Annotated in this window: 114 protein-coding genes (2 of these 114 cut by a window edge); 73 read left to right on the top strand and 41 right to left on the bottom strand. The window is 68.2% G+C overall.

Annotated features, from left to right (window positions below):
• From P7644_RS01525 to P7644_RS01565, 9 genes are all read right to left on the bottom strand, one after another.
• Positions 1 to 524 carry the 5' end (the start) of an NAD-dependent succinate-semialdehyde dehydrogenase gene (locus P7644_RS01525; RefSeq protein ID WP_404301257.1) on the bottom strand. The gene continues 907 nt to the left of window position 1, outside the view, so the window shows 524 of its 1,431 coding nt (coding positions 1–524); the start codon lies at positions 522 to 524; the stop codon falls past the left edge of the window.
• Between the two features lie 4 nt (positions 525 to 528).
• A complete protein-coding gene (locus P7644_RS01530) occupies positions 529 to 1,509 on the bottom strand; it encodes a Bug family tripartite tricarboxylate transporter substrate binding protein (protein WP_404301258.1) in 981 nt (326 codons plus the stop codon).
• Between the two features lie 29 nt (positions 1,510 to 1,538).
• A complete protein-coding gene (locus P7644_RS01535; protein ID WP_404301259.1) occupies positions 1,539 to 2,324 on the bottom strand; it encodes an N-acyl homoserine lactonase family protein in 786 nt (261 codons plus the stop codon).
• 10 nt (positions 2,325 to 2,334) lie between these two features.
• Complete coding sequence (locus P7644_RS01540) at positions 2,335 to 3,561, bottom strand: ABC transporter substrate-binding protein (RefSeq protein ID WP_404301260.1); 1,227 nt, start codon at positions 3,559 to 3,561, stop codon at positions 2,335 to 2,337.
• A gap of 26 nt (positions 3,562 to 3,587) precedes the next feature.
• Positions 3,588 to 4,478, bottom strand: coding sequence for an NAD(P)-dependent oxidoreductase (locus P7644_RS01545; RefSeq protein ID WP_404301261.1), 891 nt, complete (start codon positions 4,476 to 4,478; stop codon positions 3,588 to 3,590).
• The gene (locus P7644_RS01550; RefSeq protein ID WP_404301262.1) at positions 4,475 to 5,341 is read right to left on the bottom strand and encodes an alpha/beta fold hydrolase; all 867 of its coding nucleotides are present in this window, start codon (positions 5,339 to 5,341) and stop codon (positions 4,475 to 4,477) included. The genes P7644_RS01545 and P7644_RS01550 overlap by 4 nt, the downstream gene beginning before the upstream one ends.
• Positions 5,331 to 5,681: a hypothetical protein gene (locus tag P7644_RS01555; protein ID WP_404301263.1), complete on the bottom strand. Its 351-nt coding sequence runs from the start codon at positions 5,679 to 5,681 to the stop codon at positions 5,331 to 5,333. Before P7644_RS01555 ends, P7644_RS01550 begins: the two co-directional genes overlap by 11 nt.
• Positions 5,682 to 5,761: 80 nt before the next feature.
• Positions 5,762 to 6,829, bottom strand: coding sequence for an AbrB family transcriptional regulator (locus P7644_RS01560; protein ID WP_404301264.1), 1,068 nt, complete (start codon positions 6,827 to 6,829; stop codon positions 5,762 to 5,764).
• 2 nt (positions 6,830 to 6,831) lie between these two features.
• Positions 6,832 to 8,169, bottom strand: a complete 1,338-nt coding sequence (locus P7644_RS01565) for an MmgE/PrpD family protein (protein ID WP_404301265.1) — start codon at positions 8,167 to 8,169, stop codon at positions 6,832 to 6,834.
• 154 nt (positions 8,170 to 8,323) lie between these two features.
• Between P7644_RS01565 and P7644_RS01570 the strand changes: the two genes are divergently transcribed.
• The 9 genes from P7644_RS01570 (at position 8,324) to P7644_RS01610 (ending at position 18,254) form a co-directional block, all read left to right on the top strand.
• Positions 8,324 to 9,478 (top strand): acyl-CoA dehydrogenase family protein, encoded by a 1,155-nt coding sequence (locus tag P7644_RS01570; protein WP_404301266.1) that lies wholly within the window; start codon positions 8,324 to 8,326, stop codon positions 9,476 to 9,478.
• Between the two features lie 24 nt (positions 9,479 to 9,502).
• On the top strand, positions 9,503 to 10,477 hold the full coding sequence (locus tag P7644_RS01575; RefSeq protein ID WP_404301267.1) for a Bug family tripartite tricarboxylate transporter substrate binding protein: 975 nt from the start codon (positions 9,503 to 9,505) through the stop codon (positions 10,475 to 10,477).
• Positions 10,474 to 12,555 carry an acetate--CoA ligase family protein gene (locus P7644_RS01580; protein ID WP_404301268.1) on the top strand — a complete coding sequence of 694 codons (2,082 nt, stop codon included), beginning with the start codon at positions 10,474 to 10,476 and terminating at the stop codon, positions 12,553 to 12,555. Before P7644_RS01575 ends, P7644_RS01580 begins: the two co-directional genes overlap by 4 nt.
• 74 nt (positions 12,556 to 12,629) lie before the next feature.
• A complete protein-coding gene (gene glcE / locus P7644_RS01585) occupies positions 12,630 to 13,712 on the top strand; it encodes a glycolate oxidase subunit GlcE (RefSeq protein ID WP_404301269.1) in 1,083 nt (360 codons plus the stop codon).
• Positions 13,713 to 13,714: 2 nt separating this feature from the next.
• Positions 13,715 to 14,491: a YoaK family protein gene (locus P7644_RS01590; RefSeq protein ID WP_404301270.1), complete on the top strand. Its 777-nt coding sequence runs from the start codon at positions 13,715 to 13,717 to the stop codon at positions 14,489 to 14,491.
• A 28-nt stretch (positions 14,492 to 14,519) separates the two neighbouring features.
• On the top strand, positions 14,520 to 15,758 hold the full coding sequence (gene glcF, locus P7644_RS01595; RefSeq protein ID WP_404301271.1) for a glycolate oxidase subunit GlcF: 1,239 nt from the start codon (positions 14,520 to 14,522) through the stop codon (positions 15,756 to 15,758).
• Between the two features lie 53 nt (positions 15,759 to 15,811).
• Entirely contained in the window at positions 15,812 to 16,624 is an 813-nt protein-coding gene (locus P7644_RS01600) for a ProQ/FINO family protein (RefSeq protein WP_404301272.1), read from the top strand.
• Between the two features lie 19 nt (positions 16,625 to 16,643).
• Positions 16,644 to 17,156 (top strand): AmiS/UreI family transporter, encoded by a 513-nt coding sequence (locus P7644_RS01605; protein ID WP_404301273.1) that lies wholly within the window; start codon positions 16,644 to 16,646, stop codon positions 17,154 to 17,156.
• A gap of 399 nt (positions 17,157 to 17,555) precedes the next feature.
• Complete coding sequence (locus P7644_RS01610; protein ID WP_404301274.1) at positions 17,556 to 18,254, top strand: PEP-CTERM sorting domain-containing protein; 699 nt, start codon at positions 17,556 to 17,558, stop codon at positions 18,252 to 18,254.
• Between the two features lie 156 nt (positions 18,255 to 18,410).
• Here P7644_RS01610 and P7644_RS01615 read toward each other — a convergent pair whose 3' ends face one another.
• The 3 genes from P7644_RS01615 to lplT all read right to left on the bottom strand — a co-directional run bounded on the left by P7644_RS01615 (position 18,411) and on the right by lplT (position 21,734).
• Entirely contained in the window at positions 18,411 to 19,307 is an 897-nt protein-coding gene (locus P7644_RS01615) for a DMT family transporter (protein ID WP_404301275.1), read from the bottom strand.
• 105 nt (positions 19,308 to 19,412) lie between these two features.
• Positions 19,413 to 20,396 carry a methyltransferase domain-containing protein gene (locus P7644_RS01620; protein WP_404301276.1) on the bottom strand — a complete coding sequence of 328 codons (984 nt, stop codon included), beginning with the start codon at positions 20,394 to 20,396 and terminating at the stop codon, positions 19,413 to 19,415.
• A 60-nt stretch (positions 20,397 to 20,456) separates the two neighbouring features.
• Entirely contained in the window at positions 20,457 to 21,734 is a 1,278-nt protein-coding gene (gene lplT / locus P7644_RS01625; protein ID WP_404301277.1) for a lysophospholipid transporter LplT, read from the bottom strand.
• Between the two features lie 141 nt (positions 21,735 to 21,875).
• Between lplT and alr the strand changes: the two genes are divergently transcribed.
• Complete coding sequence (gene alr / locus P7644_RS01630) at positions 21,876 to 22,973, top strand: alanine racemase (protein WP_404301278.1); 1,098 nt, start codon at positions 21,876 to 21,878, stop codon at positions 22,971 to 22,973.
• Positions 22,974 to 23,052: 79 nt separating this feature from the next.
• Here the strand turns inward: alr and P7644_RS01635 are convergent, their stop codons facing one another.
• Complete coding sequence (locus P7644_RS01635) at positions 23,053 to 23,670, bottom strand: glutathione S-transferase family protein (protein WP_404301279.1); 618 nt, start codon at positions 23,668 to 23,670, stop codon at positions 23,053 to 23,055.
• 149 nt (positions 23,671 to 23,819) lie between these two features.
• Between P7644_RS01635 and radA the strand changes: the two genes are divergently transcribed.
• A complete protein-coding gene (gene radA, locus P7644_RS01640; protein ID WP_404301280.1) occupies positions 23,820 to 25,202 on the top strand; it encodes a DNA repair protein RadA in 1,383 nt (460 codons plus the stop codon).
• Between the two features lie 8 nt (positions 25,203 to 25,210).
• On the opposite strand, the gene P7644_RS01645 is transcribed toward radA, so the two are convergent.
• Positions 25,211 to 26,206, bottom strand: a complete 996-nt coding sequence (locus tag P7644_RS01645) for a Bug family tripartite tricarboxylate transporter substrate binding protein (RefSeq protein ID WP_404301281.1) — start codon at positions 26,204 to 26,206, stop codon at positions 25,211 to 25,213.
• A gap of 23 nt (positions 26,207 to 26,229) precedes the next feature.
• Positions 26,230 to 27,654, bottom strand: a complete 1,425-nt coding sequence (locus P7644_RS01650; RefSeq protein WP_404301282.1) for an amidase — start codon at positions 27,652 to 27,654, stop codon at positions 26,230 to 26,232.
• 177 nt (positions 27,655 to 27,831) lie between these two features.
• On the opposite strand from P7644_RS01650, the gene P7644_RS01655 reads away from it, so the two are divergent.
• From P7644_RS01655 to P7644_RS01680, 6 genes are all read left to right on the top strand, one after another.
• Complete coding sequence (locus tag P7644_RS01655) at positions 27,832 to 28,254, top strand: glycerate kinase (protein ID WP_404301283.1); 423 nt, start codon at positions 27,832 to 27,834, stop codon at positions 28,252 to 28,254.
• A gap of 43 nt (positions 28,255 to 28,297) precedes the next feature.
• Positions 28,298 to 29,236, top strand: a complete 939-nt coding sequence (locus tag P7644_RS01660; RefSeq protein WP_404301284.1) for a branched-chain amino acid transaminase — start codon at positions 28,298 to 28,300, stop codon at positions 29,234 to 29,236.
• Between the two features lie 7 nt (positions 29,237 to 29,243).
• A complete protein-coding gene (locus P7644_RS01665; RefSeq protein WP_404301285.1) occupies positions 29,244 to 29,450 on the top strand; it encodes a zinc-finger domain-containing protein in 207 nt (68 codons plus the stop codon).
• Positions 29,451 to 29,520: 70 nt separating this feature from the next.
• Entirely contained in the window at positions 29,521 to 30,627 is a 1,107-nt protein-coding gene (locus P7644_RS01670) for a glycosyltransferase (protein ID WP_404301286.1), read from the top strand.
• A gap of 51 nt (positions 30,628 to 30,678) precedes the next feature.
• Positions 30,679 to 31,914, top strand: a complete 1,236-nt coding sequence (locus tag P7644_RS01675) for an O-antigen ligase family protein (protein WP_404301287.1) — start codon at positions 30,679 to 30,681, stop codon at positions 31,912 to 31,914.
• On the top strand, positions 31,911 to 32,939 hold the full coding sequence (locus P7644_RS01680; RefSeq protein WP_404301288.1) for a glycosyltransferase family 2 protein: 1,029 nt from the start codon (positions 31,911 to 31,913) through the stop codon (positions 32,937 to 32,939). Before P7644_RS01675 ends, P7644_RS01680 begins: the two co-directional genes overlap by 4 nt.
• 73 nt (positions 32,940 to 33,012) lie before the next feature.
• Here the strand turns inward: P7644_RS01680 and P7644_RS01685 are convergent, their stop codons facing one another.
• Positions 33,013 to 34,074 carry an NAD(P)H-dependent flavin oxidoreductase gene (locus tag P7644_RS01685; protein WP_404301289.1) on the bottom strand — a complete coding sequence of 354 codons (1,062 nt, stop codon included), beginning with the start codon at positions 34,072 to 34,074 and terminating at the stop codon, positions 33,013 to 33,015.
• A gap of 3 nt (positions 34,075 to 34,077) precedes the next feature.
• Positions 34,078 to 34,962, bottom strand: coding sequence for a LysR substrate-binding domain-containing protein (locus P7644_RS01690; RefSeq protein WP_404301290.1), 885 nt, complete (start codon positions 34,960 to 34,962; stop codon positions 34,078 to 34,080).
• Between the two features lie 53 nt (positions 34,963 to 35,015).
• Between P7644_RS01690 and P7644_RS01695 the strand changes: the two genes are divergently transcribed.
• The gene (locus P7644_RS01695) at positions 35,016 to 36,257 is read left to right on the top strand and encodes a YbfB/YjiJ family MFS transporter (protein WP_404301291.1); all 1,242 of its coding nucleotides are present in this window, start codon (positions 35,016 to 35,018) and stop codon (positions 36,255 to 36,257) included.
• Positions 36,258 to 36,260: 3 nt separating this feature from the next.
• Here the strand turns inward: P7644_RS01695 and P7644_RS01700 are convergent, their stop codons facing one another.
• From P7644_RS01700 to P7644_RS01720, 5 genes are all read right to left on the bottom strand, one after another.
• Positions 36,261 to 36,980 (bottom strand): MOSC domain-containing protein, encoded by a 720-nt coding sequence (locus P7644_RS01700; RefSeq protein WP_404301292.1) that lies wholly within the window; start codon positions 36,978 to 36,980, stop codon positions 36,261 to 36,263.
• Positions 36,977 to 37,537 (bottom strand): redoxin domain-containing protein, encoded by a 561-nt coding sequence (locus tag P7644_RS01705; protein ID WP_404301293.1) that lies wholly within the window; start codon positions 37,535 to 37,537, stop codon positions 36,977 to 36,979. The genes P7644_RS01700 and P7644_RS01705 overlap by 4 nt, the downstream gene beginning before the upstream one ends.
• Before the next feature lie 16 nt (positions 37,538 to 37,553).
• Positions 37,554 to 38,054, bottom strand: coding sequence for an SRPBCC family protein (locus tag P7644_RS01710; RefSeq protein ID WP_404301294.1), 501 nt, complete (start codon positions 38,052 to 38,054; stop codon positions 37,554 to 37,556).
• Between the two features lie 141 nt (positions 38,055 to 38,195).
• Positions 38,196 to 38,663, bottom strand: coding sequence for a MaoC family dehydratase (locus tag P7644_RS01715; protein WP_404301295.1), 468 nt, complete (start codon positions 38,661 to 38,663; stop codon positions 38,196 to 38,198).
• 21 nt (positions 38,664 to 38,684) lie between these two features.
• Positions 38,685 to 39,656 carry a Bug family tripartite tricarboxylate transporter substrate binding protein gene (locus P7644_RS01720; protein ID WP_404301296.1) on the bottom strand — a complete coding sequence of 324 codons (972 nt, stop codon included), beginning with the start codon at positions 39,654 to 39,656 and terminating at the stop codon, positions 38,685 to 38,687.
• Positions 39,657 to 39,809: 153 nt separating this feature from the next.
• Here P7644_RS01720 and P7644_RS01725 point away from each other — a divergent pair, with 153 nt between their 5' ends.
• Positions 39,810 to 40,730: a LysR substrate-binding domain-containing protein gene (locus tag P7644_RS01725; RefSeq protein WP_404301297.1), complete on the top strand. Its 921-nt coding sequence runs from the start codon at positions 39,810 to 39,812 to the stop codon at positions 40,728 to 40,730.
• A gap of 136 nt (positions 40,731 to 40,866) precedes the next feature.
• Positions 40,867 to 42,033, top strand: coding sequence for a CaiB/BaiF CoA transferase family protein (locus tag P7644_RS01730; protein WP_404301298.1), 1,167 nt, complete (start codon positions 40,867 to 40,869; stop codon positions 42,031 to 42,033).
• 17 nt (positions 42,034 to 42,050) lie between these two features.
• On the opposite strand, the gene P7644_RS01735 is transcribed toward P7644_RS01730, so the two are convergent.
• The 3 genes from P7644_RS01735 to P7644_RS01745 form a co-directional block, all read right to left on the bottom strand.
• Complete coding sequence (locus tag P7644_RS01735) at positions 42,051 to 43,262, bottom strand: ATP-binding protein (protein ID WP_404301299.1); 1,212 nt, start codon at positions 43,260 to 43,262, stop codon at positions 42,051 to 42,053.
• A 6-nt stretch (positions 43,263 to 43,268) separates the two neighbouring features.
• Positions 43,269 to 43,976: a response regulator gene (locus P7644_RS01740; protein WP_404301300.1), complete on the bottom strand. Its 708-nt coding sequence runs from the start codon at positions 43,974 to 43,976 to the stop codon at positions 43,269 to 43,271.
• Positions 43,977 to 44,071: 95 nt separating this feature from the next.
• Positions 44,072 to 45,409 (bottom strand): AmpG family muropeptide MFS transporter, encoded by a 1,338-nt coding sequence (locus P7644_RS01745; protein WP_404301301.1) that lies wholly within the window; start codon positions 45,407 to 45,409, stop codon positions 44,072 to 44,074.
• Between the two features lie 63 nt (positions 45,410 to 45,472).
• Here P7644_RS01745 and P7644_RS01750 point away from each other — a divergent pair, with 63 nt between their 5' ends.
• From P7644_RS01750 to P7644_RS01760, 3 genes are all read left to right on the top strand, one after another.
• Entirely contained in the window at positions 45,473 to 46,168 is a 696-nt protein-coding gene (locus tag P7644_RS01750; RefSeq protein WP_404301302.1) for a helix-turn-helix domain-containing protein, read from the top strand.
• Positions 46,169 to 46,292: 124 nt separating this feature from the next.
• Positions 46,293 to 47,174 (top strand): DMT family transporter, encoded by an 882-nt coding sequence (locus P7644_RS01755; protein ID WP_404301303.1) that lies wholly within the window; start codon positions 46,293 to 46,295, stop codon positions 47,172 to 47,174.
• A 73-nt stretch (positions 47,175 to 47,247) separates the two neighbouring features.
• On the top strand, positions 47,248 to 48,096 hold the full coding sequence (locus P7644_RS01760; protein WP_404301304.1) for a M48 family metallopeptidase: 849 nt from the start codon (positions 47,248 to 47,250) through the stop codon (positions 48,094 to 48,096).
• A gap of 36 nt (positions 48,097 to 48,132) precedes the next feature.
• On the opposite strand, the gene P7644_RS01765 is transcribed toward P7644_RS01760, so the two are convergent.
• Both P7644_RS01765 and P7644_RS01770 read right to left on the bottom strand, forming a co-directional pair.
• Complete coding sequence (locus P7644_RS01765; RefSeq protein WP_404301305.1) at positions 48,133 to 48,891, bottom strand: GntR family transcriptional regulator; 759 nt, start codon at positions 48,889 to 48,891, stop codon at positions 48,133 to 48,135.
• Complete coding sequence (locus P7644_RS01770; RefSeq protein ID WP_404301306.1) at positions 48,891 to 50,603, bottom strand: sigma 54-interacting transcriptional regulator; 1,713 nt, start codon at positions 50,601 to 50,603, stop codon at positions 48,891 to 48,893. Before P7644_RS01770 ends, P7644_RS01765 begins: the two co-directional genes overlap by 1 nt.
• 248 nt (positions 50,604 to 50,851) lie before the next feature.
• Here P7644_RS01770 and P7644_RS01775 point away from each other — a divergent pair, with 248 nt between their 5' ends.
• The 6 genes from P7644_RS01775 to P7644_RS01800 all read left to right on the top strand — a co-directional run bounded on the left by P7644_RS01775 (position 50,852) and on the right by P7644_RS01800 (position 55,686).
• The gene (locus P7644_RS01775) at positions 50,852 to 51,142 is read left to right on the top strand and encodes a phenol hydroxylase subunit (protein WP_404301307.1); all 291 of its coding nucleotides are present in this window, start codon (positions 50,852 to 50,854) and stop codon (positions 51,140 to 51,142) included.
• A gap of 46 nt (positions 51,143 to 51,188) precedes the next feature.
• The gene (locus P7644_RS01780) at positions 51,189 to 52,187 is read left to right on the top strand and encodes an aromatic/alkene monooxygenase hydroxylase subunit beta (RefSeq protein WP_404301308.1); all 999 of its coding nucleotides are present in this window, start codon (positions 51,189 to 51,191) and stop codon (positions 52,185 to 52,187) included.
• 33 nt (positions 52,188 to 52,220) lie between these two features.
• Entirely contained in the window at positions 52,221 to 52,490 is a 270-nt protein-coding gene (locus tag P7644_RS01785) for an MmoB/DmpM family protein (protein WP_404301309.1), read from the top strand.
• Positions 52,491 to 52,533: 43 nt separating this feature from the next.
• Positions 52,534 to 54,081: an aromatic/alkene/methane monooxygenase hydroxylase/oxygenase subunit alpha gene (locus tag P7644_RS01790; protein ID WP_404301310.1), complete on the top strand. Its 1,548-nt coding sequence runs from the start codon at positions 52,534 to 52,536 to the stop codon at positions 54,079 to 54,081.
• A gap of 32 nt (positions 54,082 to 54,113) precedes the next feature.
• Positions 54,114 to 54,470 carry a phenol hydroxylase subunit P4 gene (locus P7644_RS01795; protein WP_404301311.1) on the top strand — a complete coding sequence of 119 codons (357 nt, stop codon included), beginning with the start codon at positions 54,114 to 54,116 and terminating at the stop codon, positions 54,468 to 54,470.
• A 148-nt stretch (positions 54,471 to 54,618) separates the two neighbouring features.
• On the top strand, positions 54,619 to 55,686 hold the full coding sequence (locus P7644_RS01800; protein ID WP_404301312.1) for an NADH:ubiquinone reductase (Na(+)-transporting) subunit F: 1,068 nt from the start codon (positions 54,619 to 54,621) through the stop codon (positions 55,684 to 55,686).
• Between the two features lie 30 nt (positions 55,687 to 55,716).
• Here the strand turns inward: P7644_RS01800 and P7644_RS01805 are convergent, their stop codons facing one another.
• Positions 55,717 to 56,631 carry a LysR substrate-binding domain-containing protein gene (locus tag P7644_RS01805; RefSeq protein ID WP_404301313.1) on the bottom strand — a complete coding sequence of 305 codons (915 nt, stop codon included), beginning with the start codon at positions 56,629 to 56,631 and terminating at the stop codon, positions 55,717 to 55,719.
• 145 nt (positions 56,632 to 56,776) lie between these two features.
• Between P7644_RS01805 and P7644_RS01810 the strand changes: the two genes are divergently transcribed.
• From P7644_RS01810 to P7644_RS01870, 13 genes are all read left to right on the top strand, one after another.
• Positions 56,777 to 57,406, top strand: a complete 630-nt coding sequence (locus P7644_RS01810; protein ID WP_404301314.1) for a hypothetical protein — start codon at positions 56,777 to 56,779, stop codon at positions 57,404 to 57,406.
• Between the two features lie 148 nt (positions 57,407 to 57,554).
• Positions 57,555 to 57,890, top strand: coding sequence for a 2Fe-2S iron-sulfur cluster-binding protein (locus P7644_RS01815; protein ID WP_404301315.1), 336 nt, complete (start codon positions 57,555 to 57,557; stop codon positions 57,888 to 57,890).
• 30 nt (positions 57,891 to 57,920) lie between these two features.
• The gene (locus P7644_RS01820; RefSeq protein WP_404301316.1) at positions 57,921 to 58,847 is read left to right on the top strand and encodes a catechol 2,3-dioxygenase; all 927 of its coding nucleotides are present in this window, start codon (positions 57,921 to 57,923) and stop codon (positions 58,845 to 58,847) included.
• A complete protein-coding gene (locus P7644_RS01825) occupies positions 58,847 to 59,275 on the top strand; it encodes a heme-binding protein (RefSeq protein WP_404301317.1) in 429 nt (142 codons plus the stop codon). Before P7644_RS01820 ends, P7644_RS01825 begins: the two co-directional genes overlap by 1 nt.
• A 21-nt stretch (positions 59,276 to 59,296) precedes the next feature.
• On the top strand, positions 59,297 to 60,190 hold the full coding sequence (locus P7644_RS01830; protein ID WP_404301318.1) for a transporter: 894 nt from the start codon (positions 59,297 to 59,299) through the stop codon (positions 60,188 to 60,190).
• 52 nt (positions 60,191 to 60,242) lie between these two features.
• Positions 60,243 to 61,703 (top strand): 2-hydroxymuconic semialdehyde dehydrogenase, encoded by a 1,461-nt coding sequence (locus P7644_RS01835; RefSeq protein WP_404301319.1) that lies wholly within the window; start codon positions 60,243 to 60,245, stop codon positions 61,701 to 61,703.
• A gap of 65 nt (positions 61,704 to 61,768) precedes the next feature.
• Positions 61,769 to 62,632, top strand: a complete 864-nt coding sequence (locus P7644_RS01840; protein WP_404301320.1) for an alpha/beta fold hydrolase — start codon at positions 61,769 to 61,771, stop codon at positions 62,630 to 62,632.
• 29 nt (positions 62,633 to 62,661) lie between these two features.
• On the top strand, positions 62,662 to 63,444 hold the full coding sequence (gene dmpE, locus P7644_RS01845; protein ID WP_404301321.1) for a 2-oxopent-4-enoate hydratase: 783 nt from the start codon (positions 62,662 to 62,664) through the stop codon (positions 63,442 to 63,444).
• Positions 63,445 to 63,458: 14 nt separating this feature from the next.
• Positions 63,459 to 64,373: an acetaldehyde dehydrogenase (acetylating) gene (locus P7644_RS01850; RefSeq protein ID WP_404301322.1), complete on the top strand. Its 915-nt coding sequence runs from the start codon at positions 63,459 to 63,461 to the stop codon at positions 64,371 to 64,373.
• Positions 64,374 to 64,387: 14 nt separating this feature from the next.
• A complete protein-coding gene (gene aphG, locus P7644_RS01855; RefSeq protein WP_404301323.1) occupies positions 64,388 to 65,416 on the top strand; it encodes a 4-hydroxy-2-oxovalerate aldolase AphG in 1,029 nt (342 codons plus the stop codon).
• Between the two features lie 14 nt (positions 65,417 to 65,430).
• Positions 65,431 to 66,219, top strand: a complete 789-nt coding sequence (gene dmpH, locus P7644_RS01860) for a 2-oxo-3-hexenedioate decarboxylase (RefSeq protein WP_404301324.1) — start codon at positions 65,431 to 65,433, stop codon at positions 66,217 to 66,219.
• Positions 66,220 to 66,241: 22 nt separating this feature from the next.
• The gene (locus tag P7644_RS01865; RefSeq protein ID WP_404301325.1) at positions 66,242 to 67,225 is read left to right on the top strand and encodes a Bug family tripartite tricarboxylate transporter substrate binding protein; all 984 of its coding nucleotides are present in this window, start codon (positions 66,242 to 66,244) and stop codon (positions 67,223 to 67,225) included.
• Between the two features lie 25 nt (positions 67,226 to 67,250).
• Complete coding sequence (locus P7644_RS01870; RefSeq protein ID WP_013517254.1) at positions 67,251 to 67,442, top strand: 2-hydroxymuconate tautomerase; 192 nt, start codon at positions 67,251 to 67,253, stop codon at positions 67,440 to 67,442.
• Positions 67,443 to 67,503: 61 nt separating this feature from the next.
• Here P7644_RS01870 and P7644_RS01875 read toward each other — a convergent pair whose 3' ends face one another.
• On the bottom strand, positions 67,504 to 68,142 hold the full coding sequence (locus tag P7644_RS01875) for an MBL fold metallo-hydrolase (RefSeq protein WP_404301326.1): 639 nt from the start codon (positions 68,140 to 68,142) through the stop codon (positions 67,504 to 67,506).
• 32 nt (positions 68,143 to 68,174) lie between these two features.
• Positions 68,175 to 68,840 (bottom strand): GntR family transcriptional regulator, encoded by a 666-nt coding sequence (locus P7644_RS01880; protein ID WP_404301327.1) that lies wholly within the window; start codon positions 68,838 to 68,840, stop codon positions 68,175 to 68,177.
• A 139-nt stretch (positions 68,841 to 68,979) separates the two neighbouring features.
• Between P7644_RS01880 and P7644_RS01885 the strand changes: the two genes are divergently transcribed.
• The 3 genes from P7644_RS01885 to P7644_RS01895 are packed head-to-tail and all read left to right on the top strand — an operon-like array spanning position 68,980 to position 72,007.
• Positions 68,980 to 70,191 carry an acyl-CoA dehydrogenase family protein gene (locus P7644_RS01885; RefSeq protein WP_404301328.1) on the top strand — a complete coding sequence of 404 codons (1,212 nt, stop codon included), beginning with the start codon at positions 68,980 to 68,982 and terminating at the stop codon, positions 70,189 to 70,191.
• 2 nt (positions 70,192 to 70,193) lie between these two features.
• Positions 70,194 to 70,970 carry an SDR family NAD(P)-dependent oxidoreductase gene (locus tag P7644_RS01890; protein WP_404301329.1) on the top strand — a complete coding sequence of 259 codons (777 nt, stop codon included), beginning with the start codon at positions 70,194 to 70,196 and terminating at the stop codon, positions 70,968 to 70,970.
• Positions 70,967 to 72,007 carry a phosphotransferase family protein gene (locus P7644_RS01895; RefSeq protein WP_404301330.1) on the top strand — a complete coding sequence of 347 codons (1,041 nt, stop codon included), beginning with the start codon at positions 70,967 to 70,969 and terminating at the stop codon, positions 72,005 to 72,007. The genes P7644_RS01890 and P7644_RS01895 overlap by 4 nt, the downstream gene beginning before the upstream one ends.
• Positions 72,008 to 72,229: 222 nt before the next feature.
• Here the strand turns inward: P7644_RS01895 and P7644_RS01900 are convergent, their stop codons facing one another.
• The 3 genes from P7644_RS01900 to P7644_RS01910 are packed head-to-tail and all read right to left on the bottom strand — an operon-like array spanning position 72,230 to position 73,650.
• Complete coding sequence (locus tag P7644_RS01900) at positions 72,230 to 72,553, bottom strand: CcdB family protein (RefSeq protein WP_404301331.1); 324 nt, start codon at positions 72,551 to 72,553, stop codon at positions 72,230 to 72,232.
• Positions 72,553 to 72,801 (bottom strand): type II toxin-antitoxin system CcdA family antitoxin, encoded by a 249-nt coding sequence (locus tag P7644_RS01905; RefSeq protein ID WP_404301332.1) that lies wholly within the window; start codon positions 72,799 to 72,801, stop codon positions 72,553 to 72,555. The genes P7644_RS01900 and P7644_RS01905 overlap by 1 nt, the downstream gene beginning before the upstream one ends.
• Positions 72,802 to 72,858: 57 nt before the next feature.
• On the bottom strand, positions 72,859 to 73,650 hold the full coding sequence (locus P7644_RS01910; protein WP_404301333.1) for an exodeoxyribonuclease III: 792 nt from the start codon (positions 73,648 to 73,650) through the stop codon (positions 72,859 to 72,861).
• Between the two features lie 10 nt (positions 73,651 to 73,660).
• Here P7644_RS01910 and pyrE point away from each other — a divergent pair, with 10 nt between their 5' ends.
• Positions 73,661 to 74,359, top strand: coding sequence for an orotate phosphoribosyltransferase (gene pyrE / locus P7644_RS01915; RefSeq protein WP_404301334.1), 699 nt, complete (start codon positions 73,661 to 73,663; stop codon positions 74,357 to 74,359).
• A 19-nt stretch (positions 74,360 to 74,378) separates the two neighbouring features.
• Positions 74,379 to 75,062 carry a DUF4124 domain-containing protein gene (locus P7644_RS01920; RefSeq protein ID WP_404301335.1) on the top strand — a complete coding sequence of 228 codons (684 nt, stop codon included), beginning with the start codon at positions 74,379 to 74,381 and terminating at the stop codon, positions 75,060 to 75,062.
• 155 nt (positions 75,063 to 75,217) lie between these two features.
• Here P7644_RS01920 and gatB read toward each other — a convergent pair whose 3' ends face one another.
• From gatB to gatC, 3 genes are read right to left on the bottom strand one after another with little or no spacing between them, the layout of a single operon-like run.
• Positions 75,218 to 76,663, bottom strand: a complete 1,446-nt coding sequence (gene gatB / locus P7644_RS01925) for an Asp-tRNA(Asn)/Glu-tRNA(Gln) amidotransferase subunit GatB (protein ID WP_404301336.1) — start codon at positions 76,661 to 76,663, stop codon at positions 75,218 to 75,220.
• Positions 76,664 to 76,665: 2 nt separating this feature from the next.
• Positions 76,666 to 78,180: an Asp-tRNA(Asn)/Glu-tRNA(Gln) amidotransferase subunit GatA gene (gene gatA, locus P7644_RS01930; protein WP_404301337.1), complete on the bottom strand. Its 1,515-nt coding sequence runs from the start codon at positions 78,178 to 78,180 to the stop codon at positions 76,666 to 76,668.
• Between the two features lie 10 nt (positions 78,181 to 78,190).
• Entirely contained in the window at positions 78,191 to 78,490 is a 300-nt protein-coding gene (gene gatC / locus P7644_RS01935; RefSeq protein WP_404301338.1) for an Asp-tRNA(Asn)/Glu-tRNA(Gln) amidotransferase subunit GatC, read from the bottom strand.
• 218 nt (positions 78,491 to 78,708) lie between these two features.
• Between gatC and P7644_RS01940 the strand changes: the two genes are divergently transcribed.
• The 4 genes from P7644_RS01940 to mrdA are packed head-to-tail and all read left to right on the top strand — an operon-like array spanning position 78,709 to position 83,178.
• On the top strand, positions 78,709 to 79,752 hold the full coding sequence (locus tag P7644_RS01940; RefSeq protein ID WP_404301339.1) for a rod shape-determining protein: 1,044 nt from the start codon (positions 78,709 to 78,711) through the stop codon (positions 79,750 to 79,752).
• Between the two features lie 27 nt (positions 79,753 to 79,779).
• On the top strand, positions 79,780 to 80,697 hold the full coding sequence (mreC, locus tag P7644_RS01945) for a rod shape-determining protein MreC (protein ID WP_404301340.1): 918 nt from the start codon (positions 79,780 to 79,782) through the stop codon (positions 80,695 to 80,697).
• A complete protein-coding gene (gene mreD, locus P7644_RS01950; RefSeq protein ID WP_404301341.1) occupies positions 80,694 to 81,215 on the top strand; it encodes a rod shape-determining protein MreD in 522 nt (173 codons plus the stop codon). Before mreC ends, mreD begins: the two co-directional genes overlap by 4 nt.
• 19 nt (positions 81,216 to 81,234) lie before the next feature.
• Entirely contained in the window at positions 81,235 to 83,178 is a 1,944-nt protein-coding gene (mrdA, locus tag P7644_RS01955; RefSeq protein ID WP_404301342.1) for a penicillin-binding protein 2, read from the top strand.
• A 6-nt stretch (positions 83,179 to 83,184) separates the two neighbouring features.
• On the opposite strand, the gene rocF is transcribed toward mrdA, so the two are convergent.
• From rocF to P7644_RS01970, 3 genes are all read right to left on the bottom strand, one after another.
• Entirely contained in the window at positions 83,185 to 84,102 is a 918-nt protein-coding gene (rocF, locus tag P7644_RS01960) for an arginase (protein WP_404301343.1), read from the bottom strand.
• Positions 84,103 to 84,116: 14 nt separating this feature from the next.
• On the bottom strand, positions 84,117 to 84,875 hold the full coding sequence (locus P7644_RS01965; protein ID WP_404301344.1) for a TSUP family transporter: 759 nt from the start codon (positions 84,873 to 84,875) through the stop codon (positions 84,117 to 84,119).
• A 386-nt stretch (positions 84,876 to 85,261) separates the two neighbouring features.
• Complete coding sequence (locus P7644_RS01970) at positions 85,262 to 86,956, bottom strand: GMC family oxidoreductase (protein ID WP_404301345.1); 1,695 nt, start codon at positions 86,954 to 86,956, stop codon at positions 85,262 to 85,264.
• 433 nt (positions 86,957 to 87,389) lie between these two features.
• On the opposite strand from P7644_RS01970, the gene P7644_RS01975 reads away from it, so the two are divergent.
• The 7 genes from P7644_RS01975 (at position 87,390) to P7644_RS02005 (ending at position 93,709) form a co-directional block, all read left to right on the top strand.
• On the top strand, positions 87,390 to 88,508 hold the full coding sequence (locus P7644_RS01975) for an MlaE family ABC transporter permease (protein ID WP_404301346.1): 1,119 nt from the start codon (positions 87,390 to 87,392) through the stop codon (positions 88,506 to 88,508).
• A gap of 2 nt (positions 88,509 to 88,510) precedes the next feature.
• Positions 88,511 to 89,311 carry an ABC transporter ATP-binding protein gene (locus P7644_RS01980; RefSeq protein ID WP_404301347.1) on the top strand — a complete coding sequence of 267 codons (801 nt, stop codon included), beginning with the start codon at positions 88,511 to 88,513 and terminating at the stop codon, positions 89,309 to 89,311.
• Complete coding sequence (locus P7644_RS01985; protein WP_404301348.1) at positions 89,311 to 90,288, top strand: MlaD family protein; 978 nt, start codon at positions 89,311 to 89,313, stop codon at positions 90,286 to 90,288. The genes P7644_RS01980 and P7644_RS01985 overlap by 1 nt, the downstream gene beginning before the upstream one ends.
• 21 nt (positions 90,289 to 90,309) lie before the next feature.
• The gene (locus P7644_RS01990; RefSeq protein WP_404301349.1) at positions 90,310 to 90,990 is read left to right on the top strand and encodes an ABC-type transport auxiliary lipoprotein family protein; all 681 of its coding nucleotides are present in this window, start codon (positions 90,310 to 90,312) and stop codon (positions 90,988 to 90,990) included.
• Between the two features lie 75 nt (positions 90,991 to 91,065).
• Positions 91,066 to 91,566 (top strand): hemerythrin domain-containing protein, encoded by a 501-nt coding sequence (locus P7644_RS01995; RefSeq protein ID WP_404301350.1) that lies wholly within the window; start codon positions 91,066 to 91,068, stop codon positions 91,564 to 91,566.
• Positions 91,567 to 91,936: 370 nt separating this feature from the next.
• Entirely contained in the window at positions 91,937 to 92,872 is a 936-nt protein-coding gene (locus P7644_RS02000) for a GGDEF domain-containing protein (protein ID WP_404301351.1), read from the top strand.
• A 150-nt stretch (positions 92,873 to 93,022) separates the two neighbouring features.
• Positions 93,023 to 93,709, top strand: coding sequence for a dienelactone hydrolase family protein (locus tag P7644_RS02005; RefSeq protein ID WP_404301352.1), 687 nt, complete (start codon positions 93,023 to 93,025; stop codon positions 93,707 to 93,709).
• Positions 93,710 to 93,750: 41 nt separating this feature from the next.
• Here the strand turns inward: P7644_RS02005 and P7644_RS02010 are convergent, their stop codons facing one another.
• Together P7644_RS02010 and hemB are read right to left on the bottom strand one after the other, a co-directional pair.
• Complete coding sequence (locus P7644_RS02010; protein ID WP_404301353.1) at positions 93,751 to 94,914, bottom strand: magnesium transporter CorA family protein; 1,164 nt, start codon at positions 94,912 to 94,914, stop codon at positions 93,751 to 93,753.
• Between the two features lie 39 nt (positions 94,915 to 94,953).
• Entirely contained in the window at positions 94,954 to 95,961 is a 1,008-nt protein-coding gene (hemB, locus tag P7644_RS02015) for a porphobilinogen synthase (protein ID WP_404301354.1), read from the bottom strand.
• Positions 95,962 to 96,029: 68 nt separating this feature from the next.
• On the opposite strand from hemB, the gene P7644_RS02020 reads away from it, so the two are divergent.
• The 15 genes from P7644_RS02020 to rplB all read left to right on the top strand — a co-directional run.
• Complete coding sequence (locus P7644_RS02020) at positions 96,030 to 96,770, top strand: biotin/lipoate A/B protein ligase family protein (RefSeq protein WP_404301355.1); 741 nt, start codon at positions 96,030 to 96,032, stop codon at positions 96,768 to 96,770.
• A 138-nt stretch (positions 96,771 to 96,908) separates the two neighbouring features.
• Positions 96,909 to 97,337, top strand: a complete 429-nt coding sequence (locus P7644_RS02025; protein ID WP_404301356.1) for a CopD family protein — start codon at positions 96,909 to 96,911, stop codon at positions 97,335 to 97,337.
• 16 nt (positions 97,338 to 97,353) lie between these two features.
• A complete protein-coding gene (locus P7644_RS02030; RefSeq protein WP_404301357.1) occupies positions 97,354 to 98,451 on the top strand; it encodes a VanZ family protein in 1,098 nt (365 codons plus the stop codon).
• Between the two features lie 11 nt (positions 98,452 to 98,462).
• Complete coding sequence (locus P7644_RS02035) at positions 98,463 to 98,804, top strand: (2Fe-2S) ferredoxin domain-containing protein (protein ID WP_404301358.1); 342 nt, start codon at positions 98,463 to 98,465, stop codon at positions 98,802 to 98,804.
• Between the two features lie 86 nt (positions 98,805 to 98,890).
• On the top strand, positions 98,891 to 99,526 hold the full coding sequence (locus P7644_RS02040) for an alpha/beta hydrolase (RefSeq protein ID WP_404301359.1): 636 nt from the start codon (positions 98,891 to 98,893) through the stop codon (positions 99,524 to 99,526).
• Positions 99,527 to 99,774: 248 nt separating this feature from the next.
• Positions 99,775 to 100,938 (top strand): D-alanyl-D-alanine carboxypeptidase family protein, encoded by a 1,164-nt coding sequence (locus tag P7644_RS02045; RefSeq protein ID WP_404301360.1) that lies wholly within the window; start codon positions 99,775 to 99,777, stop codon positions 100,936 to 100,938.
• A gap of 124 nt (positions 100,939 to 101,062) precedes the next feature.
• Positions 101,063 to 101,440: a 30S ribosomal protein S12 gene (gene rpsL / locus P7644_RS02050; RefSeq protein WP_209423176.1), complete on the top strand. Its 378-nt coding sequence runs from the start codon at positions 101,063 to 101,065 to the stop codon at positions 101,438 to 101,440.
• A gap of 164 nt (positions 101,441 to 101,604) precedes the next feature.
• The gene (rpsG, locus tag P7644_RS02055; RefSeq protein ID WP_404301361.1) at positions 101,605 to 102,078 is read left to right on the top strand and encodes a 30S ribosomal protein S7; all 474 of its coding nucleotides are present in this window, start codon (positions 101,605 to 101,607) and stop codon (positions 102,076 to 102,078) included.
• 82 nt (positions 102,079 to 102,160) lie between these two features.
• Positions 102,161 to 104,269, top strand: a complete 2,109-nt coding sequence (gene fusA / locus P7644_RS02060) for an elongation factor G (RefSeq protein WP_404301362.1) — start codon at positions 102,161 to 102,163, stop codon at positions 104,267 to 104,269.
• A 179-nt stretch (positions 104,270 to 104,448) separates the two neighbouring features.
• Positions 104,449 to 105,639 (top strand): elongation factor Tu, encoded by a 1,191-nt coding sequence (gene tuf, locus P7644_RS02065; protein ID WP_317700467.1) that lies wholly within the window; start codon positions 104,449 to 104,451, stop codon positions 105,637 to 105,639.
• Positions 105,640 to 105,666: 27 nt separating this feature from the next.
• Positions 105,667 to 105,978 (top strand): 30S ribosomal protein S10, encoded by a 312-nt coding sequence (gene rpsJ, locus P7644_RS02070; protein ID WP_005796953.1) that lies wholly within the window; start codon positions 105,667 to 105,669, stop codon positions 105,976 to 105,978.
• A gap of 224 nt (positions 105,979 to 106,202) precedes the next feature.
• Positions 106,203 to 106,877 carry a 50S ribosomal protein L3 gene (rplC, locus tag P7644_RS02075; protein WP_404301363.1) on the top strand — a complete coding sequence of 225 codons (675 nt, stop codon included), beginning with the start codon at positions 106,203 to 106,205 and terminating at the stop codon, positions 106,875 to 106,877.
• Positions 106,877 to 107,497 (top strand): 50S ribosomal protein L4, encoded by a 621-nt coding sequence (gene rplD, locus P7644_RS02080; RefSeq protein ID WP_404301364.1) that lies wholly within the window; start codon positions 106,877 to 106,879, stop codon positions 107,495 to 107,497. The genes rplC and rplD overlap by 1 nt, the downstream gene beginning before the upstream one ends.
• Entirely contained in the window at positions 107,494 to 107,808 is a 315-nt protein-coding gene (gene rplW / locus P7644_RS02085; RefSeq protein ID WP_011803744.1) for a 50S ribosomal protein L23, read from the top strand. The genes rplD and rplW overlap by 4 nt, the downstream gene beginning before the upstream one ends.
• A 3-nt stretch (positions 107,809 to 107,811) precedes the next feature.
• A protein-coding gene (rplB, locus tag P7644_RS02090) for a 50S ribosomal protein L2 (protein WP_404301365.1) crosses the window boundary here: on the top strand, positions 107,812 to 107,832 show its 5' end (the start). Its footprint extends 804 nt past the window's final position; the window shows 21 of its 825 coding nt (coding positions 1–21); the start codon lies at positions 107,812 to 107,814; its stop codon lies beyond the right edge, outside the window.

Genomic DNA, 107,832 nt, shown 5'->3' on the forward strand with positions numbered 1-107,832 from the left:
TCCGAAGGCTTGATGACGATGGTGCAGCCTGCGGCAAGCGCCCCGCTGATCTTGCGCGAGGGCGTGATCGCCGGCGCGTTCCAGCCTGCGAAGGCGGCCACCACGCCGATGGGCTCCAGCGCCACGGTCTGCGTGATGCCGGCGCCGCGCGGGGGAATAGTGCGGCCGTAGATGCGGCGCGCTTCCTCGGCCGCCCACTCGAACATCTCGGCGGCGGTTACCACTTCCTTTTGCGCCTCGCCCAAGGGCTTGCCCAGCTCGCTCGCGATCTGCGCGGCGATGGCGTCGCCGCGCTCGCGCATCAGCACGGCCACGTGGCGCAGCAGGGTGGAGCGCTCGTAGGCCGGCGTGCGGCTCCACGGGCGCAGCGCCTTGGCGGCCGCATCGATGGCGGCCTGCACGTCCTCGGGCGTGGCGCAGGCGTAGTCGCCCAGCGGCTGGCCCGTGCTCGGGTTGATGACGGCGAAACGCTCGGCGCCCGCGCCCTGGCGGAACGTGCCCGCGATGAATTGCGAATACTGCATGCCTTCAGTCCACCTGGATGTTGGATGCCTTGATGACCGACGCCCAGCGTTCGGTCTGCGACTTGATGTGGTCGGTGAACTGCTGCGGCGTGCCGGTGAAGGCATATTGCTCCATGGGCGCCAGGCGCGCCAGCACGTCCGGCCGGGCCATGATCTCGTTCACCGCGGCGTTGAGCCTGGCGACGATGGGCTCGGGCACGCCCTTCGGGCCCATGAGGCCGTTCCACGGCTCGGCCGCGAAGCCCTTGTAGCGCTCGCCCAGCGTGGGCACGCCCTCGCCGCCGCGCCCCGCCACGGCGCTGGCCGAGGCCAGCACGCGCATCTTGCCCGCCTTGACCTGCGGCAGCGCCACCGAACCCGCGAGGAACGCGAAGTCCAGCCGCCCCGCGACGAGGTCCGTCACCGCCGCCGAGTCGCCCTTGTAGGGGATGTGCACCGCGTTGATCTTCGCCTCGTGCTTGAACCACTCGCCCGCGAGGTGGTTCACCGCGCCGTTGCCGGCCGAGCCGTAGCTCAGCTGCGAGCCGCCTGCGCGCCCCTGCTTGAGCAGCTCGTCGAGCGACTTGATGCTGGACGACGCGGGCGCGACGAGGAAGTACGGATAGCTCGCCACCAGCGCGATCGCGGTGAAGTCGCGCAGCGGGTCGTAGGCGGTCTTCTGCAGCGTGGGGATGATGGACAGCGTGCTGCTGCTGCCGAACATCAGCGTGTAGCCGTCGGGCGCGGCCTGCCTGACGAGGTTGGCCGCCACGCCGCCGGAGGCGCCGGCCTTGTTGTCCACCACGAAGCTCTGCTTGAACTTGGCGGACAGCTGCTCGGCCACGATGCGCGCCACCACGTCGGTCGGGCCGCCCGCGGAAAAGCCCACCACGATGGTCACGGGTTTGGCCGCGGGCCAGTCGGCCGCGCCCTGGGCGAATGCGTGGCCGCCCAGGGCCAGGGCGGCGGCGCCCAGCACGAGGGCGCGTTTGCTCAAAGAAGTCATGTCGTCGTGTCTCCAGAAAAGAAAAAGAATCAGGCGATGCGGTATGCGTGCACGCCGGGCACGCCCGCGCTCTCGAAGCGCGTGCAGACGGCAGGGTCGTGGCCGGGCACGATGAGGTCTTCGCCATCCGCCAGTTCGCGGATGCGCGCGTAGCCGGCCAGCATGTCGGGCAGGCTGAAGATGGCGGGGAAGGGGTTTTGCAGCGCGAGGTTCTCGTAGTAGTGCGCCGCGTCGGAGGCCAGCACCACCCAGCCGCGCGCGGTGCGCACGCGCACCACCTGCAGGCCGTCGGTGTGGCCGCCCACGCGGTGCAGCTCGATGCCGTCGCGCAGCGCGTGGAAGCCGTCGATGAGCCGCACGCTGCCCTGGTACAGGCGCTTGATGAGCACGGCCACGTCGTCGGTCGAGAAGAAATGGTTCTGCTTCGGGTCGCACATGCAGTCGCCCGTGGCGTAGCGCACCTCGCGGTCCTGCACCCACGCGGTGGCGGCGGGAAACTCGCCCACGTTGCCCGCGTGGTCGTAGTGCAGGTGCGTGACCACCACGTCGCGGATCGACTCGGGCGCGTGGCCCAGGCGGCGCAGCGATTCGGGCGGCGAGACCAGGTAGCGCCGCTGGCGCGCGATGGCCGACGCGGGGCTGAAGCCCGTGTCCACCAGCACCGCGCCGCCCGGTCCGTCGATGAGCCAGACGAAGAAGTCCAGCGCCATCGGCGCCTCGGGGTCGCCCGGCGCGGGGTGCAGGAAGTTGCTGCCCCGCGCGCGGTCCACCGTGGCGTACTTCACGGCCAGGATGCGGTAGAGGGGCGCTGTCATGGCGCGGCGTTCACTTCTTGAGCAGCGCGCACTTGCTCTCGGCGGCGGGGTGGAACGCCTGCTCGCCGGGCACCGTCTCCAGCACCGTGTAGTAGTCCCACGCGGCCTGCGATTCCTTGGGCGTCTTCACGCGCACGAGGTACATGTCGTGGATCATCTTGCCGTCGTCGCGCACCTTGCCGTTCTTGGCGAACGCGTCCTGGATGGGCATGCTCTTGATGGCCTTCACCACGTCGGCCACGTCGTCTGATTTGGCGCGCTCGATGGCCTTGAGGTAGTTCAGCGTGGCCGAGTACTGCCCGGCCTGCAGCGCCGTGGGCATGCGCTTGGTGCGCTCGAAGAACTTGCGCGAGAACGCGCGCGAGGCGTCGTCCAGGTCCCAGTAGAACGACTCGGCGAACAGCATGCCGCCGGCATCCTTCAGGCCCACGCCGTGCACGTCCATGATGCTCATGAGCATGGCCACGGTCTTCTGCCCGCCGCTGGCCAGGCCGAACTCCTTGCCCTGCTTGATGGCGTTCTGCAGGTCCAGCCCCGCCGTGGCGATGGCCACCGCGTTGGCCTTGCTGCCCTGGGCCTTGATGATGTAGGACGCGAAATCGTTGCCCGGGAACGGGTAGCGCGACGAGCCCAGCACCTTGCCGCCCGCGGCCTCGATGAACTGCTTGCCGTCGTTCTCCAGCGAGTGGCCGAAGGCGTAGTCGGCCGTGAGGTAGTACCAGGTCTTGGCGCCTGCCTTCACCACCGATTGCGTGCCCACCTTGGCGAGCGAATAGGTGTCGTACACCCAGTGCAGGCTGTTGGGCGAGCAGTCCTCGTTGGAGATGCGCACCGCGCCCGCGCCGGTCACGATGGCCAGGCGCCCCTTGTCCTGCGCAAGCTTCATCGCGGCCAAGGCCACGGCGCTGTTGCCCAGTTCCGTCACCGCGTCCACCTTGTCGCGGTCGAACCATTCGCGCACGCGGGTGGAGCCCACGTCGGCCTTGTTCTGGTGGTCGGCCGTGACCATCTGCACGGGGTAGCCCAGTACCTTGCCGCCGAACTCCTCGATGGCGATCTCGGTCGCCACGATGGAGCCCTTGCCCACGTTGTCCATGAACGGGCCGTTGATGTCGGTCAGCACGCCGATCTTGACGACGCCGTCCGAGATGCGCGCGCCCTTGTCCTGCGCGGGCGCGAGCATCGAGGCGGCGAGCAGCGCGGCGCCGAGCGCCGCCTTCGTGAGTGTGAAGGCCATGGGTTTGTCTCCTTGAAATAGTGATGTCAGAGGCGGATCGGGGGCTGTCCGTTGGACTCGGCCCAAAAATCGGTCATGCACGAGGTGTCCTGCCCGTCCTTGCCCGCATGTCGTGCAAGCTGGAACAGGCTGCGCGCGAGGTTGCCCATGGGCAGCGATACGCTCGCGGACTGCGCGGCCTGGCAGGCCAGCGTCAGGTCCTTGAAGCCCAGCGCGATGTCAAAGCCCGGCGTGAGGTCTCCCTTGAGCACCTTCACCGGCCACTTCTCCTTGAGCTGCCCGTTCGACGCCGTGGTGCCCGTGAGTACGTCGAAGGTCTTGCACGCGTCCAGCCCCAGCGCGCCGGCGAGCACCAGCGCCTCGGAGTTGAGCTGGCAGTAGCACAGCACCATGAGGTTGTTGATGAGCTTCATGCGCGTGCCGCTGCCCGGCGCGCCGCAGTGCAGCACGGTGGTGCCCATCTTCAGCAGCAGCGGCTCCAGCGCGGCGCGGTCGGCATCGTGAGCGCCGAGCATGAACAGCGACTCGCCCCGGTCGGCATGCGCAGCCAGGCGCCCCACGGGCGCGTCGGCGAAGCGCACGCCCTGCTTTTCGGCGGTGGCGGCCAGCGCGTCCACCGTGTCGGTGTCGATGGTGCTGAGTTCGACCAGATAGCTGCCCTGGCGCAGCCCGGCCAGCACGCCACCTTCGCCGAGGATCACCTCGCGCGCCTGCTTTGGGCCGGGCAACATGGTGAACACCACGTCCACACTCGCGGCCAGCTCCTGCACACTGGCCGCGCGTGATGCGCCCTGGGCCACGAGCCTGTCCACGGGACCGGCCTGGAGGTCGTGCACCGTCAAGTCCACGCCGTTGCGCAGCAGGTGGGAGGCCAGGGCAAAGCCCATGCGGCCCAGGCCGATGAATCCGGTTTTCATGTGTTTCTTCCTTCGGTGTCGTGTTGAATGCGTTGCAGCACGGGCAGCAGGTGCTTCAGGAACTCCTGCGGCGCCTCGCTCATGGGGAAGTGGCCCAGGCCCGGCATGATCTGGAGTTGCGCGCCGGGGATCAGGCGCGCGAGATCCTCGCTGTCCTCGGGCGTGCACGAATAGTCGTATTCGCCCGTGAGCAGGTGGAGCGGGCAGCGCGCGGTGTCGATGCGCTGCACGCGCCCGCGCAGGTCGCCCTCGCCGGTGTAGAAGTGCAGGTCGCCCTTGAACACGCCGGGGCCCCCTTGCATGTAGTGCCACAGCGTCTCCCAGCGGTCGCGCTCGGGCGCGCCGGGGCCGACGAGGCCCGAGACGATGCCCGCGCAGACCTCGCCGCCGTGCACGTCGGGGCGGTGCAGCCAGTCCAGGTCGTAGTAGGGGTTGACGTGCGCGCCCGACTGCAGGCCGATCAGCGCCTTGAAGCGCTCGGGGCATTGCAGCGCCAGGTGCAGCACCACGCGCCCGCCGATGGAGCAGCCCATGGCGATGGGGCGCTCGACCTGCATCGCGTCCATGAAGGCCAGGATGGTCTGCACGTAGAGCGCGCTGGTCAGGCGGTATTCCTCCGTGTGCCAGCCCTCGGGCGGCGAGGACTTGCCGTGCCACGGCATGTCGAAGCAGATCACCTGGTGGTTCGCGGTCAGCTCCGGGGAGTTGAGCAGCGCGCGGTACTGGCGCGTGTCGCTGCCCGCCGTGTGCAGGCACAGCAGGGGCTGGCCGCTGCCGGCCGTCTCGTAGTAGACGCGGCACATGCGGCCCGCGATCTCGAAGTTCACGTAGCCGCCGGTCACGGCCTCTTTTTCAATGCGCATGGATCTGTCCTCCGAGCTGCTTCACGAGGGCCTTGAAATACAGCAGGTTGCGCATGAAGACTGTCATGTCGCCCTCGATGCGCAGCGCCTTGAAGCGCACCATGGCCATCAGGTCGTGAAAGCGCGGCTGCGGCTCTGCCGCCCAGAAGCGCTCCCATGCGTCGTCGCCCGCGACGAGCGCGAAGGTCCAGCACGGCATCACGTGCGGGCCGGGCGCGATGCGCTGCACGCGTCCGTCGCGCAGGGTGATGAGGTATTCGGCGTCGCCCTTCCTGAGCAGGAAGGTCACGTTGACCCAGCGGCCCTGGTGGGCCAGCCAGTCGTCGTTGGTGGTGTGCATGGTTGTGTCTCCTGAGAGGAATCTCCCATAGTCCTCCCCGCGGGACAACCGACAATTTGGTGCGGAGGAATGAGCTTTGGTCATGGCTGCCGCGCCCAGAGCCGGTACGCCGGCCGCACCAGCACCAGCACCGCCACCAGCCGCGTCACCTGCAGCGCCGTGACCACGGGCACGCCCAGCTGCAGCACCTTGGCGGTGATGGACATCTCCGTCATGCCCCCGGGTGCCGTACCCAGGATGGCGGTGGCCGGGTGCAGGCCTGTGGCCCAGGCCAGCAGCAGGCCGAACGCGGCGCATGCTGCCAGCAGGCCCAGCGTGCCCAGCGCCACCTGCGCGAGCCAGCGCGGCGCGGTGTGCAGGAACTGCGGGCTGAAGCGCACGCCCAGGCTCACGCCGATGACCAGCTGCGCCGCATTCGACAGCGGCGTGGGCACGCCCGAGGGCGCCGTGCCCGTGGCCGCCAGCCCTATGGCCACCAGCAGCGGGCCGAGGAACCATGGGTTGGGCAGGCGCCCGAGCTGCAGGGCCAGGCCCCCGGCACCTGTGAACAGCGCCAGCCACGCCAGGCCCGTGGCCGTGAAGGGCGCGCTGGCCGGTGGGGCGAGGTCCACTGCCTCCAGGTTCCACCAGGCCTTTGCCAGCAGCATGCCGAAGGGCATGACCAGCACCACGATCAGCATGCGCAGGCTGTGCGAGGCGGCCACCAGGTCGGCGCGCGCGCCCTCGCGCTCGGCGAGTAGCGTCATCTCGGAAGCCGCGCCGATGGCGCCCGCGAAGTAGGCCGATGGCCGCAGCGCCGCGTCGTCCACGCCGTGCAGCCGGCCCACGCAGGAGCGGTACAGCCAACGCCCGTAGAGCGCGCCCAGCGCCAGCGCCCAGGCCACGGCCGCAAGCACGGCCCACCACAGGCTGGCGAGCTGCGCCACGATGGCCGGCGAGAAATACAGGCCCAGCGATGCGCCCATCACCCACTGCCCGAAGTTGCGCAGCCGCAGGCTGCTGCGCGTGGGCTGCCTGGCCAGCGTGGCCAGCGCCGTGGCGAGCAGCGGCCCCAGCATCCACGGGATCGGCATGTGCAGGCGGCGGCAGCCCTCGGCCGCGGCCCAGGCCAGCAGCAGCGTGAGGAGCTTGGAGGCGGTGCCGCGCACCGTCACAGGTCCTGCAGGTGCTCGCGCGCGTCCAGTGCCCACAGGTGACCGAGCAGCGCGTGGGCGCGCGCTGCGCCCAGCACCGGCGCGGCCAGTTCCATGAATTTGTCCGAGAGTTCCGCGTCGCTCAAGGGCTGCTCCGGGTCGCCCTTGCGCGTGGGCTGCAGGTATTCGCCTTGGCGGCCGTCCGCCGTGGAGAAGCGCACGCGTGCGGCGCGTTGGCCGGGAAAGCGCGCATCCAGTTCGGGGTCCACGGCCAGGCGGATGCGTGCCATGAGCGCGCGGATGTCCGCATCCGCCAGGCGCTCTGGCGTGAACGCCGACAGGCGCACGCTGCCATGGATCAGCGCCGTCGCCACCACGTAGGGGATGGAAAAACGCGCCTCGGCCGCGGTGCGCGGGTCGGCGTTGCCCGCTACGGCGAGCGCGGGGCCGTAGGTGGTGACTTCCACGGTCTCCAGATCCTGCCAGCGCACGCCCATGCGCGCTTGCAGCTCCAACGCACCGTCGATGGGCGCGAAGGTGTGGCCGCAGCAGGCGTGGTTTTTGAACGTCATGCGGGTGATGTGGAAGTCGTGCCCCAGCGTGGCCGTGGCCTGGTGCCAGTCGGGCGCTTCGCCCATGGCGCGGCCCAGGCCCGCGTCGCCGTCGAGCACGTCGAGCGAGCCGGTCACGCCACGCTCGGCCGCCAGCGCCGCCAGCACGCCGGCCTCGGCCGCATGGCCTGCGTGCAGCGGTTTGGACATCGAATCCATGCGGAACGCCTGCTGCAGCCCTGCCGCGAAGGTGGCGCCCGTGCACAGCGCGTGTGCATGGCGCTCGGCGTCCAGCCCCAGCAGCGTGGCGGCTGCCGACGCCGCACCAAAGGTGCCCACCGTGCCCGTGTTGTGCCAGTAGCGGTAGTGCGCGCGCCCCAGCGCCGCGCCGATGCGCGTGGAGACCTCGTAGCCCGCCACCACGGCGCGGATCAGCTGCAGCCCCGTGGCCTGCCGAGCCTGCGCGAGCGCGAGCGCGGCGGCGATGGTGGGCGCGCCGGGGTGGTAGATGGCCTCGCGGTAGATGTCGTCCACCTCCACGGTGTGCGCGGCCGTGCCGTTGATGAGCGCTGCCGTACGCACGGTGGCCGCGCGGCCCAGCGCCAGGCGTGCGCCGCCACGGTCCAGGTCTTCGGCCAGGGCCTGCTCCAGCAGCGTCGGTGGCGGCTCGATGGCGCCGGGCAGCAGGGCGGCGTACCAGTCGATGATGGCGCGCTTGGCGTGATGGATGACTTCTGGCGCCAGCGGTGCATCGGCCAGGGAGGCGGCGAAGCGTTGTGCGGCAGTGGGGTGGTGTGTAGACATGGTGCCAATGGTCGCGCAGGTGTGCGTCGCTGTGAACTTCGCAGATGTGGCGCTGGTATGAGTATTTGTTGGGGCTTGCGACGCAACATGAAGTTCTCAGGCGGCGGGGTGCGCGGCACGATCCGTGCTCATCGAATCAACCTCGGGAATACACATGGATTTCACACTCAGCGAAGAACACCGGGCATTTGCCGATTCGGTGGCCCGTTTTGCCCAGGACAAGCTCCAGGACGGCGCATTGGCGCGCGCGCACTCGCCTCATTACCCCTGGGAGACGGCCGCGCTGCTGGCCGAGCAGGGGCTACTGGGTATTGCCTTCCCCGAAGCCGATGGGGGCCAGGGTGGCACGCTGATGCACGCCGTGCTGGCCATTGAGCAGGTCGCGCTGGTCTGCCCCAAGAGCGCAGACATCGTGCAGGCGGGCAACTTCGGCCCCATCCGTACCTTCGTCGAATACGCCACGCCCGAGCAGAAGCAGCGCTTTCTGCCCGACCTGCTGGCGGGCCGCAAGCTGATCTCGCTGGGCATGACCGAGCCGGATGCGGGCTCTGCCGTCACCGAACTCAAAACCAGCGCGCGCCAGGACGGCGACCACTACGTCATTAACGGCAGCAAGATTTTTTCCACCCACAGCCCGGAAGCCGAGCTGTTCCTGATCTATGTGCGCTTTGGCCCCGGCGTGGGCGGCATCGGCTCGGTGCTGGTGGAGCGCGGCACTCCCGGTTTTCAGGTCGGCACGCCCTCGAACTTCATGAACGGCGAGCAATGGAGCCAGCTGTATTTCGAGGACTGCCGGATTCCGGCCGCCAACGTGCTGCTGGGGCCTGGCGGCTTCAAAAAGCAGATCTCCGGCTTCAACGTGGAGCGCCTGGGCAACTCGTCGCGTGCGCTGGCCCTGGGCCGCCATGCCTTCAACACGGCCCGCGAGCACGCCTTGACGCGCAGGCAGTTCGGGCGCGAACTGTGCGAGTTTCAGGGCATCCAGTGGAAGTTCGCCGAGATGGCGATGAAGCTGGAGCAGGCGCAGTTGATGCTGTACCGCGCAGCCATGGAAGGCGAGCATGGTCTGCCCAGCGCGCAGAGCACGGCCATGGCCAAGCTGGCCTGCAACATGGCGGGCTGGGAGGTGTCCAACGAGGCGCTGCAGGTCATGGGCGGCATGGGCTTCAGCCAGGAGTCGCTGGTGGAGTACTGCGTGCGCCGCACGCGCGGCTGGATGATCGCCGGCGGCTCCATCGAGATATTGAAGAACCGCATCGCCGAGGGTGTTTTTGGCCGCACGTTCTCGCAGCGCCCCGCCAAAGACTGACAACAAGAGATCAAGGAGACCCCCATGAATCGTCGCAATTTCTCGCTGGCCGCCTGCGCGGCCCTGACCCTGGGCCTGGGTAATGGCGCCATGGCCGATGCGGCCTATCCCACCAAGCCCGTGCGGGTCATCGTGGGCTATTCCGCGGGTGGCCCCACGGATGCGGTGGCGCGCCTGGTCGCCGCGCAACTGCAAAAGCGGCTGGGCCAGCCCTTCGTGGTGGACAACCGCGCGGGCGCAGGTTCCAACATCGCGTCCGAGGCCGTGGCCGCTGCCGCGCCCGACGGCTACACACTGCTCGTGGCCGCCGCGCCGCTCACGATGAACAGCCACGTTTATAAGAACCTGAAGTTCGACGCCGTCAAGAGCTTCACACCGATCTCCAAGCTCTCGTCCGCACCCGGCGTACTGGCCGTGCGGCCCGACTGGGGCCTGGTCAGCGTGAAGGAACTCGTGGCCGCCGCCAAGAAGGAGCCCGGCAAGTTCACCTATGGCACCACGGGCCTGGGCGGCTCGCAGCACATGGCGACGGAGCTGTTCCAGCGCCTGGCGGGCGTCAAGCTCACGCACATTCCCTACAAGGGCGCGAGCAACGTGATGACCGACCTGATCGCCGGCCACGTGGACCTGGCCTTCATGACCGCCACCGGCGCCATGCCACACCTGCAGACGGGCAAGGTGAAGCCCCTGGCCGTCGCGGGGCCGCAGCGCCTCTTGGGGCTGCCGGGCATCCCCACGTTCGCCGAGGCGGGCTACCCGGCGATGATCTCCGACTCGTGGAACGGACTGCTGGCACCCGCGGGAACGCCCGAGGCGATCGTGAAGAAGCTCCACGCCGCCGCCGTCGAGGCGCTGCAGATGCCCGAGATCCGCTCCAAGCTCGAATCTCAGGGCGCCATCGTGATCGGCAACAGCCCCGAGGAGTTCCGCGGCGACATCCAGCGCGAGGTCGCGCATTGGGCCGAGCAGTTCAAGACCATCAAGATCGATACTCAATGACTCCACACAATGACAACACGGCAGCGCTGGCCCAGGCGCTGCTCCATCCGGCCAGCATTGCCCTCTACGGCGCCTCGGACGACGTGAGCAAGATGGGCGGGCGGCCCGTGCAGTTCCTCAAGCGCACGGGCTTCGCGGGTCGCATCTATCCCATCAACCCCCGGCGCGACGAAATCCAGGGCCTGAAGGCCTGGCCCAGCCTGCAGAGCCTGCCCGAGGTGCCCGACCAGGTCTTCGTGCTCACGCCAACCGACACCGTGATCCCCGCCGTGCGCGAATGCGCGGCCCTGGGCGTGAAGGTGGTCACCATCCTGGCGAGCGGCTTCTCCGAATCGGGCACGGAAGGCGCGGCGCGTGAGGAGGAACTGCGCCGCATCGCCAGGGAGACGGGCATCCGCATCCTCGGCCCCAGCAGCCTGGGCGTGGTCAACCCGCGCACGGGGCTGGTGCTCACGGCCAACGCGGCCTTCGCCGAGCCCGACCTGCCGCCCGGCAAGGTGTTCGTCGCCTCGCACAGCGGCAGCATGATCGGTGCGCTGGTTTCGCGCGGCAAGGCGCGCGGCGTGGGCTTCGCGGGACTGGTGTCGGTGGGCAGCGAGGTGGACCTGAACGTGGGCGAGATCTGCGCAGCCACGCTCGATGACCCGGCCATCGAGGGCTACCTGTTGTTCCTCGAGAGCCTGCGCCACGGCCCCGAGCTGCGCGCCTTCGCGCGCGCCGCCCAGCGTGCGGGCAAACCGGTCATCGCCTACAAGCTGGGCCGCTCGGCGGCGGCCGCCGAGATGGCCACCACGCACACGGGCGCCATTGCGGGCGAGGACGACATCGCCGACGCCTTCCTCAAGGACATGGGCGTCGCCCGCGTGGGCGTGCTCGAAGCGCTGCTTGAAACCTTCCCGCTTGCGCGGCGCATACCTTTGGCAAGCGCCCCGAAGCGCGTCGGCGTGGTCACCACCACGGGCGGCGGTGCGGCCATGGCGGTGGAGCAGCTCGGCATCCGCGGGGTGGTCGTGGAGCCGCCTTCGGCCGAGACATTGAGGCGGCTGGAGCAGGCCGGCCTGCCCTGCACGCCGGGCCGGGTGCTCGACATGACGCTCGCGGGCACCAAGTACGAGACCATGAAGGCCACGCTGGACATCCTGCTCACCGCGCCCGAGTTCGACCTGGTGCTGGCCGTGGTGGGCTCGTCCGCGCGCTTCCAGCCGCAGCTGGCCGTCAAGCCCATCGTCGAATGCGCAGCGCAGCCCAAGCCGCTCGCCGCCATGCTGGTGCCCGACGCGCCCGAGGCGCTGGCCGCGCTCACCGCCGCCGGCGTGCCGTGCTTTCGCACGCCCGAGGCCTGCGGCGACGCCATCGCCGCCGTGCTTGCACGCCGCCAGCCGGGGCAGGATCCCGTGCTGCCTGCATCAGGACCGACGCGCACGCTGAGCGAGGCCGAGGCCTATGGTGTGCTGGACCAGCTTGGCGTGCCGCACGCGCCCGTGGCTCTGCGCCGTTTCGACGAGGCGCCCGTGCCGCTGCCCTTCGCCTACCCCGTGGTGGCCAAGGTTTGCTCGGCCGAGATCCCGCACAAGACCGAGGTCGGCGGCGTGCTGCTGAACATCGGCAGCGACGCGGAACTGGCCGCCGCCCTGGCGACGCTACGCCGCAACCTGGATGAGTGCGCGCCCCAGGCCGCGTGCGACGAGGCGCTGGTGCAGCCCATGCAGAAGGGCCTGGCCGAGGTGCTGGTGGGCTACCGCGTCGATGCCGACGCCGGTCCCATCGTCATGCTGGCCGCGGGCGGCATCTGGGCCGAGGTGGCCAAGGACCGCAGCATCCGCCTCGCGCCGGTGACGGTGGAGGCGGCGCGCGAGATGGTCGCCGAGGTCAACGCCCTGAAGCCCCTGACCGGCCTGCGCGGCAAGGTGCGCGGCGACCTGGAGGCCCTGGCGCGCACGGTGAGCGCGCTCTCGCAGCTGGCGCTCAAGCCCGAGATGCGCATCGCCGAGGCCGAGGTCAACCCGCTGCTCGTCCTGCCCGAGGGGCAGGGGGTGGTGGCGGTGGATGCGCTGGTGTTCCAGCGGTCACCAAGCTGATTCACGCCGCGCGTTCAAAAAAATCAAACCTGCGGGGGCACGCCGCTTCGGGGCGGGGCAGTACCATGGCCCCCATGGACGCAGCCCTTAGCCAGATCATCGACCGCGTGCGCGACAGCGCCGAGCGCCAAACCCCGCTGCGCATCCGCGGCGGCGGCACCAAGGACTTTCATGGCCCGGGCGCGCCGCTGGACATGCGGCCGCTGGCCGGCATCGTGAGCTACGAGCCCAGCGAGCTGGTGGTCACGGCCCTGGCCGGCACGCCGTTGGCCGAGCTGGAGGCGCTGCTCGCGCAGCATGGCCAGAGCCTGCCGTTCGAGCCGCCGCGCTTCGCGCCCGGCGGTACCGTGGGCGGCATGGTGGCGGCCGGCCTGTCGGGGCCGGCGCGCGCCAGCGTGGGCGCGCTGCGCGACTATGTGCTGGGGGTGGAGATCGTCAACGGCCGCGGCGAGCTGCTGCGCTTTGGCGGCCAGGTGATGAAGAACGTCGCCGGCTACGACGTCTCGCGCCTCATGGCGGGCAGCTGGGGGCAGCTGGGCGTGATCACCGAGGTCAGCCTCAAGGTGCTGCCCGTGCCGCCGGCCGAGGCCACGCTGCGCTTCGACTGCGGCCAGGCCGAGGCCCTCAGGCGCCTGCATGCCTGGGGCGGCCGGCCGCTGCCGCTCAACGCCAGCTGCTGGGTCGAGGACGGCGGCCGGGGCCAGCTCTACGTGCGCCTGCGCGGCGCGCGTGCGGCGGTCGATGCTGCCTGCCGCGGCATGGGCGGCGAGCTGCAGGACGCGCCCAATGTGCCCGACGACTGGCAGGCCTGCCGCGACCAGCGCCTGCCCTGGTTCACGGCGCGCGCGCCGGGCCATGCGCTGTGGCGCCTGTCGCTGCCGCAGACGGCGCCGGTGCTGCAGCTGCCCGCGGGCGTGGCGGCGCCGCTGCTCGAGTGGCATGGCGGCCTGCGCTGGGTGCAGGCGCCGCCGCAGCACGGCGATGCGCTGCGCGCGCTGGCCGCGCAGGCGGGCGGCACTGCATCATGTTTTGTAGCTGATAACGCTGATGGGGTGGGCGTTGGAGCCACTTTTGATGCAAATTCCGCGGCGCTGGCCAGCATTCACCGGCGGCTCAAGAGCGCATTCGACCCGGCCGGCATCCTGAACCCCGTCTAGCCATGCGCCTGCTGCGTCACCTGACCGGGCGGCATCGCACCACGGTTGCCAACCGCACGCTGGGCCTGCTGCTGGCCTTCAATGCCGGAGCGGTGAACGCGGGCGGCTTTCTGGTGGTGCACATGTACACCTCGCACATGACGGGCGTGGTGGCCTCGCTGGCGGACCACCTGGTACTGGGTCAGATGGCGCTGGTGCTGGCCGCGGTGGGCACGCTGTGGGCCTTCATGTCGGGCGCCGGCAGCACGGCCATCATGGTCAACTGGGCGCGCCAGCGCCACCTGCGCAGCACCTATGCGCTGCCGCTGCTGCTGGAGGCCGTGCTGATGCTGCTGTTCGGCCTGGCCGGCGCCGTCACGCTGGCCTGGCCGACGCCGTTTTCCGTGCCGCTCACGGTGCTGCTGCTGGCTTTTCTGATGGGCCTGCAGAACGCGGTGGTGACCAAGATGTCGTCGGCCGAGATCCGCACCACGCATGTGACCGGCGTGGTCACCGACCTGGGGATAGAGATCGGCAAGGCCTTGTACTGGAACCGCAGCGGCACGCCGCCGCAAGCCCTGGTGCGCGCCAACCGCACGCGCCTGCGCCTGTTTGCCAGCCTGCTGGCCATGTTCACGGTCGGCGGCGTGGTGGGCGCGGCGGGTTTCAAGTACGTGGGCTTTGTCTGGGTGGTGCCGCTGGCGGCCATTCTGCTGGCACTGTCGCTGCCGCCGCTGCTGGCCGATATGGACCGCCTGGCGGCGCTGTGGCGCGCCTGGCGTGCGCGCCGGCCCCATTGAATCCACAGTTCACAGCCAAGGATCCGCCATGCAGACCCAGCTCGCACCCCAGTACCAAAACACGCCCGAAGGCCAGGAGGCCGAGGCCATCCTGCGCAAATGCGTGCACTGCGGCTTTTGCACCGCCACCTGTCCCACCTACCAGCTGCTGGGCGACGAGCTGGACGGCCCGCGCGGGCGCATCTACCTGATCAAGCAGGTGCTGGAGGGCCAGGAGCCCACGCGCAAGACCCAGCTGCACCTGGACCGCTGCCTGACCTGCCGCAACTGCGAGAGCACCTGCCCGAGCGGCGTGCAGTACGGCCACCTGGTGGACATAGGCCGGCGCATCGTCGATGCCAAGGTGCCGCGCCCGCGCGGCGAGGCCGCGGTGCGCTGGGCGCTCAAGGAGGGCCTGCCCTCGCCGCTGTTCGCGCCCGCCATGAAGGTCGGCCAGGCCGTGCGCGGCCTGCTGCCCGAACGCCTGCGCGCCAAAGTGCCGCCGCGCCAGGCTGCGGGCGCCTGGCCTGCGCGGGCGCACGCGCGCAAGGTGCTGCTGCTCGCAGGCTGCGTGCAGCCCGCCATGGCGCCCAATATCAACGCTGCCACGGCGCGCGTGCTCGACGCCGCGGGCATTGAGACCCTGGTTGCGCCCGAGGCCGGCTGCTGCGGCGCCGTCAGGTTCCACCTGAACGACCAGGAGGGCGGCCTGGCCCAGATGCGCGCCAACATCGACGCCTGGTGGCCTTATATCGAGCGCGGCGAGGTGGAATGCATCGTCATGAACGCCTCGGGCTGCGGCGTCACGGTCAAGGAATACGGCCACCTGCTGCGCCTGGACCCGCGGTATGCCGACAAGGCGGCGCGCGTGAGCGGCCTGACGCGCGACCTGTCGGAGCTGCTGCCCGAGCTGGTGCCGCTCTTGAAGGAGCGCGTGCGCCCCGCCGGGCGCGCCTTTGCCTACCACCCGCCCTGCACGCTGCAGCATGGCCAGAAGCTGCGCGGCGGCGTGCAGCAGCATATGGCGGCGCTGGGCTTCACCCTGCGCGTGGCGCGCACCGAGTCGCACCTGTGCTGCGGCGCGGCCGGCACCTATTCCGTGCTCAATCCTGAGCTGTCCTGCCAGCTGCGCGACCGCAAGCTGGGTGCCCTGGGCGAGGCCTTCCCCGAGCAGCCGCCCACGGCCATCCTGTCGGCCAACATGGGCTGCATCACGCATCTGCAAAGCGGCACGGCGATACCCGTGAAACACTGGGTCGAATTGCTGGATGAGGCATTGCTGGCATGATCGCGGGTTTTGATCTGCCGCGCCGCATCGGCCATGCCGCGCGTTTTTGAGCCATGAACGACACCGTGAACGACGCACCACAACCGCCATCCGCCGAAGCCGTGCCACCCGCCCAGCCCGTGGCCAGCCCCGCTGCCGGGGCCGCCGCGGGCGAGCAGGGCGCACCGCGTGAGCGCCGTGCGGGCCGCCGCGGCGGACGTCGCCACTCCGGGCGCGCGCAGAGCCCGCAGGCCGCCGCCGCCGACCCGGCCGGTGCCGGCAAGCCACAGCCGCGCCGCGCCACCCACCCCTTGCTCGAGCAACTGGCCGGCTGGTACCCGCAGCTGTTTGGCGCGCAGTTCCTGCCGCTCAAGCGCGGCATCTTCCACGACCTGATGGCCGCGCACGGCGAGGCTATCGACAAGGACGCGCTCAAGCTCGCGCTGTCCATCCACACGCGCTCCACGCGCTACCTGAATGCCGTGGCCCAGGGCCTGCCGCGCCATGACCTGCAGGGCCAGCCCGTGGAGGACATGGCGCCCGAGCATGTGCACCACGCGCTGCTGGAGGTGTTCCGCCGGCGCAAGCCGCGCGATGGCGAGGACCTGGCGGACAAGCTGCGCCGCCGCATTGCCCAGGCTTTCGAGGCCTCGGGCCTCACGCGCGAGGCCTATGACGCCCTGGTGCGCGGCCGCGACGAGCGTGCCAACACCCTGCTCGACGCGGCCTTTGCCGAGGTCGCCGAGCGCGACGCCAAGGCCGAGGCCCTGGCGCGTGCCTTCGAGGCCAGCGGCGCCACGCCCGAGCAGTTTGCCGACATGTACGGCATGGATGCGCGCGCCGTGCAGCGCGCCCTGGCACGCGCGCAGCAGCTGCGCCGCGCCTGATCCCTGAGCGGGCGCCAATATGTGGCTGGGCGTGTCGCTGTTCTACGTGGGCGCCGTGCTGTGCCTGAACGGCCTGTGGATGCGCGGGCACATTGCGGACCGCGAGATCTGGGTCATCAACCTGTTTGCCGGCCTGGTGTCGCTGGCCATAGGCCTGTGCTCCATCTTCGGCCCCATGGCGGACGAGGTCTCGGTGAGGAACGGCGCGTTGACGCTGCTGTTTGCCTTCACCTACCTGTGGGTGGCCATCAACCGCTTCAGCGGCGCCGACGGGCGCGGCCTGGGCTGGTTCAGCCTGTTCGTGGCGCTTACCGCCGTGCCCGTGGCGCTGGAGACCCTGGCCGGCGCGCACAGCCTGCTGGACTGGTGGATGGGCGCCAATTGGGCCGCCTGGGCCGTGCTGTGGGCGGCGTTCTGGGCCTTGCTGGCCCTGGGCCGCGACATAGGGCGGGCCACGGGTGCGCTATGCCTGGTGCAGGGCGTGCTGACCGGATGGCTGCCGGGGTATCTGCTGCTCGCCGGACGGCTTTGATGTGTTATTAAATAAATAGCATCGTGCGCATGCTGGGTATGCGCAAATGGCCTGAAAGGCAACAATTGTTTGGCCCGTGACAGCTAGCAAGACCGCGGGTCTTCGCTGCACGCCTGCGGCATGGTCAGCGCCGCTCTGCGCGCATCCTGCATGGGCAGGCCCTGGCGCCGGATGCGCAGTGTGTCGATGTTTTTTACGATTTTTCCAGAGGAAACCTGCGCTCCCGGAAAAAGTTCAATCAAATCAAGGCCTATTTTCGGTGGCACGAATACTGCTTCTCATTTTCCAGGTGTCATTTCCTACGTCACCTGGAAAGGAATCGATATGTGCAAGAAACTGGTTCCGATGGCAACGACGATTCTCCTGGCGCTCAGCTCATCGGCGTATGCAAATAGTTTCGTGAACGGCGGCTTTGAGGACGGCAACCTCAATGGCTGGCTGGGCGGCGGCGGTACTTGGACTGGCAGTCCTGCGCCGCCCGTCAATCCCGCGACCTACAACGCGGGCACGCCCAACAACACCCTCATGACCGTCGGTGTCGATCCGATCACCGGAGCCGCCCAGGTCTACAGTGGCAACAACTCGGTCCGGGTCAACGACAGCGTGAACGACTACTCCGTCTCGACCCTGCGCCAGTCGGTGACCAACTACACCGACAACAACATCTTCTTCGCCTGGAATGCGGTGCTGCAGGCCTCCCATACCCTGACAGACTCCGACTACTTCTCCCTCACCCTGAGGGATGACACGGACGGCGTAGACCTGGTGAGCCGCGCCTACAGTTCGGCAGGCGCCATTGGCTCGGGGACGACGGGCGTGACCTGGACTCCGTTCCAGTCCGGAGGTTGGTTCTCCTCGGGCTGGGTAGTGGAGCAGATTGACCTGCTGGCGCTGGGCGCGGTGGGGCATGACTTCACCCTGACGCTGCTGGCCTCGGACTGCCCCTATGGCGGCCATGCCGGCTATGTCTACCTCGACGGCTTTGGCTCCGTCATCCCGCCCGGTGGGTCGGTGCCTGAGCCTGGTTCGCTGGCCCTGCTGGGCCTGGGCATGGCAGGCCTGGCCGTTCTGGGCCGCCGCCAGAAAAAAGCCGGCTGATGTAAGGGATGGGTGAGCCTTTCGTGGCATGGGACGGTGCGGGCAGGGGCGCAATCCTGCTGTTCCCGTCCCGGATGCCGCGTGGTCAAGCGGTGTGCTGCCCGCACATGGCCGCTTGATCCGCCTGGGACAGTCCGCTCAACCAGGCGGGGGCCATTACTTGCTGCGCATTGCGGTACGCAGCTGCGGCAAGCTGGCCAGCAGCGCTGCCAGCAGGATCAAGGCACCGCCCGCCAGCGTGCCGGCCGTGAGCCGGGCCGCGTCCAGCAGCACCGACGAGCCGCTGGCGAACACCACCTCCGACAGCATGACCACCGCCGTCGTGCCCGCCGCCAGGCGTGCGGCGCCAAACTGCAGGGCCCAGTTGCCCACCATCAGCAACAGCGCCAGCAGCGCGGCCACGGCGACCCAGGTGGTGTTGGGTGGCGGAAACGCGCCCACCAGCCCCATGGATCGCCCCAGGTTGGCCGCCAGCAGCGCCAGCAGCATGCAGCCGCCGAACATGGCGAACATGCGCGCCTGCCCCGGCACGGCGTGCAGGCGGCGCAGGGTGACATTGGTCACGGCAAACATGAAGCCCCCCAGCAGGGCCAGCGCATCGGCCAGCGTCAGTGCCGCGAGCAGGCGCCGCGCCCCGCCCTCGGCGGGCCACAGCACCAGCAGCACGCCGCAAAAGGCCAGCAGCAGCCGCATCAGCGCCTGCGGCGTGGGCCGCTCGCCCAGGATGCGCCAGGCCAGCAGCACGGCCCAGGCTGGCATCAGGTAGAACAGTAGGATCACGCGCACCACGTCGCCGATGGTGATGGCCCAGTTGAAGGCCACATTGTTCAGCCCCGAGCTCAGCGCCAGCAGCCACAGGCCTGGGTGGGCACGCAACTGCGCCAGGACGCCGGGGCGCAGCGCCAGCATGCCTGCGAGGATGGCGCAGTACATCAGCGCCGTGGCCCACAGCGGGTGCAGGCCCGCGTCATGCATCTGCCGAAACGGCCACCAGGACAGGCCCCAGACGAAGGCGTTGAACAACAGGGCCAGGATGGGGAGGGGTGAATGCATGTAATAAATGCCGCTAACGCGCATCAGTAAAGCGCATACAGCTATCAAAAATGGGACTGTTCGAGCCTGCCCGGGGGCATCATCGAGGCGCGCATTGTGCCGCTGTCAGCCGCCCCCGCGGTAAAGGCCGATCAGTTCGCGGTCGCTGATCGGCTGCGCGGCGCGCCGACCAAAGAAATACACGCTGCCTGCCGCGTCGCTGCCGGCGGGCGTGCGCAGCGTGAGGGGGTCGAGCCAACGCCATGGGATGGACAGCAGGGTGCCGGCAAGATTGAGCAGGCGCCGGGACCATCGTCCCCGCGAGAAGCTGACCAGGAAAGAGTGCCATGCGCTGCCCAGCACCCAGCCCGGTCCCAGGGCGGGGCCAGAGTCGATCTCGCTGTAGTGCCGGAAAAGACGGCGGTGACCCAGGTGCGTGAAACGGGTGAAATCGTACGCCCCCATGTGCACGGGCTGCAGGAACGGGGTAGCGGCATAGACCCATCCGTCGTGGACCAGCACCCGCCGCATTTCCGCCTCCACCCGCTGCGGGTCGGCGACATGCTCGAGCACTGCGACGGCCACCACCATGTCGAAGCTGGCGTCGGCGAACGGCAGATCGTGCGCATCGGCCAGACATGCAATGCCGTCCGAGAACGACACATCGGTGTAGGTGAAATCGGCCGCCTGGTCGAAGCGCACGACACCGGCGCCGATCACTAGGATCCGGGGGCGGCTGCGTTGCCGGCAGACCTCCGTGATGGCCGCCGAGGAGGAGGTGCTGGCGGATGCGGTTCCCCAGTCCTTCAGAAATCGCATCAGCTGGCGATAGCCGCTGCGCAGCCCATGGGTGCTGTCGATATGGGTGCCGTAGGCGGCGCCCTCATACATGCTGGAGTCGGTGAAATCGTCGCGCGTGAACACCGAGCGCTCGTCGACGATGAGCACGGGCGTGCCGCGCCGCACAGGGTAGGCCTGCGCGCAGGCGGCGCAGCGCATCGCGCCCGCCTCGGGGTGCAGCGCGCCATCGTGGCATGCGGGGCACCAGAACTGTTGTGTCAGCGCCGGTGTGTCGGGCCCCCTGGATGCGTTGCTTGACTCCTGATGCATGGCGTCTGCCTCCTTGGCGCATATCTTGCCATTGCGCACGCAGTCGCGCGCCGGTCCCGGTCAGTGCTGATCCAGGCGCGCTATCCTGCGCAGCTGCACCATTTCCTTGGGGTAGTGGCGCACGTTGTGGGCATGCCAGCGCAGGATCACCAGCATCACCAGCGCCACCAGCAGGCCGAAGGCGGCGATGGCGCCATAGGCCGACAGGCCCCATTTGGTGAACAGGCTGTAGAGCACGCCCATGCACAGGATGGCCGCCTGTTCGTTGAAGTTCTGCACCGCGATGGAGCGCCCCGCGCCCATGAGGTTGTGGCCGCGGTGCTGCAGCAGCGCGTTCATGGGCACCACCAGGAACCCGCCCAGGCCACCCAGCACGATCAAAAACGGCACGGCCAGCCAGATGCTGTGGATGGCGTTCATGAGGATCACCACCAGGCCCATGGCCACGCCCAGCGGCAGCACGCGCGTGGCCTTGTCCAGCTGCGTGCGGGTGGAGGCCAGTACCGCCCCGGCGGCCGTGCCAATGGCCACCACGCCTACCAGGGCCGAGGCCTGCGTGGTGCTGTAGCCCAGGGCCACAGCGCTCCAGGCCAGCACGATGTAGCGCAGGTTGCCCGACACGCCCCAGAACAGCGTGGTGGTGGACAGCGAGATCTGCCCCAGCTTGTCGCGCCACAGGCGGGTATTGCAGGCCCAGAAGTCCTGCAGCAGCACCAGCAGCTGGCGCGACATGGGCCGCATGGGAGCCCCGGTCAGCGGAATGCGCAGGTTGAAGCCCGCCGCCAGCATGTACACCGGCACCAGGGCGAGGATGGCGGTCTCGGCCGGCAGGTCCAGCCCCAGGTCCACGCCCGGCATGTCCAGACCCAGCAGCAAGCCGGAGACATGCGGCGCCACCAGCTGGCCGCCCAGCAGCACGCCCAGGATGATGGAGGCGATCGTCAGCCCCTCGATCCAGCCGTTGGCCTTGACCAGCTGCGAGGTCGGCAGCAGTTCGGTGAGGATGCCGTACTTGGCCGGCGAGTACGCCGCCGCGCCCAGGCCCACCACGCCGTAGGCCAGCAGCGGGTGCGAGCCGAACAGCATCATCAGGCAGCCAACCACCTTGATGGCATTGCTGATGAACATCACGCGCCCCTTGGGCATGGAGTCGGCAAACGCGCCCACGAAGGGCGCCAGCAGCACATAGAACAGCGCGAACATGGGCACCAGGGCGGCACGCTGCCACTCGGGTGCGCCGCTGGTGCGCAGCAGCTCCACCGCGGTCACGAACAAGGCGTTGTCGGCCAGCGAGCTGAAGAACTGCGCCGACATGATGGTGTAGAAACCGCGCTTCATCGGATGGCTGGTGCTTCCACCGGCATGGCCGATGGTTTGTGATATTTGGAAACACTCCGCGGAGCGACGGGCGGTTATATCACGCAGCCCCGCGGGCCCGGTGCCAGAATGGCCCCCGTCGCTACGTGAAAACTCTGCCCCATGCCGCGCCCCATCCTCGCCACCATCCACCCCGCCGCCGTGCAGCACAATCTGGAGCGCGCGCGCCGCGCCGCGCCCGATGCGCGCCTGTGGGCTGTGGTCAAGGCCAATGCCTACGGTCATGGCATCGAGCGCGTGTTTGAGGGGCTGCGCTCGGCCGACGGCTTTGCCCTGCTGGACCTGACCGAGGCGCAGCAGCTGCGCGCCCTGGGCTGGCGCGGCCCCATCCTGCTGCTGGAGGGGGTGTTCGAGCCGCGCGACCTGGAGCTGTGCTCGCGCCTTTCGCTGTGGCATGCCGTGCACTGCGACGCGCAGATCGACTGGCTGGCGGCGCACAAGACCCAGGTGCCGCACCGTGTGTTCCTGAAGATGAATTCCGGCATGAACCGCCTGGGCTTCACTCCCGAGCGCTACCGCAGCGCCTGGGCGCGCCTGAATGCGCTGCCGCAGGTGGACGAGATCTCTTTCATGACGCATTTTTCCGACGCCGACGGCGCGCGCGGCATCGCCCACCAGGTGCAGGCCTTTCACCGCGCCACGCAGGACCTGCCGGGCGAGCGCTGCATCGCCAACAGCGCCGCCATCCTGCGCCACGGCGGCGAGGCGGATGTGCGCCTGGACTGGGTGCGCGCCGGCATCGTGCTGTATGGCAGCGCGCCCGACCACCCCGGGCGCACCACCGCCGACTGGAAGCTGCAGCCGGCCATGACGCTGACCGCGCGCATCATCGGCGTGCAGCAGCTGCAGGCGGGCGACACCGTGGGCTACGGCTCGCGCTTCACGGCCGAGGGGCCGCTCGCCATCGGCGTGGTGGCCTGCGGCTATGCCGACGGCTATCCGCGCCACTGCGACACCGGCACCCCGGTGCTGGTCAACGGCGTGCGCACGCGCACCATCGGCCGCGTGAGCATGGACATGCTCACCGTGGACCTGACGCCCGTGCCCGGCGCCGGCCTGGGCGCCGAGGTCACGCTCTGGGGTCGCGCCGCCAATGGCGCCGTGCTGCCCATTGACGAGGTGGCCCAGGCCGCGGGCACCGTGGGCTATGAGCTGATGTGCGCGCTGGCGCCGCGCGTGCCGGTGGCGGTGCAGGACTGACCGCCGCGGTTCCCTCCGCGGCTGGAGGGGGCGCCGGCATCTTGCCGGCATCAGGCGGTCAGTGGCCGCCTCGGCCTTTTCAGGCCAGCGCCCGCTGCACCGCCGGGCGCTGCGCCATGCGCGCGTAGTGCGCCGCCACCCTGGGGAACTGCGCAATATCGACGCTGTCGCTCTTGAGCCAGCCCGCCATGGTGAACAGGTAGCCATCGGCCACCGTGTACTGCTCCCCCAGAACCCAGGGCTTGTCGCCCAGGTAGTGACGCTCGATCAGGGCAAAGCACTCGGTCATGTTGGCCGGCACCTTGCGCTGCATGGCGGCCTGGGCCTCGGGCTCGTCGGCCCAGCGGCTGGCGCGCGGGCGGTGGGCGTGGGCCACATGTACCGTGGATGCCAGGAAGCTGTGCAGCTCCTGCATGCGCGCCAGGGCGAAGGGGTCGTCCAGTGGCGCCAGGCGCGCCTGTGGAAAGCGCTGCGCCACGTACATCAGCAGGGCCGGGGTCTCGGTGAGCACGCCGTGCTCGGTGACCAGTGCCGGCACCCGGCCCTTGGGGTTGATCGCCAGGTATTCGGGCGAGCGCTGCTGCTGGCTGGCGAAGTCCATGCGCACTGCGGTGTACGGCGCCTGCGCCTCCTCCAGCGCAATGCGCACGGCCTGGGCGCAGGTGCCAGGGGCGTAGTACAGGGTCAATGCCGTCATGTTGATGCTCCTTTAATGAGAGCTGCTTGCGCAGTCTAGTCAATGGTTTTGTGCTAATTTATCGCAAATCCGGATGCCCTGGGGCCGCACTGGGCGAGTGGGCGGGCGTTTTTCCGGGGGCGATTGTCACCGTCTATAGTGCCCACCCCATGGCCAAGGACAAAACCCTCTACACCTGCAACGAATGCGCCACCACCAGCCCGCGCTGGCTCGGCAAATGCCCTGGCTGCGGCGCCTGGAACACGCTGATCGAGTCCGTGCCCGAGGCTGGCCGCGGCAAGAACCGCCTGAGTGGCGCGGGCCAGTACGCGGGCCTGGCGCAGGCGCAGGCGGTGATGCCGCTGGCCGCCATCGAGGCCAGCGAGGTGGCGCGCACCGCCAGCGGCATCGAGGAGCTGGACCGCGTGCTCGGCGGCGGCGTGGTGGAGGGCGGCGTGGTACTCATCGGCGGCGATCCGGGCATCGGCAAGTCCACGCTGCTCTTGCAGGCCATGGACGCGCTGCACCGCGTGGGCCTGCCCACGCTGTACGTGACGGGCGAGGAAAGCGGCGCCCAGGTGGCGCTGCGCTCGCGCCGGCTGGGGCTGGAGGGCAGCCAGGTGAGCGTGCTGGCCGAAATCCAGCTGGAAAAAATCCTCGCCACCATCGAGGCCACGCAGCCCGCGGTGGCGGTGATCGACTCCATCCAGACCGTCTATTCCGACCAGCTCACCAGTGCGCCCGGCTCGGTGGCCCAGGTGCGCGAATGCGCGGCCCACCTCACGCGCCTGGCCAAGGCCACGGGCATCGCCGTGATCCTCGTGGGCCATGTGACCAAGGAGGGCGCGCTCGCCGGCCCGCGCGTGCTGGAGCACATGGTGGACACGGTGCTGTACTTCGAGGGCGACACGCACAGCAGCTTCCGCCTGGTGCGTGCCATCAAGAACCGTTTCGGCGCCGTGAACGAGATCGGCGTGTTCGCCATGACCGAGCGCGGCCTGAAGGGCGTGGCCAACCCCAGCGCGATCTTCCTCTCCCAGCACAGCGAGCCGGTCCCGGGTAGCTGCGTGCTGGTCACGCTGGAGGGCACGCGCCCGCTGCTGGTGGAGATCCAGGCGCTGGTCGATGGCGGCGGCCCCAGCCCGCGGCGCCTGTCGGTAGGGCTGGAGCGCGACCGCCTGGCCATGCTGCTGGCGGTTTTGCACCGCCACGCGGGCGTGGCCTGCGCGGACCAGGACGTGTTCGTCAACGCCGTGGGCGGCGTGCGCATCAGCGAGCCCGCGGCCGATCTGGCGGCGATGCTGGCCATCACCAGCAGTCTGCGTGGCCGGGCCCTGCCCAAGGGCTTCATCGCCTTCGGCGAGGTGGGCCTGGCCGGCGAGGTGCGCCCCGCGCCGCGCGGCCAGGAGCGCCTGAAGGAGGCCGCCAAGCTGGGCTTCACCATGGCCGTGGTGCCCAAGGCGAATGCACCCAAGAAGCCCATCCCCGGGCTGGAGATCCACGCCGTGGAGCGCGTGGATGAGGCCATGGCCGCCGTGCGCGGCCTGGGCTGAAGCACTTATCAGTCTTGGGCTTCGAAGCCCGATGCCTTGACGATGGGGCTCCAGGCGGCGCGCTCCTTGAGCATGCGCTCCCGGGCGTCCGCGCCGGACTTGCCCACGACCTCCAGGCCGAGGTCTTCGAGCCTGGCAGCCGTGGCCGGGTTGCGGGAGGCCTTGACGAAGGCCTCCTGCAGGCGCGCCTTGAGCGGCTCGGGCGTGGCGCCGCTCACATAGGCGCCGTACCAGCTGGTGGCGTGCTCGAACTGCTTGTAGCCCTGCTCGAACGCGGTGGGCACCTCGGGCAGGGCCTTGATGCGGCGCGTGCCGCTGACTCCCAGGAAATGCAGCTTGTTGCCCCGGTACAGCGGCATCATGCTCGCGACGGCATCCCAGCCCATGGAGACGTTGCCGGCCACCACGTCCACCAGCATGGGTGTGGCGCCGCGGTAGGGCGTGGGGGTGACGCTCAGGCCCAGTTCCTTGCTCAGCGCGAAGGCGCCCAGGTGGCCGGCGCTGCCTATGGATGCCAGCCCCAGGCTGCCCTGGGCGGGGTTCTTCTTGAGCCACTGGACATACTGGTCCATGGTCTTGTAGGGCGCGTTGACGGCGGTGGCGATGACGGTGGGCACGTCGGTCAGCAGGGCCACCGGCACCAGGTCCTTGTCGGGGTCGTAGCTGAGCTTCTTGTAGGTCAGCGGGAAGATGGTGAACATCGGCGACGGGCCGATGAAGATGGTCTTGCCATCGGCCGGCGCCTTCTTCACGTAGTCCAGGGCCAGGCGCGAGGATGCGCCGGGCTTGTTCTCGACCAGCACGTTGCCCAGGCCGTCCTGGCGTAACTGCTCGGCGTAGATGCGCGCCAGCGAATCGGCCGCGCCGCCGGGCGCGAAGCCCACCACGATGCGCGTGAAGTCGCCTTCCTGGGCGCGTGCGGCCGGGGTGGATGCGAGGGCCAGGGCGGCCAGGGCGGCCAGCGCGCCGGCGAGCAGCGCGTGGCGGCGTGAGTATGTCGTCATGGGGGTGTCTCCAAGTCTTGGGTTTAGCGCATGTCAGGCCAGGCCTGCAGCAGGTTGAAAGAAGTCTCCAGGCAGGCCGCGGCCTGCAGCATGTGCGCATCGGCGAACATGGGGGCGACGATCTGCAGGCCCACCGGCAGCCGCTCGGCGTCGAAACCGCACGGGATGCTGATGGCCGGGTGGCCTGTCATGTTGAACGGCATGGTCCAGGGGTACCAGTTGGCGCGGATGTCGCCCAGCTCGATACCGTCGATCTCCATGCGGTCGAAGATGTCGGTGCCCAGCGGCAGCGCCGTGCGCGTGAGCGTCGGCATGACCAGGAAGTCCGCGCCGTCCAGCCAGCCCTGCACGGTGTGAAACAGCCGGGAGCGCGCGAACATCGCGTTTTGGTAGTCGAGCGCGCTGTAGTCCTGCGCGCTCTCGATCTGGCGCCTGAAGGTGGCGCTCAGGGCGTCGCCATGCTGCTGCACCAGCGGCGCGAAGCGGGCACGCCAGACGGTGTGGTTCACCGTGCGCCAGAGGGGCTCGATGTCCAGCTCGGCCTCGAACGGCTCCACGCTGCCGCCCAGCGACTCGATATGGCGCAGCGCCTGGCGGAAGACCTGCTCCACCTGCGCCGATACGCGGCGCCCCTGCGGCGTGAGGTTGTAGCGAAAGCGCTTGCCGCGCAGGTCGCGCGCCTCCCGTACTGCCTGTGCATAGTCCACGCTCGGTCGCCCCAGGGACCAGGGGTCGCACGCGTGGGGGCCGGCCATGGCGTCCAGCATCAGCGCCGTGTCCAGCACGGTGCGCGTGGTCGGCGTGGCGTAGGTCTGGTTGCCGAAGAGGTCCAGCGCCTGGCTGTGCGGCACCACGCCGATGGTCTGCTTGATGCCCACCACGCCATTGCAGGCGGCCGGGATGCGGGTGGAGCCGCCGCCATCGGTGGCGATGGCCAGCGGCGCCATGCCGGCCGCGACGGCCACCGCCGCGCCGCCGCTGCTGCCGCCGCAGGTGTGGCGGGCGCTCCAGGCATTGCGCGTGGCGCCGAACAGCGGGGCGTCGGTGAAACCCTTGGAGCCGAACTCGGGCGTCGTGGTCTTGCCGATCAGGATCGCTCCCGCGTCGCGCAGCCGTGCCACTGACACTGCGTCCTGGTCGGGGACGTTGTCGCGCATCGGGACCACCCCGAAGCTGGTGGCGACGCCCCGGGTGTTGACGATGTCCTTCACCGAGAACGGCACGCCGTGCAGCGCGCCCAGGGCGTCGCCGCGCATGAGGGCGGCTTCGGCGGCCCTGGCCTGCGCCAGCGCCTGGTCGGCGCACACGGTGATGAAGCAGTTCAGCCGGGGCTGCTGCGCCGCCACATGGTCGAGGATGGCAGCGGTGGCCTCCACGGGGGAGAGGCGCTTGCCGCGTATGGCGCGGGCCAGTTCGGCCGCGGGCCATTGCCACAATTGGGGGGGCATGCCCGCGAGCGGGGCGGAATCGTCGTTCACTCTGTATTGCCGTCCTGGCGCCATGCCAGGGCGGAGCGTTGTCTCCAAGATCCGGGGATTATTGGCTGCGGGCAGGCCGCGGCGCAATGTCGGGAACTACGCACGAACCACAGCCGTGCAACCGGCCGCGCATAGGACAATGCGGCCATGAATTGGCGCAAGATTTTCATTCCGCTGGGCATTGTCGTCCTCGTCATCGCCGCCTACCGGGCCTATGGCCCGCAGGGCATCCTCACCGTGAGCGGGGGCCTGGTCATGTGGGGGTTGCTGCATTACACGCGCCTCATGAACGTGATGCAGAAGGCGCGGCACAGCCCGGTCGGCTACGTGGGCAGCGCCGTGATGCTCAACGCCAAGCTCAAGCCCGGCGTGAACCTGATGCATGTGGTGGCCATGACGCGCGCGCTCGGCGAGCAGCTCTCGGCCGAGGGCCAGGAGCCCGAGGTCTACCGCTGGACGGATGGCACGCAGTCGCACGTCACCTGCGAATTCGTGGGCGGCCGGCTGGCGCGCTGGGAACTGGTGCGCCCCGCGCCGCGCCAGGACGCGACGCCGGCCAGTGGGTCGTAAAATCGCGGGCTTTGCGACCTTCGCAGTTCTCTAAAGGATCACCATGAGCCCCGTTGTTCCCTCCATGGCCGACCGTGACGGCAAGATCTGGATGGATGGCCAGATGGTGGACTGGCGCGATGCCAAGATCCACGTGCTGACCCACTCGCTGCACTACGGCTGTGGCGCCTTCGAAGGCGTGCGCGCCTACAAGACGGCGCAGGGCACGGCCATCTTCCGCCTGCAGGAGCACACCGACCGCCTGTTCAACAGCGCCAAGATCCTGCGCATGCAGATGCCGTTCACCAAGGACGAGGTGAACGAGGCGCAGCGCGCCGTGGTGCGGGCCAACAACCTGGAGTCCTGCTACCTGCGCCCGCTCACCTGGATCGGCTCGGAAAAACTGGGCGTCTCGCCCAAGGGCAACAAGATCCACCTGATGGTCGCGGCCTGGGCCTGGGGCGCCTATCTGGGCGAAGAGGGAATGCAGCGCGGCATCCGCGTCAAGACCAGCAGCTTCACGCGCCACCACGTCAACATCACGATGACGCAGGCCAAGGCCTCGAGCAACTACACCAATTCCATCCTGGCCAACATGGAGGCCCTGGACGACGGCTACGACGAGGCCCTGCTGCTGGACAGCGCCGGCTTCGTCTCCGAGGGCTCGGGCGAGAACGTGTTCATCATCAAGGACGGAGTGGTCTACACGCCCGACCTGTCGGCCGGCGCCCTGAACGGCATCACGCGCAACACCGTGCTGCACATCTGCAAGGACCTGGGCCTGGAGCTGGTGCAAAAGCGCATCACGCGCGACGAGGTCTACATCGCCGACGAGGCCTTCTTCAGCGGCACGGCCGCGGAGATCACGCCGATCCGCGAGCTTGACCGTGTGCAGATTGGCAGCGGCAGCCGCGGCCCGCTCACGGAAAAGATCCAGACGGCCTTCTTCGACATCGTCAACGGCCGCAATCCCAAGTACGCCAACTGGCTCACCAAGGTCTGAACGCACCATGACACAAGCAATCGTTGAACTGCTCGCCAAGGACCTGGACGGCAATGGCGGCGTGCACTGCCCGAATCCCAAGGCCGACATGAAGCTGTGGAGCAGCCATCCCCGCGTCTACCTGGACATCGCCCACCAGGGCCAGGCGCAGTGCCCGTATTGCGGTACCGTGTACCAGTTGAAGGCCGGTGAGGTAATCCACGGCGGGCATTGATCCTCGGCAGCCCGGCTACCGGGTTGCGGCCATTGGTGCCATTCATTGGCGCCCTCAATCTATACAAGACATGGCGCGACCGCTGAGGGTGCTGCATTTTGTGACGGGCGGGTTTTCCGGCGCCACCCAGGTGGCGGTGGACCTGTGCCTGGCCGCGCAGGGCGAGCCTGACATGCAGACCTTGCTGGTGCTGCGGCGCAAGCGCAATACCTCGGCGGCGCGCGTACAGCAGCTGCGCGATCAGGGGCTGCAGGTGCGGCTGGTGTCCAACTGGTTGCATGCGCTCACGGTGTGGGAGCTGCGCAAGATCATGCGCGCCTGGCGCCCCGATGTAATCTTCGCCCACGGCTTCAGCGACCATATCTGGGGTCGGCGCGCTGCGGTGGCCGAGGGCGTGCCGCGCATCTATCACGTCGAGCACAACGCGCGCGAGCGCTATACGCCACGGCGCCTGCGCCAGGCCCTGGCGCTGCAGCCCCATACCCAGGCCAGCATTGGTGTATCCGAAGGCGTGCGCACGGCCCTGGTAGAGCGCGGCTTTGCGCCAGACAAATGCCTGGCTATTCCCAACGGTATTGCGCTGGAGCGCTTTCCCGCCAGCCTGCTGCCGCAGCGCTGGGAGCAGCGCGAGGCAGCCATCCTCATGGCCTCGCGCTTTGCGCGGCAAAAGGACCATGCCACCCTGATCCAGGCGCTGGGCCTGCTGCGCGAGCGGGGGCTGACGCCGGTGCTGTACCTGGCCGGCAGCGGCAGCGCACGCCTGCGCCGCAAGGCCGAGGCCCTGGTGCGCCGGCTGAGCCTGCAGGAGCAGGTGCGGTTCCTGGGCAATGTGGCCGACCTGCCGCAACGCTTGGCCGCTACCCAGGTGTTTGTGCTGTCCACCCACTGGGAGGGCATGCCCCTGGCCCTGGTCGAGGCCATGGCCGCTGGTTGTGCCTGCGTCGGCTCGCAGGTGCTGGGCGTGCGTGAGGTGATTGAGCATGGCCGTACCGGCCTGCTGGTGGAGCAGGCCGATGCCGGCGCGCTGGCCGATGCGCTGCAGCGGCTCTTGCAAGACCCGGCGCTGGCCCTGCGGCTGGGGCAGGCGGCACGCAGCCAGGCGCTGGCGGTTCATGGGCGTGACGCCATGTGGCAGCGCTACCGTGCCCTGCTGAATGAGCCCGGAGCACGGCATTAGATGGTCAAGACAAACAAGATCTCTTGCGGGGTGACATCCCTGGCCGCCTTTTTGCTGGCGGCGCTGGCACTCTGGGTGCCCTCCGGGTACTCCTACGGGGCCGCGCTGCTGCTGCTGGGTGCGCTGTGCTTTGCGCCGCGCTGGCTACGCCAGCGCCCGGAGTCGGCGACGGTATGGCTGGCGTTGTTGTTGGTCGGCATGGGGTGCATGTGGTTCTTCCTGTCGCTAGACCACGGTGCCGGGCGCTGGGACAAGGGCAGCAAATGGCTCCTGGGCGTGCCTTGCCTGCTCTTTCTTGCCGCCTATCCGCCGCGGCCGCAGGCGTTTTTCGCAGGCGTGCCCATTGGCTGCATCGGCATGGGAGGGCTGGCTGCCTGGCAGACCTGGGGGCAGGGGCTTGAGCGGGCGACCGGGTTTACCAACACCATCCAGTGGGGCAACCTGGCCTTGTTGCTGGCCTGCATGGCCCTGGCGTGTGCCACCGTGTTCTGGCGCCTGCGTTCGTGGCCATGGCGGCTCACGATGGTCCTGGCCGTGGTGGCTGGGATGGCGGCTTCGCTGCTGTCGCAATCGCGCGGGGGCTGGCTGGCGCTTGGACTGGTATTCCCGCTGTGGTTGCTGCAGGTTCGGCAGATCCGGCCCCGGCTGTTTGGGCGCGTATTGGGGCTGTCGCTTGTTGCGCTTGCAGCAATCATTGCCGTACTGGTGCTGACCCCCAGCCTGAACGAAAGAATCGCTCTCGCGGTGACCGAGATAGACAGTTATCTGACCACCGGAAATGGAAACACCTCGCTGGGCAATCGCCTGGATCAGTATCGTCTGGCAGCGCAAATGATTCCGCAAAAACCCTGGTTCGGTTGGGGTGCACATGGCTTTGTGGAAGAAATGCAGCGACGCGTGGCCAGCGGCGAGTTTGCCCAGGCCCAGGTGCATTACCCGCAGATCCACAACGACTTCCTGGATATCTGGGTCAAGGTGGGCGTATTCGGTGTCGCGTTGCAGGCGGCACTGTTTGCCTACGTGTGGTATTTGTTCTGGCCTAGCCGCCAGCGCCTGCAGCAATGGCCGGAAGACACATCCAGCTGGCACTATGCGCTGGCGCTACGCGCCATGGGCAGCCTGGTGCCTGCGTGCTACCTGGTGTTTGGCATGTCGCAACCGTTTTTCAACCACAACAGCGGGATCATGTGTTTCGTGTTCTACGTGGCGGTGCTGTGGTCGGCACTGCGCGGGATGGAGCGGGGCGTGTGGCAGCCACCGGGTGATAAGACTGGGGCTGTGCCATGACCTGGCTGAGCATACTGGTGCCGGTCTACAACGTTGAGCGCTACCTGGAGGAGTGCCTGAGTTCGGTGATGGAGCAACTGCCGGCCGAGGGCGGCGTGCAGGTGCTGGTGCTCGATGACCGCTCCACCGATGGCTCCTGGCAGCTGATGCAGCAGTTGAGCCAACGCTGGCCCGGACGGCTGCAGTTGCTGCGGCACGAGCGCAACAGCGGCCTGAGCGCGGCGCGCAATACCATGGTGGATGCCGCCACGGGCGACTACCTGTGGTTTTTGGATTCCGACGACAAGCTGCTGCCCGGCGCCATTGCCGGCCTGCAGGCCATCGTGGTCCAGCATGCACCCGACGTGGTGCTGTGCGACTTCCGGGTCTGGCGTGAGCGTGCGCGGCTCAAGCACCGGCTGCGCGGCGAGGGCCACCGGCGCAGCTTCGACGGCCCCGCCGGCCGCCTGGTGCGCGACCGCGGCCGGCTGCTGGCGGGCATGCTCATGACCGGCGAGCTGCATGCCTGGTCCAAGCTTTCGCGCCGCGCTCTGTGGGGCAGTGCCGATGGCTCTGGCCTGCGCTTTCCCGTGGGGCGCTACTTCGAGGACATGGCCACCATGCCGCTCATGGCGCTGCGTGCCGACAGCTTTTTCTACGAACCCCGGCCCTGGGTGGCCTACCGGCAGCGCGGCAATAGCATCCTGGCCACCATGACCACGCCCAAGGCGCTGGACCAGTCGGCGGCGCTGCTGCCCCTGGCCCAGGCCCTGCAGGGCCGGCCCGAGTTGCAGCAGCCTGGCCTGCGCCTGGCGCTGGCGCACCAGGCCGCGCGCGCCCTGGTGGGGGCCATGCGCCATGTTTGCCAGGGCAAGCTGGGCGATGCGCAGCCGCAGCCATCGGTTCTGGCCGAGCGCTTGAGGCAGAACTTCCGCGCCGCCTCGCCTTTGAGCCCCGAGGAGTTGGCACGCGCCTATCTGCGGCGCGGCTGGTGGCTGCGCCGGCGCAAGTTCCTGCGTTGGTTCCATGCCATGCCCGCCGCATAAATCAAGATATGCAAGCGGGAGGGTATTGCGTCAAATATGGCCTTTGCGCCCTTACAGTAAGCGCTAATAGCTATTAATTTGATAGTTTTGCGCGAGTGTCCTGCCATTCCTGCGCCAGCAGCGCCACCAGCTCCCCAGCCGCCAGCCCCCGCGCCGCCCCCACGCCCTGGCCGGCCCACAGCGCAATGTGTCCGGCGTCGCCCGCCTGCGCGGCGGCGCGGCGTATCGGCCCCATGAGGGCGTTCTGCACCGGGTAGGCGGGGATGTCAGCCTCATGTGGCTGCAGCATGCGCATGGCCTGGTTCAGGATGCCGCGCGCCGGGCGGCCCGAGAAGATGCGCGTCAGGCGCGTGTCCGTGGCCTGGGCGGCGGCCATGGCGGCGCGCTGGGCGGGGACTATTGATGACTCCGGGCAGGCCAGGAAGGCCGTGCCCATCTGCACCGCCTGCGCGCCCAGCGCCTGTGCGGCGGCGATGCCGCGCCCGTCCATGATGGCGCCGGCGGCGATCACCGGGATCTTGAGTGCGTCCACGCATTGCGGCACCAGGGCCAGGGTGCCGATCTGGCTGCCGTCCCAGTCGCCCAGGAAGGTGCCGCGGTGGCCGCCGGCCTCCATGCCGCTGGCGACGACCGCGTCGGCGCCCACCTCTTGCCAGGCCAGCGCCTCGGCCACCGTGGTGGCGGTGCCGATCACGAAGCTGCCGGCCTCGCTTTTCAGGCGCCGCACCTGGGCGGCCGAGAGGATGCCGAAGGTGAAGCTGGCCACAGCGGGGCGGGCGGCGATGAGGGCCTCGAACTGGGCGGCAAAGTCCTCGCACCAGCGTGCGGGCCGCTCGGGCTGGAGGCCGAACGTGGCATACAGCGGTGCCAGCCGGTCCATGGCGGCGGCCACTTCGGCGGCGTCGGGGTCGGGCGTCTCCAGCACGAACAGGTTCATGCCGAAGGGCTTGGCGGTGGCGGCGCGCACGGCGGCGGCCGCGTCTGCCATGGCCTGGGGCGAGCGCATGCCGCAGCCCAGGAAGCCCAGGCCGCCGGCCTGAGACACGGCGGCCGCCAGCTGCGGTGTGTCGGAACCCGTCATGGGGCCCTGGAAGATGGGCAGGGTGATCTGCAGGCGTTGCAACAGGGTGGTCATGGATCAGCTCCTGGTAGGTTCAGAGGATGGGTCGCCGATGCCGTGCAGTGCCTGCCGCAGCGCGGCCAGCGCCGGCGTGGCGTAGCCCGGGCGGTGCACCAGCATGGTCTCGCAGCGGCCCAACGGCACCCAGCGCAGCGCGGGAGGGTGGCGCAGCAGATCCAGCACCGACTGCGGCACCACGCCCGCGCAGCGGCCGGCGGCCACGCAGGCCAGGATGGCGGGGTAGGAGGCGAGCTCCAGCACCTCGACCGGGCTGCCGGCCTGGCGCATCCAGTCCTCGCCGATGCGGCGGTAGCTGCAGCCCTGGGCAAAGGCGGCCAGCAGGTGCAGGCGCAGATCGGTGGGGCGGGCGACGGGAGGGTGGCTGGCGGGCAGGGCCAGCAACAGTGATTCGGTGCACACGGGGCTGCGCTGCACCGGGGTGTCGTCGTCCACGCCCGGGGGCGGCCAGGCCACGAGGGCGCAGTCCAGTTGGTGGGCCAGCACCTGCTCGACCAGCTGGCGCGATGGCGCCGTGCGCAGCTCCAGCGTCAGGCGCGGCCAGCGCGCGTGCAGAGCGGCCAGCGGCCCGGGCAGGCGCGCGGCGGCCGTGCTTTCCATGGCGCCTATGCGCAGGCGGCCCGTGGGCTCGCCCGGGTGCAGTGCCTGGCGCGCCTCCTCGGCCAGTGCCAGCAGGCGTTCGGCATAGGCCAGCAGGGTCTCGCCCGCGGGCGTGAGCTGCATGCCCCGGCCCTCGCGCAGGAACAGCGCGGCGCCCAGTTGCTCCTCCAGCTGCTGCACGCGCGTGGTCACGTTGGACTGGGCGCGGCCCAGCCGCTCGGCGGCGCGCGTGACGCTGCCTTCTTGGGCCACCGTGCGGAAGATGTCCAGCGTGACCAGGTCCATGGGAATATGTTTATGAGATGATTTGCGAAAGATAAATATCTGGTTGAGATTTTATGACGACTACCCATCCCGGCGCCACACCCTGGTCCGAGCGCCCCGCGGCCGTGGCGCTGGCCGGCATGCTGGCGCTGGCCGTGGCCATGGGCGTGGGGCGCTTTGCCTTCACGCCGCTCTTGCCCATGATGCTGCACGACGGCGTGCTCACCCTGGCCGCGGGCAGCTGGCTGGCCACGGCCAACTACATCGGCTATCTGCTGGGCGCGCTGGCCTGCATGGCCCTGCCCTGGGTGGCGCCGCGCCTGTATGAACGCTGGCACCCGGCACGGCTGGCGCGCGCCGGGCTGGTGGCGACGGTGCTGCTGACCGTGGCCATGGCCCTGCCGCTGCCGGGCAGCTGGCCGCTGCTGCGCTTTGCCGCCGGCGTGGCCAGTGCCTTCGTGCTGCTGAACGTGGCGGCCTGGGCCATGGTGCGCCTGGCGGTGCTGGGCCGGCCGGCCATGGGCGGGCTGATCTTCTGCGGGCCGGGCGTGGGCATCGCCCTCACCGGCCTGGCGGCCAGTGCCATGGTGGCGGGGCAGTGGCGCGCGGCATCGGGCTGGGTGGTGTTCGGCCTGCTGTCGGTGCTGCTGTGCGCGCTGGTCTGGCCCGTGGTCCATGGCCGTGCGGCCAAGGGCCAGGCGGGCGCACCGCAGGCGGCAGCGGCGGCGCGCGCCAATGGTGGCGGCACGGCGGCGGCGCGCGGCGTGCATGCGCTGGCCTATGGGCTGGCCGGGCTGGGCTACATCGTCACCGCGACCTTTCTGCCGGTGATTGCGCGCGGCGCGCTGCCGGCCGGCTCGCCCTGGCCCGATCTGTTCTGGCCCATGTTCGGCGCGGGTGTGGCCGTGGGTGCGGCCCTGAGCACGCGCGCGCCCATGGCCTGGGACCGGCGCTGGCTGCTGGTGGCCGCCTATGGGCTGCAGGCGCTGGGCATTGCCCTGGGCCTGTGGTGGCCCACGCCGGCGGGGTTTGCGCTCAGCAGCTGCCTGGTGGGCCTGCCGTTCACCGCCATCACCTTCTATGGCCTGCAGGAGGCGCGCCGCCTGTGGCCGCAGTCTGCCGACAGTTTCGCCAGCCTGATCACCGCCGTCTACGGCCTGGGGCAGATCATGGGCCCGCCCATGGTGGCCTGGCTGCTGGCGCGCGGCGGCCAGGCCCAGGGCTTTGCCCAGGGGCTGGCGCTGGCGGCGGGGGCGCTGGTGGCGGGGGCGTCGCTGTATGCGGCGTCGGCCTGGTGCTGGCCGCCGCGGCGCTGAGGCTCATTGTTTGCCGAGCAGCCGCGCGCTCCAGTCCTCCACGCTGGCGCTTTCCAGCCGCCGGCTGAACAGCCTGTGCCACGAGGGCGGCAGCGGCAGCGTGAGGATCTCGTGCAATGTGTCTGGCGTGCAGTCGCGCTCGGCAATGGCGTGCAGCAGCCGGGCGATGGGCCAGCCGGGGTGCGGCCGGGCCAGCAGCCAGACGGTGTCGCCGGCCCGCACCTGGCCGCCTTGCAGCACGCGCAGGTACCAGCCGGCGCGCAGGCTGGTCTGCACGCGCAGCGCCATGTCGGGCACCTGGAAGCGGTCGCTCAGCTTCCAGCAGGGCTGGCGGCCCTGGCTGACCTCGAAGCGCGCGCTGCCGATCTGCCACTGGTCGCCAATGCAGGCCTGGGCCTCATCCAGGCCTTCCAGGCTGAAGTTCTCGCCAAAGGCGCCGGGCCGCTCCAGCAGCGCCTGGGCCGTGGCATGGCCTGCCAATTCCTGGCGCCAGGGCGCGTACTGGCCAAAGGCATAGCAATGCACGGCCTTGTCGGGTCCACCGTGCACGCGCGGGTCGCCCTGCTCGTCGCCCTCCAGGCCCAGCGGGGCGGCGACCTCGACCGGCCCGTCGCGCAATTGCTTGTCGATGGCGCTGCGGCTGCCGGGGCGGGTATAGGGCAGGGCGCGGCCGGTGAGCACGGCACGCAGGCTGCCCAGGGGCCGTGGGGGCGTGGCGTTCATGGCGCTGGCATGTCGGGGCGTCGGCAACCGCTGTCGTCGCAGCCGGTGGCGGACTGGGCCGCCACGGCGGCCGGCAATGCGGGTTCGGCCAGCAACCGGCCCAGCAGCGTGCCCAGGCGCAGGTCGTCCAGATGCCCGAAGTGGTGCAGGCGCACGCGGCCCTCCCGGTCCAGCACCACCAGGCTGGGCGTGCCCTGCAGCGCCAGTGCCTGCATGGTCCGCGGAATGCTGAGCGTCGTATGGGGTTCATCCAGCGCTATCGGAAAGCGCAGCCGGTACTCGTGGATGAAGGCCTGCAGCGCCGCGGGCGTGCCCTGCACCGCGTGGTGCTCGAACACCGTGTGCAGGCCGATGACCACCAGCTGGTCCTGGGAGAACGCCTCGTGCACGCGCCGCGCCTGCGGCAGGCCCTGCTCCACGCAACCCGGGCACAGCATCTGGAAGGCGTGCAGCACGACCACGCGCCCGCGCAGAGTCTTGAGCGTGAGCGGCTCGCGTGTGTTGAACCACTGTGCCACCTGCAGCGGCGGCGCGGGGGGGTGATAGCCGCTGCCCACGGCCTTTGACTCCGTCCTACCCTGCCAGCTGCGCGCCATAGGCGCTGCGCGCCGCCAGAAAGCGCTGGAACGGAAACTTGATCGGCACGCCCTCCAGCGCGGCCTCCAGCATGTCCAGGTGGCCTTCAAAGCCGGCGCAGGCCTTGGCTGCGTCTTCATGGGCGGGGATCTGCAGCGTCAGGGTCAGCGTGGAGCCCGCGCCGGCGGGCGCCAGCTCCCAGCGCATCGGGCGCTCGGGCTCGCTGCCGCTGCTCCAGGAGTAGGCCAGCAGGCGCTGCGCCTCGAAGGCGGTCACAAGGCTGTCGATGACGGTGCCGCTGTCGGCAAAGTCGATGCGCACGGCGCCGCCCGCGCGCGGCTCTATGCTGCCGGGCGCCAGCCATTGCGCCATGGCCTGCGGCTCGGTCAGCATGCGCCAGACGGCGTCCGTGCCGTGGTCGAACTGGCGCGTCAGGCGGCCTTCGAAGCCCGTGGGTGTGCGATGCAGGGTGCCGATATCGGCAGCGGGTGTGCTCATGGCTTTTCCGTGGAAACATTGCGATGCCATGGGTTGTAGCAGATGGGCGCGGTGCCCGCGTGAATGACAGCACGGGTGCTGGGGATGCCGTGTTCTGCCGCCAACGAAGGCTCATCGATTCCACGGAAAGCCCCGTGCGGCTTACTGGCCCGGACGGCGTTTCTTCAAGAGGTATTTTTGAAAACCGTCCATCACCACCACCCCCTTCTGGTTCTTCACCTCGGTGCTGAGGGTGATCACGCCCGTGGTGTTGCCGGGCTTGAGCTCCGACACGGTGAGCGTGCAGTACAGGGTATCGCCCACGAACACCGGGTTCAGGAAGCGGCTGCCCTGCTCCAGAAAGCCCTTGAGCGACTCTTCCACCATGTGCGGGAACAGGCCCGCCCCCGCGGCGGTCTGGATCACCACCTGGTAGCCATGGGCCAGCATATGGGGCATGCCATGGGCGCGGCAGTATTCCACGTCGTAGTGCACGGGGTGGTTGTCGCCGCTGGCCAGCTGGAAGGCGGCAAACAGCGCGTCCGTCATGGTGCGCGAGGGCAGCAGGAATTTTTCGCCCAGCTCGAAATCCTCGAAATAGCGCTGCGGGCACATCTGGTGCTTGATCATGGTTCGTTTTCCTTGGGATTCTCAGTTCGCCGTCATCTTTGCGGCCTTGGCCACCTGGCCCCACTTCGACAGCTCGCTGTTGAGGAAGCTGGCCAGTGCCTGCGGCTGTGGGTCCTTTTCCAGCACCAGGCCCATGTCATAGGCCTGCTTTTGCAGGCCAGGGTCCTGCAGCGTTTCCTTCAGGCTGGTGTTGAGTTTGGCAATCACCGGCGCCGGCGTCTGGGCCGGGGCAAACACCGCGTTCCAGGTATAGGCCTCGTACTTGGGTACCGCCTCGGCCACGGCGGGCGTGTCGGGCGTCTGCGGCAGTCGCTGGCCCATCGTCGTGGCAATCAGGCGCACCGAGCCTGCCTTCACCTGGGCCAGGCCAGTGGGGGCGCTGTCGACCATGAAGGCCACATGCCCGCCAATCACATCCTGCATGGCAGGTGCGCTGCCCCGGTAGGGCACATGCTCGGTCTTGGAGCCGGTCATGTAGTTCAGCAGTTCGGCGCCCAGGTGGGGCGCGCTGCCGACGCCTGCCGAGCCGTAGCTCACCTTGCCCGGGTGCTCCTTGATGTAGCCCAGGAACTCCTGCAGGTTCTGCGCCGGGAAGCCCTTGTTCACCACGATCACCAACGGCGCCTTGGCCGCCAGGCCCACGGGGGCGAAGTCTTCCACTGTCCGGTACGGCATCTTGGCTTGAATGCTGGGATTCACGGCATGCGCCACCGTGGTCAGCAAGACGGTGTAGCCGTCGGGTTGGGCCTTGGCTACGGCATCGCTGCCCACCAAAGTGCCCGCGCCCGTGCGGTTCTCCACGACCAGCGGCTGCCCCAGCCTCTTGCCCCATGCGTCCGCCAGGGCGCGGGCAAAGGTATCGGTCGGACCTCCCGCCGCGTAGGGCACAATCAGTTTCACGGGGCGTGCCGGGTAGTTCTGCGCCTGCGCCGCGCCCGACAGCCATGCCAATGCACCAACGATAGAGGTGCAGATCAATCGACGTGTCACCATGGGGTGATGCCTCCTGTCTTGTTCAAGAAAATCAAAAAAATCGGTGTCTCAAAACTATAGGAAGCCGGCCGCCATGCTTCCAGTCGAATGTTTCTTGGTTCCTTTAGAAGCCTTCTAAACACCAGCATTCACGCACCCCGGGGAACGATTTCCATGCGCTATGAGCTGACCGACCTCAAGGTCTTCCTGGCCATTGCCGCCGCCAAAAGCTTGAGCGGCGGTGCGGCCGACATGCACCTCACCGCCCCTTCCGCGAGCTACCGGCTCAAGAACCTGGAGCAGGCCCTGGGCGCGCCCCTGTTCGAGCGCACGCCCAAGGGCATGCAGCTGACCCCGGCGGGCCTCACCGTCAAGCGCTATGCGGAGGCCATTCTTGGCAATGTCGAGCGCCTGGGCAGCGAAATGCAGCGCCACACCAATGGTGTCGTCGGCCACATCCGCGTGTTTGCCAACAGCAGCACCCTGAACGGCTTGGCTCCGGCGCTCAGCCGCTTCCTCGCCGCCTACCCCAATGTCAACGTGGAGCTGGAGGAGCACCTGAGCGCCACCATCGTCAAGGCAGTGCAGGACGGCGTGGCCGACATCGGCCTGGCCGCCGGCGACATCGACTTTGGCGGCCTCACGACCATTCCCTACGCCCACGACGAGCTCATCTTCGTCACCCCGCCCGGCCACCCGCTGGCCGAGCACCCCGTCGTCCCGCTGGACATGGCGCTGACCTATGACCTCGTCGGCATCGGCAAGAAGTCCAGCAACTTCGTCTTCCTCGAAGCCATGGCGCGCAAGCTCGGCGTCGCTCCGCGCGTGCGCGTGCACGCGCCCTCCTTCGCCGATGTGATCGCCTGCGTCATGGAGGGCGCGGGCATTTCGCTCGTGCCCCAGTCCATCGCCGCTCCATTCATCCAAAGCGGCCAGGTGCGGCAGGTGCGCATGGACGAACCCTGGGCACAGCGTCAGCAGTGCATCGTGCTCAAGTCCCCGGAAGGCCTGCTGCCGCATGAGCAGGCCTTTGTCAGCTACGTCATCAAGGCCAGCGCCGGCGCCGCCACGGAGGCGGCCGCGCCGGCGATTTGAGAATCTTGAACGCGGCTTCCAAAATCTCGACTGGCCGCCACGCAAGCAGCTTCCTAAAATTTTTGCAGGCCCGTGCATCCTGGCGATGCACGGCGTTCTTTTGCCCCCTGCATCCTCACGCTTGCGAGACCGTTCCATGACCACCCCCGCCGCTTCCGCCACCCCCACCCGCCCGCTGCAAGGCATCACCGTGCTGGCGCTGGAACATGCCGTGGCCGCGCCCTTTGCCAGCCGCCAGCTGGCCGACCTGGGCGCCCGCGTCATCAAGATCGAGCGCCCCGGCGCCGGCGACTTTGCGCGCGGCTACGACAGCACCGTCATGGGCCAGTCCTCCTTCTTCGTCTGGTGCAACCGCGGCAAGGAGAGCCTGGCGCTGGACCTGAAGCAGCCCGAGAGCATGCCCGTGCTGCACAAGCTCCTGGAGCGCTGCGACGTGTTCCTCCAGAACCTGGCCCCCGGCGCCGCCGCCCGCATGGGGCTGGACTACGACAGCCTGCGTGAGCAGTACCCGCGTCTCATCGTCTGCGCCATCTCGGGCTATGGCGAGGGCGGCCCCTACAGCGACAAGAAGGCCTACGACCTGCTGGTCCAGGCGGCCTCGGGCCTGATCTCCGTCACCGGCACGCCGGAGGAGCCGGCGCGTACCGGCATCTCGATTGCCGACATCTCGGCCGGCATGTACGCCTATTCCGGCATCTTGTCGGCCCTGCTGCAGCGCGGCCATACCGGCCAGGGCATGCGGGTGGAGGTGAGCATGCTGGAAGCGCTCACCGAATGGATGTCCTACCCCCTAAACTTCAGCCGCTACGGCGGCACGCCGCCGGTGCGCAGCGGCCTCACTCACCCCACGATCGCTCCCTATGGGCAATACCGCGCGGGCGATGGCAAGAGCGTGATCTTCGGCCTGCAGAACGACCGCGAATGGGCCGACTTCTGCCGCGCCGTCCTGCGGCGCCCCGACCTGGTGGACGACCCGCGCTTTGCCACCAATGTGCAGCGCGTGCAGAACCGCGCCGAACTTGACGCCATCCTGCAGGAAGGCTTCGTCCCGCTCAGCCGCGAACAGCTGCTGCAGCGCCTGGACGAAGGCGGCATCGCCAACGCGCCGCTGGCCGCGCCCGATGATGTCTGGGACCACCCGCAGCTCCAGGCGCGCCAGCGCTGGCGCGATGTCGCCACCCCCCAGGGCACGATCCAGGCCCTGCTGCCGCCCGCCACCCTTTCCGGCACCGAGGCCGCCATGGGCGCCGTGCCCGCGCTGGGCGAGCACACGGACGCCATTTTGAAAGAGCTCGGCTTGTAAGCCCCCCGCCGGGCGCGTCAGCGCGTGGCCGGCAGGCGCAGCACGAAGCAGGCGCCCGCCTTGCCGTCGGGCCGGTCCTCGCAAACCACGCTGCCGCCATGGCGCGCCGCGATGGAGCGCACCAGGGCCAGGCCCAGGCCCACGCCGCCGGAGCGTTCGCTGGCGCCGGGCAGGCGGTAGAAGGGCTCGAAGATGCGCTCGCGCTGGTCGGGCGGCACGCCGGGGCCGTGGTCGCACAGGCGCAGCACGGCGTCCTGCCCCTCGCGGGCGATCGTGAGTGTGATCTCGCCCCGGCTGTAGCGGCGCGCGTTCTCCAGCAGGTTGCGCACGGCGCGGCGCAGCAGCTTGGACACGGCGGGCACCTCGATGGGGGCGCCGTCGCCCAGCTGCAGCTCGGCATCGACGCGCACGCATTCCTCCACGGCCAGGCCCACCAGATCCACGGGCTCGACGGTGCCCACGTCGGCCGCGCCGGCGTCCAGCCGGCTGGCCAGCAGGATTTCGTCCACGAGCTGGTCCAGTTCGGCGATGTTGCGCTCGATCTCGGCGCGGAACGCGGGCGAGGGGGCGCCGCCCTGCATCAGCTCCAGCCCCATGCGGATGCGCGTGAGCGGCGAGCGCAGCTCATGCGAGGCATTCGCCAGCAGCGACTTGTGCGACTGCACCAGCGTCTCGATGCGCGCGGCGGCGGCGTTGAACTGGCGCGCCAGGTCGGCCACCTCGTCCTGGCCCTGCTCGGCCACGCGCACCGACAGGTCGCCCTCGCCAAAGCGCTGCACGCTGCGCTGCAGCTGCTCCAGGCGCTGCAGCAGGCGGCGGATGATGGGGAACACGCCCACGGTGACGGCGATGCCCACCAGGGCCAGCATCCACAGAAAGCCGAAAGGCGGGCGCAGCCATGCGGCCGGCCCCCGGTCGCCCGGGCGCATGCCGGCGCCGGGCGTGCGCGGCGACATCTGCATCTCGTACACCACGCCGTTGTCGCCCTCGATGCGGTAGCGTATGCCCTCGCCCGGGTCGCCGCGCTGGCGCACGCCCACGCCGTCCACCAGGGGGCGGCCCTGGCCATCGGTGATCAGGATCTCGCGCGTGGGCGGCTGGTGCTGGTTCTGCTCTGCCGCCCAGCGCCAGGCAAAGCCGATGGCAAACGCAAACACCAGCACGCCACCCGCCATGGCCAGCCAGATGCGCAGGTACAGGCGCCGGGAGAGCGAGCTGAACCAGGACACGGGTCTTCAATCCTGCTGCTTGGCAAACACATAGCCCACGCCGCGCACGGTGAGGATGCGGCGCGGGTTCTTCGGGTCCTGCTCGATGGCGGCGCGGATGCGGCCCATGTGCACGTCGATGCTGCGGTCGAACGCCTCCAGCTCGCGCCCGCGCACGGCCTCCATGATCTGGTCGCGCGTGAGCACGCGGCCCGCGCGCTCGGCCAGGGTGACCAGCAGGTCGAACTGGTAGGAGGTCAGCTCCGCCGGCTGGCCCGCCACGGTGATGATGCGCGCGTCGCGGTCGATCTCCAGGCTGCCAAAGCGCAGCAGGTTGGCCGCGGGCTGGGCGCCGGCCTCGCGCCGGCGCAGGATGGCGCGGATGCGCGCCAGCAGCTCGCGCGGCTCGAAGGGCTTGGGCAGGTAGTCGTCGGCGCCGATCTCCAGGCCGATCACGCGGTCCATGGGGTCGCCCTTGGCGGTGAGCATCAGCACCGGCACCTGGGCCGCGGCGCCCGGCAGCGCGCGCAGGCGCCGGCACACCTCCAGCCCATCCATGTCGGGCAGCATCAGGTCCAGGATCACCAGGTCGGGCAGCTCGCTGCCCTGCAGCTGCGCCAGGCCGCTGGCGCCGTCGGCCATGTGCGTGACATGCAGCCCGGACTGGCCCAGGTATTCGCCCACCATCTGCGCCAGGCGGTGGTCGTCTTCGATCATCAGCAGTTGCGAGTTCATGGCGGGCATCTTGGCGCTGGGCTGTCTGGTTGTGTTGAAGCGTGCGTAAAGTTACGTAAATTGCTTCTTTTTATGTAGCTTTCAGCGCTTGTCCATCAAGCGTTGGAGGCCTTTTTCGCTCTTGCCGCCAGCGCCACCAGCAGCAGCACCGGCAGGCCCAGCAGGGCTGTGCCCGTGAAGAATGTGCTGTAGCCGTGCGCGTCCACGAACTGGCCCGAGAAGCCCGCCAGCCATTTGGGCGCCAGCAGCATCATGGAGCTGAACAGCGCGTACTGCGTGGCCGAGTACTGCACGTTGGTCAGGCCCGACAGGTAGGCGATGAACGCCGCCGAGGCGATGCCGCCGGCCAGGTTGTCGGCCGAGACCACCAGCACCAGGCCCGTCACGTCGTGCCCGCGCTGGCCCAGCCAGGCGAACAGCAGGTTGGACAGCGCCGAGAGCACCGCGCCCAGCATCAGCACGCGCATCACGCCCAGGCGCATGGAGAGCACGCCGCCGACGAAGGCGCCGGCCAGAGTCATCACCACGCCGAAGACCTTGGTCACGGCGGCGACCTCGTCCTTGCTGTAGCCCATGTCCACGTAGAACGGATTGGCCATGATGCCCATCACTACGTCGCTGATGCGGTAGACGGCGATGAGCGCCAGGATCAGCGCCGCCTGCCAGCGGTAGCGGCGGATGAAGTCGGCAAACGGCTCCACCACCGCGCCGCGCAGCCACTCGCCCAGGTTGCGCGCGGGCGCCAGCGGGCGCGGCAGGGGCTCGGGCGAGAGCAGCACGGTGAGCGTGCCCACCAGCATGGATGCCGCCATCACCAGATAGGCCGCGGCCCAGGCGCCGGGCTGGTAGCCCTGCTGGCCCGCGACCTCGGCGCGCGCCGCCAGCCACAGCACGCCGGCGCCGGCCCAGATCATGGCCAGGCGGTAGCCCGTCTGGTAGGTGGCGGCCAGCGCCGCCTGGCGGTCGGCGTCGGCCGATTCGATGCGGAAGGCGTCCAGCGCAATGTCCTGCGTCGCCGAGCCGAAGGCCACCAGCAGCGCGCACCAGACCATGGCATCGAGCCCCTGGCGCGGGTCGGCCAGCGCCATGCCCACCAGGCCCGCCATCACCAGGGCCTGCGCCAGCAGCAGCCAGCTGCGCCGCCGCCCCAGCGCGCGCGTGGCGAAAGGCAGCGGCAGGCGGTCGACCAGCGGCGACCAGACCCACTTGAACGCATAGGCCAGCCCCACCCAGGAGAGGTAGCCGATGGTGGTGCGGTCTATGCCCGCCTCGCGCAGGCGAAACGACAGCGTGCCCAGCACCAGCAGCAGCGGCAGCCCGGCCGAGAAGCCCAGCGAGAGCATGCGCAGGCTGGCGGGCTCCAGGTACACGCGCCAGGCGGCCAGCCAGGAGCGGGGGGCAGGGGGGACGGTGGGGGCGGTTTTGTCGGGCATGGGGCGTCGGTGCTGGCGGGCGCAGGGCATTATCCGGGCCCGCGCCCGCACTACCATTGCGCCATGGTCCCGCACGCCCCATCGACCTTCGAGCCCAGCTGCTCGGTGCGCCGCTACAGCGGCGAGCACCGCGCGCATGAGCATGGCTTTGCGCAGATTCTTTACGCGCTCGATGGCTGCATGGAACTGGACATCGCCGGGCGCGCCGCCTTCATCGACACCGCCTGCGGCATCGTCATCCCCGCCGGGGCCGGCCATGGCTACGCGGCCGACCGGGCCGCGCGCATCCTGGTGATCGACACGCCGGACCAGCCGGCCCTCGCGCGCGTGCGCCGCTTTGCCGTGCCCGAGCCCTGGCGTGCCGGCGCGCCGGCTCCGCAGGCCGTGGCGGCGCGGGTGGCGGCCGTGCTGCAGGCGCCGGGCGTGCTGGCGCGCCGGCGCATCGACCTGGTGCGCCTGCAGCGGCAGGTGCAGGCCGCCCTGCACCAGGACTGGCCCACGGCCCGGCTGGCGGCGCTGTGCCACCTGAGCGCGCCGCGCTTTCACGCGCGCCTGCTGGAGCTGACCGGCCGCACCCCCCAGGCCTGGCTGCGCGACCTGCGCCTGGACCGCGCCGCGCAGCTGCTGGCGCGCGGCCAGCCGCTGGAGACCACGGCCCTGGCCTGCGGCTACGCCAGCGCCAGCGCCCTGGCCTACGCCCTCAAACGCGAGCGCGGCCTGGGGGCGCGTGATCTGCGCCGTGAAAGCGCTATTCAATAGATAGCTTTTTGCGCTTGCTGGTTGGGCGTTTTGGCCTGTTTTTGTGCTTTTGCCCTTGGGTTGGAGCGCGCACTACGCGCGTTGCTCGATAGTTGCCCACCCGGCAAGGCGCACCATCGCCTGCATGACCGATTCACGACATTCCGCCCGGGGCATCGCCCTGGTGCTGCTCGCCGCCATGCTCTGGGGCACCACGGGCACGGCGCAAAGCCTGGCGCCGGTCCAGCTCTCGCCTTACTGGGTAGGGGCGCTGCGGCTGGTCATCGGCAGCGGGTTCTTTGCCCTGCTGGCCTGGGGTGCGCCGGGGCGCGCTGGCCCCTGGCCCTGGGCGCGGCTGGCGTTGGCGGGGGCCTGCATCGCCGCCTACAACCTGAGCTTTTTTGCCGGCGTCAAGCAAAGCGGCGTGGCCCTGGGCACGGCGATCGCTATTGGCAGCGGCCCGATCTGGGCCGGGCTGCTGCAAACGGTGGTCGCGCGGCGCCTGCCGCCGGTCCTGTGGTGGCTGGGCACGCTGGTGAGCGTGGCCGGCGGCGCGGCCATGGCGCTGGGCCAGGGCGGCGGCCTGCACCTGAGCGCCGCCGGCGTGGCGCTGTGCCTGCTGGCGGGGCTGGCCTATGCCACGTACACGCTGGTCAACAAGCATCTGGTGCTGCAGCTGGGCCCGGCGCGCACCAACCTGGCGGTGTTCGCCAGCGCGGCGGCGCTGTCCGTGCCCGTGGCCTGGGCCCTGGGCGGGGCGCTGCAGGCGGGCGCCGGCGCCTGGGGCGTGGTGCTGTTCCTGGGGCTGGTCAGTACCGGCCTGTCGTACCTGCTGTTTTCCAGCGGGCTGCGCCATATCTCGGGCACCACCGGCGTCACGCTGGCGCTGGGCGAGCCGGTCACCGCCTTCGTGCTGGCGGTGTGGGTGGTGGGTGAGCCCCAGCAGCTGGCCGCTTACCTCGGGCTGGCCGGGGTGATCGCGGGCCTGCTGCTGGTGGTGTGGGCCGAGCTGCGTGCGGCGCGCTGAAGGGGCTTGGCCGATGGGCCTGCAAAGGGGCGCGCAGGCTGTAAAAATGCGCTTTTGCCCGCATCTGCCAGCCATGCACCATCCTGCCCCCACCCCTCACGGCGGCTGTCCGCGCTGCGCCGCATCCTGGAGCGCCCGGCGTGGCTTTCTGCTGGCTGCCGTCGCGGCCGCGAGTGCGCCGGCGCTGGCGCAGGTGGACGTGGGCGGCGCCTCGGGCATGCGCCGGCTGGTGCCGGCCGAGCAGCTGGAGACTTCGGCCACCCAGCAGTACGGCCAGCTGCTGGCCCAGGCCAAGGCCAAGGGCGCGCTGGCGCCCGACGACCACCCGCAGTTGGTGAAGCTGCGCGCCATCGCGCGGCGCATCATTCCCTATGCCACGCAATGGAACAGCCGCGCCGCGCAGTGGCGCTGGGAGGTCAACCTGATCGGCAGCAAGGAAATCAACGCCTTCTGCATGCCCGGCGGCAAGATCGCGTTCTACACCGGCATCCTGGACCGCCTCAAGCTCACCGACGACGAGATTGCCATGGTCATGGGCCACGAGATGGCGCACGCCCTGCGTGAACATGCGCGCGAACGCGTGGCCAAGAGCCAGGCCACCAGCATCGGCCTGTCGCTGGGCGCGCAGCTCTTGGGCCTGGGCGAGCTGGGCAACATGGCGGCCAACCTGGGCACGCAGCTGCTCACGCTCAAGTTCAGCCGCTCCGACGAGTCCGAGGCCGATCTGGTGGGCCTGGAGCTGGCCGCTCGCGCCGGCTACAACCCCCAGTCCGCCGTGAGCCTGTGGCGCAAGATGGGCGAGGCCACGGGCAATGGCGGCATAGGCTTCTTGTCCACCCACCCCACGGGGCCGGACCGCATCCGCGAGCTGGAGCAGAACGTGCCCAAGGTGCAGGCGCTGTACCAGCAGTCGCGGCGTTGAAATGGGTTGAAACGCCCGTCTATAGGGCGTAGTTTGCTATTCAATCAGCAGTAATTTGTCCGGCTCAGGCTGACCTTCGGAGCTGCCGGGCAGGCGGGCGCGGCCCTCGCGCAGGGCCTGCATGAGCAGGTCGGGCGTGGTGCGGATGTGCGCTTCCAGCGCCAGCGCGGCGCGCGCTTCCTGGCCGCTCATGGCGTAGGTGTAGATGGCCTGGTGCTCGGCGTGCACGTCGCGCGCGCAGCCGGGCAGGGCCATGGCAAAGCTGCGGTAGCGCTCGGTGTGGCGTGTGAGCAGGCGCAGCACGCGCAGCGTCCAGGGCGAGGCGTGGCCGCCCAGCAGTGCTTCGTGAAAGCGTGCGTTGAGCTGCTCCCAGGTGCCACGCCGGCCGGGGGCGATGGGCTCCTCGGCCGACAGGGCGGCGTAGGCCTGCTCCAGCGCGGCACGCCAGGCGCCGCCGCCGGCGCGTATGGAGCGGCGCAGCGCCTCGGTCTCGATCTGCACGCGCAGGTTGGTCACGTCCTCCAGGTCTTCCAGTGCGATGGGGGCGACGCGAAAGCCGCGCTGCCCTTCGGTGACCACCAGCGCGTCGCTGGCCAGGCGGGTGATGGCCTCGCGCAGCGTGCCCGCGCCCACGCCGTAGCGGTCTTTCAGGTGCTCCACGCGCAGCTTCTCGCCGGGCAGCAGCGCGCCGCCCACGATGTCGTCGCGCAGCCGCTCGTAGGCATGCTCGATCAGCGTGCGTGTGGTGGGCTGTGCCCCGTCGTCCAGTACCTGTAGGAGGGCGCGTTTGGCCATCAGGATTCCCGTATCTTGTTCAGGCGGTAGCTGAGCTGCGGGCGCGTGAGGCCCAGCAGGCGCGCCGCGGCGGCCAGGTTGCCCTGGTGGCGCGCCACGGCCTCCTCGATCAGCTGCGTCTCCAGCGCCGGCAGGTCCAGCGGCTGCGCCAGCAACTGCGCCAGCAGCTGCGCGTGGCAGGCCGGGACCTGCGCCTGGCCCAGGCGGCCGCTGGGTTGCAGCTGGAGCGCGGGCGCCGTGGGCGGGGCATTGGCGCCGTCGGGAAACAGGTGCTCCACCTGCACCGGCTGGCCCGCGTCGGCCAGGATGACGCTGCGCTCCACCAGGTTCTCCAGCTCGCGCACATTGCCCGGCCAGGCGTAGCTGCGCAGCGCGTGCAGCGCACGGTCGGAAAAGCCGCTGATGTGCTTGTCGTGCTGCAGCGCAAAGCGCTGCAGCAGGTGCTGGGCGAAGGGCTCTATGTCGTCCGGGCGCTCGCGCAGCGGCGGGATGCGTATGGGGTAGACGTGGATGCGGTAGTACAGATCCTGGCGAAAGCGCCCGGCGCGCACGGCCTCCATCATGTCCACATGGGTGGCGCAGACCAGGCGCACGTCCACCTGGCGCGGCTGCGCGGCGCCCAGGCGCTCGATCTGCCCGTCCTGCAGCACGCGCAGCAGCTTGGCCTGGGCGGGCAGGGGCAGCTCGCCCAGCTCGTCCAGGAACAGCGTGCCGCCATGCGCACGCTCGAAGCGCCCGGCGCGCGCCGCGTCGGCGCCGGTGTAGGCGCCCTTTTCGGTGCCAAAGAGTTCGGACTCGACCAGCTCGCCCGGCAGTGCTGCGCAGTTGACGGCGACGAAGGGCTTGGCCGCGCGCGGGCTGAGCGCGTGCAGCGCGCGCGCAAAGCGCTCCTTGCCCACGCCGGTCTCTCCGGTCAGCAGCACCGTCACCTGCGTGGCCGCGGCCTTGCGCAGGAGCGCCGTGGCGGCGGTGAAGCCGGCCGAGCGGCCGATCAGCGGGCCGAGCGCGTCGGCCGGGGGCTCGGGCCGGTCTTCGGCGGCCATGGGCGCGGGCCAGGCGGGCAGGCTGAGCGGGCCGGTGGGGGCGCAGGCGTGGTCGGGCAGGGCATCGGGGTCGTAGTCGCGCGCCATGTCGGCGGCGTCGGGCCAGGCGTCGAGGATGCGGCCCTCGATGCGGCAATGCGCGGCGCCGCAGCCGCTGCAGGCCACCTCCTTGAACAGCACCTGGCGGCCCATGAAGGCGCTGGTATAGCCCGAGGCGTAGCCCAGCAGCGTCCAGCACACGGGCTCGCTCTGCGCGCCGAAGTCGCGCAGGTGGGTTTCCGCCTCCCAGGAATGCTGCCAGTCATAGATGGCGTAGAAATGGCCGCTGGCCAGGTTGATCTCCACCTGCGCGGGCGTGACCTGAACCACGCCTTCGAGCATGTGCAGCTGCGGGCCCACGCTGAACATGGCAAAAGCGTCGGCCTGCGGGCGCAGCTGGCGCGCCAGCGCTGCATCGCGTTCGCCCGAGGCATAGCCCACGCGCATCATCAGGCGGCGCGCCGCCTGGGGCCCCAGGGTGTGCATGAGCTCGCGCCGCAGCAGGCCCAGCGCGCCCACATGCATCAGCACCATGCGCTGGCCCGCCAGCCAGATGCGGCCGTCGGCCGCGGAGAACTGGATCTGGCGCCGCAAATCGGCGTCGGAGGGCATGGGAGGTGGCGCTGACATGAGGGCGGATTATCGAGAAACCATGCCGGGCCGCAATACGGGCTGTCCTGGGGTCATCAAATGATGAATTCGGCCTATCGGACCTCGATCAAATGGTCATATTGCGCCGCAGCATTCGCGCCGAGCCCCCGGCATGCGGGCGGCCGCAGGGCCGTCGGCGGGCGACATTCTTAGGTATTTACCCGAAATTATCGAGATTTTCGGCGCCTGCGCGGCGTCCTGGCACGGCCCGTGCAATACCCGTCGGCATGAACCGCACGCACAACCCCCCCGATGAGCGCTGGAACGTCGAGCGCCGCTACATCCGCATCGTGCAGGAGCACGCCAGCGGCATGGTCGAGTTCGAGTTCGCTGTGGGCGAGCCCGGCCTGTTCGTCGAAATGGTGCTGCCGCGCGCCGAGTTCGACGACTTTTGCGCCGCCCAGGGCGTGCAGCCCACGCACGGCGCCCTGCCCGAGCAGGAGCAGGGCAGCGCCGAGCACGAGTGGGACTGGAGCCTGCGCGCCGCGCGCGAGCGGCACTTTCGCCACGAGCCCTGACGGGCACCCTTTCACCATCCCATAACACCACCCCAGGAGACAACCCATGCAAATCGACCTGCGCACCGTCAGCATCACGCCGCTGCGCCAGACCTACAACCACATCGCCGAGCGCCTGGGGGCGGACAAGCCCGCCTCGCGCTATATCGAGGGCACCATGGATGTGCAGCCCACGCACAACTTCCATTACCGCCCCACTTGGGATCCGGAGCATGAGCTGTTCGACCCCGGCCGCACCCGCCTGGTCATGCGGGACTGGTATGCGCTGAAGGATCCGCGCCAGTTCTACTACGGCACCTACACCCAGGCGCGCGCCCGCATGCAGGAGGTGGCCGAGGCGGACTTCGCCTTCGTGGAAGAACGCGGCCTGGCCGATCGCTTTGACGACGCGGCCCGCCGCACCGCGCTGGACTTCTACGTGCCGCTGCGCCATGTGGCCTGGGGCGCGAACATGAACGGCGCCTACCAATGCGCCTACGGTTACGGCACGGCCATCACCCAGCCCTGCCTGTACGCGGGCATGGACCAGCTGGGCATTGCCCAGTACCTCACCCGCCTGGGCCTGCTGCTGGGCAACCAGGACGAGCTGGAGGCGGGCAAGCAGGCCTGGCTGGAGGCCCCGGCCTGGCAGGGCCTGCGCCGCCTGGTGGAAGACAGCTGGGTGCTCAAGGACTGGTTCGAGCTCTACGTGGCGCAGAACGTGGCGCTGGACGGCATCCTGTTCGGCCTGGCCTACAAGGAGGTCGATCAGGCCATTGCGGACAAGGCCGGCCCCACGGTGTCCATGCTCACGCGCTTTCAGGCCGAGTGGAGCCAGGACGCCAACAAGTGGGTGGACTCCGTCATCAAGACCGCAGCGGCCGAGAGCGCCGAGAACAAGGCACTGCTTTCCACCTGGTACGCCCACTGGCGCGGCCGTGTGCAAGAGGCCCTGACGCCGGTGGCCGAGCTGGCCCTGGGCGCGGACGGCGCAGCGGCGCTGGAGCGCGCGGTGGCCGCCGTCGATGCGCGCATGCACAAGGCGGGCCTGGCCATTGGCGCCTGAGCACACACGCAACCCCACACAAGGAGACAAGGCATGTCCAACGTATTCATCGCCTTCCAGAAAAACGAAGAGTCGCGCGCCATCGTCAGCGCCATCCTGGCCGACAACCCGGGCGCCATCCTCAATGAACAGCCCGCCATGGTGAAGATCGACGTGCCCGGCCGCATGGTGATTCGCAAAAGCACCATCGAGCAGGAAATAGGGCGCGACTTTGATCTGCAGGAAATGCAGATCCACCTGATCACCATGAGCGGCAACGTCGACGAAACCGACGACGAATTCACCCTCGCCTGGCACCAGTAAACCCCCACCGTCCATTCACCGACGACGACAGGAGACATGCACCATGGACATGAAAGTCAACAAAAAACTCGGCCTGAAAGAGCGCTACAACCTGATGACGCGCGACCTGGCCTGGACGCCCACCTATCAGTCCGTCAAGGACGCGTATCCGCAGGTGGAGTACGAGGGCATCAAGATCCACGACTGGGATAAGTTCGAGGACCCCTTCCGCATGACGATGGACTCGTACTGGAAGTACCAGGCCGAGAAGGAACGCAAGCTCTACGCCATCATCGACGCCTTCACGCAGAACAACGGCCACCTGGGCGTGACCGATGCGCGCTACATCAACACGCTCAAGCTGTTCCTCACCGGCATCAGCCCCAACGAGTACATGGCGCACCGCGGCTTTGCCCGCATGGGCCGCGAGTTCCCCGGCGCCGGCCCGCGCGTGGCCTGCCTGATGCAGAGCCTGGACGAAATCCGCCACGCACAGACGCAGATCCACAGCCTGTCGAACTACAACAAGCACTACAACGGTTTCCAGAACTGGCACCACCAGCACGACCGCGTGTGGTTCCTGTCGGTGCCCAAATCGTTCTTCGACGACGCGCTGACGGCCGGCCCCTTCGAGTTCATGATCGCCATCGGCTTCGCGTTCGAATACGTGCTGACCAACCTGCTGTTCGTGCCCTTCATCTCGGGTGCCGCCTACAACGGCGACATGGGCGCCATGGCCTTCGGCTTCTCGGCCCAGTCCGACGAGTCGCGCCACATGACGCTGGGCCTGGAGATCATCAAGTTCATCCTGGAGCAGGATCCGGACAACCTGCCCATCGTGCAGGCCTGGCTGGACAAGTGGTTCTGGCGCGGCTACCGCGTGCTCACGCTGGTGGCGATGATGATGGACTACATGCTGCCCAAGCGCGTGATGAGCTGGAAGGAAGCCTGGGAGATCTACGCCGAGCAGAACGGCACCGCCCTGTTCAACGACCTGGCGCGCTACGGCATCAAGGTTCCGAAGGGCTGGAGCCAAGCCTGCAAGGACAAGGACCACCTCAGCCACCAGGCCTGGAACGTGTTCTACAACTACGGCGCCGCCGCCCCCTTCCACACCTGGGCGCCCAGCGAGAAGGACATGGAGTGGCTCTCGGCCAAGTACCCCGAGACCTTCGACAAGTACTACCGCCCGCTGTGGACGCACTACAACCAGCAGCAGGCCGAGGGCAAGCGCTTCTACAACGGCACCCTGCCCATGCTGTGCCAGGTCTGCCAGGTGCCGATGTTCTTCACCGAGCCCGACGACCCGACCAAGATCGCCTACCGCGAGAGCGAATACCAGGGCGTGAAGTACCACTGCTGCTCCGACGGCTGCAAGCACATCTTCGACAACGAGCCCGAGAAGTACGTGCAGAGCTGGCTGCCCGTGCACCAGATCTACCAGGGTAACTGCTTCCCCGACGACGTGGATCCGACCAAGCCCGACTTCAACCCCCTGGCCGAAGTTGTGCGTTGGTACAACATCGAATGGGGTCGCGACAACCTGGACTACGCCGATTCGCAGGACAAAAAGAACTTCGAGACCTGGCGCGCCCAGGCCACGGGCAACTGAGGCCCAGCCCGCAGACACAAGGAGACCTTCACATGGCCGTCAAATCCGTCGCCCCCTACCAGTTCGCCGCCAAGGACACGGTGGACAAATTCCCCGCCCCGCTGCTCTACATCGGCTGGGAAGACCACAAGATGCTGTGCTCGCCGTTCTGCGCCCCCATGCCGCCGACCATGAAGTTTGGCGAGCTGGTGCAGGGCGCGCTGCCCGGCATGTACGGCGCGCACCCGGACTTTGCGCGCATCGATTGGGACCAGGCCGAGTGGTTCATGTCCGGCAAGCCCTTCACACCCGACATGGACAAGACCCTGGCCGAGCACGGCATAGGCCACAAGAGCGTGATCCGCTTTCGCACGCCGGGGCTGCAGGGGCTGCAGGGGTCTTGCTTCTGAGACGTCGGCATGCCTTGACTCCCTCCCCCAGCGGGGGAAGGAGTGAGGTCCGCCCGTTTCAAGTCAGTGTGATTCAAATAGAAAACGCCACCAGGACTTGTGCAACAAGCGCAAACAGCTCTTATTTTTATAGTTTATTGAGACAGCCATGAGCCATCAGCTGACGATTGAACCGCTGGGCCAGACCATAGAAGTCGAAGAAGGCCAGACCATTTTGGACGCCGCGCTGCGCGCCGGCATCTACCTGCCGCACGCCTGCGGCCACGGCCTGTGTGGCACCTGCAAGGTCGAGGTGCAAGATGGGGAGATAGAGCATGGCGAGGCCAGCGGCTTTGCCCTGATGGACTACGAGCGCGAAGAGGGCCAGTGCCTGGCCTGCTGCGCCACGCTGGAGTCCGACGTGGTGATCGAGGCCGAGATCGACGAAGAGCCCGATGCGCAGAACCTGCTGGTGCAGGACTATTGCGGCGTGGTCTCGCGCATCGAAGACCTCACGCCCACCATCAAGGGCGTGTGGATAGAACTGGACGCGCCCATCACCTTCCAGGCCGGCCAGTACATCAACCTGCACATTCCGGGCGAGGGCAGCACCCGCGCCTTCTCCATCGCCAGCGCGCCGGGGCAAAGCCGCGAGATCGAGTTGAACATCCGCCGCGTGCCCGGCGGCATGGGCACGGGCTGGGTGCATGACAAGCTCAAGGCGGGCGATGCGGTCAAGGTCACCGGCCCCTACGGGCGCTTTTTCATCCGCAGCAGCGCCCATGCCCAAGAGAACCTGGGCTACCTGTTCCTGGCCGGGGGCTCGGGGCTGTCGAGCCCGCGTTCCATGGTGCTGGATCTGCTGGCCGCGGGCGAGGGCAAGCCCATCACCCTGGTCAACGGCGCGCGCAGCCGCAGCGAGCTCTACCACCACGACGAATTCCTGCAACTCGCCGAGCAGCACCCGCATTTCACCTATGTGGCCGCCCTGTCCGACGAGCCCGAGGGCGGCGGCTGGGAGGGCGCGCGCGGCTTTGTCCACGACGCCGCGAAGGCCCATTTCAACAACGACTTCCGTGGCCACAAGGCCTACCTGTGCGGCCCGCCGATGATGATCGAGGCCTGCATCACCACGCTGATGCAGGGCCGGCTGTTCGAGCGCGACATCTACACCGAGAAGTTTATCTCGGCTGCAGACGCGCAGCAGGTGCGCAGCCCGCTGTTCAAGAAGATTTGAGCCGTGCCTGGTCGCAGCCCCTTTCGGCAATCAACACGCGTGGCCCGCGAGCCTGCGGGAGGTGGTGGCGAAGGCCCGCACCACCTCCAGAAAGGCGCCCAGTGCGGGCGAAGCATCGCCCTTGCGGTACAGGCAGCTCAGTTCCAGGTCCTTCAGCCGGCTACTGTGCAGGGGGCGAAACACCACGCCCGGCAGGCGCAGGTTGGACGCCGACTGCGTGGTGATGGCCGCGCCAAAGCCGGCCGACACCAGGGCCACGGCGGTCACCACGTCCTCCACCTCCTGCTCCACCCGCAGCGGCACGCCCTCGGCATGAAAAGCGTCGGTGATTTCCTGCGCCAGGCCGCGCAGGGGCACATTGGGGTAGAGGATCAGCGGCACGTCGCCCAGGTCTTGCAGGCGCAGCGAGGGCAGCACCGACAGCGGGTGGGATTCGGCAATGGCCACCGTCAAGGGCTCTCGCAGCACGGTCTCGGTGCAGATGTCGCTCTCTTGCGGCACCAGGCGGTTGAAGCCCACGGTGATGCGCCGCTCGCGCAGCGCCAGGATTTGCGCGTCCTTGGTCAGGTTGTGCAGCACGATCTTCACGTTCGGGCGCGCCTGGTGAAAGCGCGCCAGCATGCGCGGGATCACGTCCAGCACGCCCGAGCCGAACAGGCCCACGTCCAGCCGCCCGATCAGGCCCTGGCCGGCCAGGCGCGTGCGCTCGGCCGCCTGATGCGCCAGCGCCAGCAGGTTGGGCACCTCCTGCAGCAGCGTGTGTCCGGCCTCGGTGAGCTGCATGCCCTTGGGGGTGCGGATGAACAGCGGCACGCCGAGCTTTTCCTCCAGCGCCTGGATGTGGCGCGTCAGCGGCGGCTGCGACAGGTGCAGGCGCGCGGCGGCGCGGCCGATATGGCCCTCCTCGGCCACGGCGAGAAAAAGGCGCATGTCACGCAGGTCCATGGGGGGGCTCCGACGGGGGATTTACATGCGCCGATGGTATCGAGATTGTCAACAAGCGGTATTGGACGGTATCAAGTGGACTGCCTATCGTTGTGCTCATCCCCCAGTTGCCGCGTAGCGGTGTTTTTCACGGACAAGCAGCTAGATGGACACCCCTCCCCAAATCGACAGCCCAGCCCATGACGTCCCGGCCGCCCCTGCCTCTGCAGCCGCCACCGCGCAGCGCGCGGTCACGGTGCTGATCGCGCGCCGTGTCCTGCCCGCCGCCGTGGCCGATTTCGAGGCCGCCATGCAGGGCATGCTGGCCGCGGCGCAAGGCTTTGCGGGCCACCTCGGCGGCCAGCTGATGCCGCCGGACGAGGTGGGCGACAGCGCCGAGACCCTGCTCTATCACGTGGTATTTGCCTTCGACAGCGAGGCCCATCTGGCCGCCTGGCAGTCCTCGCCCGAGCGTGCGCACTGGCTGCAGCAGGTGCTGCCGCACACCGTGGGCACGCAGCAATTGCACCGCGTGACGGGCCTGGACTACTGGTTCGCCGCACCCAACAGCACCACCCGGGCCGCGCCCCCGCGCTGGAAGGTGGCGTGCGTGACCTGGCTGGGCATTTTTCCCACCGTGCTGCTGCTGTTTCTGACCGTGGCGCCGCTGCTGGCGCACTGGCACCTGGTGCCGCGCGTGCTGGTGATCACCTTGCTGGTGGTGGCGATCATGACCTGGGTGGTGGCCCCGCGCCTGACGCGCTGGCTGCATCCCTGGCTGCACGCCAAGACCTGACGCACTGGCCAGGCATTCGATTTATTCATGCGAAAGCGGTATTGAAACCCGGAAGAAACAGTATTGGACGGTAATGACATCTGTTTTTATCGTTACCCCCAGGCCAGCAGGCGCCCCGACGAGAGGGTGCCGCGAAGGAGGCAAGACCATGCAGAAATTTGTTGTTCATATCGAAGACACCGGTGAGCACTACACCGCGCTCGACACCCGCTCTGTGCTCGAAGGCATGGAGGCGCTGGGCAAGAAAGGCATTCCCGTGGGCTGCCGCCAGGGGGGCTGCGGGGTGTGCAAGGTGCAGGTTCTTGAAGGCCAGTACACGCGCCGCGTGATGAGCCGCGCCCACATCAGTGCCGAGGAGGAGGCCGCGGGCTGCGTGCTGTCCTGCCGCATTTACCCGGCCAGTGATCTGCGCCTGAACGTCATCGGCGCGATGAAGAAAAATGTATGCCGCCAGGCGGCGGCCTCTCTTTCCCTCAACCCATAAACCCCAACCAACCTTTCAAGGAGACAACCCATGGCAATGACTGGTGTTTTGCGTCCCGGACACGCACAGATCCGCGTGCTGGATCTGGAAGAGTCGATCAAGTGGTACACCGACGTGATGGGCCTTCTGCCCATGGGCCGCGACAAGCAGGGCCGCGCCTATTTCAAGACCCGCGCCGAGCGCGACCATAACAGCGTCATCCTGCGCCAGGCCGACCAGGCCGGCATCGACTTCTTCGCCTTCAAGGTGCTCGACGACGCCACGCTGGCCGACTTCGAGCGCAAGCTGCAGGCCCATGGCGTGGAGACCAAGCGCATCCCCGCCGGCGAGCTGCTGGAGACGGGCGAGCGCGTGCGCTTCCAGATCCCCACAGGCCACACCATCGAGCTGTACGCCCAGAAGACCGCCGTGGGCAGCACCATCGGCTGCCATGACCCCGAGGTGGACGTGATCGACGGCCCCGGCATCCGCCCCATCCGCATGGACCACTGCCTGCTCTACGGCGGCGACATCGACGGCAACGTCAAGCTCTTCACCGAGGTGCTGGGCTTTACGCTGGTGGAGCGCGTGAAGCTCGAGGATGGCCAGACCGACCTGGCCGTGTGGCTGACCTGCAGCGCCAAGGCGCACGACATCGCCTTCGTGCGCCACGCCGAGGACGGCAAGCTGCACCACCTGTCGTTCCAGATGCCCAGCTGGGAGAGCGTGCTGCGCGCGGCCGACATCATGAGCATCAAGCGCGTGTCCATCGACATCGGCCCCACGCGCCACGGCATCACCCAGGGCACGACGATCTACTTCTTCGACCCCAGCGGCAACCGCCTGGAGACCTTCTGCGGCGGCTACGACCACTACCCCGACATGCAGCACATCACCTGGAGCTGGGAGCATGTGGGCCGCGGCATCTTCTATCACGACCGCAAGTTGAACGACGCCTTCCTGAGCGTGGTGACCTGATGCAGCGCAGCGTCGAACAGCGCGCCATCACCGCCGAGGCGGCGCACGCGGCTGTGGCCGCCGCCGTGGCCAAGGCGGATGAGCTGGGCATACGCATCAACGCGGCGGTGACCGACGCCTCGGGCGTGCTCGCCGCCTTCCTGCGCATGCCCGGAGCCTTCCTGCATTCGGTGGACATCGCCATCGACAAGGCCTACACCGCCGCCGGCTTCGGCTTTGCCACGGCGCAGTGGGCCGGCATCCTGCAGGGCGACGAGGCGCTGCGCCTGGGCATGCCGGTGCGCCCGCGCAACGTGGTCTTCGGCGGCGGCCTGCCGCTGCGCGAGGGCGGGGTGCTGATCGGCGGCATTGGCGTGTCCGGCGGCAGCGCCGAGCAAGACGAAATCTGCGCCCGCGCGGCCATTGCGGCGCTGGGCCTGGACAGTTAACAAATCACAAAGAGACAAACCATGAAGAAAACCTCCATCGCTGCTGCCGCGCTCGCCCTGTGCGGGCTGTGGGCGGCAGGCAGTGCCCAAGCCGAAGGCCACTACGTGCCCGGCGTCGAAGGCATGCAGGCGGCCAGCGTGCCGCCCCCGGGCATGTACTACCTGGGCTACCTGGTCAACTACAACATCGACGACTTCCGCGCACCCGGCAGCAGCAGCAACCTGCCCGGCCACAACCGCGGCACCGTCACGGCGCTGGCCAACCGCTTCGTCTGGGTCACTAATTACAAGCTGCTGGGTGCCGACTATGGCGTGGAGGCCATCGTGCCCATCATGCGCACCTCGCTCACCATCAACGCGGCAGGCATATCGGATTCGCGCTCGGGCGTGGGCGACGTGTACCTGGGCCCGCTGGTGCTGGGCTGGCATGGCCCGCAGTGGGACGCCGTGGCCGCCGCCGGCATGTGGTTCGACACCGCCAGCACCAGCCACCCGGCCTCGCCCGGCAAGGGCTTCAAGAGCACCATGCTCACGGGCGGGTTGACCTACTACTTCGACGGTGCCAAGACCCTCTCCGGTGCGGCCCTGGCGCGCTACGAATTCAACGGCAGGAACGACGCCGGCCGCCGCCCGGGCGACCAGCTGACGCTGGAATGGAGCCTGGGCAAGTCGTTTGGCGCGGTGTCGGCCGGCCTCGTCGGCTACAGCCAGTGGCAGACCACGAATGACAGCGGCACCGGCGCCACCAGCGACAAGTCCGCGCGCCACGCCGTGGGCGCCGAGCTGGTCTACCCCGTGCCGGGCGCGGGCGTGTTCCTCAAGGGCGCGCTCTACAAGGAAGTCAGCGCCAAGGCCGGCACCGGCCCCGAACCCAAGGGCTCGCTGCTGCGCTTCTCGCTCGTCAAGGCGTTTTAGGCCGTCTTCAAGCCGCACAGGTGTTTCACATTTCTTTTAGCAGAGCAACGACATGAAAGAGTTCCTCAACTTCATCAACGGTGAGTACGTTCGCAACACCAGCGGCAAGACGTTCAGCAACATCAATCCGGTGAACGGCAGCGTCATCGGCCGCATCCACGAGGCCGGCCAGACCGAGGTCGATGCGGCCGTGGCCGCCGCCCAGGCCGCCCTCAAGGGCGACTGGGGCCGCTTGTCGGTGGCCGAGCGCTGCAAGCTGCTGGACGCCGTGGCCGGCGAGATCAACCGCCGCTTCGACGACTTCCTGCAGGCCGAGATTGCCGACACCGGCAAGCCGCACCACCTGGCTTCGCACGTCGACATTCCGCGTGGCGCGGCCAACTTCCAGATCTTCATCGACACCATCAAGAGCACGGCCACCGAGTCGTTCAACATGCGCACGCCCGACGGCAAGACGGCCCTCTCCTACGGCGTGCGCGTGCCGCGCGGCGTGATCGCCGTGGTCTGCCCGTGGAACCTGCCGCTGCTGCTCATGACCTGGAAGGTCGGCCCGGCGCTGGCCTGCGGCAACACCGTGGTCGTCAAGCCCAGCGAAGAAACCCCCGCCACTGCCACGCTGTTGGGCGAGGTGATGAATGCTGTGGGCATGCCCAAGGGCGTGTACAACGTGGTGCACGGCTTCGGCCCCGGCTCGGCCGGTGAATTCCTGACCAAGCACCCGGGCGTGAACGGCATCACCTTTACGGGAGAGACGCGCACCGGCAGCGCCATCATGAAGGCCGCGGCCGACGGCGTGCGCCCCGTGTCGCTGGAGATGGGCGGCAAGAACGCCGCCGTGGTGTTTGCCGACTGCGACCTCCAGGTGACCATCGACACGCTCACCCGCTCGTGCTTCGAGAACGCCGGCCAGGTCTGCCTGGGCACCGAGCGCGTGTATGTCGAGCGCCCGATCTTCGAGAAGGTCGTGGCCGCGCTCAAAGAACGCGCCGAGGCCATGAAGCCCGGACTGCCGTTCGAGAAGGACACCAAGATCGGCCCGCTGATCAGCAAGAAGCACCAGGCCAAGGTGCTGGGCCTGTACCAAGCCGCCAAGGACGAGGGCGCCACCATCGTCACCGGCGGCGGCATCCCCGACATGCCCGAGGCGCTCAAGGACGGCTCCTGGGTGCAGCCCACCATCTGGACCGGTCTGCCCGAGACGGCCACCGTGGTGACGGAAGAAATCTTCGGCCCCTGCTGCCACATCAGCCCCTTCGACAGCGAAGAGGAGGTGCTGGGCAAGGTCAACGCCAACCGCTACGGCCTGGCCACCGCCCTCTTCACGCAGGACATTGCGCGCGCCAACCGCCTGGCGCAGCAGATCGAGGTCGGCCTGTGCTGGATCAACGCCTGGTTCCTGCGCGACCTGCGCACGCCGTTCGGCGGCTCCAAGCAGTCCGGCATTGGCCGCGAGGGCGGCGTGCATTCGCTGGAGTTCTATACCGAGCTGCGCAATGTGATGGTGAAGTTTTAAGTCAAATCGGCCTTTTGCCCTTGCTAATCAAGCGTAAGCAGCTACTGAAATAGAAGTAATTTCGCATGAGCATCAACGCATCCAACCCGGAGATCGCGCACAGCATCGTCGCCGCGGGCATCCGCACCAACTACCACGACAGTGGCGGTGACAAGCCGCCGGTGCTGCTCATCCACGGTTCGGGGCCGGGCGTGTCGGCCTGGGCCAACTGGCGCCTGGTGATGCCCGCGCTGGCCGAGCAGGCCCGCGTCGTCGCGCCGGACATGGTGGGCTTCGGCTACACCGAGCGCCCGGCCGGACAGCACTGCGACATGGACACCTGGGTGCGCCAGGCCGTGGGCCTGCTGGATGCGCTGGGCATCGAAAAGACCGACCTGGTCGGCAATTCCTTCGGCGGCGCGCTGGCGCTGGCCCTGGCCATACGCCACCCCGAGCGCGTGCGCCGCCTGGTGCTGATGGGCAGCGTGGGCGTGCCCTTTGCCATCACGCCGGGGCTCGATGCCGTGTGGGGCTACACCCCCTCGGTGCAGAACATGCGCGCCATCATGGATTACTTCGCCTTCAACAAGGGCCTGATGAGCGACGACCTGGCCCGCATGCGCTACGAGGCCAGCGCCCGCCCCGGCGTGCAGGAGTCCTACGCCGCCATGTTCCCCGCCCCGCGCCAGCGCTGGGTGGATGCGATGGGCAGCCGCGAGGCTGACATCCGCGCCCTGCTGCACGAAACCCTGGTGGTCCATGGCCGCGAAGACCAGGTAATTCCGCTGGCCAACTCCACCACGCTGGCCGACTGGCTGCCGCGCGCGCAGCTGCATGTCTATGGCCGCTGCGGGCACTGGACGCAGATCGAGCACGCCGCGCGCTTTGCCCGCCTGGTCGGCGACTTCCTGACCGAAGCGCAGGCCGACGAACCCTTTTCCTTGAACTGATCCCCGAACTGATGGAGTACCCGCCCACCATGAATGCAGAACAGATAGACCAACTCGGCGCCGAGCTGTACCAGGCGCTGACCACATGCCAGGTGCTGGAGCCCCTCTCCAACCGCCACCCCGACCTCACCATAGAAGACGCCTACGCCATCCAGCAGCGCATGCTGGCGCGCCGCCTGGCGGCCGGCGAAAAGGTCGTCGGCAAGAAGATCGGCGTCACCAGCCAGGCCGTGATGGACATGCTGGGCGTGTACCAGCCCGACTTCGGCTGGCTCACCGACGCCATGGTCTACAACGAAGGCCAGGCCATCCCCGCCAGCAGCCTGATCCAGCCCAAGGCCGAGGGCGAGATCGCCTTCGTGCTGAAGAAGACCCTGAAGGGCCCGGGCGTCACCGCCGCCGACGTGCTCGCCGCCACCGAGGGCGTGATGGCCTGCTTCGAGATCGTCGACTCGCGCATCCGCGACTGGAAGATCAAGATCCAGGACACCGTGGCCGACAACGCCAGCTGCGGCGTGTTCGTGCTCGGCGACCGACTGGTCGATCCGCGCGACGTGGACCTGGGCACCTGCGGCATGGTGCTGGAGAAGAACGGCGACATCGTCGCCACCGGCGCCGGCGCCGCGGCCCTGGGCCACCCGGCCAACGCCGTGGCCTGGCTGGCGAACACGCTGGGCGCGCACGACATTGCGCTGGAGGCGGGCGAGGTCGTGCTGTCGGGCTCGCTCGGCATCATGGTTCCGGTCAAGGCCGGCGACAACCTGCGCGTGACCATAGGCGGCATCGGCGGCTGCTCCGTCCGCTTCATCTGAGACAAGGAATCCCCATGAGCAAGAAGATCAAATGCGCCCTGATCGGTCCGGGCAACATCGGCACCGACCTGCTGGCCAAGCTGCAGAGGAGCCCGGTGCTGGAGCCGGTGTGGATGGTGGGCATAGACCCCGAATCCGACGGCCTGAAGCGCGCGCGCGAGATGGGCATCAAGACCACGCATGAGGGCGTGGACGGCCTGATCCCGCACATGAAGCAGGACGGCGTGCAAATCGTCTTCGACGCCACCAGCGCCTACGTGCATGCCGAGAACTCGCGCAAGGTCAACGCCGAAGGGGCGCTGATGATCGACCTCACGCCCGCGGCCATCGGCCCGTTCTGCGTGCCGCCGGTGAACCTGCCCGAACATCTGGGCAAGCGCGAGATGAACGTCAACATGGTCACCTGCGGCGGCCAGGCCACCATCCCCATGGTCGCGGCGGTGAGCCGCGTGCAGAGCGTGGTATACGGCGAAATCGTCGCCACCGTCTCCAGCCGCTCGGCAGGGCCCGGCACGAGGAAGAACATCGACGAATTCACCCGCACCACGGCCGGCGCCATCGAGAAGGTCGGCGGCGCCAGGAAAGGCAAGGCCATCATCGTCATCAACCCGGCCGAGCCACCGCTGATCATGCGCGACACCGTGCACTGCCTGACCGAGGACGAGCCCGACCAGGCGGCGATCACCGCATCCATCCACGCCATGATCGCCGAGGTGCAGAAATACGTGCCCGGCTACAAACTGGTCAACGGCCCGGTGTTCGACGGCAAGCGCGTCTCGGTCTACCTGGAGGTCGAGGGCCTGGGCGACTACCTGCCCAAGTACGCCGGCAACCTGGACATCATGACCGCCGCCGCCGCGCGCACCGCCGAGATGTTTGCCGAAGAGATTTTGGCCGGCAAGCTCCAACTGCAATCCGCCGCTGCCTGAAGGAGCCACACCTCATGACCAAGCACATCACCCTGCACGACATGACGCTGCGCGACGGCATGCACCCCAAGCGCCACCTGATGACGCTGGAGCAGATGAAGAGCGTGGCCCAGGGCCTGGACCAGGCCGGCGTGCCGCTGATCGAAGTCACCCACGGCGACGGCCTGGGCGGCGCCTCGGTCAACTACGGCTTTCCCGCGCACAGCGACGAAGAGTACCTGGGCGCCGTGATCCCGCTGATGAAGCAGGCCAAGGTCTCGGCCCTGCTGCTGCCCGGCATAGGCACCGTGGACCACCTGAAGATGGCGCACGGCCTGGGCGTGCACACCATCCGCGTGGCCACGCACTGCACCGAGGCCGATGTCTCCGAGCAGCACATCACCATGGCGCGCAAGCTGGACATGGACACCGTGGGCTTTCTGATGATGGCCCACATGAACAGCGCGGAAGGCTTGGTCAAGCAGGCCAAGCTCATGGAAGGCTACGGCGCCAACTGCATCTACGTGACCGACTCGGCCGGCTACCTGCTGCCCGAGCAGGTGAAAGAGCGCATCGCCGCCGTGCGCGCCGCGCTCAAGCCCGAGACCGAGCTGGGCTTTCACGGCCACCACAACCTGGCCATGGGCGTGGCCAACAGCATCGCGGCGATCGAGGCCGGCGCCAACCGCATCGACGCGGCGGCCGCCGGCCTGGGAGCGGGCGCGGGCAACACGCCCATGGAGGTGCTGGTGGCCGTGCTCGACCGCATGGGCATCCAGACCGGCGTGGACGTGTGGAAGATCCAGGACGTGGCGGAAGACCTGGTGGTGCCGCTGATGGACTTCCCCATCCGCATCGACCGCGACGCGCTCACGCTGGGCTACGCCGGCGTGTACGGCAGCTTCCTGCTGTTTGCCAAGCGGGCCGAGAAGAAATACGGCATCCCCGCGCGCGACCTGCTCGTGGAGCTGGGCCGCCGCGGCATGGTCGGGGGCCAGGAAGACATGATTGAAGACACCGCATTGACCATGGCGCGCGCACGCGGCCTGGCGGTCAAGGCTTGAAAGGACACAGCACCATGGCATTGAGCAAGCAAACCATAGCCCAACTGGCCGAGCACCTGGAAACCTGCCAGCTGCAGGCGCGCGACACCCCGAAGATCACGGGCGACCACCCCGACATGGACTGGGATGACGCCTACGCCATCCAGGACGCCATCCTGCAGCGCAAGCTGGCACGCGGCGCGCGCGTGGTCGGCCTGAAGGCCGGCCTGACCTCGCACGCCAAGATGCAGCAGATGGGCGTGACCGACCCGGTGTTCGGCTTCCTCGTCGATGAATACGCCGTGGCCGAGGGCGCCGCGGTGGATACCAAGGCGCTGATCCACCCCAAGGTGGAGCCCGAGATCGCCTTCGTGCTGAAAACGGCGCTCAAGGGGCCGGGCTGCCATATCGGCAGCGTGCTGGCCGCCACCGACTTCGTGCTGCCCGGCATCGAGGTCATCGACAGCCGCTACCGCGACTTCAAGTTCGACCTGAAGAGCGTCGTGGCCGACAACACCTCGGCCGCGCGCTTCGTCGTCGGCGGCCGCGCGCTGCGCCCCCAGGATGTCGATCTGCGCACCGTCGGCCTGGTGCTGGAGAAGAACGGCCAGCCCGTGGCCCTGGGCGCCGGCGCGGCCGTGCTGGGCCACCCGGCCGCGGCCATTGCCGCGCTGGCCAACCACCTGGGCCGCCGCGGGCAGGAGATTCCGGCGGGCAGCCTGATCCTGTCGGGCGGCGCGACCGAGGCCGTTTCCGTGGCCGCGGGCGACAGCGTCTGCCTGCGTGTGCAAGGCATGGGCAGCGTGTCGCTGCGTTTTGCTTGAACAACAACGAAGGGGGAAAACCATGCAACGACGAGACTTCATGGCGGCCGGTGCCCTGGCCGCGCTGGGCTCCACCCTGCAAGGCAATGCCTGGGCCCAGGCCGCTTATCCGGCCAAGCCGGTGCGCATGATCGTGCCCTTCCCGCCGGGCGGGCCGACCGATGTGATGGGCCGCACGGCCGCCAAGGCCATGGGCGACAAGCTGGGCCAGCAGTTCGTGGTCGAGAACAAGGCCGGCGCGGGCGGCAACATCGGCACCGACGCCGTGGCCAAGGCCGCGCCCGATGGCTACACCATCGGCCTGTCGGCGATCAGCAGCCTGGCCATCGCACCGTACCTCTACAGCAACGTGCCGTTCAACGTCGAGAAGGACTTCGTGCCGATTTCGCTCGTCGGCACCACGCCCTGCGCGCTGGTGGTGCACCCCAGCGTGCCGTTCTCCGACCTCAAGGGCATGGTGGCCTATGCCAAGGCCAACCCCGGCAAGCTCAACTACGCGACCTCGGGCATAGGCACCAGCAACCACCTGGCGGCCGAGCTGCTGCAGTCGGTGGCCGGCATCCAGCTGACCAGCGTGCCGTACAAGGGTTCCAGCCAGATCGTGCCCGACCTGCTGGCCGGCACCATCACCATGAGCATGGAAAGCTCGCTGGCCACCACCTTGCAGCACATCAAGGCGGGCAAGCTCAAGGCCATCGCCGTCACCTCGCCGCAGCGCGCCAAGGCGCTGCCCGACGTGCCGACGATCGCCGAATCCGGCTACCCCGGCTTCAGCGTGGAGACCTGGTTCGGCCTGGTGGCGCCCGCCGGCACGCCGCCGGCCGTCGTGGCCAAGCTGCACGACGCCTGGGAGGCAGGGGCCAAGGCCCCCGAGGCACAGCAGGCGTTCGACAACATCTCGGGCAATCTGCGTGTGACCACGCCGCAGCAGTTCGCCGAGTTCATCCGCGCCGAGAACCGCCGCTGGGGCGAGCTGATTCGCAGGCTCGGCATCAAGGCCGACTGACCCTTTCTTTTACGGACCCAACACCATGCCATTTGCACAGATCTACATGATCGAAGGCCGCACCGAGGAGCAGAAGAAGGCCGTCATCGAGAAGGTGACCCAGGCCCTCGTCGACGCCGTGGGCGCGCCGCCCGCCAACGTGCGCGTCTGGATCCACGATGTGCCCAAGGAGAACTGGGGCATTGCGGGGGTGAGCGCCAAGGAATTGGGGCGCTGACCGTTTAGCGGTTAAAAATGCCTGCAGCGATTGCCTGGCAAGCGTCTGCAGCTATCAAATTTCAGGTGTTGCCCACATAGGGGTTGCTGCGCCGCTCGCGCCCGAAGGTGCTCTCCGGCCCGTGGCCGGGAATGAACACCGTTGCATCGCCCATGGGCCACAGGCGCTGGGTGATGCTGGCTATCAGCTGCTGGTGGTTGCCGCCGGGAAAGTCCGTGCGGCCGATGCTGCCCGCGAACAGCACGTCGCCCACGAAGCAGCGCTCGATCTGCGGCGCGTGGAACACCACATGGCCCGGCGTATGGCCCGGGCAGTGGCGCACGTTCAATGTCTCCTTGCCGATGGTGACCGTGTCGCCGTCATGCAGCCAGCGCGTCGGTGTGAACGGCAGCGCGGGCGGAAAACCGAACATGGTGCTTTGCTGCGGCAGGCCGTCGATCCAGTACTGGTCGCCCTCGTGCGGGCCGATGACGGGCAGGTGCAGCTGCTGCGCCAGCTCGCCCGTGCCGCCCGCGTGGTCGATATGGGCGTGCGTGAGCCAGATGGCCTTGAGCTGCAGGCCCCGCTGCTGCACTTCGGCCAGCAGCCTATCCAGGTCGCCGCCGGGGTCGATGACGGCGGCCTCCATGGTCTGGTCGCACCAGACGAGGGAACAGTTCTGCTGGAAGGCGGTGACGGGGACGGTGAGGTAGTGGAGCATGGGGCGGGATTGTCGCAGGCGGCCACGGCGGCTCACTGCAGCCGGCGTGCAATTGCCTCGCGCACATTGCGCACATGCTGCATGCCGGCCGCGTCGGCCGCGGCCTCGTCGCCGGCCAGGATGGCCTGGCACATGGCCTGGTAGTCGCGCATGCGCACCTGCTGCAGCGTGGCCGGGCGGTGCTGGGCGTAGACGATGGGCATGTGGATGGAGGGCAGCAGGCGGCGCAGCTCGCGGCTGCCGCTGGTGGCCAGCAGGGCGCGGTACAGGCCGCGGCGGGCGCCGGCGAAAGTGTCCTGATCCTGGCCGCGGTCGGCTTCATGGAGCTGCGCCAGGGCGGCCTCGATGGGTTTGCGCGGCGCGCCTGCGGCGATGGCGCGCGCCGCGCTGCGCGCCAGCAGACCGGTCATGCGCTCGGCCACGTCCAGCACCTCCAGGGTTTCCTGCGGCGACAGGGTGCGTATGGCGGCCCCCTTGTTGCGAAACAGCTCGACCAGGCCCTCGGCCGCCAGGCGCTGCAGGGCTTCGCGCACTGAGGCACGACTGACGCCGAACTGCGCGGCCAGGTCCACCTCCACCAGGCGCTGACCGGGCACGAAGCGCTGCTGCGCCAGCCCCTGCACGATGCCGTGGAACACCGCGTCGGCGGCGGTTTCCGGGGTGTCGGCAACGGGTTCGGGCGGCAGGGTGGAAGACATGGGGTGGACGGGACAGGAAAAGAGTGCCAACGTTAGCACAGCATGTAGGGGCTTGTTTTCAATATTGTCTGACAATATCATCTGCAATGTGCCAGATGTTCGATGCTCTTTCTGGCTGACCCTTTTCATGAGGTGCCGCATGGATTTTTCCCTTTCGCCCGAACTGCGCGCATTGCGCGACAAGGTTCGGCAATTCATCGCCGAACAGGTGATTCCGCTGGAAAACGACGAGCGCACATCACTGACGGATCGGCACCACGGCCCGAGCGAGGCGCTGCGCAATGAACTGGTGGCGCGCGCCAGGGCGGCCGGCCTGCTCACGCCCCATGCCTCGCGCGCCATGGGCGGCCTGGGCCTGTCGCACGTCGAGAAGGCCGTGGTGTTCGAGGAGGCCGGCTACTCCTGGCTGGGCCCCACGGCGCTCAACATCCACGCGCCGGACGAGGGCAACATCCATCTGATGGAGGAGGTGGCCACGCCCGCGCAGAAGGAGCGCTGGCTGCGCGGCCAGGTGGCGGGGCAGTGGCGCTCGTGCTTTGCCATGACCGAGCCCGCGCCCGGAGCCGGGGCGGATCCGTCGATGCTGGCCACCACGGCCGTGCGCGACGGCGACGACTATGTGATCAACGGCCGCAAATGGTTCATCACCGGCGCCGAAGGCGCGCATTACGCCATCGTGATGGCGCGCATGGAGGATGGCTCGGCCACCATGTTCCTCACCGACATGGATCGGCCCGGCATCGTGCTGGAGCGCAACATGGACGCCATGGATGCCTGCTTCACCGGCGGCCACGGCGTGCTGCGCTTTGACAATCTGCGCGTGCCCGCCGCCGACGTGCTGGGCGAGGTGGGCCAGGGCTTTCGCTACGCCCAGGTGCGCCTGGCGCCCGCGCGCCTGACGCACTGCATGCGCTGGCTGGGCCAGGCGCGCCGCGCGCACGACCAGGCGCTGGCCTACGCGCGCAAGCGCCAGGCCTTCGGCAAGCCGCTGGCCGAGCACGAAGGCGTGGGCTACATGCTGGCCGACAACGACATGGACCTGCACACCGCGCGCCTGCATATCTGGCACACGGCGTGGATGCTGGACCAGGGCGAGAAGTGCAACTTCGAGTCCAGCCGCGCCAAGGTGGTGTGCTCGGAGGCCGAATGGCGCGTGGTCGACCGCAGCGTGCAGATCCTGGGCGGCCAGGGCGTGACGGGCGAGACGCCGGTGATGCGCATCTTCACCGACATGCGCGCCTTTCGCATCTACGACGGCCCGAGCGAGGTGCACCGCTGGAGCATGGCCAGGAAGCTCGTGCACCTGGCCGAAAAGGCCGAGGCCGAACTGCTGCGCGAAGGAGGGGCCTGAGCATGGCGCACGATGTGATGGAACGCTTCGGCCTGCGCGGCAGGCTGGTGCTGGTAACCGGCGCCTCCAGCGGCCTGGGCACGCACTTCGCTGAAGTGCTGGCCGCTGCCGGTGCGCGCGTAGCCGTGGCCGCGCGCCGCACCGACAAGCTGCAGGGCGTGGTGCAGACCATCACCGCCGCCGGCGGCGAGGCGCGGGCCTTCGCGCTGGACGTGACCGACAACGCCAGCGTGCGCGCCTGTTTCGATGCCGTGGGCGAGTGGGGCGTGCCCGACGTGGTCGTCAACAACGCCGGCGTGACCGTGACGCGAGCGCTGCTGGAGCAGACGGAACAAGACTTCGATCAGGTGCTGGACACCAACCTCAAGGGCTGCTGGCTGGTGGCCACCGAGGCCGCGCGCCGCATGGTGGCTCAGGCCAAGGGCGGCGCGATCGTCAACGTGGCCTCCATCCTGGGCGAGCGCGTGGCCGGCGGCGTGGCGCCGTATGCGATATCGAAGGCCGGCGTGATCCAGGCCACCAAGGCCATGGCGCTGGAACTGGCGCGCCACGGCATCCGCGTGAACGCGCTGCTGCCCGGCTATGTGGTGACTGACCTGAACCGCGGCTTTCTTACCAGCGAGGCCGGCGACAAGCTGCGCATGCGCGTCCCGAGCCGGCGCTTTGGCGAACTGGCAGACCTGGACGGCCCGCTGCTGCTGCTGGCCTCCGACGCGGGCGCCGCCATGTCTGGCGCCACCGTGGCCGTGGACGGCGCGCATCTGGTGAGTTCGCTATGAGCGGCGCGGCCACCAATTTGCCGCCGGCGGCCCTGGCCGACTACCTGCGCGCGCAGGGCCTGGCGGGTGCCGGGCCGGTCGCGGCCCAGGTGCTCGCGGGCGGACAGTCCAACCCCACCTACCGCCTGACGGTGGATGACGGGCGCCAGTACGTGCTGCGCAAAAAACCCGCGGGCGTGCTGCTGGCCTCGGCCCACGCCATCGACCGCGAATACCGCGTGATGCGGGCGCTGCAGGACACCGCCGTGCCCGTGCCGCGCATGCTGGCCTACTGCGACGATGCCGCGCTGCTGGGCACGCCGTTCTACGTGATGGAGTATCTAGCGGGCCGCGTGCTCATGGACCAGTCGCTGCCCGGCATGGACCCGGCCGAACGCCACGCCATCTACCGCGAGATGAACCGCGTCATCGCCGCACTGCACGCCGTGGACTACGCCGCCGTGGGCCTGGCCGACTATGGCAAGAGCGGCAACTACGTGGGGCGCCAGGTGGCGCGCTGGTCGCGCCAGTGCCGCGAAGCCAGCGTGCCCGTCACGCCGGCCATGGAGCGGCTCATGGACTGGCTGCCCCGGCACCTGCCGCAGGACGACGAGACCACGCTGGTGCATGGCGACTACCGGCTCGACAACCTCGTCTTCCACCCCACCGAGCCGCGCGTCATCGGCGTGCTGGACTGGGAGCTGTCCACCCTGGGCCACCCGCTGGCCGACCTGGCCTACCAGTGCATGGCCTGGCGCATACCGCCTGCGCTGTGGCGCGGCATCGCCGGGCTTCAACTTTCGGCGCTGGGTATCCCGTCCGAGCAGGAATACGTCGCCTGGTACGAACAGACCACGGGCCGCCAGGCGGCCGAGCACTGGGACTTCTACCTCGCCTACAACCTGTTCCGCATGGCGGCCATCCTGCACGGCATCGCCCAGCGCGCGCAGGACGGCAACGCGGCATCGGCCGATGCGGTGGAGACGGGGGCCAAGGCCGGGCCGCTGGCCGAGCTGGGGTGGCAGGCGGCGCAGCGCTATATGGCGGGGCGGAAATAAGCTATGAATAAAGAAGCTGCTTACGCTTTCTGAATAAGCGTCTAGGCCAATTTTTGCCTGATTAGCGACATATCTCAGACAGCACTCGGTCAACAAACGCCACGTCATTCCGGTTTTCGCCGGAATGACGGTGATCTGAGGCATGTGCCTAATCAGGAATTTTTGTTGAAACTTGAGCTGGAGAGTGCCGGTGATTTCTGAATGCAGGGCCGATGGTCAACCTCAAGAGCGTGTCAGTAGTTCGTCCAATGCATCGGTGATGGTCTGGCCTTCATCCTCCAGCGAATCAACCAATTCGCCCAGCTGGTCGGTGGCAACAGAAACCATGTCCAGCGGATGCAGCACTACGCGAAGCCCTTCGATGACGAAGACCGGGTTCATTCGGGCTCCTGCGGTAGGCGAGCCCTTCGGAAGCAGGCTCTGAAGAACCAGTGGGACGACTACCCGCCGACGATAGCGGTCAAATTGCGAGGATTGGACGATTACCACAAAGGGGATCGACTTGCGCAAGGCGCCCTTGTTGCGGTGGACATCGAACTGCGCCATTACAGGGTGGAGTGTTCGTCAGCGAACGAGCCCACCGCCGCGTGCACGGCATTCCAGTCTGCCGCGCAGGCGTCTGCCCTTTGCTGGCGCTGCCGCTGCTCGTTTTGCTGCTGCGCCACAAACTCGGCCAGCAAGGACTCCACCGTAGCGGAAAGATTGCTGGTGTAGGCCTTGGCTTGCTGAACCAATGCCTCATTCATCGTGAGGTTGACGGGCCGTTTTCGGATAGCAGTGGTGTTGGCTGTCATATGCATAAACCTCGCGCGCATCAGATGCGCATATCATGCGCATAAAGACGCCAGCAGTCAAAGTGGGTAGTCATACTCAATCGTCAGCGGCGCATGGTCGCTGAACTTGACGTCCTTGAAGATCGCCGCCGAGCGCGCCGCCTCGGCGATGGCGGGTGACGCCAGGTGATAGTCCAGCCGCCACCCCACGTTGTTCGCATAGGCCTGGCCGCGGTTGCTCCACCATGTGTAGCAGGCGTCGGTGGTGTCCGGCTGCAGCCGGCGGTACACGTCCACCAGGCCGCCGTCGGCCAGCAGCTTCGTCATCCAGGCGCGCTCCTCGGGCAGGAAGCCGCTGTTCTTCTGGTTGCTGCGCCAGTTCTTCAGGTCGATCTGCTGGTGGGCGATGTTGATGTCGCCGCACAGGATGAAGTCGCGCTCGGCTTTCAGCTGCATCAGGTGGGGGTGGAACTCGTCCAGAAAGCGGAACTTGGCCTGCTGGCGTTCCTCGCCCGAGGAGCCGCTGGGAAAGTAGGCGCTGATGATGGACAGCCGGCGCCCGGGCCGGTCGAAGCGCAGTTCCACGTAGCGGCCCTCGGCGTCGAATTCCTCGGAGCCGTAGCCGATGATGACGTCGCTGGGCTCATGGCGCGTGTAGATGCCCACGCCGGAGTAGCCCTTTTTCTCGGCAAAGTGAAAATACCCCTTCAGGCCGGCCAGCTCCTCGAAGCGCCCCTGCATGTCGGTGGCCTGGGCCTTGATCTCCTGCACGCAAATACAATCCGGGCGGTTCTGGTCTATCCACGCCTCCACGCCCTTGGACGTGGCCGAGCGGATGCCGTTGAGGTTGAGACTGGTTAATTTGAACAAGGAAGCATCCATGGTGACAGAGAGCGCGCAAGGCCCCGGGCGGGACCGTCTGGCGCAGGAGTTCGTGCGTTTTGCGGTCGAATCCGGCGTGCTGCGCTTTGGCGAATTCAAGACCAAGGCGGGGCGCATGAGTCCGTATTTCTTCAACGCCGGATTGTTCGATGACGGCGCCAAGCTCGGGCGCCTGGCGCAATTCTATGCACAGGCGCTGCTGGCCAGCGGCCTGCAGTTCGACATGGTGTTCGGCCCGGCCTACAAGGGCATTCCGCTGGCCGCCACGGTGGCCGTGGAGCTGGCGCGCCTCGGCAAGAACGTGCCCTTTGCCTATAACCGCAAGGAGGCCAAGGACCACGGCGAGGGCGGCACGCTGGTGGGGGCGCCGCTGTCGGGCCGGGTGCTCATCATCGACGACGTGATGAGTGCCGGCACGGCAGCGCGCGAATCCATCGCCCTGATCCGCGCCGCCGGCGCCACGCCGCACGCCATCGCCATTGCCCTCGACCGCCAGGAAAAGGCCACCGAGGGCGGCCAGGACGTGGAGCACAGCGCCGTGCAGTATGTGCAGCGCGAGCTTGGCATGCAGGTCTGCGCCATCGCCAAGCTGGCCGACCTGCTGCAGTATCTGGCGGCCGATGGCGGCGACGCGCAGATGCACGCCCACCACGAGCGCGTGCTGGCCTATCGCCAGCGCTATGGCGTGGACGATTGAGGGCTGGGCGCCAGAGAGCATGGACTTGAAAGCAAAGGCAGTGACGGGCGGCCTCATGGCGGCCGCCTTGCTGGCCATGGCCGTGCCGGCCTGGGCGCAGCAGGGCAGGGGCGCGCAGGAGATTTACAGCTGCATCGACAGGCAGGGCCGCCGCATCACCTCCGACCGGCCCATCGCCGACTGCGTGGACCGCGAGCAGCGCGTGCTGGACCACACGGGTACCGAGCGCCGCCGCATCGGCCCGACGCTGACCGAGCACGAACGCAGCGCGCAGGAGCTGCAGCGCCGCAAGGAGGCCGAGGAGCGCGCACGCGTCGCCGAGGAGCGCCGGCGCGAGCGCGTGCTGCTGGCGCGCTACCCCGACGAGGCTGCGCACCAGGCCGAGCGCGAGGCCGCCATCGACCAGGTGGAGGAGGTCATCGTCGTGGCCCACAAGCGCATCCAGGCGCTGAAGGTCGAGCGCAGGCGCATGGATTCTGAGCTGGAGTTTTACCGTGGCGACGTGAACAAGGCGCCCGCGAAGCTGCAGCGCCAGATTGCCGAAAACCACGCCGATCAGGCCGAGCAGCAGCGCTTTCTGGCCGCGCAGGACCAGGAAAAACGCCGCATTCACCAGCGCTTTGACGCCGAGCTGGCCCAGCTGCGCCAGCTGTGGGCGGCGCAGCGCGCCGCGGCCGCGCAATGGACGCCGCCGCAAAAGTAGCGATATCTGTTGATAGCCACGGCAAACCCTCCGTCATCCCCGCGAAAGCGGGGATGACGGGTTTGTAGACATTGGGTGTCGTGGTCAGGTGAAGCCACAGGAAGCGCCGCTTGAGCCACTTATTTGATAGCTGTCAGCGCTTTATTGACAAGTGTTCAGGCCAGTTTTGCCTTCAATAGCTCGTTGACCTGCTGGGGGTTGGCCTTGCCCTTGCTGGCCTTCATCACCTGGCCTACCAGGGCGTTGAAGGCCTTGTCCTTGCCGGCCTTGTACTGCTCTACGTTCGCCGGGTTGGCGGCGATCACCTCGTCGATGATGGCCTCCAGCGCGCCGGTGTCGTTCATCTGCTTGAGGCCCTTGGCCGCGATCACGGCATCCACATCCGAGCCCTCGCCGCTCCACAGCGCCTCGAACACCTGGCGGGCTGCGTTGTTGGAAATCGTCCCGTCCTGGATGCGGCCGATCAGCGCCGCCAGCTGGCCGCTCGTGACCTTGACGGCCTCCATGCCGATTTCCTCGGTGTTCAGGCGACGCGAGATCTCGCCCATGACCCAGTTGCTCGCCAGCTTCGGTTGGCCGCAGGCCTTGGCCGTGTCTTCGAAGTAGGCGGCCATGGCCTGGCTTTGGGTGAGCGTGGTGGCGTCGTACTCGGGCAGGCCGTACTGCTGCACGAAGCGCGCGGCCATGGCGCGCGGCAGCTCGGGCATCTCGGCGCGTACGCGCTCGATCCACTCGGGGGCGATGCACAGCGGCGGCAGGTCCGGGTCGGGGAAGTAACGGTAGTCGGCCGCGTCCTCCTTGGTGCGCATGGCGCGCGTCTCCCCCGTGTCGGGGTTGAAGAGCACGGTGGCCTGTTGAATCTTGTGGCCGTCTTCCAGCTGTTCGATCTGCCAGCGGATCTCGTAGTCGATCGCCAGCTGCATGTTCTTGAAGCTGTTGAGGTTCTTGATCTCGCGGCGCGTGCCCAGCGGTGCTTCGGGCCTGCGCACGGAGACGTTGGCGTCGCAGCGGAACGACCCCTCCTGCATGTTGCCGTCGCAGATGCCGATCCAGGTGACGATCTGGTGCAGCGCCTTGGCGTAGGCCACGGCCTCGTCGGTGGAGCGCATGTCGGGCTCGGTGACGATCTCCAGCAGCGGCGTGCCCGCGCGGTTCAGGTCGATGCCGCTCATGCCGTGGAACTCTTCGTGCAGCGACTTGCCCGCGTCTTCCTCCAGGTGGGCGCGCACCAGGCGCACGGTCTTCTTCTCGTCGCCCAGGTAGAACGACACCTCGCCGCCCTGCACCACGGGGATCTCGAACTGGCTGATCTGGTAGCCCTTGGGCAGATCCGGGTAGAAGTAGTTCTTGCGCGCAAAAATGCTTTGCGGCGCAATGTGGGAGCCCAGGGCCAGTCCTAATTTAATAGCGCAGGCGACGGCCTCGCGGTTCATCACCGGCAGGGTGCCAGGCAGGGCCAGGTCCACGGCGCAGGCCTGGGTGTTGGGCTCGGCGCCGAAGGCGGTGCTGGCGCGGCTGAAGATCTTGCTGTGGGTGGCCAGCTGGGCGTGGGTCTCGAAGCCGATGACGACCTCGTAGCCATGGATGAGTTTCGCGGTCATGCTCAGATGCCCTCCCCGGACTGTGTTGACAGCCCTGCGGGCTGGCGGAGGTGGAAGTCGGTCGCCTGCTGCAGGCGGTGCGCGGCGTTCAGCAGCCGGCCCTCCTGGAAATAGTTGCCGATGAGCTGCAGGCCCACGGGCATGCCGCCCGCGCCTGCACCTGCGGGCACGCTCATGCCGGGCAGGCCGGCCAGCGAGGCGGGCAGCGTGTAGATGTCGGCCAGGTAGCTGGTCACGGGGTCGGTCTGCGCGCCCAGCTCGGGGGCCACGGTGGGCGCCACGGGGCCGGCGATCAGGTCGCACTGCTGGAACGCGGTCTGGAAGTCGTCGGCGATCATGCGGCGGATCTTTTGCGCCTGCAGGTAGTAGGCGTCGTAATAGCCCTCGGACAGCACATAGGTGCCGATCATGATGCGGCGCTTGACCTCGTCGCCAAAGCCTTCGGCGCGGGTCTTCTTGTACATGTCGAGCAGGTCGGCGTACTGCGCAGCGCGGTGGCCGTAGCGCACGCCGTCAAAGCGCGAGAGGTTGGACGAGGCCTCGGCCGGTGCCAGGATGTAGTACACCGGCACCGACAGCTCGGTGCGCGGCAGGCTGATGGGCACCAGCCTGGCGCCGAGCTTTTCATATTCCTTCAGGGCCGATTCGACGGCGGCGCGCACGTCGGGCTGCAGGCCGTCGCTGAAGAACTCGGCCGGCACGCCGATGCGCAGGCCGGCAATGGAGTCCTGCAGCGAGCGCGTGAAGTCCTCGCCGGGACGGTCCAGGCTGGTGGCATCGCGCTCGGGGTCGGGGCCGCAGATCTGGCTCAGCAGCAGCGCGCAGTCCTCGGCCGAGCGCGCCATGGGGCCGGCCTGGTCCAGGCTGGAGGCAAAGGCGATCATGCCGTAACGACTGGCGCGGCCGTAGGTGGGCTTGATGCCGGTGATGCCGCAGAACGACGCCGGCTGGCGGATGGAGCCGCCCGTGTCCGTGCCCGTCGCGGCCGGGGCCAGGCGTGCCGCCACGGCCGCGGCCGAGCCGCCGGAGGAGCCGCCGGGCACATGCGCCAGGTTCCAGGGATTGCGCGCGGGCCGGGGCGCGTCAAAGCCCACGGGAGCGATGGCGGCGTTTTCGTTGCTGGCGCCCATGGCGAACTCGTCGCAGCTGAGCTTGCCCAGCGTCACGCAGCCGGCCTGGGCCAGGCGTGCCACCACGGTGGCGTCAAAGGGCGAGCGGTAGCCCGCCAGCATCTTGCTGGCCGCGGTGCTGGGAAAGTCGCGCGTGACGAAGACGTCCTTGTGCGCAATCGGCAGGCCGGCCAGCGGCGCGGCCTGGCCCGCGGCAAGGGCATCGTCTTGCGCACGCGCCTGGGTCAGCGTCACGTCTTCGTCCAAGGCCAGGTAGGCGCCCAGGTTCTGGTGCGCCTTGGCGCGGGCCAGAAAATGCTGGGCCGTCTCCACGGCCGATACCTGTTTGCCGCGCAGCAAGGCGGCCAGCTGGGCCACGCCCAGGTCGTGCAGATCGGTGTTGCTCATGGCCTTGCCCTTATTCGATGACCTTGGGCACCAGGAACAGCCCGCGCTCCACGGCCGGGGCGCTTTGCTGGTTCGCCTCGCGCTGGTTGGGCTCGCTGGCGACATCTTCGGCCAGGCGCAGTTGCACTTCCTGGATCGCCGCTACGGGATGGGGTAGGGGAGCGATGCCGCTGGTGTCCACGGCCTGCATCTTGTCCACGATGCCGAAAAAACCGTTGAGTTGGGTGAGCATGCGCTCGCTCTCGTCGGAGCTGAGTTCCAGCCGCGCCAGATGGGCGATGCGGGCGATGTCCTGAGGTGTCAGTGCCATAAGGGGGATGGGAGGGGGGAGGAAGCGCGCAACGGTATGTAAACAAGCATCCGCGCCGCGCCGCGCAGGGAGTTATTCACAGGGGATGCGTTATTATCCCGGCTTTGCCGCAAGACCTCCACATTGCCGGTCATTGTGCGAAAAAAGTCCACAAATACCCTGTAAAAACCCGGCGATGGCAGGCCGACGCGCATGCCGTGCCTGAAGAGGATTCTTGAATGTTCGGAGCTTTCCGTCGGTACTTCTCTACCGACCTGGCCATTGACCTTGGTACCGCCAACACCCTGATTTTTGCCCGCGACAAGGGCATCGTGCTCGACGAGCCTTCGGTCGTTGCCATCCGCCACGAGGGCGGGCCGCACGGCAAGAAAGTCATCCAGGCCGTGGGCCGGGAGGCCAAGGCCATGCTGGGAAAGGTGCCGGGCAATATCGAGGCCATACGCCCGATGAAGGACGGCGTGATCGCCGATTTCGTGATCACCGAGCAGATGATCAAGCAGTTCATCAAGATGGTGCATCCGCGCTCGGTGCTCACGCCCAGCCCGCGCATCATCATCTGCGTGCCCTGCGGCTCGACCCAGGTCGAGCGCCGCGCCATCAAGGACGCGGCCGAGGCCGCCGGCGCCACCGCCGTCTACCTGATCGAGGAGCCCATGGCCGCCGGCATTGGCGCGGGCCTGCCGGTGTCGGAGGCCTCGGGCTCGATGGTCGTGGACATTGGCGGCGGCACCACCGAGGTCGGCGTCATCAGCCTGGGCGGCATGGTCTACAAGGGCAGCGTGCGCGTGGGCGGCGACAAGTTCGACGAGTCCATCATCAACTACATCCGCCGCAACTACGGCATGCTGATCGGCGAGCCCACGGCGGAGCTGATCAAGAAAAACATCGGTTCGGCTTTCCCGGGCTCCGAGGTCAAGGAGATGGAGGTCAAGGGCCGCAACCTCTCCGAAGGCGTGCCGCGCAGCTTCACCATTTCTTCCAATGAGGTGCTGGAGGCGCTGACCGAGCCGCTGAATCAGATCGTCTCGGCGGTCAAGACGGCGCTGGAGCAGACCCCGCCCGAGCTGGGCGCCGACATCGCCGAGCGCGGCATGATGCTCACCGGCGGTGGCGCACTGCTGCGCGACCTGGACCGTCTGCTGGCCGAGGAAACCGGCCTGCCCGTGCTGGTGGCCGAGGAGCCCCTGACCTGCGTGGTGCGCGGCTGCGGCATTGCACTGGAGCGCATGGACCGCCAGGGCAGCATCTTCACGAGTGAATAAGGCGCGCGCCGCGCTCGGGCCATACGCATGCCCCTGGGAACCCTGGACCGCTCGGCGCCCACGCTGTTCAAGCATGGGCCGTCGGCGCTGTCACGTCTGACCCTCTACAGCGCCTTGGCGCTGTTTTTGATGGTGGCGGATGCGCGCTTTCACGTCACCGAGCCGCTGCGCAAGGCCGTGGCCACCGTGCTGTATCCGCTGCAGTGGCTGATGCTGCAGCCGGTGGAGCTGGCCGGCAAGGGGGCGCAGTATTTCCAGTCGCTGCAGGCCGCGCAGCAAGGCGTGGACGCGGCGCAGAAGAAGATGGCACAGATGTCCGTGCGCGCGGGCGAGGCCGAGCAGCTGCTGCGCGAGAACGCCGAGCTGCGCCAGCTGCTCGCCCTGCGCGCACGCCTGGATACGCCGGCGCAGGCCGCGCAGGTGATCTACGACACGGCAGACCCGTACACGCGCCGCGTGATGCTTGACCGCGGCCAGCTGGCCGGCGTGCAGGCCGGCTCGCCGGTGGTCGATGCCTCCGGCGTGCTGGGCCAGGTGACGCGCGTCTATCCCATGCTCAGCGAAGTCACCCTGCTCATAGACCGCGACCAGGCCATTCCCGTGCTCAACCTGCGCACCGGCGCGCGCAGCGTGGCCTATGGCGATCCGGTGGCGGGCCTGGGTGGCGGCATGGAGCTGCGCTTCACGCCCGGCAATGCCGACGTGCAGCAGGGCGACGTGCTCACCACCAGCGGTGTCGACGGCCTGTACCCGCCGGGCCTGCCCGTGGCGCGCGTGGTGCATGTGGAGCGTCGTGCCGACTCCACCTTTGCGCGCATTTATTGCGCGCCCCTGGCCCAGGTCTATGGCGCGCGCCATGTGATGGTGCTCAAGCCGCTCGTGCACGAGCTGCCGCCGCGCCCCGAGCCCGAGCCGGCGCCACAGAAGCGGGGAGGGCGCAAATGATCATGCCCAAGGGCCAGCAGCTGCTGCTGCCCGTGAGCCCCGCCTTCATCGTCGCCAGCCTGCTGGCGGCCCTGGCGCTGAACATGCTGCCGCTGGGGCGCGTGGTCTGGACGCCGGACTGGGTCATGGTGCTGCTCGTCTTCTGGGGCATGCACCAGCCGCAGCGCGTGGGCCTGGGCGTGGCCTTTGCCATGGGGCTGTGCATCGATGTGGGCCAGTCCGCGCTGCTGGGCCAGCATGCGCTGGTGTATTGCGGCCTGATGTTCGGCGCACAGCTTACACATCGGCGCCTGCTGTGGTTCGGGCCGCTGCTGCAGGCCCTGCAGCTGTTGCCGCTGTTCTTTGCGGCCCATGTCGTGGCGCTGGCCTTGCGTGCGCTGACCAGTGGCGGCACCCTGCCCGGCCTGGAGGCGGCGCTGGCCCCGCTGCTGGAGACGGCCCTCTGGCCGCTGGTCAGCTGGGTTCTGCTGGCGCCGCAGCGCCGCCCGCCGGACCAGGACGACAACCGGCCGTTGTGAGCATGCAGGATCCCGACGCATGACCGAGCTGCGCAATGTAGAGGCCGACGCCTGGCGTTTTCGCCTGCGCGTGTTCGTGCTCGGCCTGATGGTGCTGCTGGCCTTCGGGCTCGTCGTGGCACGCCTGTTGGTGCTGCAGGTGGTGCGCCACGAAGACCTGGCCGAGCAGGCCGAGAGCAACCGCACGGCCATCGTGCCCATCGTGCCCAACCGCGGCCTGATCATGGACCGCAATGGCGTGGTGCTGGCGACCAACTATTCGGCTTATACGCTGGAGATCACGCCCTCGCGCACCATGGACCTGGAGGGCACCATAGACGAGCTGGCCAAGATCGTCGACATCCAGGCGCGCGACCGGCGCCGCTTCAAGCGTCTGCGCGAGGAGTCGCGCAGCTTCGACTCCCTGCCGATCCGCACGCGTCTGACTGACGAGGAGGTGGCGCGCTTTGCCGCGCAGCGCTACCGCTTCACCGGCGTGGAGATCAAGGCGCGGCTGTTTCGCACCTATCCCATGGGCGAGGTGGCGAGCCATGCCATCGGCTATATCGGACGCATCAACCAGCGCGAGAAGGAGCGCATCGAGGACTCCGAGGACGCAGCCAACTACCGCGGCACGGACTACATCGGCAAGCTCGGCGTGGAGCAGAGCTTTGAGTCCACGCTGCATGGCCAGACGGGCTTCGAGCGCATGGAGACCTCGGCCGGCGGCCATGCCGTGCGGCGCCTGAACAGCCATCCGGCCATGCCGGGCAATACGGTGATGCTGTCGCTGGACATCAAGCTGCAAAAGCTCATCGAGGACATGTTCGGCGAGCGCCGTGGCGCGCTGGTGGCGCTGGATCCGCGCAATGGCGAGGTGCTGGCGCTGGTGTCCAAGCCCACCTTCGACCCCAACCTGTTCGTCGAGGGCATAGACCAGGAGAACTGGCAGGCGCTCAACGAGTCCATCAACAAGCCCCTGCTCAATCGCGCGCTGCGCGGCACCTATCCGCCGGGCTCCACCTACAAGCCCTTCATGGCACTGGCGGCGCTGGAGCTGAAAAAGCGCTCGCCCACCCAGGTCTACAACGACCCCGGCTTCTTCAACTACGGCGGGCGCAGCTTCCGCAGCCATGAAGGCGGCCTGGGCGGCGTGGACATGCACCGCGCCATCCAGTATTCGAGCAACACCTATTTCTACTCGCTGGCCGTGGATATGGGCGTGGACGCCATCCACGACTTCATGAAGCCCCTGGGCTTCGGCCAGATCACCGGCATCGACTTAGGGGGCGAGGTGCGCGGCGTGCTGCCCAGCATGGAATGGAAGCGCAATGCCTACAAGCGCCCGGAGCTCAAGCGCTGGTATTCGGGCGAGACGGTGTCGCTGGGCATTGGCCAGGGCTACAACAGCTTCACCATGCTGCAGCTGGCCGTGGCCGAGGCCACGCTGGCCAACGGCGGCACACGCCACCGCCCGCACCTGGTCAAGGCCGTGAAGGACCAGGTGAGCGGCCAGGTGCGCGAGGTGCAGCAGCCTCCGGGGGAAAACCTGGGCTACAACCCCAGGAACGTGGCCATCGTGAACAACGCCCTCATGGCCGTGAACCAGGCCGGCACCGGCCGACGCGTGTTTCTGGGCGCGCCCTACACCTCGGCCGGCAAGACCGGCACGGCCCAGGCCGTGAGCCTGGGGCAGAACGTGAAGTACAACGCCAGGCTGCTGGAGGAGCACCAGCGCGACCATTCGCTGTTTGCCGCCTTCGCGCCGGTGGAGGATCCCAAAGTCGCCGTGGCCGTGATCGTGGAGAACGCCGGTTTTGGTGCCGCGGCCGCCGCGCCCATCGTGCGCCGTGTGTTCGACTACTGGCTGTTGGGCCAGTATCCCAGCGAGCAGGACCTGGCGGCGGTCGCCAAGGGCCAGGCATCGGCCCCTGTGGGCGTACCGCGGCGTGCCGACGAGATTTCGGTCACGCCCGAGCCTTGAGTTGCTTCAGGCACGCATCAGCGTGGACTTGCCGAACAGGCTCTCCAGCAGATCCACCGCCAGCTCGGCCGTCTGGTTGCGCAGGTCCAGCGCCGGGTTCAGTTCCATGATGTCCACCGAGCCCAGGGCGCCACTGTCGGCCAGCATCTCCATGCACAGCTGGGTTTCGCGGTAGCTCGGGCCGCCGCGCACCGGCGTGCCCACGCCGGGTGCGATCGTCGGATCCAGGCCGTCCATGTCGAAGCTCAGGTGCAGGTGCGTGCTCTCGTCCACGTCGGCCAGTGCCGCCTGCATCACGGCGCGCATGCCCAGCTCGTCGATGCAGCGCATGTCGTACACCTCTATGCCCAGCTGGTTGACGAAGCGCTTTTCGGTCGCATCCACGCTGCGCACGCCGATCAGCGTGATCTGCCGTGCCTGCAGCGCGGGCGCCGTGCCCGGGCCCGCCAGCGCAGTGAGCTGCGCCGGGCCATGGCCGAGCAGACAGGCCACGGGCATGCCGTGCAGGTTGCCGCTGGGCGAGGATGCCGGGGTGTTCGCATCCGCATGGGCGTCGAACCACAGCACCTTCAGGCGCCGGCCCCGTGCACGGCAGTGATGTGCCGCGGCGCTGATGGAGCCTATCGCCAGGCAATGGTCGCCGCCCATGAGCAGCGGCAGCCGCCCGGCTTCTAGCGTGGCCAGCGTGGCGGCGAATACCGCCTGGTTCCAGGCCGTCACCTCGGCCAGGTGCCTGAAGCCGCCGTTGGGCGCCGCCTGCGGATTGCCCGGTCCGTTCAGGTTGCCCAGGTCCTGCACGTTCAGCTCCAGCGCCTGCAGGGCGCGGGCAATGCCGGCGATGCGCAGCGCATCCGGCCCCATGCTGGCGCCCAGCACGCTGGCGCCCACGTCGGTTGGGGCGCCGATCAGGGTCAGGTCAGCCATGGACAGGGTCTCCTTCAGCGTAGAAAAGCGTCGTAGCCGGTCTTGAGGATGAGCACGCTCACCACCAGGATGAAGATGGCGCGCACGAAGCCCGTGCCGTGGCGCAGGGCCATGTAGGTACCCAGCACGCTGCCCAGCACGTTGGCCACGGCCAGGGGCACGGTGAAATGCCACCAGATATGCCCCTTGGCGGTGAACAGGATCAGGGCCGACAGGTTGGTGGCCAGGTTGAGCAGCTTGGCCGACGCCGAGGCGTTGAGGAAGTCATAGCCCAGCAGGCGCACGAAGGCAAAGACCAGGAAGCTGCCGGTGCCGGGGCCGAAGAAGCCGTCGTAGAAACCTATGACCACGCCGATCGCGCAGGCGGCCAGCGCCTCGGCGCGGCCGCTCCAGCGCGGTTGGTGGTGCATGCCCAGATCCTTCTTGGCCAGGGTATAGGCCAGCACCGTCACCATGACCAGCGGCAGCAGCTTGCGCAGAAAGTCGGGCGACACCAGGGTGACGACCCAGGCGCCGAAGAACGAGCCCACGAACCCGGCCGCCGCCGCCGGCAGCATGGCGCGCCAGGGCATTTGCACGCGGCGGCTGTACTGCCAGGTGGCCATGGCCGTGCCCCAGACCGATGCGCTCTTGTTGGTGCCCAGCAGGGTGGCGGGCGGGGCGCTGGCGAAGGTGGCGAACAGTGCGGGCAACAGGATCAGACCGCCCCCGCCCACGATCGCATCCACGAAACCGGCGAGCAGCGAGGCCAGCGAGACGATGATCCATTCCATGCGCGGGATTGTCCTACGTTGGTTAGGAGGCTGCCGGGCAATAAAAAGGCCCTGTCACCTATTTGTGTTGATGAAAAAGTGAATCTCCGTTGAGAGCCAGGCACGGCGCGGGGTTGAGCCGAGAACGTCTTAGCCCTCCGGCTAGAGGGGGCCAACACGTTCAGGTGACAGAGCCAATAAAAAAGGCACCTGGGTTGCAGGTGCCTTGTGAAGTGGCATCTCGTTGCGGATGCCTGATTGATTGGATGTTCTTGGATTTGGGTTTGTCTCCTCGGTCCCCTCGCGTGGCGGGCCGTGGCGCGCGTCGAGTGCATGCAATGTAATCGGACGCCCATGCGTGGGGTATCGGTGATTTCCCGTGGCCTGTATTCGTGGCCGAAGTTGCTTCACATCGTCATCCGCGATGGCCTGCGTATCCACTCTGCTGCCAGCTCGGCCATCATCAGCGTGGGCGAGTTGGTGTTGCCGCTGGTGATGGTGGGCATGGCGCCCGCGTCCACCACGCGCAGGCCGGCGACCACGCCGCCCTGGCCGTCGCGCACGCGCATCTGCGCGTCGAGCACGGCCATGGGATCGTCCATGCGCCCCATGCGCGTGGTGCCCACGGGGTGGAAGATGGTGGTGGCGATGTCGCCGGCCAGGCGCGCCAGCTCCTCGTCGCTCTGGTACTGCGGGCCGGGCTTGTATTCCTCGGGCCGGTAGCGTGCCAAGGCAGGCTGGGCGACGATGCGGCGCGTCAGGCGCAGGCTGTCGGCCGCCACCTGGCGGTCCTCGGCGGTGGATAGGTAGTTGGGCGCAATCGCGGGCGCTGCGGCAAAGTCCGGGCTCTTGATGGCCACCGTGCCGCGGCTTGTCGGGTTCAGGTTGCAGACGCTGGCCGTGAAGGCCGGGAAGCCGTGCAGCGGCTCGCCGAAGGCCTCCAGCGACAGGGGCTGTACGTGGTATTCGAGGTTGGGATGCGGCAGGTCGGGCTGGCTGCGCGTGAACGCGCCGAGCTGCGAGGGCGCCATGCTCATGGGGCCGCTGCGCTTGAACAGGTATTCCAGGCCGATTTTGGCCTTGCCCGCCAGGCTGCTTGCCAGGGTGTTCAAGGTGGGCACGCCCTGCACCTTGTACACGGCGCGGATCTGCAGATGGTCCTGCAGGTTGGCGCCCACGCCGGGTAGGTCCAGCACCACGTCTATGCCATGCTGCCTGAGCAGCGCCGCCGGGCCTATGCCCGACAGCTGCAGGATCTGCGGCGAGTTCACGGCGCCGGCGCAGAGGATCACCTCCTGCTGCGCGTGGGCCGTGACCATTTCCTCGCCCGTCCACACCTGCACGCCGCTGCAGCGCAGGCTGCCTGCGGGCAGCTTCTCGGTGATGACGCGCGTGGCCTGGGCGGATGTCCACAGCTCGAAGTTGGCGCGGCCGTAGCAGGTGGGGCGCAGAAAGGCCTTGGCGGTGTTCCAGCGCCAGCCGTTCTTCTGGTTGACCTCGAAGTAGCCCACGCCCTCGTTGCAGCCGCGGTTGAAGTCGTCGGTGGCCGGAATGCCGGCCTGCTGCGCAGCCTGGGCGAAGGCGTCCAGGATGTCCCAGCGCAGGCGCTGCCGGTCCACGCGCCACTCGCCCGTGCTGCCGGTGCGCTTGTTGCCGTGCAGCTGCTCGAAGGCCGCGTCGGCGCCGCCGGGCTGGTCCAGGCGCCAATGGTCCTCGTGGCGGCGGAAGGCCGGCAGCACCTGGTCCCAGCGCCAGGCGTCGTCGCCGGTGAGCGTGGCCCACTGGTCGTAGTCGCGCGCCTGGCCGCGCATGTAGATCATGCCGTTGATGCTGCTGCAGCCGCCCAGCGTCTTGCCGCGCGGGTAGCGCAGGCTGCGGCCGTTCAAGCCCGCGTCCGCTTCCGTCTGGTAGAGCCAGTCGGTGCGCGGGTTGCCTATGCAGTACAGGTAGCCCACGGGGATGTGGATCCAGTGATAGTCGTCCTTGCGCCCGGCCTCCACCAGCAGCACGCGGCTTTGCGGGTCTGCGCTCAGGCGGTTGGCCAGCAGGGCGCCGGCCGTGCCGCCGCCGATGATGATGTAGTCGAAAGTGGTGTCGCTCATGGGGGCCGATGGCTGTGAGAAAAAAGCGCCGCCGGGTGGCATCAACCGGTGCGCGCTGCTGGAGAGGCTGAGAGGTTGAGAAAAAATTCCCCATGCCTGCTTTGCACGCCAAAGCACCCCCACTCATCGTTGCAAATACTCGCCATAGCCCGAGCCATGGCTGCGTTTTGCGCCTCGATTGGGCGCGTTTTGGCGCGCCTTTCGGGCACGGCCAATTTATTCTCAACCTCTGAGCGGATTGTGCGGATCGGCGCCCAGGTGTCGAGAGGGAAAGCACAGGATGCTATTATTTTGATTGCTTATTGCGCTTTGTGGGCGTGCGCTATAGGCCGTTTTTGATGTTTTTTCACGCCCGTTGCCATGCCTGTGTGCATTGTGTGAAATGATGCGCCGCATCGGTTTGGCGCATACGCATACAAGTCCTGTCACCACCATGTCCACCATTACCCCGCCCACCGTCGTGCAAGACGGCCAGGTCCGGCCGCGTGCGCTGCTGCAGGGGGACTGGGTGGCGGCCGCCTTTGCCGGGCGCAAGGCCTGGCGGCGCCTGGCCGGCGAGCTCAAGGCCTGCGGGCCCGGCCATGGCTGGAGCCTGGAGGGCATGGGGCGCCTGGACCATGTGGGCGCGCAGATCCTGTGGAACCACTGGGGCCGCGCCTGGCCCGCGCAGATCGAGCTGAACGCCGCGCAGCGCGAGATGCTGGAGCGCGTGGCGCAGTTTTCCATGCCTGCCGTGCCCGCCGCCCCCTGGCGCCTGTCCGAGCAGGTCGACCGCCTGGGCGAGCTGGTGCTGCACGCGGCGGACCATGTGGCCCATATGGTGCTGCTGGTGGGGCAGCTGCTGCTCGATGTGTTGCGGCTGGCGCGCAATCCGCTGCGCGGGCCCTGGCGCGACATCTCGGGCCACCTGTACCAGATGGGCACCAAGGCCCTGCCGATCACGGCGCTGGTGGGATTTCTGATCGGCGTGGTGCTGGCCTATCTGATGAGCCTGCAACTGCGCCAGTTCGGCGCCGAGGCCTTCATCGTCAACATCCTGGGCATCTCGCTGATCCGTGAACTCGGGCCGATGCTGGGCGCCATCCTCGTCGCGGGGCGCTCGGGCTCGGCCATCACGGCGCAGATCGGCGTGATGCGCGTGACCGAGGAGCTGGACGCGATGCGCGTCATGGGCATCGCGCATGGCTTTCGCCTGGTGCTGCCGCGTGCGCTGGCGTTGGGCCTGGCCATGCCGCTCATCGCCTTGTGGACCACGCTGGCGGCGCTGGCCGGCGGCATGCTGGCGGCGGACCTGACCATGGGCATCTCCTCGGCCTATTTCGTGCAGATGCTGCCGGCCGCGGTGAAGATCTCCAACCTGTGGCTGGCCATGGCCAAGTCGGTGGTGTTCGGCGTGTGCATCGCCCTCATCGGCTGCCACTGGGGGCTGCGCGTCCAGCCCAACACGCAGAGCCTGGGCCAGGGCACGACGGCCTCGGTGGTCAGCGCCATCACCATGGTCATCGTCGTGGACGCGCTGTTCGCGGTGGCCTTCAGGAACCTGGGATTCTGAGCATGCCTGCCCCACCCGTGGTCGACATTCGCGGCCTGGCCACCGTCTTCGGCAAGGGCGAGGCCGCCTTCACCGTGCACGAGGACCTGCAGCTCACGGTGCGCCGCGGCGAGATCCTGTCGCTCGTCGGCGGCTCGGGCACGGGCAAGACGGTGCTCTTGCGCCATATCCTGGGCCTGACCCGGCCCACGCGCGGCAGCGTGGCGGTGCTGGGCCGGCCGGCGGCAGAGCTGGGCGGCGACGGCGCCAGCAGCCGCGTGGGCATGCTGTTCCAGCAGGGCGCGCTGTACTCGGCCTTCAACGTGCTGGACAACATCGCCTTTGCGCTGCGCGAGCTGGGCACGCTGCCGCCCGCGCTCGTGCAGGATGCGGCCATGGTCAAGCTGCGCCTGGTGGGTCTGAAACCCGAGCACGCCACGCGCATGCCCGCCGACCTGTCCGGCGGCATGGTCAAGCGCGTGGCGCTGGCGCGTGCGCTCATCATGGACCCGCCGCTGCTCTTGCTCGACGAGCCCACGGCGGGGCTGGACCCGAACAGCGCCGACGAGTTCTGCGACCTGCTGCGCGAGCTGCATGCGGCCCTGGGCCTCACCGTGATCATGGTTACGCACGACCTGGACACGCTGTTCGCCCTGTCCACGCGCGTGGCCGTGCTGGCCGACCGGCATGTCATCACCAGCGGCACGCCGCAAGAGGTGGCGCGCTTCGACCATCCTTTCATTCACCACTATTTCGCGGGGGAGCGCGGCCGCCGCGCCATGGCGCAGCCGCCAGGCGCCGCAGCCCCGCTCAAGGAGGCCTGATGGAAAACAAGTCCCATGCCCTGGCCGCGGGCCTGTTCGTGATCATCGTGGCGGTGCTGCTCGCCGGTCTGGCCATGTGGCTCACGCGCGATCAGACCGACTACCGCGTCTATGAGCTGTCCAGCAAGGAAAGCGTGAGCGGCCTGCAGCCCCAGGCGGCCGTGCGCTACAAGGGCGTGGCCGTGGGCAAGGTCCAGGCCATAGGCTTTGACCCGCAGGCCGCGGGCCATGTGCTGATCCGCATCGCCGTGAACAACAATGCGCCCATAGGCGCCACCACCTTTGCCACGCTGGGCTACCAGGGTGTGACCGGCCTGGCGCATATCCAGCTCGACGATGCCGATGCCCCCCTGCCGCAGCTGCAGCCAGGCACCAGCGGCCTGCCGCGCCTGCCGCTGCAAAGCTCGCCCTTCAGCCAGCTGGCCGAGCAGGGCCCGGCCATCCTGGCCCAGGCGCAGGAGGCCACGCAGCGCGTCAACCAACTGCTGGGCGACGAGAACCAGCAGCGCTTTGCCGCGGCGCTGCAGCAGCTGGGCGCGGCCGCGGGCAGCATCGACCAGCTGGCGCGGCGCCTGGACAACACCGTTACCACCCGGCTCGACCCGGCGCTGGCCGGCCTGCCCGCGCTCACGCAGGACGCGCAGCAGACCCTGCAGGCGCTGCGCCAGGCCGGCGCCAGCGCCGCCGGCGCGGCCGACGAGGTGCGACAGTCCGTGCGCACGCTGAATGCCGAAGGTGGCGCCATCGCTGAAATCACGGGCGGGGCCAAGGCGCTGTCGGCCGCGGCCGACCGGCTCAATCGCGCCACGCTGCCGAACGTCGGCCGCGCCGCCGACGAGACCGCGCGCGCCGCGCGCCGCCTGAGCCGCACCGCCACCGGCATCAACGACAACCCGCAGGCGCTCATCTACGGCCCGGGGCGGGCGGCCGCCGGGCCGGGCGAGGCCGGCTTTGCCGCGCCGGCCGTGCAGCCCTGACAAGCCGCTGGAGGATGATCCATGAAGAGTATGAAAAATATAGCTGGTAACGCTTTTGCAGTAAGCGCTAGAGCCACTTTTGGCTTGGTATTTTTCGCCCTGGCCATGGCGGGTTGTTCCGTGCTCCCGGCGCCGCCCTTGCGCGCCGACGTGTACGACTTCGGCCCCGGCCCCATGCAGGCCGCTGGCGCCGAACCGGCCGCGCCGCTGGCGCCCATCGTGCTCGCCGCCGTGGACACCGTGGGCCTGCCCGAGGGCAGCGCCGCCCTGCTGTACCGCCTGGCCTATGCCAACGCCCAGCAGCTGCGCCCCTACACCCAGGCGCGCTGGAGCCAGCCGCCCGCCGACCTGCTGGCCCAGGCGCTGCGCGAGCGCCTGGGCCAGCGCCGCGTCGTACTCTCGGGCGATGACGGCCTGGCCCTGCGGCTGGACCAGGGCCGCCTGCCCAGTGTGCTGCGCGTGCAGTTGGAGGAGTTCAGCCAGGTCTTCGGCAGCCCCGGCGCCAGCGCCGGCCTGGTGCGCGTGCGCGCCATGCTGGCCGACGCCGGCGCCAGGGGCGAGACCCTGGTGGCCCAGCGCCTGTTCATCGCCCAGCGCCCGGCTGCTACGCCCGACGCCGCCGGCGGCGCCCGGGCCCTGGCCGATGCCGCCACGCAGGTGGCCGACGAACTGGCGGACTGGGTGCAGCAGCAGGGCCGCTGACGTGACCTGCGTCAATGCCGGGCCCGCCCGGGCTCTTTAAGCTCGCGCCCTTCGACGAGTAGAAGGGAATACCGCATGGCCGCACTGCAATGGTCCGACGAACTGGCGCTCGATCTGCCGCCCATGGACGACACGCACCGCGAATTCGTGGCGCTGCTGCAGGCCGTGGAGGACGCGGACGATGCGAGCCTCATCGACGCCTGGCGGCGCCTGGTGGCGCACACCGAGGCCCATTTCGGCCAGGAGGACCGCTGGATGCAGGCCACGCGCTTTGCCGCCGGCAACTGCCACAGCGCGCAGCACCAGATGGTGCTCAAGATCATGCGCGGGGGCACGGACCGGGGTGAGCCGGCCGTGTTGCGCGCCATGGCGGCCGAGCTGGCCGTGTGGTTCCCCCGGCACACCGATGCCATGGACGCGGCCCTGGCGCAGCACCTGCGCGCCGTCGGTTTCGACCCCGCCACGGGCACCATGCGCACGCCCGAGGCGCTGCCGGCGGAGCTCATCCACGGCTGTGGCGGCGCCTGCTCTTCGGGCGACGACGCCACTCCCGTGGAGGCCGTGGTGGCAGCCTGAGGTCCGGCGCAGCAGGGGCACATCCCGGCCGCGGCCTATGCCGGCGCGGCGCTGTTTGCACTGCGTCCGCTGGACGAGCCCTGGGCCGCGTGCAGCCTGTACCTGTACGCCATGCACCGCTCGCCCCAGCCGCGCACATGCTGCACGCCGGCCTGTGCGACCACTTGGGGCCGCTGGCGTGCGTGTGCGGTCGATGATGATGCGGGGGGGGGGGCACGGTGGCACGCTGGAGCTGGCTGGTGTGCAAGTGGCACCCGGCGACGGGGCGTGCCTGGACCACGGCGGCGTGGCGTTCGTCAGCGCAGCGTGCCGGCAGTTTTCACTGAGCCCTGCTAAGCTTGCTGCGTCTTCACGGCCAGCCCGAGCAACCATGACGCCCCATGCATCCGATAGCGCGCTCTACCGCACCCTGCTCGAATCCACGCGCGCCATTCCCTGGAAAATCGACTGGGCCACGGCGACGTTTTCCTACATCGGCCCGCAGATCGAAGACCTGCTGGGCTGGGCGCCCACGAGCTGGCGCACGGTGCAGGACTGGGCCGAGCGCATGCACCCCGACGACCGCGAGCGTGTCGTCAACTTCTGCATTACGCAGTCGCAGTGCGGCGTGGACCATGAGGCCGACTATCGCGCACTCACCGCGCGCGGCGACTACGTGTGGATCCGCGACGTGGTGCACGTGGTGCGCGACCTGCAGGGCGGCGTGGTGGCGCTGGTGGGCTTCATGTTCGACATCACCGAGCGCAAGCAGAACGAAGAAAAGCTGCTGCAGCTGCAGCAGGAGCTGGAGGACCTGTCGTTCCGCGACGGGCTCACGGGGGTTGCCAACCGGCGCAAGTTCGATGCCGTGCTGGCCCGCGAGTGGCAGGACGCGCGGCGCAACGCGCGGCCGCTGTCGCTGCTGATGTTCGACGTGGACTTCTTCAAACGCTACAACGACCAGTACGGCCATGTGGAGGGCGACGAGTGCCTGCGGCGCGTGGCCAGGGCGCTGGAGCGCGCCGCCCACCGACCGCAAGACTGCCTGGCGCGCTACGGGGGCGAGGAATTCGTGCTGCTGCTGCCCGGCAGCGATGCACCGGCGGCGCGCGCGGTGGCGCAGCGCTGCATGCAGGAGATCTCCGGCGCGGGGATCGCCCACGCGGGCTCGCCCCTCGGAGAGCAACTCACGGTGAGCGTCGGCATCGGCACCATCATTCCGGGCGCACATGACGAGCCCATGCCTTTTCTTGACGAGGTGGACCGCCGGCTCTACCGTGCCAAGCATGGCGGACGCAACCGCATCGAGGACGCCGCCCTGGCCTGATCCCGCGGCCGGGCGCCCCGGTTGGGCGCCCAGCATGTTCCCGGCGCTGATGAGCAGCACAATCTTTGCCATCGACGCGCGACTCCTGAAACAATCGCTGCTTGGAACAGGTTTGCAGGGCATTGCGCCACACATTCGGGAGATTGCGACATGGGACAGTGGGTAGACCTTACAGCGGACGACGGCTTCACCTTTCCCGCCTGGGTGGCGCGCACCGATGGCGCGCCGCGCGGGGCGGTGGTGGTGTTGCAGGAAATTTTTGGTGTCAACAGCCACATCCGCGCCGTGACCGACTGGTATGCCGCGCATGGCTACCTGGCGGTGGCGCCGTCCACCTTTGCGCGTGTGCAAAAGGACGTGGATCTGGGCTACGGGGCGGACGGCATGCAGGCCGGCATGGCGCTCAAGAGCGCCGTGGAAGGCCTGCCCGCGCCGGGTGTGCTGCCCGACATACAGGCCGCGATCGACTACGCCAGGCGCCAGAACGGCAAGGTGGGCGTGGTGGGTTATTGCTGGGGCGGGCTGCTCGCCTGGCGCGCGGCCTGCATGCTCGACGGCCTGTCTGCCGCCGTGCCCTACTACGGCGGCGGCATCACCTCGGCCGCCGAGGCGGCACGCCAGCCGCGCGTGCCGGTGCTGACGCATTTCGGTGCGCGCGACCACTGGATCACGCAGGACAGCGTGCAGGCCTTCGCCCAGGCCCACCCCGAGGTGCAGGTCGAGATCTACGCCGCCGACCATGGTTTCAACTGCGACCAGCGCGCCAGCTACGACGCGGCGGCGGCCCGCACGGCGCGTGAGCGCACCCTGGCCTTTCTGGCCACGCATCTGGGGTAGTCCGGGCCGGGGCGGCCATTGCCCGGGCCACGCATGGCGGTTCAGGAGCCCCGGCCGGTACGCGCCAGGTAGCGCTTGCGCCAGAACAGCGCCACCAGGGCTGCGGAGATGCCGCCCATGGCGCCCATGGCCCACCAGAAGCCGTCCTGCTGGTGCACCAGGGGGATGAACTCGAAGTTCATGCCGAAGATGCCGGCGATCAGGTTCAGCGGCAGGAACACGGCGGTCAGGGCGGTGAGCGTGCGCATGATGTCGTTGGTGCGGTGGCTCTGCACCGAGAAATGCATCTGCACGGCGGTCTCGGTGCTGTGCTCCAGGCGCCGCACATGGCTCACCACGCGCTCGATGTGCTCCAGCACGTCGCGGCCGCGTACCTTGAGCAGGTCCAGCTCGCGCAGCGCGGCGTCGCCCTCGGGCGCGGCCCAGCCCTCCAGCGCATCCAGCCAGGCGCGCACGGCGGTGCGCTGGTCCTCGCAGATCTCGTCGAGCTGGTGCAGGGCCAGGCGCGCGTCCAAGAGCGCGCCCCAGTTGGCAAAGCGCGTGCGCGGGCGCAGCAGCTCTGCCTGCCAGTGGTCGAGCTGGCGCGAGAGCTCGCGGCGCAGGTCCAGGTAGTTGTCCACGATCTGGTTCGCCACGCGCAGCATCAGGTCGGCCGGGCTGGCCGGCAGGCGCGCGCCGGCCACGGGGCCGCTGCGCAGCTCGCGCACCACGGCCTCGGCAGCCGTGGCGGGCGCGCTGGTGCCGGTCAGGGGCGCGAGCAGGCGCGCCGCATAGGCGTCGCGCACGCCGCAGTCCTCGGGGTGCACGGAGAGCAGCAACGGCTCGAATACGGCAAAGCCCACGGGGCTGGTGTCTATGCGGCGCAGCACGGGCGGGCCGCCGCGCGGCGGCGTGAGCAGTGGCGTGGCGCCGCCTGGCGCCGTGGCCAGGCGGCGCAGCACCAGCAGGTCGTATTGCGCGGTGTAGTCGTAGTGCGAGGGCAGCTGGGCGTTGAGCAGGTCGGATACATGCAGGTCCACCAGCTGCTGCCCGGCCAGCGCCTGCAGCACGGCCTGCAGGCGCGCCAGCTCGGCGCCGAAGGCGGCGCGCGTGCAGGCGATCCAGTAAAAGCCCCGCGCCGGCGGCGCCTCGGGCAGGCGCGCCAGTTCCTGGGCGCCGACGCCGGGCTGGAGGTGAAAGACGCGGATCGTTGGTTTTTCGGTCAAATCAGCCTCCAGCGCTTATCTGGAAAGTGATAACAGCTCTTATTTTGTGAGCAAACGTGCGGCGTCCAGGGCGAAGTAGGTCAGCACGCCATCGGCGCCCGCGCGCTTGAAGGCCAGGAGCGATTCCAGCATCACCTTGTCGTGGTCCAGCCAGCCGTTTTGCGCGGCGGCCTTGAGCATGGCGTACTCGCCGCTCACCTGATAGGCGAAGGTCGGCACCTTGAACTCGTCCTTCACGCGGCGCAGCACGTCCAGGTAGGGCATGCCGGGCTTGACCATGACCATGTCCGCGCCCTCGGCCAGGTCCAGCGCCACCTCGCGCAGGGCCTCGTCGGTGTTGGCCGGGTCCATCTGGTAGACGTCCTTGTTGCTCGCGCCCAGGTTGGCGGCAGAGCCCACGGCGTCGCGGAACGGCCCGTAGAAGGCGCTGGCGTACTTGGCGCTGTAGGCCATGATGCGCGTGTGGATCAGGCCATGCGCCTCCAGCGCGTCGCGGATCGCGCCTATGCGCCCGTCCATCATGTCGCTGGGCGCCACCATGTCCACGCCGGCCTGGGCATGGGTGAGGGCCTGGCCCACGAGGATCTCCACCGTCTCGTCGTTCAGGATGTAGCCGGTTTCGTCGAGCATGCCGTCCTGGCCGTGGCTGGTGTAGGGGTCCAGCGCCACGTCGGTCATCACGCCGAGCTGCGGGAATTCCTGCTTCAGCGCGCGCACCACGCGCGGGATCAGGCCCTCGGGGTTTAGCGCCTCCTTGCCGTCGGGGGTCTTGAGCCGCGCGTCGATGGAGGGGAACAGCGCCAGGTAGGGAATGCCGAGCTTGACGCACTCCTCGGCCACGCCCAGCAGCAGGTCCAGGCTCAGGCGCTCCACGCCAGGCATCGAGGGCACGGGCACGCGCAGCTGCGTGCCCTCGTGCACGAACACCGGGTAGATGAAGTCGTGCGGCGACAGGCGGTGCTCGCGCACCAGGTTGCGGGTGAACGCATCGCGGCGCAGGCGGCGCGGACGGTTGGCGGGGAAAGGTGTGGGGCTGGACAGATGCATGGCGGCGATTGTCCCCCACATCGCCAGCGAGTCTCTTGGCACCCCGGGTGGTGATAGCCTTTGCGCCCATGACCGTCCTAGAAAGCCCTATTTCCACCATCGTCCAGGAGCAGGCCTGGAACCACCAGCAAATGCTGGAGCCCGTGGCGCAGCCGCGCTTTCGGGTCTGGACCTATGACGCGCCGGCCATCGTGCTCGGTTGCTCGCAGCGCAGGTTGGAGGAGGGCGCGCGCGCGCGGCTTGCGCCCCAGGTGGAGCTGCTGCTGCGCCCCTCGGGAGGCGGCGCGGTGCTGGCCGGGCCGTGGATGGTCAGCTGCTCGGTGGTGCTGCCGCTGGCCCACCCCTGGGTGCAGGGGCGTCTGCCCGACAGCTACCAGGGCCTAGGCCGGCTGCATGTGGAGGTGCTGGCGGCGCTGGGCGTGCCCTCCAGGGCCCTGCCGACGGCCGAGGTGGATGCCGCCAACGCCCTCACCGGCGCAACAGTGCCCTGGGCCTGCTATGGCAGTCTGGCGCCCTGGGAGGTGGTGGACGCGGCCGGGCGCAAGCTCGTCGGCCTGGCACAGCGGCGCCAGCGCACCGGCGTGCTGCTGGTGGCCGGCACCCTGGTCACGCCGCCCGACTGGGCGCTCCTGTGCCAGGCGCTGGATCAGCCCGGCGACGAGGCCGCGATGCGCCGGCGCACGGTGTCCTGCGCCCAGCTCAGCGCCCAGGCGCCGGATGCGCAGCAGCTGGCGCGGGCGCTGCACGAGGCGCTGGCGCGGGTACTGGGGGCGCCGCCATCGCTTGCGCCCACCGTGCGCGAGTGCTAGATTGCGCCCCGGGCGGTCCAGCCGCCCCCCGCTTTACCTCCCTGAGCGGGGCCCGGAGGCGTTGATTGCCACAGGGCTTTACCAGCCCGGCCTCGTCCGGGCCTCTTTTTTTGCCGGCCTACCCCGTACACTGCGCCGATGCTCTGGGTCAAAGCCTTCCACATCGTCTTCATCGCCAGCTGGTTCGCTGGTCTGTTCTACCTGCCGCGCATCTTCGTGAACCTGGCCATGGTGCAGCCGGGCTCGGTGGCCGAGCGCGAGCGCCTGCTGCTGATGGCGCGCAAGCTGCTGCGCTTCAGCACCCTGCTGTCGGTGCCGGCCATTGGCCTGGGCCTTTTGCTGTGGCTCGGCTATGGCATTGGCATGGGCCCGGGCAATGGCTGGCTGCATGCCAAGCTGGCCGTGGTGCTGCTGGCGGTGCTCTACCACTGGGCCTGCGCCCGGCTCCTGGGCAGGCTGGAGGCCAACACCGACCAGCACAGCCACAAGTGGTTCCGCTGGTTCAACGAACTGCCGGTGCTGCTGCTCATCGCGGCCGTGGTGCTGGTGGTGGTCAAGCCGTTCTGACGCTGGCCGCCGCGCCATGCACAAGACCTCTGCCTGGCCCCTGGCGCTCATCTACGCGGCCCTGGTGGTCTTTGCCAGCCTGTTTCCATTCGATGGCTGGCGCACGCAGGGTATCTCGCCCTGGGTGTTCCTCACGGCGCCCATGCCCCCGCCGTATTGGACTTGGTTCGACGTCAACCTGAACCTGGCCGGCTACGCCCCGCTGGGCTTTCTGCTGGCGCTGGCCCTGCTGCGCACCGGCTGGCCCCGCGCGGCCGTGCCGGCGGCGGCGCTGGCGGGGGCGCTGCTGTCGCTGTCCATGGAGTATCTGCAGATCTTCCTGCCGCGGCGCGTACCGTCCAACATGGATCTGGTTCTGAATGCCGCCGGGGCCTTGCTGGGGGCGCTGGCGGCGGCGCTGCTGGAGCGCCTGGGAGCCATCGCGCACTGGAGCCGCTTGCGCGAGCGCTGGTTCGTGCCCCAGGCGCGCGGTGCGCTGGTGCTGCTGGCGCTGTGGCCCTGGGCGCTGCTGTTTCCGGCGGCCCTGCCCTTCGGCCTGGGGCAGGTGTGGGAGCGGCTGGAGGCGGCGCTCATCGACCTGCTGGAGGGCACGCCCTTCATGGACTGGCTGCCCGTGCCGGATGCGGCGCTGGAGCCGCTGCCGCAGGGCGGCGAGCTGCTGGTCGTGGCGCTGGGGCTGCTCATTCCCTGCCTGCTGGGTTTTTGCATCATGCGCCACATGGGGCGGCGCATGGTGTTTGCCCTGGCCACGCTGGCCGTCGGCGTGGTGGCGACGGCCTTGTCCGCGCTGCTCAGCTATGGCCCCGTGCACGCCTGGGAATGGCTCACGCCGGCGGCGCGTGCCGGGCTGGGTGTGGGGCTGGCCGCCGCGCTGGCCCTGGCGTCGCTGCCGCGGCGCGGCTGCGCGGCGGTGCTGCTGCTGGTGCTGATGCTGCACCTGAACCTGCTGAACCAGGCGCCCACCAGCGCCTACTTCGCCCAGACGCTGCAGGCTTGGGAGCAGGGGCGTTTCATCCGTTTCTACGGCCTGGGCCAGTGGCTGGGCTGGCTCTGGCCCTACGCGGCGCTGATGTATGTGGTGCTGCGCGTATCGCGGCGTGAGGCTCAAACCTAAAATCGCCTTCCATGAGCGATATCACTCCCCCGTACTTCCAGCGCCACATCTTCTTTTGCCTGAACGAGCGTACCAACGGCGAGAACTGCTGCGCCCAGCATGGCGCACAGAAGGCCTTCGAGCACTGCAAGATGCTGGTCAAGCAGCAGGGCCTGGCCGGCCCCGGCAAGGTGCGCGTGAACAAGGCCGGCTGCTTCGACCGCTGCGCGGCGGGCCCGGTGGCCGTGGTCTACCCCGAGGGCATCTGGTACAGCTACGTGGACGAGGCGGACATCGACGAGATCGTCGAGTCGCACCTGAAGAACGGCCAGGTGGTTGAGCGCCTGCTTGCGCCGCCGGAACTTGGGCGCTGATTTGCGCTCAGATAGTGGGTTGATAGTGTTTTTGGCTTCCGGCGCTTGATGGTAAAGCGCTGGAAGCTCTTGATTGGATAGCAAACGTGAATGCCCAGACCGAGCGCCTGACCCTCCAGGGAGCAGCCGGCGCGATAGAGGCCGCGCGCGATGCCGCGGCCGCCGGCGCTGCGCCGCGCGGCGTGGCCGTGATCGCCCACCCGCATCCGCTGTTTGGCGGCACCATGGACAACAAGGTGGTGCAGACCCTGGCGCGCGCCTTCGTGGCCAGCGGTTTTGCCGCCGTGCGCTTCAACTTCCGCGGGGTAGGCGGCTCGGCCGGCGTGCATGACGATGGCCAGGGCGAGCTCGAAGACCTGTTGGCCGTGGTGCGGCAGGTGGCGCCCCAAGGGCCGGTTGCGCTGGCGGGCTTTTCCTTCGGCGCCTTTGTCGCCAGCCATGCGCTGGCGCGGCTGTGGGGCGAGCGCGAGGTGGTCGCTGCCGTGCTCGTGGGCACGGCGGCCAGCCGCTTCACGGTGGCGCCCGTGCCCACCGAGGCGCAGCTGCGCACCCTGATCGTGCATGGCGAGCATGATGAAACCGTGCCGCTGGCCTCGGTGATGGATTGGGCGCGCCCGCAGACACTGCCGGTTACGGTTGTGCCCGGAGGCGGGCATTTCTTTCACGGACAATTGCCGCTCCTCAGGGGCCTGGTTGCGCGCCACCTGCAGGCGCTGATCTGAGAGGTTGAGAAAAAATCCCCCATGCCCGCTTTGCACGCCAAAACACCCCCACTCATCGTTGCAAATACTCGCCATAGCCCGAGCCATGGCTGCGTTTTGCGCCTCGATTGGGTGCGTTTTGACGCGCCTCTCGGGCACGGCCAATTTATTCTCAACCTCTGAGCGGCGCCCCCACCCGGCGCCCGTGTTTCTCGCAGGCCGCATAGGCCACTTTTTTCTTGCCCTTTTTCCCGTTTTTTGTTCCCGCCATGAAGTTCTTGCTGTCCTCGCTGCGATCCCTCGCCTGTGCCGCCCTGATGGCTCCCGCCATGCTCTGGGCCCAGGCACCCCAGCCCCCCGAGATTGCCGCGCGCAACTACCTGCTGGTGGATGTGACGGCCGGCCAGGTGCTGGCATCCAAGGACATCGATGCGCCCGTGGAGCAGGCCTCGCTCACCAAGCTCATGACCGGCTACCTGGTCTTTGACGCGCTGCGCGCCAAGAAGATCACGCTGGAGCAGCGCCTGCCCGTGAGCGAGCGCGCCTGGAAGATGCCGGGCTCGCGCATGTTCATCGATCCCAAGATGCAGGTGCCGGTCGATGACCTGCTCAAGGGCATGATCGTGCAGTCGGGCAACGACGCCACCATGGCACTGGCCGAGGGCGTGGGCGGCACCGTGGAGAACTTCGTGCGCCTGATGAACGAGCAGGCCAAGGCGCTGGGCATGAAGAACACCGCCTACAAGAACCCCGAGGGCCTGACCGAGCCCGGTCACACCACCACGGCGCGCGACCTGGCTACGCTCGCCACGCGGCTGATGCAGGACTTCCCGCAGTACATGCATTACTACGCCACCAAGCAATACCGCTACGAGGGCACGCCGGCCTCCAACAGCAACAACCGCAATGCGCTGCTGTTCCGCGACCCGACGGTCGACGGCCTGAAGACCGGCCATACGGCGGCCGCGGGCTATTGCCTGGTGGCCACGTCCAAGCGCGACTTCCCCAACGTGGGGCAGCGCCGCCTGCTGTCCATCGTGCTGGGGGCCGCCAGCGAGAACGCGCGCGCCAACGAAAGCCAGAAGCTGCTGAACTGGGGTTACACGGCGTTCGATGCCGTCAAGCTGTTCGATGCCGGCCAGGCCGCGGCCACGCCGGCCGTCTGGAAGGGCTCGCAGAACACGCTCAAGATCGGCCGCTCGGAGTCCATCGTGGTCACCGTGCCCTCGGGCAGTGCCGGCAAGCTGAGCACCGAGATCGTGCGCCAGGACCCGCTGGTCGCGCCCTTCACCAAGGGTCAGTCCATCGGCATGCTGAAGGTGAAGCTGGGCGATGTGCAGGTGGCCGAGGTGCCCCTGGTGGCGCTGGAGGACGTGGCGCAGGCCGGCATCTTCGGCCGCGCCTGGGACGCCATCCGCCTGTGGATCAAGTAAGCGGGGCGCGGGCTTTGGGCAGGGTGATTGCCTATGCATCGCCAAACTGGTACATTAGAAAGCTTTTCGGAATTTCCGAAGGGAATCACGTTTTCGCTTTTCATTCACGTTTAGGGACGTATTAATGCCAACCATTAACCAACTCGTGCGTCAGGGCCGCACGGTCGAAGTTGTCAAATCCAAGAGCCCTGCCATGGAAAACTGCCCCCAGCGCCGTGGCGTGTGCACCCGTGTGTACACCACCACGCCCAAGAAGCCTAACTCGGCTTTGCGTAAGGTGGCCAAGGTGCGTCTGACCAACGGTTTCGAGGTCATCTCCTACATCGGCGGCGAAGGCCACAATCTGCAAGAGCACAGCGTGGTGCTGGTGCGCGGCGGCCGTGTGAAGGACTTGCCCGGTGTGCGTTACCACATCGTGCGCGGTTCGCTCGACCTGCAAGGCGTGAAAGACCGCAAGCAGTCGCGCTCCAAGTACGGCGCCAAGCGCCCGAAGGCCAAGTAATCCGGCTTTTCGGAAATTTCGGTGCTGTCCCCCGCGTGGCGCGGTGGTGCAGCGTAGTGACCCCAAACGCACATGTTGTGCGCGGGTCGAGTAAGTGGGAGTCCTGAAGATTGACTCTCGCGGTGCCGGAAACGGTGCCAACTGAAGCAAGATAGAGGTAAAAAATGCCACGTCGTCGCGAAGTCCCCAAACGTGAAATCCTGCCGGATCCCAAGTTCGGCAACGTCGAGCTGTCCAAATTCATGAACGTGATCATGGAAGGCGGCAAGAAGGCGGTTGCAGAGCGCATCATCTATGGCGCCCTGGAACTGATCGAGAAGAAGCAGCCCGAGAAGAACGCCCTGGAGGTGTTCACCACGGCCATCAACAACGTCAAGCCCATGGTGGAAGTGAAATCCCGCCGCGTGGGCGGCGCCAACTACCAGGTGCCCGTGGAAGTGCGCCCCGTGCGCCGCCTGGCGCTGTCGATGCGCTGGATCAAGGAGGCCGCGCGCAAGCGTGGCGAGAAGTCCATGGCCCAGCGCCTGGCCAACGAGCTCATGGAAGCCACCGAAGGCCGTGGCGGTGCCATGAAGAAGCGTGACGAAGTGCACCGCATGGCCGAGGCCAACAAGGCCTTCAGCCACTTCCGCTTCTAATCCTCGCAACCCCTCGAAGGCCGGTAGCCCGCTCGTCACCCATTGGCGATCGGGCTTTATCCGTTAACGAAAGACCATCATCATGGCACGCAAAACCCCCCTAGAGCGCTACCGCAATATCGGTATCTCGGCCCACATCGACGCCGGCAAGACCACGACGTCCGAGCGTATCCTGTTCTACACCGGCGTGACCCACAAGCTGGGCGAGGTGCATGACGGCGCCGCCACCACCGACTGGATGGAGCAGGAGCAGGAGCGCGGCATCACCATCACCTCCTCGGCCGTGACCTGCTTCTGGAAGGGCATGGACCTGTCGCGCCCCGAGCACCGCATCAACATCATCGACACCCCCGGCCACGTGGACTTCACCATCGAGGTGGAGCGCTCCATGCGCGTGCTCGACGGCGCCGTGATGGTGTACTGCGCCGTGGGTGGCGTGCAGCCCCAGTCGGAAACCGTCTGGCGCCAGGCCAACAAGCACAAGGTGCCGCGCCTGGCGTTCGTCAACAAGATGGACCGTACCGGCGCCAACTTCTTCAAGGTCGTGGAGCAGATGAAGCTGCGCCTGAAGGCCAACCCGGTGCCCATCGTGGTGCCGATCGGCGCGGAAGACAAATTCCAGGGCGTGGTTGATCTGCTGAAGATGAAGGCCATCATCTGGGACGAAGCCTCGCAGGGCATGAAGTTCGAGTACGCCGACATCCCCGCCGATCTGGTCGAGACCTGCAACAAGTGGCGCGAGAACATGGTCGAGGCGGCAGCCGAGGCCAGCGAAGAGCTGATGAACAAGTACCTGGAGGAGGGCGACCTCTCCGAGGCCGAGATCATCGCCGGCCTGCGCCAGCGCACCATCGCCACCGAAATCCAGCCCATGCTGTGCGGCTCGGCCTTCAAGAACAAGGGCGTGCAGCGCATGCTCGACGCCGTGCTCGACCTGCTGCCCTCGCCGGTGGATATCCCCGACGTGGCCGGCACCGATCCGGAAGACGAAGAGAAAAAGCTTTCGCGCAAGGCCGACGATAACGAGAAGTTCTCGGCCCTGGCGTTCAAGCTCATGACCGACCCCTTCGTCGGCCAGCTGACCTTTGTGCGCGTGTATTCGGGCGTGCTCACCAAGGGTGACACGGTGTACAACGCCGTCAAGGGCAAGAAGGAGCGCATCGGCCGTATCGTGCAGATGCACGCCAACGAGCGCCAGGAAATCGAGGAAATCCGCGCCGGCGACATCGCCGCCTGCGTGGGCCTGAAGGAAGTGACCACGGGCGACACCCTGTGCGACCTGGACAACCACATCATGCTCGAGAAGATGGTCTTCCCCGAGCCCGTGATCGCCCAGGCCGTCGAGCCCAAGTCCAAGGCCGACCAGGAAAAGATGGGCATCGCCCTGTCGCGCCTGGCCTCCGAGGATCCGTCCTTCCGCGTGCGTTCCGACGAGGAATCGGGCCAGACCATCATCGCCGGCATGGGCGAGCTGCACCTGGAAATCATTGTCGACCGCATGAAGCGCGAGTTCGGCGTGGAAGCCAACGTCGGCAAGCCCCAGGTGGCCTACCGCGAAACCATCCGCAATACCGTCAAGGACGTGGACGGCAAGTTCGTGCGCCAGTCCGGCGGCAAGGGCCAGTACGGCCACGTGGTGTTCCGCCTGGAACCCAACGAGCCGGGCAAGGGCTTTGAGTTCCTGGACGAAATCAAGGGCGGCGTGGTGCCGCGCGAGTACATCCCCGCAGTGGAAAAGGGCGTGATCGAAGCCCTGACCTCCGGCGTGCTGGCGGGCTACCCGGTGGTGGACGTCAAGGTGGCTCTGACTTTTGGTTCCTACCACGACGTGGACTCGTCCGAGCAGGCGTTCAAGATGGCCGCCATCTTCGGCTTCAAGGAGGCCGCGCGCAAGGCCAACCCCGTCATCCTCGAGCCCATGATGGCCGTGGAAGTGGAGACGCCCGAGGACTACGCCGGTACCGTGATGGGCGACCTGTCTTCCCGCCGCGGCATGGTGCAGGGCATGGACGACATGGTCGGCGGCGGCAAGGCCATCAAGGCCGAGGTGCCGTTGTCCGAGATGTTCGGCTACGCCACGTCGCTGCGCTCCATGACCCAAGGTCGCGCTACGTACACGATGGAGTTCAAGCACTACGCCGAAGCTCCGCGCAACGTGGCCGAAGCCATTGTGGCGGCGCGCGCCAAGTAATTTGGCATAAAAATGGCCTCTAACGCTTATATGAAAAGCGTTGGAAGCTATTAATAAAATAGCAAAAGATTTTTGCAATCTGCGACCCGGTGCCGCCTCGTTGCCCTGTGCGAGGCGATCAAGCAACCGGGTGCAGACGTTAAACCCACACACAGGCATTGCTCTTTGGAGAGATTGAAATGGCAAAAGGTAAATTCGAACGTACCAAGCCCCACGTGAACGTGGGCACGATCGGTCACGTGGACCATGGCAAGACGACGCTGACGGCGGCCATTGCCACGGTGCTGTCCAAGAAGTTCGGCGGCGAAGCCAAGGGCTACGACCAGATCGACAACGCTCCTGAAGAAAAGGCGCGCGGCATCACCATCAACACCTCGCACGTCGAGTACGAAACGGCCAACCGCCACTATGCCCACGTGGACTGCCCCGGCCACGCCGACTATGTGAAGAACATGATCACCGGCGCCGCCCAGATGGACGGCGCCATCCTGGTGTGCTCGGCCGCCGACGGCCCGATGCCCCAGACGCGCGAGCACATCCTGCTGGCCCGCCAGGTGGGCGTGCCCTACATCATCGTGTTCCTGAACAAGTGCGACATGGTGGACGACGAAGAGCTGCTCGAGCTGGTGGAAATGGAAGTGCGCGAGCTGCTGGACAAGTACGACTTCCCTGGCGACGACACCCCCATCATCCGCGGCTCTGCCAAGCTGGCCCTGGAAGGCGACCAATCCGACAAGGGTGAGCCCGCCATCCTCAAGCTCGCCGAAGCCCTGGACACCTACATCCCCACGCCCGAGCGCGCCGTGGACGGCGCCTTCCTGATGCCCGTGGAAGACGTGTTCTCCATCTCCGGCCGCGGCACCGTGGTCACGGGTCGTGTCGAGCGCGGCATCATCAAGGTCGGCGAGGAAATCGAAATCGTCGGTATCCGCGACACGCAAAAGACCACCTGCACCGGCGTGGAAATGTTCCGCAAGCTGCTGGACCAGGGCCAGGCCGGCGACAACGTGGGCCTGCTGCTGCGCGGCACCAAGCGCGAAGACGTCGAGCGCGGCCAGGTGCTGTGCAAGCCCGGCTCCATCAAGCCGCACACCCACTTCACGGCCGAGGTGTATGTTTTGAGCAAGGACGAAGGCGGCCGCCATACGCCCTTCTTCAACAACTACCGCCCCCAGTTCTACTTCCGCACCACCGACGTGACCGGCTCCATCGAGCTGCCCGCGGACAAGGAAATGGTCATGCCCGGCGACAACGTGTCGATCACCGTCAAGCTGATCGCCCCCATCGCCATGGAAGAAGGTCTGCGCTTTGCCATCCGTGAAGGCGGCCGTACCGTCGGCGCCGGCGTCGTGGCCAAGATCATTGCGTAATCCTCGCAACCACTGAAGGAATACCCAATGTCCAAGCAAAAAATCCGTATCCGCCTGAAGGCCTTCGACTACAAGCTGATCGACCAGTCGGCTGCCGAGATCGTTGACACTGCCAAGCGCACCGGCGCCATCGTCAAGGGCCCCGTGCCCCTGCCGACGCGCATGAAGCGTTTCGACATCCTGCGTTCGCCGCACGTCAACAAGACCAGCCGCGACCAGCTCGAAATCCGTACGCACCAGCGTCTGATGGACATCGTCGACCCCACCGACAAGACGGTGGACGCGCTGATGAAGCTCGACCTGCCGGCCGGCGTGGACGTCGAGATCAAGCTGCAGTAATCCCTGCGGCAGCAGTGGCGAGGCCGTGAGGCAGCGCCCTACACAACGCGGACTTGCTTGAAAAAGCAGTCCGCGTTATACTTTGCGGCTTCGCGTTTTTGCGCCTTTTTTTGGCGCGCATGCGTGGAGTTTTATCAACCTTCTTTCATGCGCCCTGGATAGCCAGTCGGCGCAAACGCCTGGGCCAATTGCAGTCAGGGCGGTGAAAGTTTTGGAGAAAACCAATGAGTCTGTGCAACTCCCTCGGGTTGCTGGGCCGCAAGGTGGGCATGATGCGTCTGTTCACCGATGACGGGGACGCAGTGCCCGTCACGGTGGTGGATGTGTCCAACAACCGCGTGACCCAGGTGAAAACCCAAGAGAACGATGGCTACGTGGCCCTGCAGGTCACGTTCGGCGCGCGCAAAGCTTCGCGTGTGACCAAGCCTGAAGCCGGCCACCTCGCCAAGGCGGGTGTCGAAGTCGGTGAAATCATCCGCGAATTCCCTGTGACCTCTGAAGTCGCTGGCAAGTACGCCGCAGGCGCTACCGTGCCCGTGGCCGATGTGTTCGCCGTGGGCCAGAAGGTGGACGTGCAAGGCACCTCCATTGGCAAGGGCTACGCCGGCACCATCAAGCGCCACAACTTCGGTTCGCAGCGCGCCTCGCACGGTAACAGCCGCTCGCACAATGTTCCTGGCTCCATTGGTATGGCGCAGGATCCGGGCCGCGTGTTCCCTGGCAAGAAGATGACCGGTCACCTGGGTGACGTCACGGTCACGACGCAAAACCTCGACGTGGTTCGCATCGACGAGGCACGCCAACTGCTCTTGATCAAGGGCGCTGTTCCGGGCTCCAAGGGTGGCTTCGTGACGGTGCGTCCGGCCATCAAGGCCAAAGCTTCCAAAGGGGCGAACTAATGCAGCTCGAACTCCTGAATGAACAGGGCCTGGCCGCATCCAAGGTGGATGTGCCCGAGACCGTGTTCGATCGTCAATACAACGAAGACCTGATTCACCAGATCGTCGTCGCCTACAAGGCCAATGCCCGTCAAGGCACGCGCGCCCAGAAGGATCGCGAGCAGGTGCGTCACTCGACCAAGAAGCCCTTCAAGCAGAAGGGCACCGGCAACGCACGTGCCGGTATGACCTCCTCGCCGCTGTGGCGTGGGGGCGGTCGCATCTTCCCGAATCTGCCCGAAGAAAACTTCACGCAGAAGATCAACAAGAAGATGTACCGTGCCGGTATGGCGTCCATTCTTTCGCAGCTGGCCCGCGAAGGCCGTCTGGCGGTGGTGGACTCGCTGAAGCTGGAAAGCCCCAAGACCAAGGTGCTGGCCGACAAGTTCAAGGCCATGAACCTGCAATCGGTGATGGTGATCGCCGACGAGGTCGATGAAAACCTGTACCTCGCCTCGCGCAATCTGAAAAACGTGTTCGTCGTCGAGCCGCGTTATGCAGACCCCGTGTCGCTGGTTCACTACAAGAAAGTGCTCGTCACCAAGGGCGCAATCGACAAACTCAAGGAGATGTTCGCATGAGCACACTCAAGTTTGACGAAGGTCGTCTGATGCAGGTGTTGGTCGCTCCCATCGTGTCCGAAAAGGCCACCATGGTTGCCGAGAAGTCCAATGCCGTGACGTTCAAGGTACTGCAGAACGCAACCAAGCCAGAGATCAAGGCCGCTGTGGAATTGATGTTCAAGGTAGAGGTCAAGGGCGTTTCTGTGGTGAACACCAAAGGCAAGACCAAGCGCTTTGGCAAGACCATGGGCCGCCGCGACAACGTGCGCAAGGCCTATGTGCTGCTGAAGGAAGGTCAAGAGCTGAACCTGTCCGGGGAGGCCGCGTAAACCATGGCCGTTATCAAGATCAAA

Origin of the sequence: Alicycliphilus denitrificans (genome assembly GCF_044792555.1) — a bacterium.
In the GTDB taxonomy this organism is placed as follows: domain Bacteria; phylum Pseudomonadota; class Gammaproteobacteria; order Burkholderiales; family Burkholderiaceae_C; genus Alicycliphilus; species Alicycliphilus denitrificans_A.

Bases quoted from the DNA above. Each gene is read 5' to 3' on its own strand.
- P7644_RS01530 (WP_404301258.1), bottom strand. From the start codon at position 1,509: ATGACTTCTTTGAGCAAACGCGCCCTCGTGCTGGGCGCCGCCGCCCTG.
- P7644_RS01535 (WP_404301259.1), bottom strand. From the start codon at position 2,324: ATGACAGCGCCCCTCTACCGCATCCTGGCCGTGAAGTACGCCACGGTG.
- P7644_RS01540 (WP_404301260.1), bottom strand. From the start codon at position 3,561: ATGGCCTTCACACTCACGAAGGCGGCGCTCGGCGCCGCGCTGCTCGCC.
- P7644_RS01545 (WP_404301261.1), bottom strand. From the start codon at position 4,478: ATGAAAACCGGATTCATCGGCCTGGGCCGCATGGGCTTTGCCCTGGCC.
- P7644_RS01550 (WP_404301262.1), bottom strand. From the start codon at position 5,341: ATGCGCATTGAAAAAGAGGCCGTGACCGGCGGCTACGTGAACTTCGAG.
- P7644_RS01555 (WP_404301263.1), bottom strand. From the start codon at position 5,681: ATGCACACCACCAACGACGACTGGCTGGCCCACCAGGGCCGCTGGGTC.
- P7644_RS01565 (WP_404301265.1), bottom strand. From the start codon at position 8,169: ATGTCTACACACCACCCCACTGCCGCACAACGCTTCGCCGCCTCCCTG.
- P7644_RS01570 (WP_404301266.1), top strand. From the start codon at position 8,324: ATGGATTTCACACTCAGCGAAGAACACCGGGCATTTGCCGATTCGGTG.
- P7644_RS01575 (WP_404301267.1), top strand. From the start codon at position 9,503: ATGAATCGTCGCAATTTCTCGCTGGCCGCCTGCGCGGCCCTGACCCTG.
- P7644_RS01580 (WP_404301268.1), top strand. From the start codon at position 10,474: ATGACTCCACACAATGACAACACGGCAGCGCTGGCCCAGGCGCTGCTC.
- glcE (WP_404301269.1), top strand. From the start codon at position 12,630: ATGGACGCAGCCCTTAGCCAGATCATCGACCGCGTGCGCGACAGCGCC.
- P7644_RS01590 (WP_404301270.1), top strand. From the start codon at position 13,715: ATGCGCCTGCTGCGTCACCTGACCGGGCGGCATCGCACCACGGTTGCC.
- glcF (WP_404301271.1), top strand. From the start codon at position 14,520: ATGCAGACCCAGCTCGCACCCCAGTACCAAAACACGCCCGAAGGCCAG.
- P7644_RS01600 (WP_404301272.1), top strand. From the start codon at position 15,812: ATGAACGACACCGTGAACGACGCACCACAACCGCCATCCGCCGAAGCC.
- P7644_RS01605 (WP_404301273.1), top strand. From the start codon at position 16,644: ATGTGGCTGGGCGTGTCGCTGTTCTACGTGGGCGCCGTGCTGTGCCTG.
- P7644_RS01615 (WP_404301275.1), bottom strand. From the start codon at position 19,307: ATGCATTCACCCCTCCCCATCCTGGCCCTGTTGTTCAACGCCTTCGTC.
- P7644_RS01620 (WP_404301276.1), bottom strand. From the start codon at position 20,396: ATGCATCAGGAGTCAAGCAACGCATCCAGGGGGCCCGACACACCGGCG.
- lplT (WP_404301277.1), bottom strand. From the start codon at position 21,734: ATGAAGCGCGGTTTCTACACCATCATGTCGGCGCAGTTCTTCAGCTCG.
- alr (WP_404301278.1), top strand. From the start codon at position 21,876: ATGCCGCGCCCCATCCTCGCCACCATCCACCCCGCCGCCGTGCAGCAC.
- P7644_RS01635 (WP_404301279.1), bottom strand. From the start codon at position 23,670: ATGACGGCATTGACCCTGTACTACGCCCCTGGCACCTGCGCCCAGGCC.
- radA (WP_404301280.1), top strand. From the start codon at position 23,820: ATGGCCAAGGACAAAACCCTCTACACCTGCAACGAATGCGCCACCACC.
- P7644_RS01645 (WP_404301281.1), bottom strand. From the start codon at position 26,206: ATGACGACATACTCACGCCGCCACGCGCTGCTCGCCGGCGCGCTGGCC.
- P7644_RS01650 (WP_404301282.1), bottom strand. From the start codon at position 27,654: ATGCCCCCCCAATTGTGGCAATGGCCCGCGGCCGAACTGGCCCGCGCC.
- P7644_RS01655 (WP_404301283.1), top strand. From the start codon at position 27,832: ATGAATTGGCGCAAGATTTTCATTCCGCTGGGCATTGTCGTCCTCGTC.
- P7644_RS01660 (WP_404301284.1), top strand. From the start codon at position 28,298: ATGAGCCCCGTTGTTCCCTCCATGGCCGACCGTGACGGCAAGATCTGG.
- P7644_RS01665 (WP_404301285.1), top strand. From the start codon at position 29,244: ATGACACAAGCAATCGTTGAACTGCTCGCCAAGGACCTGGACGGCAAT.
- P7644_RS01670 (WP_404301286.1), top strand. From the start codon at position 29,521: ATGGCGCGACCGCTGAGGGTGCTGCATTTTGTGACGGGCGGGTTTTCC.
- P7644_RS01680 (WP_404301288.1), top strand. From the start codon at position 31,911: ATGACCTGGCTGAGCATACTGGTGCCGGTCTACAACGTTGAGCGCTAC.
- P7644_RS01685 (WP_404301289.1), bottom strand. From the start codon at position 34,074: ATGACCACCCTGTTGCAACGCCTGCAGATCACCCTGCCCATCTTCCAG.
- P7644_RS01690 (WP_404301290.1), bottom strand. From the start codon at position 34,962: ATGGACCTGGTCACGCTGGACATCTTCCGCACGGTGGCCCAAGAAGGC.
- P7644_RS01695 (WP_404301291.1), top strand. From the start codon at position 35,016: ATGACGACTACCCATCCCGGCGCCACACCCTGGTCCGAGCGCCCCGCG.
- P7644_RS01700 (WP_404301292.1), bottom strand. From the start codon at position 36,980: ATGAACGCCACGCCCCCACGGCCCCTGGGCAGCCTGCGTGCCGTGCTC.
- P7644_RS01710 (WP_404301294.1), bottom strand. From the start codon at position 38,054: ATGAGCACACCCGCTGCCGATATCGGCACCCTGCATCGCACACCCACG.
- P7644_RS01715 (WP_404301295.1), bottom strand. From the start codon at position 38,663: ATGATCAAGCACCAGATGTGCCCGCAGCGCTATTTCGAGGATTTCGAG.
- P7644_RS01720 (WP_404301296.1), bottom strand. From the start codon at position 39,656: ATGGTGACACGTCGATTGATCTGCACCTCTATCGTTGGTGCATTGGCA.
- P7644_RS01725 (WP_404301297.1), top strand. From the start codon at position 39,810: ATGCGCTATGAGCTGACCGACCTCAAGGTCTTCCTGGCCATTGCCGCC.
- P7644_RS01730 (WP_404301298.1), top strand. From the start codon at position 40,867: ATGACCACCCCCGCCGCTTCCGCCACCCCCACCCGCCCGCTGCAAGGC.
- P7644_RS01740 (WP_404301300.1), bottom strand. From the start codon at position 43,976: ATGAACTCGCAACTGCTGATGATCGAAGACGACCACCGCCTGGCGCAG.
- P7644_RS01745 (WP_404301301.1), bottom strand. From the start codon at position 45,409: ATGCCCGACAAAACCGCCCCCACCGTCCCCCCTGCCCCCCGCTCCTGG.
- P7644_RS01750 (WP_404301302.1), top strand. From the start codon at position 45,473: ATGGTCCCGCACGCCCCATCGACCTTCGAGCCCAGCTGCTCGGTGCGC.
- P7644_RS01755 (WP_404301303.1), top strand. From the start codon at position 46,293: ATGACCGATTCACGACATTCCGCCCGGGGCATCGCCCTGGTGCTGCTC.
- P7644_RS01760 (WP_404301304.1), top strand. From the start codon at position 47,248: ATGCACCATCCTGCCCCCACCCCTCACGGCGGCTGTCCGCGCTGCGCC.
- P7644_RS01765 (WP_404301305.1), bottom strand. From the start codon at position 48,891: ATGGCCAAACGCGCCCTCCTACAGGTACTGGACGACGGGGCACAGCCC.
- P7644_RS01770 (WP_404301306.1), bottom strand. From the start codon at position 50,603: ATGTCAGCGCCACCTCCCATGCCCTCCGACGCCGATTTGCGGCGCCAG.
- P7644_RS01775 (WP_404301307.1), top strand. From the start codon at position 50,852: ATGAACCGCACGCACAACCCCCCCGATGAGCGCTGGAACGTCGAGCGC.
- P7644_RS01780 (WP_404301308.1), top strand. From the start codon at position 51,189: ATGCAAATCGACCTGCGCACCGTCAGCATCACGCCGCTGCGCCAGACC.
- P7644_RS01785 (WP_404301309.1), top strand. From the start codon at position 52,221: ATGTCCAACGTATTCATCGCCTTCCAGAAAAACGAAGAGTCGCGCGCC.
- P7644_RS01790 (WP_404301310.1), top strand. From the start codon at position 52,534: ATGGACATGAAAGTCAACAAAAAACTCGGCCTGAAAGAGCGCTACAAC.
- P7644_RS01795 (WP_404301311.1), top strand. From the start codon at position 54,114: ATGGCCGTCAAATCCGTCGCCCCCTACCAGTTCGCCGCCAAGGACACG.
- P7644_RS01800 (WP_404301312.1), top strand. From the start codon at position 54,619: ATGAGCCATCAGCTGACGATTGAACCGCTGGGCCAGACCATAGAAGTC.
- P7644_RS01805 (WP_404301313.1), bottom strand. From the start codon at position 56,631: ATGGACCTGCGTGACATGCGCCTTTTTCTCGCCGTGGCCGAGGAGGGC.
- P7644_RS01810 (WP_404301314.1), top strand. From the start codon at position 56,777: ATGGACACCCCTCCCCAAATCGACAGCCCAGCCCATGACGTCCCGGCC.
- P7644_RS01815 (WP_404301315.1), top strand. From the start codon at position 57,555: ATGCAGAAATTTGTTGTTCATATCGAAGACACCGGTGAGCACTACACC.
- P7644_RS01820 (WP_404301316.1), top strand. From the start codon at position 57,921: ATGGCAATGACTGGTGTTTTGCGTCCCGGACACGCACAGATCCGCGTG.
- P7644_RS01825 (WP_404301317.1), top strand. From the start codon at position 58,847: ATGCAGCGCAGCGTCGAACAGCGCGCCATCACCGCCGAGGCGGCGCAC.
- P7644_RS01830 (WP_404301318.1), top strand. From the start codon at position 59,297: ATGAAGAAAACCTCCATCGCTGCTGCCGCGCTCGCCCTGTGCGGGCTG.
- P7644_RS01835 (WP_404301319.1), top strand. From the start codon at position 60,243: ATGAAAGAGTTCCTCAACTTCATCAACGGTGAGTACGTTCGCAACACC.
- P7644_RS01840 (WP_404301320.1), top strand. From the start codon at position 61,769: ATGAGCATCAACGCATCCAACCCGGAGATCGCGCACAGCATCGTCGCC.
- dmpE (WP_404301321.1), top strand. From the start codon at position 62,662: ATGAATGCAGAACAGATAGACCAACTCGGCGCCGAGCTGTACCAGGCG.
- P7644_RS01850 (WP_404301322.1), top strand. From the start codon at position 63,459: ATGAGCAAGAAGATCAAATGCGCCCTGATCGGTCCGGGCAACATCGGC.
- aphG (WP_404301323.1), top strand. From the start codon at position 64,388: ATGACCAAGCACATCACCCTGCACGACATGACGCTGCGCGACGGCATG.
- dmpH (WP_404301324.1), top strand. From the start codon at position 65,431: ATGGCATTGAGCAAGCAAACCATAGCCCAACTGGCCGAGCACCTGGAA.
- P7644_RS01865 (WP_404301325.1), top strand. From the start codon at position 66,242: ATGCAACGACGAGACTTCATGGCGGCCGGTGCCCTGGCCGCGCTGGGC.
- P7644_RS01870 (WP_013517254.1), top strand. From the start codon at position 67,251: ATGCCATTTGCACAGATCTACATGATCGAAGGCCGCACCGAGGAGCAG.
- P7644_RS01875 (WP_404301326.1), bottom strand. From the start codon at position 68,142: ATGCTCCACTACCTCACCGTCCCCGTCACCGCCTTCCAGCAGAACTGT.
- P7644_RS01880 (WP_404301327.1), bottom strand. From the start codon at position 68,840: ATGTCTTCCACCCTGCCGCCCGAACCCGTTGCCGACACCCCGGAAACC.
- P7644_RS01885 (WP_404301328.1), top strand. From the start codon at position 68,980: ATGGATTTTTCCCTTTCGCCCGAACTGCGCGCATTGCGCGACAAGGTT.
- P7644_RS01890 (WP_404301329.1), top strand. From the start codon at position 70,194: ATGGCGCACGATGTGATGGAACGCTTCGGCCTGCGCGGCAGGCTGGTG.
- P7644_RS01895 (WP_404301330.1), top strand. From the start codon at position 70,967: ATGAGCGGCGCGGCCACCAATTTGCCGCCGGCGGCCCTGGCCGACTAC.
- P7644_RS01900 (WP_404301331.1), bottom strand. From the start codon at position 72,553: ATGGCGCAGTTCGATGTCCACCGCAACAAGGGCGCCTTGCGCAAGTCG.
- P7644_RS01905 (WP_404301332.1), bottom strand. From the start codon at position 72,801: ATGACAGCCAACACCACTGCTATCCGAAAACGGCCCGTCAACCTCACG.
- pyrE (WP_404301334.1), top strand. From the start codon at position 73,661: ATGGTGACAGAGAGCGCGCAAGGCCCCGGGCGGGACCGTCTGGCGCAG.
- P7644_RS01920 (WP_404301335.1), top strand. From the start codon at position 74,379: ATGGACTTGAAAGCAAAGGCAGTGACGGGCGGCCTCATGGCGGCCGCC.
- gatB (WP_404301336.1), bottom strand. From the start codon at position 76,663: ATGACCGCGAAACTCATCCATGGCTACGAGGTCGTCATCGGCTTCGAG.
- gatA (WP_404301337.1), bottom strand. From the start codon at position 78,180: ATGAGCAACACCGATCTGCACGACCTGGGCGTGGCCCAGCTGGCCGCC.
- gatC (WP_404301338.1), bottom strand. From the start codon at position 78,490: ATGGCACTGACACCTCAGGACATCGCCCGCATCGCCCATCTGGCGCGG.
- P7644_RS01940 (WP_404301339.1), top strand. From the start codon at position 78,709: ATGTTCGGAGCTTTCCGTCGGTACTTCTCTACCGACCTGGCCATTGAC.
- mreC (WP_404301340.1), top strand. From the start codon at position 79,780: ATGCCCCTGGGAACCCTGGACCGCTCGGCGCCCACGCTGTTCAAGCAT.
- mreD (WP_404301341.1), top strand. From the start codon at position 80,694: ATGATCATGCCCAAGGGCCAGCAGCTGCTGCTGCCCGTGAGCCCCGCC.
- mrdA (WP_404301342.1), top strand. From the start codon at position 81,235: ATGACCGAGCTGCGCAATGTAGAGGCCGACGCCTGGCGTTTTCGCCTG.
- rocF (WP_404301343.1), bottom strand. From the start codon at position 84,102: ATGGCTGACCTGACCCTGATCGGCGCCCCAACCGACGTGGGCGCCAGC.
- P7644_RS01965 (WP_404301344.1), bottom strand. From the start codon at position 84,875: ATGGAATGGATCATCGTCTCGCTGGCCTCGCTGCTCGCCGGTTTCGTG.
- P7644_RS01970 (WP_404301345.1), bottom strand. From the start codon at position 86,956: ATGAGCGACACCACTTTCGACTACATCATCATCGGCGGCGGCACGGCC.
- P7644_RS01975 (WP_404301346.1), top strand. From the start codon at position 87,390: ATGTCCACCATTACCCCGCCCACCGTCGTGCAAGACGGCCAGGTCCGG.
- P7644_RS01980 (WP_404301347.1), top strand. From the start codon at position 88,511: ATGCCTGCCCCACCCGTGGTCGACATTCGCGGCCTGGCCACCGTCTTC.
- P7644_RS01985 (WP_404301348.1), top strand. From the start codon at position 89,311: ATGGAAAACAAGTCCCATGCCCTGGCCGCGGGCCTGTTCGTGATCATC.
- P7644_RS01990 (WP_404301349.1), top strand. From the start codon at position 90,310: ATGAAGAGTATGAAAAATATAGCTGGTAACGCTTTTGCAGTAAGCGCT.
- P7644_RS01995 (WP_404301350.1), top strand. From the start codon at position 91,066: ATGGCCGCACTGCAATGGTCCGACGAACTGGCGCTCGATCTGCCGCCC.
- P7644_RS02000 (WP_404301351.1), top strand. From the start codon at position 91,937: ATGACGCCCCATGCATCCGATAGCGCGCTCTACCGCACCCTGCTCGAA.
- P7644_RS02005 (WP_404301352.1), top strand. From the start codon at position 93,023: ATGGGACAGTGGGTAGACCTTACAGCGGACGACGGCTTCACCTTTCCC.
- hemB (WP_404301354.1), bottom strand. From the start codon at position 95,961: ATGCATCTGTCCAGCCCCACACCTTTCCCCGCCAACCGTCCGCGCCGC.
- P7644_RS02020 (WP_404301355.1), top strand. From the start codon at position 96,030: ATGACCGTCCTAGAAAGCCCTATTTCCACCATCGTCCAGGAGCAGGCC.
- P7644_RS02025 (WP_404301356.1), top strand. From the start codon at position 96,909: ATGCTCTGGGTCAAAGCCTTCCACATCGTCTTCATCGCCAGCTGGTTC.
- P7644_RS02030 (WP_404301357.1), top strand. From the start codon at position 97,354: ATGCACAAGACCTCTGCCTGGCCCCTGGCGCTCATCTACGCGGCCCTG.
- P7644_RS02035 (WP_404301358.1), top strand. From the start codon at position 98,463: ATGAGCGATATCACTCCCCCGTACTTCCAGCGCCACATCTTCTTTTGC.
- P7644_RS02045 (WP_404301360.1), top strand. From the start codon at position 99,775: ATGAAGTTCTTGCTGTCCTCGCTGCGATCCCTCGCCTGTGCCGCCCTG.
- rpsL (WP_209423176.1), top strand. From the start codon at position 101,063: ATGCCAACCATTAACCAACTCGTGCGTCAGGGCCGCACGGTCGAAGTT.
- rpsG (WP_404301361.1), top strand. From the start codon at position 101,605: ATGCCACGTCGTCGCGAAGTCCCCAAACGTGAAATCCTGCCGGATCCC.
- fusA (WP_404301362.1), top strand. From the start codon at position 102,161: ATGGCACGCAAAACCCCCCTAGAGCGCTACCGCAATATCGGTATCTCG.
- tuf (WP_317700467.1), top strand. From the start codon at position 104,449: ATGGCAAAAGGTAAATTCGAACGTACCAAGCCCCACGTGAACGTGGGC.
- rpsJ (WP_005796953.1), top strand. From the start codon at position 105,667: ATGTCCAAGCAAAAAATCCGTATCCGCCTGAAGGCCTTCGACTACAAG.
- rplC (WP_404301363.1), top strand. From the start codon at position 106,203: ATGAGTCTGTGCAACTCCCTCGGGTTGCTGGGCCGCAAGGTGGGCATG.
- rplD (WP_404301364.1), top strand. From the start codon at position 106,877: ATGCAGCTCGAACTCCTGAATGAACAGGGCCTGGCCGCATCCAAGGTG.
- rplW (WP_011803744.1), top strand. From the start codon at position 107,494: ATGAGCACACTCAAGTTTGACGAAGGTCGTCTGATGCAGGTGTTGGTC.